The organism is Pseudooceanicola marinus (assembly GCF_002786295.1).
Taxonomy (GTDB): Bacteria; Pseudomonadota; Alphaproteobacteria; order Rhodobacterales; family Rhodobacteraceae; genus Pseudooceanicola; species Pseudooceanicola marinus.
This window is the reverse complement of record NZ_PGTC01000024.1, coordinates 57,262-168,264: the sequence shown is the minus strand read 5'-3', so window position 1 is coordinate 168,264 and position 111,003 is coordinate 57,262. Positions and strand designations below refer to the sequence as shown.

Here is a 111,003-nt window from a genome sequence, read left to right as displayed (position 1 = left end):
TGGGATGCGGGGGCAAACCAACTGAAGCGCGCGGGCCGGATTCCGACATAGCCGAGGATCTGACCACGCAATTGCCGCTGCAGGGCGCGCCCGTAGACGATCCGCTGAAACCACCCCGGCGTATCCGACGTCACCAGCAGCCGCGCGCTGCGGCCCGTCAGCATCGGCTTGGGCTGGCCCAGCAACGTGGTGCTGCGGGTGTCGAAGGCCCGCCCCGGCAGCAGGGTCCGGTCGAAGAGCCCCTTGAGCTTCGCCGGAAGACCGCCCCACCAGAGCGGCGTCGCGATCACCACATGCCCCGCCCATTCGAGATCCTCTGCAAAGGCGGCGAGGTCGGGCTCCAGCGGCTTCCAGTCCTTGTAGGTCGATTGCCCGAAATCCGGATCGAAAGACATCTCGGACAGGCGGTGCAGGCGCACCTCGTGCCCGGCGTCGCGGGCGGCCTCCGCATAGGCCCGGGCAAAGCCGGAAGATAGGGATCTGTGCGCCGGGTGCCCGTCGAGGACGAGGATGTTGCGAGGTGTCATGCGCCGTTTCTCCGAAAGTTGACCGTGGTCACTTTCGCTAGATTCAAATATGACCGCGGTCAATTCCATAATTTGACCGCGGTCACATTTTCTGGTCAAAAGGCGCATGGACAAGCCGATTCAGACCCGTGCCCTACAGACCCGCGCCCGACTGCTCGAAATCGGGCGCGCCCATTTCATGCGGGACGGGGTCTCGGGCCTGCGGGTCGAACAGATCGTCGCCGAGGCCGGGGTCGCCAAGGGCACCTTCTTTTCGCATTTCGGGGACAAGGAGGGCCTGCTGACCCTTCTGATCGGCGAACGAATGACGGCGGCGCTGGACCGCATCGCGGCCGCGGCGCCCCCCGACGCCCCGGACGAGTTTGCCACCGCCCTTGCCCCGCTGATGGCCGAGATGGCCCCGGATGCGCAGACCTTCGACATCGTCCTGCGCCATTCCGGCGCCACCGGCACGGATGAGGAAGGGCCGATTGCGCGGAATTTCCTGGCCCAGGTCGAGGTGCTGACCGGCTGGATCGCACGGCTTCAGCCCGACGCGGTGCGGGCGGACGCAGATCCCGCGCTGCTGGCCGAGGGGGTACAGGCCTTCATGGCCCATGCCATGGCCCTGACCTTCTGCGCGCTGCACAGCGCGACCGGGATCGACGCGCGGCTCAGACCCTTCCTGCGGACCTGGCTGGCGCCCCTGCCCGTCAGGTGAAGGGGATCACGAAGCCGACGCAGATCATCAGGCAGCCGGCGACGATATTGGTCCGCTTCATCCCCCGGTCGGAGGCGATGAGGCGCCGCACGCGGTCGACGAAACCGGCGAAGATCAGGTTGCCGGTGAAGGGCACGGCCATGGAGACCAGCAGGATCGCGGCAATGTCGGGCACCGTCACCGTACCGATGTCGACGAAGCTGGGCAAGATGCCGAGGTAGAACAGGATCGCCTTGGGGTTTCCCGCGATGGCCGCCAGCCCGGCGAGGAAGCCTGCCAGATGGCCCGGGCGGGTCAGCCGGCTGTCCGCCGTGATCCGCGCGTCTGCCCGACGCAGGATGCCGATGCCGATCCAGACGAACATCGCCGCCCCCAGAAGGCGCACGACCCACAGCAGGTTGCCGGCCTGCCCCTCGATCCAGCCGAGACCCAGAATCGCCACCAGCGGCCAGATCATGTCGCCCAGAGCCACGCCCACGGCCAGCGGCCAGACCGAGGCCGCGCCGCCCGACAGGGTACGCGCCACGATGGCCAGCCAGACCGGCCCCGGCGTCATGAACAGCACGAAGAGCGCCCCGGCATAAAGCGCCAGGTCATAGGCCGACATCGTCATGACGCCACCGGCAGGGTGAAGCGCCCGGAGTCCGGGTCCAGGGTGATGAAGGGGTTATGCGCCACTTCCCAGACATGGCCGTCCGGGTCGGCGTAATAGCCCGAATAGCCGCCCCAGAAGACCTCTTCGGGCGGCTTCAGCGCCGTGGCCCCCGCCGCCAGTGCCTGGGCGAAGGCCGCATCGACCGCCGCCCGGTCGGAGAAATTCTGCGCCAGGGTCATCGCCCCGGTGCCAAGCGGCACCTCGGGCCGCCCCTGGTCCTCGGCCAGGGCGGCGCGGCCAAAGAGGCCCAGAGCCTGCCCGTCCAGCTGGAAGAAGACGATGCCCGGCGTCACCTGCGCCGGCGCCCATCCCAGGGCCTCGTAGAACGTGCGGGCACGATCAAGGTCATCGACCCCCAGCGTGATCAGCGAAACCCGTTGCGGCGTCATGGCGCGCTCCTCTCCTCGGCGTGGCTGCTGCCCGCCTCCTCCGTCACTTCCAGATACTGCGCCCGATCCCCCAGACCTTCAAACAGCTCCGGGCCGGTGCCGGTCATCCAGGCCTGGGCGCCCAGGGCGCAGATCTCGTCATAAAGCGCCGCGCGGCGGTCGGCGTCCAGATGTGCCGCCACCTCGTCCAGCAAAAGGATCGGCGGGGCGCCGAAATCACGGGCGAGCCCACGGGCATTGGCCAGGATCAGGCTGACCAGCAGCGCCTTCTGTTCGCCGGTGGAGGCATCGCGCGCCGGGATCCCCTTCACCGCCCAGAAGGCCTCCATGTCCACCCGGTGCGGCCCCAGCAGGGTGCGCCCGGCGGCCATGTCGCGGCGCCGGCTCTCCTGATAGCCGGTCAGCAGGTCCGCCGCGCTCTGTGCCATCTCGCCCTCGGGATGGCTCAGCGCCAGCTCGGGGGCGGGAAAGGCGGTCTCGGCCTCCTCGGTGGCCTCGGCCACCAGGTGCAGCGCGCGCAGCCGGTTCGAGGTGATCTCCTCCCCCGCCTCGGCCATCTGCCGTTCCAGCGCGGCGTACCAATGGGCGTCGCGCACCATGTCCTTCAAGAGGCGGTTCCGTTCGCGCATGGCCTTGTCATAGGCCAGGCTGGCATCGGCATGGGTGGGAAAGAAGCTGAGGACCATCCGGTCGAGGAAGCGCCTGCGCCCCTCGGCCGCCTCGATCCACAGCCGGTCCATCGAAGGCACCAGCCACAGCACCCGGGCGATCCGCCCCAGGGCCAGCTGGGCGGCGGCCTTGTCGTCGATGCGCAGGCTGCGGCCCTGGCCGGGCTCCACCTGCATCTCGATCTCATGCACCTGGTGCAGGCTGCGCAGCACGCCCGACAGCTTCCAGCCGATCGCCTCGGGGCGGCGCACCATCTCCTCGGCGGCAGCCCGGCGCAGCCCCCGCCCGGGGGAGAACATCGAGACCGCTTCCAGCACATTGGTCTTGCCGGCCCCGTTCGGCCCCCAAAGGGCCACGGGCCGCCCGTCGGCCGCGATCGCCCCCCGCCGCCAGGAGCGGAAGTGCGACAGGTCCAGCCGGGTCAGACAGAGCCGTCCCATGGGCCAAACCCCTTTCATCCGAAAGCTGAAAATACTCTCGCCGAAGGCAATCGCGCCGTGGCGCGATCCCCTGTCGCGTTACACACGCATCGGCATGACGACATAGACGGCGGAGGTGTCGTTGCCCTCACGCATCAGCGTCGGATCGCCGGAGGAGTTGAACATGAAAACGGCATTCTCGCGGTCCACCTGGCTGGCGATCTCCAGCAGGTACTTGGCGTTGAACCCGATCTCCAGCCGCTCATCGGCATAGGCCACGGCCAGCTCTTCCTCGGCGGCGCCGCTGTCGGGCGCATTGACCGACAGGATCAGCCGGTCCTCATCCAGCGACAGCTTTACCGCGCGCGAGCGTTCGGAGCTGACGGTGGCCACCCGGTCGACGGCCTTGGCGAATTCTGAGGCGTCCACCTCCAGGCGGCGGGTGTTGCCCATGGGAATCACCCGCGAATAGTCGGGGAAGGTGCCGTCGATGACCTTCGACGTCAGGGTGATCTGCGGCGTGGCGAAACGCACCTTGGTCTCGGACACCGAAACGGCGATTTCCATGTCGTCATCGTCCAGAAGCTTGCGCAGCTCGCCCACGGTCTTGCGGGGCACGATCACGCCGGGCATCTCCTCGGCGCCCTCGGGCAGGGCGGCATCGATGCGGGCCAGGCGGTGGCCGTCGGTGGCGACGCAGCGCAGCACCCGGCCTTCCTCGCTGTCGGTCACATGCATGTAGACGCCGTTCAGATAATAGCGGGTCTCCTCGGTGGAGATGGCGAATTTCGACTTGTCGAACAGCCGCCGCAGCGTCGGCGCGGGGGCCGAGAAATTCGAGGTGTATTCCGACGAGGCCATCACCGGGAAGTCCTCTTTCGGCAGCGTCGCCAGGTTGAAGCTGGACCGGCCCGCCTCGACCGACAGCCGTCCGGCGGTGCCGTCATCGGCCAGGGTCACCATGGCGCCGTCGGGCAGCTTGCGCACGATCTCGTGCAGGGTCACGGCCGACACGGTGGTCGACCCGCCGCGTTCGACCATGGCCGGGGCCTTGTCGACCACCTCGATGTCCAGATCGGTGGCGCGGAACATGACGTCGTTGCCGTCGGCCTCGATCAGCACGTTGGCCAGGATCGGAATGGTGTTGCGCCGTTCGACGACGGATTGCGCCTGGGCGACGGCCTTCAGAAGCGCGGCACGTTCGATGCTGAATTTCATGGCCTCTTTCCCTGTCCTGGCCCGGGCAGGCCCCGGGACCGATAAGCTACCCGTTTCTGCAAGCAGCACAACGGTTTTTCCCGTTTTCGGGCCTCGGAAGGAAGAGGTCAAGCAGCGAGCGCGCGGAAACTCCGCCCTGCGCCATCACGGCAACCCGCAGGGCCTGTCATGCGCCCGGCCCGGCTGGGGATAACCCTGGCCTGCGGCCCGGCTCCGGCGGCGGACCGGCCAGGCGAATCATCCTCCGCATGCCCGGTCACGGCGGGAACGGGGGCGAGTCGCCTCGCCCCCCTGGTCGCGCCTGTCAGGAGAAACGCAGGACCGGCTTGATCGCCTCGCCGCGCGCGGAGGCGGCGAAGGCCTCGTTGATCTCCTCGAAGGGGAAGAAGGTGATCAGCTTGTCGAAGGGGAATCGCCCCTGCTGCCACAGCGCGATCATCGTGGGGATGAAGACGTCGGGGTTGGCCTCGCCTTCGACCACGCCCATCATGCGGCGGCCGCCGGACATGAAGTGGGTCTCGTTCAGCACCAGCTCCGCCTCGGGGGACGACGCGCCGACGATGGCGCAGGTGCCCCTGGGCGCCAGCAGTTCGACGGCCTGGCGGATCACCTTGGCATTGCCGGTGGTGTCGAAGGCGTAGTTCACGCCGTAGCCCGTCAGCTTCATGATCTCTTCGCTGACATCATCGGTCTTGGCGTTGAAGGTGTGGGTCGCGCCCAGTTCCTTCGCCAGCTCCAGCCGGCTGTCGACCATGTCCACGACGATGATGGTCGTCGCACCCTGCACCACGGCGCCCATGACGCCCGCAAGGCCCACGCCACCTGCGCCGAAGATCACGATGGACTTGCCCGGCTTGACCGCCAGGGCGTTCATCACCGTGCCCGCGCCGGTCTGGATGCCGCAGCCCAGCGGGCCCAGCTTCTCCAGTTCGACATCCTTCGTGACCTTCACGCAGTTCGCCTCGTGGCAGACCGAATGGGTCGCGTAGGAGCTTTGGCCGAAGAACATCGAGCCGATGCGTTCACCATCCTTCGAGATGCCGCGCGTACCGTCGGGGCGCTGCGCCACGAAGTTCATCGGGAAGAAGTTATGGCAATAGGTGATGTCGTGTTCCATGCAGGCCGGGCAGTGGCCGCAGCTGTCGACGGTCATCACCACATGATCGCCGGGGGCGACCTTGGTCACGGCGCTGCCCACCTTCTCGACCACGCCGGCGCCTTCATGGCCCAGCACGACAGGCAGTTCGGTGCCCATCAGTCCCTCGATCACGGCGGCATCGGTGTGGCAGACGCCGGTGGCCACCAGGCGCACCAGGATCTCGTCATCGCGGATCTCGTCCAGCTCCACCTCTTCGATGCTGAGGGGGGCGTTGAAGTCGCGGGCGACGGCGGCTGAAATCTTCATTGGAAATTCTCCTTCTGGCAGAGGCCATGGCTATTGGGACCACAGGGAGATTTCCAAGTCTATACAAGAGATTGCGAAGACCGCTGTGCGGCAATGCCTGGCCGGCATCGCTGAAACGCGAAAGGGCCGCGCGATGCGCGACCCTCTCATGGGACAATCTGGCGGCCCGTGGCTGGCCCGGGCGGCGGCGCTTACGCCTCCAGCGCGCGGCGCAGCAGCTCCAGGTCGTCGGCGATCTGCGCGTCCTGGTTCATCAGTTCCTCGATGCGCTTCACCCCGTGCATGACGGTGGTGTGGTCGCGCCCGCCGAAGCGGCGGCCGATCTCGGGCAGCGAGCGCGAGGTCAGTTTCTTGCACAGGTACATGGCGATCTGGCGCGGACGGGCGAAGCTGCGCACGCGCTTGGGGCCGATCATGTCCGACAGACGGATGTTGTAATGCTCGGCCACGCGGCGCTGGATCTCCTCGATGGTGATCTTGCGTTCCGATGCGCGCAGCACGTCGCTGAGGCAGTCCTGGGTCAGTTCCAGCGTGATCTCGCGACCGACGAGGGAGGCGAAGGCGAAGAGGCGCGTCAGCGCGCCTTCCAGCACCCGCACGTTGGTCGAGATGCGGTGCGCCAGGAATTCCAGCACGCCGTCGGCCACCTCCAGCTCGGGGTGTTTCAGGCGGAAGGCGGCGACCTTCGACTGCAGGATGCCCAGGCGCAGTTCATAGTCGGTCGGGTGCAGATCGACGACCAGGCCCGACGACAGGCGCGAGGAAATGCGGACCGGCAGGTTCTTGATCTCGTTGGGCGCGCAATCGCCCGAGATGATGATCTGCTTGTTGTGGTCCACCAGCGCGTTGAACGTGTGGAAGAACTCTTCCTGGGTCGAATCCTTGCCGGCGATGAACTGAACGTCATCGACCATCAGCACATCGACGGTCCGGAACAGCGACTTGAAGTCCATCATGCGCTTGTCGCGCAGGGCCTGGACGAAGCGGTACATGAACTGTTCGGCGGACAGGTAGACCACGTTCAGGTGCGGCTGGGAGGCCTTCAGCTCATGGGCGATGGCGTGCATCAGGTGGGTCTTGCCCAGACCCACGCCGCCATAGAGGAACAGCGGATTGAACTCGACCTCGCCACCGGAGGCGACCCGGCGGGCAGCGGCATGGGCCAGCTCGTTCGGCTTGCCGACGACAAAGCTGTCGAAGGTGTAGTGCGGGTCGAGCGGCGCGGGCTGCAGCATCCGGTCCTGCATCGACAGGGCGTCGGGGCTGGTGCTGCGGGGGGGGGCGCTGCTGACGCCGGGGGTCAGCGTGTCGGCCCCGGCCTGGGCCTGCGACTCGGTCCCGGACGCGGCGGTCGCCTTCTCCGCCACGGCGGAGGCGGGGGCCTCTTCGCGGGGCGCGCGCGGCGTGACGGTGAAATCGATGCGGCGCACGGCGGGGTCGATGGCGGTCAGTGCGCGCAGGATCTCGTCCTCGAAGTGACGCTGCACATAGGTGCCGACATAGCCCGAGGGCGCAGCCATGGTCGCAACACCCTCGCGCAGCGACAGCAGCTCGAGCGGTGCGATCCAGTTGGTGTAGTTATGTTCGTTAACGGATGCCCGCAGAGATTTCTTTAGCTCGCCCCAGCTCGTCGTCGCCATCTTGTCCTATTACCCCACTTTACCTCGATCCTCGCATCTCCGGTCGGTCCGAAGCGCGGCGGCCACCTGGTGCCTTGGGGGAAAGGCTGCCTGCCCGTTTCGTTGCCTAGACGAAACGGTTGCCGATCGTGCCGGCTGGCAATGCTGGACGCATCCCGGGCCGCAAGAGAGGCTCTTGCAGCGTCAGGCGTGCCTGGCGTTATGACCTGGACATGACCGACAATCGGGACGTCACGGGGCAGCGTTTGTCCCGGACCATTGTCAGCCAGCAGACCCTAGTTCGGGACCGCAATGTCCCCCCCAAGGCGATGTGACTCGCAAGGCTGAAGCTAGCAACTTCCGCGCGACAGCCGCAACAGCACAACGCGCTTGACTCTGGCCCTTGTGGAAAGGAATCGCGACCCTGTTGCCGCAATGCCGCCGCAAGCACAGATTGAACGTGCGCCCCCAATGTCACTTGCTCCGCCCAACAAAAAGGCGCGGCCGAAGCCGCGCCCTTTGTCGTCAATTGCTTACCCGAAACAGGGGGCGTCCGGGGCTCAGCCCAGGGCCTTCACGCGGGCGGCGAGGCGCGAAACCTTGCGCGACGCGGTGTTCTTGTGGAACACGCCCTTGGTGACGCCGCGCATCAGTTCAGGCTGGGCGGCGCGCAGGGCGGCAGCTGCCTTTTCCTTGTCGCCGGAGGCGATCGCCTCTTCGACCTTGCGCAGGTAGGTGCGGATGCGCGAACGGCGCGCCTTGTTCACCTCGGTGCGGGTTTCGATCTGGCGGGCGCGTTTCTTCGACTGGGGCGTATTGGCCATGGGGCTGGTCTCTTTCTCTGTGTCCGGGGCCGCTGCGCCGTCGCCGGGGTCCGGAGGGATCCGCGACGGCACCCGGGGCGCCGACACAAAAAACCTGCCAGACGACTACAATCCCGTGGCAGGCTGCGAGGGCGTTTTCCCTCACGTTCTCCGGCACAATGCGGCCTCACGACACTGCAGACGCGACCGCGAAGAGGCGCGATCTTTTCTGAAGCCCGGGCAATAAGGCGAAGCGCGGGCGGAGTCAACAGCCCTGGGGCCTGTCGCGTGCACAGCGGGCCGGGCCGAGGCGGATCCCGCCCAGGCAGGCCGCCCGGGGGCGAATTAACCATTCATTAACACTTGTGCGGGTTGCTGTCGGGGTCGGATCCCCAGGTGGGCTCGGGGTCCGCGGAAAACGGGACATGAGCGAAACGTTCGATGTGATCGTCATCGGCGCGGGCATCGTCGGGATGTCCGTGGCCAGCGCCCTTGCCGGGCGCGCGCAGGTCGCCGTGCTGGAGCGGGAGCTTCGGCCGGGCCGTCAGGGGACGGCGCGTGCCGTCTCCCTGTTGCGCCAGTTGCACCGCGCGCCCGAGCTGCGTCAGCTGGCGGCCGACTCGGACCCCTTCTTCCTGGCTGAACATGAGGAGCTTGCGGGCCGGACGCTGACACGCCCCCGCGGCCTGCTGATCCTCGCGCGCGCCGATCAGGAACGCTTGCTGGACCGGATCGAGGTACGCCTGGCCGGATCCCATCCGTTGCACCGTCTGGAGGGGCGCGCCCTGGCGGAGCGGCTGCCGGTGCTGCGTCCGGGCTACGCCTGTGCCGCGCTCAGCGATGATCACACGCAGGACCTGGACGTGCCTTTGATGATGGCCCTGCACCAGACGCGGCTGGAAGCGCGGGGCGGGCGCCTGTTCTGCGCCGCGCCGGTCTCCGCCCTGGGGTGGCGGGACGGCACCTGGCGCGTGGACAGCGGTGTCGGCGCGATGCGCGCCCCGGTGCTGGTCAACGCCGCGGGGGCCTGGGCCGAACGGGTCGCGCGGATGGCCGGGGCCCGGCCCATCGGCCTGCGCCGCTGCCGCCGCACCGTGCTGGAGCTGGAGGCGGCGGGCGGACGCGACCTGTCGGAGCTGCCGATGGTGGTGGATGCGGATCTGCACTTCTACCTGAAGCCCGAGGGGGATCTCCTGCTGGCCTCTCCGGTCGATGAAACCGTCGTGCCCGGCTGCGCGGCGGAGCCCGATGAGCTGGACGTGACCCTGTGCCTCGACCGGATCGCGGCCTGTTTCGACATCGAACTGGCCCGGGTGCGCCGGGTCTGGGCCGGCCTGCGCTGTTACGTGGCTGACGGGCTGCCCGTCTGTGGCTGGGCGGAGGACCGGCCGGGTTTTTTCTGGATGGCCGGGCAGGGCGCGACGGGGATCCAGACCTCACCTGCGCTGGCAGAGCTGGGCGCATCGCAGATCCTGGGGGAGACGGACGACAGCGGCCTGGCAGACCGCCTGTCGCCGCGCCGCCTAGGGCCCGGGTGATCGGACGCCCGGGGCAAAGCAAAACCCCCGGCCACGGACCGGGGGATGCTTTTTTGTCACGGGCCGGGCCGCGCAGGCCCTCAGCGGTCGCGGAATTGCGGCTCGCGCTTTTCCAGGAAGGCGGTCATGCCTTCCTTCTGGTCCTCGGTGGCGAACATCGAGTGGAACAGACGCTTCTCGAACAGCAGGCCTTCGGTCAGGGTGGTCTCTTCGGCGCGGTTCACCGCTTCCTTGACCGCCATGACCGAGATCATGCTTTTCTCGGCGATCTTGGCCGCCGCCGCCATGGCGGTTTCCAGGACCTTCTTGCAGGGCACCACGCGGCTGACCAGCCCGGCGCGCTCCGCCTCTTCGGCATCCATGAAGCGGCCCGTCAGGTTCATGTCCATGGCCTTGGCCTTGCCCACGGCGCGGGTCAGGCGCTGGCTGCCGCCGATGCCGGCCATGACGCCGAGGTTGATCTCCGGCTGGCCGAACTTGGCGTTGTCGCCGGCGATGATAAAATCGCACATCATGGCCAGTTCACAGCCGCCGCCCAGGGCATAGCCCGACACGGCCGCGATGATCGGCTTGCGCACGCGGGTGATGGTGCCGGTCGCCTCGGAGAACAGGTCCTCGGAGTAGACATCGACGAAGCTCTTGTCGGCCATCATCTTGATGTCGGCGCCGGCGGCAAAGAACTTCTCGGTGCCGGTCACGACGATGCAGCGGACCTTCGGGTCCTTCTGCGCCGCCTTCAGCGCGGTGGCCAGCTCGCCCAGGAGCACGTCGTTGAGCGCGTTCATCGCGTCCGGGCGGTTCAGCTTCACCAGCGCGATGTGGTCTTCGATCTCGACGATGATCGTCTCGTAAGCCATGGGGTGAGTGTCCCTGTTGCTGAGATGTAGGGTCGATTCCCTATCAGGTTGGCCCCGTGGATCAAGCTATCTTTGGCATTGCGGGCAGTAGAAGCTGGAGCGCCCCGATTGCACCAGCCGTCGAATCGTGGCGGTGCAGCCCGGGGTACGACAAGGCAACCCCTCGCGCCCGTAGACATCGAAGCTGTGCTGGAAATAGCCCAGCTCGCCATCCGCTTGCCGAAAATCGCGCAGGGAGGAGCCGCCGGCGGCGATGGCCTCGGTCAGCACCTCGCGGATGATCGGCACCAGGTCCGCCAGTTTCGCCGTGGCGATCCTGTTACAGCGTCGCGCCGGGCTGATGCCCGCCCGGTAAAGGGTTTCACAGACATAGATATTGCCCAGCCCCGCCACGACCTTCTGATCCAGCAGCGCGGTTTTCACCGGGCTGCGCCGCGGTTTCAGCCGAGCCGCCAGATAGGCCCCGTCGAAGTGGTTGCCCAGTGGTTCCGGCCCCAGCCCGGCCAGCAGCGGATGCGCCTCGGCGCCCATCGTTGGCATCAGGTCCATAGCCCCGAAACGGCGCGGGTCGTTGAAGGTGATGCGCGCCCCGTTCGACATGTCCAGCACGACATGATCGTGTTTCTGCGCTGCCGGATGATCGTGCACGAAACGGCCCAGCGGATCGCCCGATACGGTCATCCGCCCCGACATGCCGAGATGGATCAGCAGGCTTTCGCCGCTGGCCAGGTCCGCCAGGATGTATTTCGACCGCCGCCGCAGCTGCAGCACCTTCTGCCCGGTCAGCCGTTCGGCCATCCTCTCGGGGAAGGGCCAGCGCAGGTCGGGGCGATTGACGGCGGCCGCCACGATCACCGCGCCTTCCATGGCGGGGGCCAGTCCGGACCGCACCGTCTCTACCTCTGGCAACTCGGGCATGGCGCCCTCCCATTTTTTGGCCGTCCAAATATCTGCGGGGGTGAATTGAGCCCCGGGGCTCAAGAGGGGGCAAGGCCCCCTGACCCCGTCCTCACATGCGCGCGGGTCGCATTGCAGCGGCCCCCCTTCGCCCTATAAGGAGAGACAGACAGATAAGGCAGGATGCGACGATGGAAAAGACCACCCATTTCGGCTTCACCGAGATCCCGGAATCCGAGAAGGCGGGCCGCGTGCAGGGCATCTTCGGCTCGGTCGCCTCGAAATACGACGTGATGAATGACGCGATGTCCCTGGGCATCCACCGCATCTGGAAAGATGCGATGATGGACTGGCTGGCGCCGCGTCCGGGTCAGCGCCTGCTGGATGTCGCGGGGGGCACTGGCGACATCTCGTTCAAATTCCTGTCTCGCGCGGGGTCAGGTCACGCCACGGTGCTGGACCTGACCGAACCGATGCTGGTCGAGGGCCGCAAGCGGGCCGAGGCCGCGTCGATGGCCGAGAGCCTGGACTGGGTGGTGGGCGACGCCATGGCGCTGCCCTTCGACGACAACACCTTCGACGTCTACACGATCAGCTTCGGCATCCGAAACGTCACCCGCCCACAGGACGCCCTGAACGAGGCCTACCGGGTGCTGAAACCCGGCGGCCGCCTGATGGTGCTGGAGTTTTCCCAGATCCCGACGCCCGCGCTGCAATGGGCCTATGACCGCTATTCCTTCAACCTGATCCCGCCCATGGGCCAGGTGATCGCGGGCGACCGCGACAGCTATCAGTACCTCGTGGAATCGATCCGCCGCTTCCCCGACCAGGAAACCTTCCTCGGGATGGTGCGTACGGCGGGCTTCGACAATGCGAAGTATCGCAACCTGTCGATGGGCATCGCCTGCCTGCATTCCGGCTGGAAACTGTAAACGATGCGCGGCCCCCACAACATCTGGCGCCTGGTTCGCACCGGCGCCACCTTCGAACGCTCGGGCGCGATGAAGCTGCTGCTGGATGCCTATGATGCGCCGCCGCTGCTGCGCCTGGCCGCCCGGGTCATCGGCTGGCCGTTCCAGTTCCTCGGTCTGAAGGGTGATCCCAGCCAGCCGCCGCTGCCCGGCGCCCTGACGGCGCTCGGCCCGGCCTACATCAAGTTCGGCCAGATCCTGTCGACCCGCCCCGACGTGGTGGGCCCCGACCTGGCGCAGCAGCTGCGCGTCCTGCAGGACAAGCTGCCGCCCTTCAGCCGCGACGAGGCGATACAGGCGGTCGAGACCGAGCTGGGCCATCCCGCCTCAGCGCTCTTCTCGGAGTTCAGCGAACCGATTGCTGCCGCCTCCATCGCCCAGGTCCACAAGGCGCGTCTGGCTGAGACCGGCCAGGAAGTCGCCGTGAAGATCCTGCGCCCGGGGATCGAGAAGGCTTTCCGCAAGGACGTGGACGCCTTCTATTTCGCCGCCTGGATGATCGAGACCCTGGCGCCGTTTTCGCGCCGCCTGCGGCCCTCGGATGTGATCGAGCATTTCGACGGCGTCGTCCGGGCAGAGCTGGACCTGCGCCTGGAGGCCGCCGCCGCCAGCGAATACGCGGCCAATACCGAGGGCGACGCGGGTTTCAAGCTGCCGGCGGTGGACTGGTTCCACTCGGGGCGCCGGGTGATGACCATGTCCTGGGTCGAAGGGATCCCCCTGGGTGACACCGACGCCATGGATGCCATCGGCATCAATCGCGCCGAGCTGGGCGAACGGGTGCTGTCCCTCTTCCTGAACCACGCGCTGCGCGACGGCTACTTCCACGGCGACATGCACCACGGCAACCTGAAGGTGGCCGCCGACGGCACGCTGCTGGCCTATGATTTCGGCATCATGGGGCATATCGACGAATACACCCGCCGGGTCTATGCCGAGATCCTTTATGGTTTCATCAAGCGCGATTACCACCGCGTCGCCCGCGTCCATTTCGAGGCCGGCTATGTGCCTGCCGACCGCGACGTGGATGAGTTTGCCCGCGCTCTGCGCGCCGTAGGCGAACCGATCTTCGGCATGGATGCCACGCGCATCTCGATGGGGCGTCTGCTGAGCTATCTCTTTGAAGTCACGGAACGTTTCGGGATGGAAACGCGGACCGAGCTGATCTTGCTGCAACGCACCATGGTGGTGGTCGAAGGGGTGGCGCGCTCGCTCAACCCGTCGATCAACATCTGGGATACGGCCAAGCCCATCGTGCAGGAATACATCGAGAAAAGCATCGGCCCGCGCGCCATGCTGACCGATCTGGGCCGCACGGTGAAGGTGCTGGGCCGCTACGGGCCCCGCCTGCCGGACCTGGTGGACGAGGTTCTGACGCGTCAGTTGCAGGGGCCGCCGAAGCCGCAGCGCCCCTCGCTCTGGTCGCGCCTGGGCTGGGGCGCCGGGGGCCTGGCTCTGGGGGCCGTGCTGGTGCTCGTGGGGTCTGGGTTAAGCTGAGCCCGCGCAACGAGATATGCGGGGTCCGTTCCAGGTCGGGGCGGACCCCGTTTCTTTTCCGGGGCGGTGGCTACAGCGATAGCGCGTCGAAGGCGGCCAGCTCCGCCTCGGCGGCCCGGGCATCGGGCGCCGATCCTTCTGCGGCCCGGGCCAGGCAATGGGCCGCGATCCGCAGGTGCATCAGCGGAGCCAGCTCCGCCAGCCGGTCGGTGACGGCCCGGTCGGCGTAGGCGGCCAGGAAGGCCGCATGCTCGGCCTTCGACAGGGTACGGCCCAGGTAGAGCACCCCCATGGCCGGCGACAGGAACAGCGCCAGGTCGTGGCAGGGATCGCCCCGGGCCGGGCATTGCCAGTCGATCAGACGCGCGCCCGCCGGGGTCATGATGATATTGCCGGGCACCGGATCGCCGTGCAGCCAGGCCTGTCGTGCGGCGGGCAGCGGGCTGGGGTCCGCCACCCCGGCCAATGCCGCCCGCAGCCGGGACTGCTCGGGGCTGTCACTGGCGGGGGTGGCGGGCAGGTCACGGATAATCGCGGCTCGCAGAGCCGGGGGTGTCGTCTCCAGACTGCGCAGCCCTGCCGGTTGCCTGTCCTCCGGCAGGGCGTGCAGCTGCCGCAACAACCGGGCCACCGCCTCGGGTCCGTCGCGCCAGGTTGGGCCGGGCAGGTGCCGGTAGAGCAGGCAGGGCCCCAGTGGGCCGTGCCAGTGATCCAGCAGCCTGGGGGCCAGGGCCGGTCCGGAGCCCGCAAGCGCGGCAAGACAGGCGGCTTCGGCCGCAGCATCATTTGGAAACAGCGGGCTGGTCCGATCAGGCCGATAGAGCTTCAGCACCCTGTCGCCTGCATTTGCGCTGTCCGATGTGGCGTCGGTTGGCTGTTTGGCCGCCGTTCCGGTCGGGCGACGACGCGGCGGGCCCTTCGGTTGCTCGGTGCGGAGGTCCTCTTCCCGGTCCTGGCCCTTGCCGGGCAGACGCCAGCACAGGTTGCTGCGCCCCCCGGCCAGGGGCTGCCAGCGGTCGGGGGGCGGAGCCGGGTGGCGGGCGGTGAGATCGGCGTGAAGCTCTTCGAGCAGGTCGGGCGGGCGGGCCATGAAGATCCCTTGCAGAGGTCCGGACAGTCCTAGGCCGCCCGGCCCGGGCGGGGCAAGGGGGCGGCCGGGCTGTGCCCACAAAGGGCAGGACCTGCCACGCTAGGCCGATCAAGGCGGTGCGTCGTAGCGTACCCGCGCGGTGTCGTCTCCGTTGCGGGTCACCTGCGGGGCTGCAAGGGCGGCAGAGGGGGCGGCCTAGTCTTCGGGCTGGCGCAGTCCGGTGACCAGATCGCTCGGCACCAGCTCGCCCGACGCGGTGACCAGCACGGTCTGTCCGTCCATGATACGCGCCTCGGTGACCAGCGCGTAGCTTTCCAACAGATCCGTCGCCAGCAGATCGTCTCCGGCGTAATTCTCCAGCTCGAATGTGTAGTTGCCATGGGGCAGGACCTGGCCCGCGGCATTGCGTCCGTCCCAGCTGACCGTGTCGGCGGTAACGGGAACCGTGGCGCGGTATACCTCACTGCCGCTGGCATTGCGCACCACGAGAACGGTGCGGTCGGCTGCGGCCAGAGGGTTGATCGACACGTCCACCGGCGTGCCGGACCAGGCCGCCGGCGCGGCAGAGCGCGCCTCCAGCCCGACCCAGGAGGCGAGGTCGGACATCGAAGAGGCGATCATCCGTGAGGAGAGATCCTGCAGCAGGTTGTTGGTCAGCACTTGCTGTTCGACACCGGAGAAGGTGGCTAGCTGCACCGCGAAATCCTCCGATTTCACGGGATCCATCGGGTCCTGGTTCTGCAGCTGGGTCGAAAGCATCTGCAGGAAGGTCTCGAAATCGGAGGAAATGGCGGTGGCGGTTTCCGGTGTGGTGGCGGCGCGGGCGCTGTTGGCTGCGGCGGCGGTGGCGCTGGTGATACTGTCCATGTTGGGTCCTTCGGATGGTCCGGGGAGGGGCGGCGGGCTCAGAGGCGGATGTCGATCCGGTCGCTTGATCCCGGTGAGGCGGCGGGCGCGGCGGTGCTGGTCTCCGGCGCGGGCTGGGTCAGGGGGGCTCCGCCGGTGCCGGCAGGCGTCTCCTGACCATTGCCATGGCCGCCCTGGCCGGGATGACCGCCGGCCTGACGACCGTTGATGGCAATTTCGATGCGATCGTAGCCGAGGCTGCGATAGCTCTCCTCCAGGAGCGAGATGTGGCGGCGCATGAGGTCCGAGGTTTCCGCCCGTTCGGCGGTGACATGCAGGGTGACGCCTCCATCCTCGGTCGAGAGGCGCAGGGTGACGCGACCCAGCTCCTCGGGATCCAGCCGCACCTCTGTCGGGGCCTGGGCGGCCCGACCGGCAGCCTGGGCAATCTGCTGGGCGATCTGTTGCGCCAGGGGGCGGGCCATGTCCGGGCGGGTGGCGCTGGTGGAAAGGCGCAGTGCTTCTCCGGCGGTTTGAGGCAGTTCCCCCGAGGGCAGCGGACCGTCGCTCTCCCCGGGCAGGCTGTCGACGTCGAGCGTCTGTTCACTTGGCGGAACTTGCCCGGTTGCCGGGGGCATGGCCGCCAGAGGCATGGGGCGCACGGTGGAGACCACCTGCTGCGCGGCGGGTGCCACGGGCGCATGCGCCGCCGCGGGTAAGCGGCGCCCGTCACGGAGCAGCTCTGTCTCCGGGGGGCGTCGGTCGCGAGGCAGCGGATCGGCCGCGGGGGCGCCGGGGCGCGTCCCGGGGCTGACACGCTGGAAGATCGGCTGTGCCTCTTGCGTGGCGCCGGGCGCTGCCGCTGGACGGTCTGCATTGGGGACCGACCGGTGCCCGGTGTCGGCTTGCACCCGACGCTGACTACGGAACAGCGCGCTGGAGAATGGCCCGCCGGCTGCCATGGGGCCCGACTGCGCAGGGGGCAATGTGGCCTCGGCAGGAGGGGCTGGCCGCGTGACTTGCGGCTGTGTCTCGGCGGCGGGCGGTGTTGGTGGTGCGTCTGCGCGGGCGCGCGGCGGTTGAGCCGGCGGCACGGGCGTCGTCCTTTCGGGCGAGGAGGGCATGGTGTCGGTGCCTGTCATCGGGACGGACCCGACAGGCGGCGTTGGAGCGGGCAACGGCGTCCGGGCCTGCGCGATCAGGGGGCGCTCCCCCCTGGGCATAGGCGCGCTCGTCTCGGGCTTTGGTGTGGGCTGGGCGGTGGCCAACAGGGTCATATCCGGTGCGGGTTGGCCCGGTTGCGCCGGCGTTGCCGGGGCGGAGGGCGTTGTGGGCGCCGGCGCGGCAGACAGCCTGGCTGATGCCCTGCACGAGAGACCCTGCATCAGGCGATCCGGCGCCCCCTCGGACGCGCCGAAGAAACGGGGCGCCGCCGGGGGGGCGGCTGGCCTCCGCGCGTCCAGGTTGGGTTCGGAGCGTTGCGCAAAGGCTTCCGGGGCGCGTTGGCTGCTGTCCGATCGCGCCCCGCGGAAGGACATATGGCTATCCGGCGGGACGTCGTCCGCGGCGGCCCGCACAGCGGGCGCTGGCTGCGGGTGAGCCATCTCTGTCGCGGATCGGGGCGACGGGCGACGCAACCTATCTGGCGGTTCGGGCCTTGCGGGGTTCGGCGGGGTGAATGTGCGCCCCAGAGGCGGGGACAGGGTCGGGGAACCCGCGTCCCCTCCCGTCCCGCTCGGTTTGCCTATGGTCGGCCCGGTCGACACGGTCGCCCGCGCGGCCACCGCGGGACGCGGACTCGCGGAGGGGGGGGCGTCGCTCATCTGGGACTCCCCTCGTGGCGGTTTCGCGGGCCGGGACGTCGCGGAGGCGTCCTGGGTCTGGTCTGTCGCTGCGGAAGGTGCGGGGAGGCGTCCCGCCGGTGATGCCTGGCCTGGTTCAGACGAGCCGGTGCGGGTGATGGCTGCCGGTGGCCATCGGGAGGGGCCCTGTGCCGGGCCGGTCGTGCCGGGGCTGGAGGGCCGCCCGACCGCGGTTGCGGGATCGGGGCGGCTGTGGGGGGCCGTAGGAGCGCCGTCCACCCCCGTGGCGGTGACCTTGCTGCTACGCGGCACCAGCCCGCCGGGACCGGTGGCGCCATCGCGCTGCGATGCGGACGCGGATGTGGGGGAAGCGCCTGCGCCGTCTTCTTTGGCTGTGGTCCGCTCGGCGCGTGTGGACGAGGGCGTGACGGACCGGCCCGGCGCGGGCGCGGTCCTGGCGGTCCGGACCTCGGGCAACGGGGCGCGTGGCGTGTCCGCCATGCCCATGCCATTTGCCGGACTGAGGGTGAACGAGTTGCGGCGATCTTCCGGGGCCGTGGGGGCATCGGCTTCGGCGGGGCCGTCGGTGGGTGGCGACGACTCCGGCGCGGCATCCGGTTTCGCCGCGCTGTCAGGGTGGATCCCGTCCTCGGCCTTGGTCCTGTCCCTCTCCGCAGGGGAATTCGGGTCTGCCCCTCCATCCGACCCGGTACCGCTTCGCGCATCAGGCTGCTGCTCCTTGTCGCGAGGGGCGCCGGCCTCGGCAAAGACCGCGTCGAACCCCCCTTCGTCATCGGGGCGCGCATCACGCGCGGTGCTGGCACCGTCAACGGCCGCGCCGCGAGTGGAGGGCGCTGGCAGGAGCGCGGGGGGCAGAGAGGAAATGGTCATGGCAACCTCCGGATTTCTTCCGTGTCCCCATCCTGTCTCAACTCCGGTTACCGCATCTTTACCGGTGCAGGACCATTTTCGGGGAAACTCGATCAAATTGGAGGATGTCGTGATGCCCGACCCCCTGTCCGTTCTGCCCTTTGTGGGCAGACCGTCCCCCCTGCCGTCTCCCGCCTCGCGTTTCACGCCGTCCTCCGAATCGTTGCCCGGACCCCCGGGTGCGGCGCCGCGCGACGGCCCGCTGTGGCGGGCCGCCCGCGATCTGGAAACGGGCTTCCTGACCGAGATGCTGAAATCTGCCGGTCTGGGCCGCACGCCCGAACAGTTCGGCGGCGGCGCGGGGGAGGATCAGTTCGCCTCGTTCCTACGCGAGGAACAGGCCCGCGCGATGGTCGAGGCCGGTGGTATCGGCCTGGCAAAAACCCTCTACGATTCCCTGACGAAGGAGACGACCCGATGACCCATGATCCGCATCAAGCGCTGATCGACGAACTGGACGCGCTGCTGGACCAGGAGCGCGCGGTGCTGACCGCGGGCCGGTTGGAGGCGCTGCCCGGCCTGCTAGAGGCGAAGGAGACGCTGATCGACCAGTTGAACGCGCTCAATGACATGACGCCGGAGCGGTTGCAGCCGTTGCGCGGCAAGGCGCAGCGCAATCAGGCCCTTCTGGACGGGGCACTGCGGGGGATCCGAACCGTGGCGAACCGGTTTTCTACCCTGCGAAAAATCCGCAACACGCTGGAGACCTACGACCGGACCGGGCGCAAGTCCGCTCTGCTGCAACAGCATGACAACAAACTGGAAAAGCGCGCTTGAGCCTGTTTCGGCCAAGGGATGGCGCGCCCCGGCGGGCCGTCCGCCACGGGAGGTCCGGGAAAGTCCCCTCGTTTTGTCTCAAATGCCCGAAACGGTCCGAGCCGCAGTTAGGGAAGCGTTAGGGAATGACGCGCATTCTGCCCCTCGCATCCTTCGGGATGGCGCAGGCAGGGAAACCGCGAGCGGGATCCCTTGATCGGCAGGCGGCTGATTGTGGCACCTCCGTGATCGGGATCAACCTCGCGAAGTTCCGCGTGCCTGCACCCGTCAGAATGACATTCGATCCGTCCCGTGGGGGGCGGGATGTGTAACGGGCGTAAAGCGCCCAACGACCAAAGGAACACCGCATGTCCAGCATTCTGACGAACACCAGCGCCATGGTCGCGCTGCAGACCCTGAGCAATGTGAACAAGAACCTGACCCAGGTGCAGGGGAACATCTCCACCGGCAAGAAGGTGGCCAACGCCAAGGACAACTCGGCCGTCTGGGCCATCTCCAAGGTGATGGAATCCGATGTGGCGGGCTTCAAGGGGATCTCCGAATCTCTGGGCCTGGGGGAATCCACCGTCGCCGTTGCCCGCTCCGCTTCGGAAACCGTGAACGACCTTCTGACCCAGATGAAGGAAAAGATCGTCGCGGCCCAGGAGGAGAACGTTGACCGCGACAAGATCCAGGCCGACATCGACGCCCTGGCCGACTCGATCGGCGCCACCGTTTCGGCGGCGCAGTTCAACGGCCTGAACCTGCTGTCGAACAAGGAGGCCGAGGCCGGCTCCGGCACCGTCAACGTGCTGGGGTCGCTTGATCGCTCCTCCTCGGGCGTGACCGTCGGCCAGATCGCAGTGACCAAGGAGGACCTCGGCACCGAGGCCTCCTCCGTCAGTGGCACCGCCATTGCCGCGGCCAGCAACAACCTAACCGGTGCGGCCGATTCGACTGCCACGGCGCTGACGGCCGCCGGTACGCCTCCGACCACCACCGTGACCATCGACGATGTCTCGGCCGGGGCCGGCTTCTCGATCGCGCTCAGCGCCGGTGCGGGCAACTTCGCCACCGGTGTGAACACCTCGGACGCCAACGACATCAAGTATGTCGCGCGGGATGGGGACACGATCACCGACGTGGGCGAAGGCTTGGTGAAGGCGTTCAACAAGTACGCTGCCGAAGCCATGGGCGATGACCGTTCGACGGTCGCCGCGACCTTCAACGCCACCACCGGCGTGATCACCTTCACCGGTTCCAGCGTCACCGGCGATAACATCTCTGTCGCGGTCACCGAATACGCCGCGGCGGACACGACTATCGGTGGCGGCCTGGAAGAAGTGGCCAATATCGACGTGACCACCGACACGGGTGTCGAGAATGCCCTGGCCGACATCGAGGGCATGATCCAAACCTCGATCGACGCCGCGGCCTCCTTCGGTTCCGTGCAGGGCCGGATCGAGACCCAGTCGGACTTCATCTCGACCCTGGTCGACAACCTGAAGTCGGGCATCGGCACCCTGGTGGACGCCAACATGGAAGAAGCGTCGGCGCGCCTGCAGGCCCTTCAGGTGCAGCAACAGCTGGCGGTGCAGGCGATGTCGATCGCCAACCAGGCGCCGCAGACTCTGCTGTCGCTCTTCCAGTAAGCGGAGGCCTGAGATGACCGGGGGCGCACAGGCGCCCCCGGTTCCCTCCGTGACATCCGTATCCTGACTGGAAGGTTCCGCCGTGACCGCACATTCCCAAGCCTTGCGCGCCTACGGGCAGGCCTCGACGCCAACGCGAACCCCGCGCGGCGTCGAGTACGAGGTCTTCGCGCGCATCACCCGCCGGCTCGTCGCCGCCGCCCGTCGCGACCGCCGCAGCGGTTTTCCCGAAATTGCCCGTGCCGTGCAGGACAATCGTCAGCTCTGGACGATTCTGGCCGCCGATGTGGCCGGGGAGGGCAACACCCTCCCGAAGGAGCTGCGCGCCCGCATATTCTACCTGGCAGAATTCACCTTTGCTCACAGCCGCAAGGTGCTGAACGACAAGGGCGATCTGAAACCACTGATCGAGGTCAACACCGCCATCATGCGCGGGCTGCGCGCCGGGGGACCGGGCGCATGAGCGGGCTGGTCCTGAAACTCTCCCCGAAGGAGCGGGTGCTGATCAACGGTGCGGTGATCGAGAATGGCGACCGTCGGTCGCGCCTGAATATCGTTACTCCCAACGTGAATATTCTGCGCCTCCGCGATGCGATCCACCCGGAGGAGGCCACGACACCCGTACGCCGCGTCTGCTATGCCGCGCAGCTGGTGCTGACCGGCGACGCCAGCGCCGAAGACACCCGCCTGCCGCTGCTGCGCCGGATTGAGGAGCTGAGTCAGATCCTGACCGACCCCGACAGTCGCAGCTTGTTGGGCAATGCCACTGATGCGGTGCTGGAGGGTCAGTATTACCAATGCCTGAAGGCCCTGCGCAGTCTTCTGCCCCGGGAGGAACGGTTGCTGAACGCGAGGCCAAACTGATGTTCACCCCTGTTGTCCCCTTCGCCGGCTATGCCGGTTTCGCCTTCCTGGAACGGACCTACGAAAGTCAGCGTCAGACCTTCGACAAGTCGCCGCTGATGACCCGGGATACGGAGTATTTCGAGGCGAATATCGGCAAGATTTCCACCGCGGAGGAGCTGGTCAAGGATCGCCGACTGTTGCGCGTGGCGCTGGGGGCCTTCGGGCTGCAGGACGACATCGACAATCGTTTCTTCATCCGCAAGCTGCTGGAGGAGGGGACGCTGGACGAGAAATCACTGGCAAACAAGCTCTCCGACGACCGCTACAAGGAGCTCTCCGATGCCTTCCTGTTTGATCGTGGCACGCCACAGACAAAAATCTCGACCTTCGGGGCCGAAATCGCAGAGAAGTTCCGCCGCCAGGAGTTCGAGGTCGCCGTGGGCGAACAGGATGAAAGCATGCGCCTGGCGCTGAATGCGGATCGTGTCCTGGAGGAGCTGTCGGACAGCACCGCCTCGGTGGATACACAGTGGTTCCGCATCATGGGCAACCAGCCCCTTCGCAAGGTTTTCGAAACCGCCTTCGGCCTGCCCGGCAGTTTCGGCCAGATCGACCTGGACCAGCAGGCGGAGGTGTTCCGCGACCGGGCCGAGAAGTTGATCGGGACCGATGACCCCCGGGCTTTCGCCGAACAGGAGAACCGCGACAAACTGGTGCGCACTTACCTGCTCCGGGCTCAGGTGGCCGACATTCAGACGACGACCCCCGGTATGATCGCCCAGACCCTTCTCGCAGGCAGCCTTTCCTTCATGAAGAGCCTGCGCCAGGGCTGATGGACCTGGCCCGCGGGAGGGTGTGGTGACAGGCGACCCATTCCCGACGGTTCAGAACCCCTTCAGTCGGTGCGCGGCACCCGGTTCGGCGTCTCCGCATCGGTCCGCCCCTGAGGTCGCATTTTCTGCGCCGGCCCTCGTGACGGCCCGGCGGCTGACCGGCGCAGGATCAATTGCAACCGATTGAAGGACCCGGGGATCCCGTTCTCCTCTTCCTCCGCCAGGAAAGCATCGAGGTCTGGCCAAGCGCGGATTGCCTGGTCGAGAACCGCATCGCTTCCAGGCACATAGAGGCCGGCCTGGACCATCATCTCGGACCGGGCATAGGCCGATAGAAGGTGGCGCGCCTCGGCGATCAGGGCGTTTTCCTCCGCTGTCGCGGCCTCGGGCAGAGACCGGGAGACCGAGCGTAGCAGATCGATGGCCGGGTAGCGGCCACGTTCGGCGATCTGGCGATCCATGACGATATGACCGTCCAGAACACCCCGAAGAATATCGGCCACCGGCTCCTCCATGTCGGAGCCCGCGACCAGCACCGACAAGACAGCGGTGATCGTGCCGCTGTCGACCACGCCGGGGCCGGCCCGCTCGCACAGCTGCATGATCTGGTAGGCGGTCGAGGGGGGATAGCCGCGCAGGGCCGGCAGCTCCCCCCCCGCGACGGCAACCTCCCGGTGCGCCTCGGCGAAACGGGTGATGGAATCGGCCAGAAGCAGCACATGCTTGCCCTGATCGCGGAAGTGTTCCGCCACGGCCATGGCCGTCCAGGCGCAGCGCCGCCGCACCAGCGCCGAACGGTCGGAGGTGGCGGCGACGACCACGGCGCGCTTCATCCCCTCGGGCCCCAGGACCTTGTCGGTGAACTCACGTAGCTCGCGCCCGCGTTCCCCGACCAGCGCGATCACCGCCACGTCAGCCTGCATGCGCTTGGCCAGGTGGCCCATCAGGCGCGACTTGCCCACGCCGGAGCCGGCAAACAGGCCGACGCGCTGCCCTTCAACCACGGGCAGGAGAGTATTGAGGATTGTCGTTCCGGTCTCCAGCCGATCCCCCAGGGCGCGCCGATCGGCGGGCGGCGGCGGATCCCCCTGCAAGCCGCGCGCCTGGCGCCCGGGGAGGATGGGGCGACCGTCCAGCGGCTGCCCATGGGGGTCGATCACCCGACCGATCCAGCTGTCGTCGGGGGCGATTCGCAGCGGTCCGCGCAGCACCACACGGTCGCCCAGCGAAACCCCCTCGGTGCGGTCGTCGGGCATGACCGTCAGCGCTTCGCGGTCCAGGCGCACGACCTCCCCGTGCAGCACGCCTCCGTCGCTGCGCAACACCTTCAGGATATCGCCCAGGCGCGCGTAGCGGCCCAGGCCGGTGACGCGCAGGACCTCGGGTTCCACCGCCTCGATCCGACCGACATGGCGAACGGCGGAGAGGTTGCCGATCTCTGCCCGGACCCCGTGCAGCACCTTCTGTGACATCGTGCGATCCCTTCATCTGCTGCGAACCATTTCTAAAGGAATCGGGGTTAAGCCTTGATTGAAGCCAATCGAGGGAGAAGCCCCGATGTTCGAAACTCTGGAAGTGTTCCGCATGGCGGATGCCATGACGCGCCATGCCGGCGTGCGACAGAACGTGGTGGCCGGAAATACGGCCAATGCCGATACCCCCGACTACAAGGCGCGGGATGTTGTGCCCTTTGTCGATCTTGTCGAGGGCGGCGTCCCGGCCACGCCGATGCGGGCCTCCCGTGCCCGCCACCTGCACGGCGCGGAGGGGCTGGCCACCGCCATCACCCGCCCCCAGCGGAATGGCTATGCCGAACCCAACGGCAACAACGTCTCCCTTGAAAACGAAATGCTGAAGTCGGTCGAAGTGAAGTCGCAGCACGACCGCGCCCTGGCGATCTATCGCTCCGGTCTCAGCCTGATGCGCATGTCCATCGGGCGGAGGTAAGGATGAGCGAGCTGCTGAATTCCATGTCGGTCTCGGCCAGCGGCCTGCGTGCCCAGGCGCAGCGTCTGCGCCACACGTCCGAGAATATCGCCAACGCAGATACGCCGGGCTACCGGCGCAAGACCGTCCCCTTCGAGGCCGCGGCCCGCGGTGAGGGGATCTCCGAGGTGCGCACCGGACGGGTGCAACTGGATCGGACAGAGGTGATGCGGATCTACGATCCTGCGCATCCCCTGGCCGATGAAACCGGCCACTATGATGGATCGAACGTCGATCTGGTGGTCGAAATCGCCGACGCGCGTGAAGCACAGCGCAGCTACGAGGCGAACCTGAAGGTGTTCGACCAGGCGCGGCAAATGTCCGCGGGGCTGCTCGAACTGTTACGTCGATAGAAGATCGATAAAGGAGGTTCAGAATGGACATTCGTGCCCTGAACGCCGCGCAAAGATATGCGGCCGCACGCCCCGCGACGCTGCCCGCGCCGGGGGAGGAGCAGGGGCCCGGAAAGGGTCTCGGCGCCACGCTCGGCGAAGTCACAAGCGACTTCGCCGAGACCTTTCGCGAAGGTGAGGAGGTGGCCCGCGCCGCGATGGCCGGCAAGGCTGACGCCACCTCTCTGGTCCAGGCCCTGGCGCAGACGGAACTGGCGGTGGAAGCTGCGGTGACCGTGCGCGACAAGGTGGTCGAGGCCTACCAGGAAATCCTGCGGATGCCCGTGTGACGCGGGGCTGAGGATGGCATGGACCAGACGGTCTTCTTCGACGCCCTGCGCCAGGGGCTCTGGGTTGCGGTGATCACCTCGACTCCGATCCTGGCGGTGGCCCTGGTCACCGGCCTGGTGATCGGCCTCTTCCAGGCGCTGACCTCGGTGCAGGAAATGACGCTGACCTTCGTGCCGAAACTGGGGGCCATCGTCGTCGTCTTCTGGCTGTCGATGGGGTTCATGTCGCAGACCCTCGTCGCCTTCTTCCAGATCCACCTGATCCCGCTGATCGCCGGAGGCTGACCATGGAAAACGCCACCTACACCACGCTGACCCGCCTTTCGGGCCTGTCGCGCGAGATGGACATCATCGCCAACAACATCGCCAATGCCGCCACCACCGGGTTCCGCAGCGAGGAGATGATCTTCTCCGAATATGTGCAGGGGATTGAGGCCGGGCCGTCGATCTCCATGGCGCAGGGCAATATCCGCTGGGTCGAATACACCCAGGGCACGCTGACGCCCACGGGAGGTCGGCTGGATTTCGCGATCGAGGGGGACGGGTTCTTCCTGGTGCAGACGCCGCAGGGCGAACGGCTGACCCGGGCGGGCAGTTTCGCCACCTCCAACGCGGGCGACCTGGTCACCCATGATGGCTACCCGGTGCTGGATGCCGGCGGCGCGCCGCTGTTCATTCCCCCCGCTGCCGAGATCGGCCTGGGCCGGGACGGGACGATCACCGCCGACGGTCAGCCGGTGGGCCAGCTGGGGGTCGTCAGCCCTGTGGCCGCCGACCGGATGCAGCGTGAAAGCGGCACGATGTTCCGCGCCGACGAGGGTTTCGACGCGGTCGAGGCGCCGCGCGTGCTTCAGGGCTTCCTGGAGGCGTCGAACGTCAACCCGGTCTCGGAGGTGGCGCGTATGATCACCGTCCAGCGCGCCTATGAACTGGGGCAGAGCTTTCTCGAACGAGAAGATGACCGAATTCGCAACCTGTTGAAAACCCTCGCCCGCTAGGCTGTCGCCATGACACGGAAAGGATGACGCAATGAGAGCGTTGAAAATCGCCGCCACCGGTATGGCCGCGCAGCAGATGCGGGTGGAAACCATCTCGCAGAACCTCGCGAACATGTCGACCACGGGCTACAACGCCCGCCGGGCCGAGTTCGCCGACCTGCATTACCAGCAGTTCGCCCGCGCCGGCACGGTCAATGCCTCGGACGGGACGGTCCTGCCCACCGGGATCCAGCTGGGCCTCGGGGTGCGCCCGACCTCGGTCAGCATGCTGCTGGCGCAGGGGCCTTCGGGCGCCACGGGTGGGGATCTGGATATCGCGATCGAGGGGCGCGGCTATTTCGAGGTGACCCTGCCCTCGGGCCAGGCCGCCTATACCCGCGATGGCGGGCTGAAGCAGACGGGCGAAGGGCTGATCGTCACCTCGGACGGCTACCCCGTCGCGCCGGAGATCACGATCCCCGAAGATGCGCGCTCCATCTCGATCAATGCCGATGGGGAGGTCTATGCCTTCTTCAACGACGCGACCCAGCCGCAGCTTCTGGGCCAGTTCTCGCTGGCCGGTTTCACCAATCCCAAGGGCCTGGAGGCGATCGGCTCGAACCTCTTCGTCGAAACCGAGGCCTCGGGGGCTGCGGTTATCACCACGCCTGGCCTCGACGGGCTGGGCGCCCTGCGCCAGCGCTATCTGGAGGAAAGCACCGTCGATCCGGTGCGCGAGATCACCGAGCTGATCGAGGCGCAGCGCGGTTATGAGCTGAACTCCAAGGTGATTTCGGCCGCGGATCAGATGCTGGGTGCGACGGCGGCCGTGCGCTGATGACCGGGTCGCCGCGGATATTGGCCGGGCTGTGTCTGGCGCTTTGCCTGACCGGAACGGCGGTTCGGGCCGAGACGCTCGTGGCGGCGCGCAACCTGCGACCACAGACGGTACTGACGCCCCTCGATATCGCCCTGCGCGACATCCAGGTGCCTGGCGCGCTGACCTCCGCCGATGGCGTGGTGGGCATGGAAACCCGCGTCACCATCTACGCGGGACGCCCCATCCTGCCGGGCAACCTCGGTCCGCCGGCCCTGGTGGAACGCAATGGCATCGTCAGCCTGACCTATGACCGGGACGGGCTGCTCATCACTGCCGAAGGCCGCGCCCTTGGCCGCGGGGGCGCCGGAGAGACGATCCGCGTGATGAACCTCTCGTCCCGGCAGACGATCAGCGGCCGGATCCAGCCTGATGGAAGTGTGAAAGTGCAATGACCCGTTCCCTGCTGCCCCTCGCCCTTGCCGCACTGGCCCTGTCGGGCTGCATCGACCGGTCTCATCTGGGCAAACCGCCGAATTTCTCTCCGGATATACATACGCCTGAGTATCGCGCGATGATGGATCCGGCCCGGAAGGGGGCCGATCTGGTGTATTCTCCATACGGCAATGAACTGCCGGAGGCCTCTCTCTGGCGGCGCGACCGTGGGTCCCTGCTGGGTGACCGGCGCGCGATGAGCGAGGGCGACATCCTGACTGTCGTGATCGAGATCGACGAAAGTGCTGCGATCTCGAACTCCACCGACCGTTCGCGCTCCGGGGCCAACAACCTTGGCGTGCCGCAACTTCTGGGCATTCCCCAAAGGCTGAGCGGGCTGCTGCCCGACGGGGCCTCCTACGACAACGCGGTCTCGGTCGACAGCACGTCGTCGCATTCCGGCGATGGCTCCGTCAGCCGCAACGAGCAGCTGACCCTGCGGGTCGCCGCGACGGTGGTCGACGTGCTGCCCAACGGGGTGCTGGCAATCTCCGGCAACCAGGAGGTGAGGGTCAACTTCGAACTGCGCGAACTGCTCGTGTCGGGCTATGTCCGGCCCGAGGATATCTCGCGCCAGAACGAGATCACCTATGACAAGATCGCCTCCGCCCGTGTCAGCTACGGCGGGCGCGGCCAGATCACCGACATGCAGCAACCGCGCATCGGCCAGCAAGTGCTGGATCGCGTGCTGCCGTTCTGAGGCGGACCGATGAAAAAACTCCTCCCAATCCTGCTGATTGTCCTGGGGATCGGTGGCGGCGCCGGCGCCGGTCTGATGCTGCGTCCCGCGCCCGAGGCGCCGGCCGAAGATGGCGCGGAGGGCATGGAGGCGCCTGCCGAAGAGATGGCGGAGCCCACGGCCGCGCCGCCGGAGGAGGAGTTGACCGATCGGGAGTACGTCAAGATGAACAACCAGTTCATCATCCCGGTCATCACGGATGAGAAGATCGGTGCCCTGGTCGTGATGTCGATCAGCCTGGAGGTGGAGCTGGGGGGCCAGGAACTCGTCTACGCGCGGGAGCCGAAGCTGCGCGACGCCTTCCTGCAGGTCATGTTCGACCATGCCAACGTGGGGGGATTCGACGGGGCCTTTACCAATTCCAACAACCTGGACGTGCTGCGCGCGGCGTTGTTCGGCGTGGCGCGAAAGGTTCTGGGGCCGACCGTGTCGGATGTATTGATCACCGACATCGCCCGTCAGGATGCCTAGCCAAGACGCTCTGGCCCACGAACGCCGGCCTGTCCGGTCCGCGCTCTCCTCATAGCCAGACCTTGCTGCGGCCCTCATCGAAACAGGCCTGTCCAAGTCCTTTGGCATTGAATACTCGGCGTCGTCGGCCGGTCAGGGGTGCCGCGAGGGTCCCGGCTTGATCGAACACCTGACATAGGCTTGGCGTCGGTTCGGGAGCAGCAAACCCGCGATTTTCAGAGCTTGAGATCAGGCGCCCGAAGTTGGCATCATCACCCCGCCCCGGAATGACCGAGGCGCGGCAGGGGCCCGATCGGGCCTCCTCCGAAATGGGGCGTCCCCTGTCGCGATCCTCTTCTGGTTAGTTGAGGCGATCCTGCCGGGCGCGGCCCTTCAATAGAACAGCCAGATCCTGAAGCCCCGCCAGCTCGCGGGCCAAGGCCGCGCGGCGATCCACGCTGAGGCTGGCACCATGGAGCCGGGCGGCGATATCGCGGCGCCCCAATGCGCGGGTCAGCTGGCCCATGCGCTCGCTCTTGTCGGCCAGGACGAGGGCAAGTTCGGCCTGCAGGTTGCTGCGACGGGTGGAGATCCAGTCGCGCCAGGCGCGGTCCTGACCGTCGGCAAAGGTCAGATCGCTTCCCGACAGCTCGTCGACCTGGTCGAGGAACCGGTCCGCCGCGCGTTTCTCCAGCGCCTCAAGCGACAGGCGCAACTGGCGTTCGCGTGCAGCGATCCGGCGCAGCTGCATAAGCTCGGTCTCGAAGGCCATGGAGGTTGCTTCGGCGATGGGTTCCAGCGCCTTTGTCTTTCGGGAGAGGGGCATTAAATCGTTCCTTTCGCTTTGCGCCGCATCTGGTCCGCGAAACGGATCGCGGCCGCGACGGCGCGGTAGTCGGCCGGGGCGATCTGCGCTCCGACCTCGGTTTCTGCATGAAGGCGGCGGGCCGTGGGCGGATCGCTGTGAATCGGCACGCCCGCCTCGGTGGCGATGCGGCGGATGGCCAGGGCGACCTCGTCCACACCCTTGGCGACACAGACGGGCGCGCTGCCCGGGCTGCGGTCCCAGGCCAGAGCGACCGCGTAGTGGCTGGGGTTCACGATGACGACATCGGCGCGCGGCACATCGGCCATCATCTGCGCCCTTGCGATCTGTTCACCGCGGGCGCGGCGCTGTTGCTTCATGTAGGGGTCGCCCTCGGAGTCCTTCACCTCGTCACGGATTTCCTTGTCGGTCATGCGGTTGCGGCGCATGTGCTCGGCCCGTTGCCAGAGCACGTCGATGCCGCCGATGATCAGCGCGATGACAAAGACGAGGGAGAGGAACTCGACACAGAGCCGGGCCAGGGTTGCCACGGCGATTCCCGGTTCCAGCAGAAGGGTTTGCGCCATCTCGGGCAGCTTGGCCGAGACGAAGAGGAACAGCACGAGCGAGTAGATGAGCAGTTTCGCGAAGCTCTTGAAGAACTCGAACAGGCCAGTGCGGCCGAACTTGTTGCCGGCGTTCTTGATGATCGAGATGCGTGAGAGTTTCGGGCGCAGTTTTTCGCCCGAGACGACGAAGGCGCGCTGCGCGATGATCGTGGCCAGGGCAGCCACGGCGGGGGCGACGAAAAAGGGCAGGATGGCCAGGGTGACCGCGCCCATCAGGCCGCCGGTGATCGTGGCGCCGGGGCCGTCGAAGAAGAGCGGGGCCAGGGCCTCTGGGCGGTCGACGAGGGTCTGCATCGTGGCCCCCAGCCCCGGCAGGGCCGCGGGGCCCACGGCCATCGCGGCGAGGCAAAGCCCGCCGTAGGCCGCGGCCGTCGACAGGTCGTTCGAGCGGGGCACCTCACCCTTCTCGCGGGCCTTGTCCAGCTTGCGCTGTGTCGGCTCATGCGGTTTCTCGCCGCTTTGCTGTTCGCTTTCCGCCATCTCCGCCCCCCGCTCAGAACGGGGCCAGGAGGAAGCCGAACAGCCCCTCGGCCCAGGTTGTCAGCAGCGTCTGCGCCAGCAATAGCAGAAGGGCGATGCCGCCGAAGGTGATGACCGGGGCGCCGACGAAGGCCACCATCAGCTGTGGCATCGCGCGGTTGATGACGCCGAGGGTCAGGTTGTAGATGACCGAGATGATGATGAAGGGGGCGGCCAGGGAAAACGCCAGGCGGAAGACCCGGGCGACCAGCGCCGTGCCCCATTGCGCGAGGTCCGCCGCTGCCGGCCAGCTGCCGGCCGGCATCGCCTCGTAGGAGATCAGCAGGTAGAGCACCGCGTGCACGTGCAGCCCGAGGATCATCGCCAGGGCCAGGCCGCCGACCACCAGGATGTTGCCGATGGCGGGCATTGGTTCGATCACCATCGGGCCCAGGATCTGGCTGAGCGAGGTAGCCTGGGCGATCATCGATCCCGTGGTTTGCAGCGCCAGCAGGAACAGTCGCAGGCCCACGCCGAGGGCGAGACCGGCGACGGTTTCGGTGCCGAGGAAATGGGCCAGCGCGCCGAGGCTAGGCGGTGTCGGCGGCAGGGCGGGCCGGGCCGAGAGGACGATCGCGGTGAGGGCGAGGGCGATCGCCAGCTTGATCCGCATGGGCACCGACTGTTCCCCGAAGCCCGGCAGGAAGGAGGTGACCGCAGCGACCCGCAGGAAGACGATCAGCGCCGCCCAGCCCTGGGTACGGATCATGGCCAGGGCCTCTGCTGCGGCCTCATTCATCGGCGGGCACCACAGAAATGAGGGCTGGGCGGGCGTCTATGCCGATCTCCTCGAAGGACAACACCGGGTTGGTGATGCCACGCGCCGTCAGGGCCATGCGCAAGAACCGGCGCCGCTGCGTGGAGGTGATCAGCGCCGGGTGGATGCCCTGCTCGGAGGCCTCCGACAGGGCTGTGGAGATCGCCGTGACCAGGCGGTTGAAGATGTCGGGCGGCAGCGCCACGTCGACGACACCGCGGTCCCGTTCCATCTGGTAAGTGGCAAAGATGTCTTCCCATTCCGGCGCCAGTTGAATCAACGGCACGGTGCCGTCCTCGCGCCTGAGGTCGGCAATCAGCTGGAACCCCAGGCGGTGGCGGACGTGTTCGCAGATGGCTTCGGGCTGCTGGGTGACCTGGCGCAGTTCCCCGACCGCCTCCAGGATCAGGGGGAGGTTGCGGATCGACACCTGTTCGCCGACCAGGAGACGCAGCACCTGATGCAGCAGATCCAGCGGCACCTTGTCGGGGATCAGCTCATCCAGCAGCTTGCGGTTGGCCTCGGCTCGCCGCGCATCGGTGAGGTTCGTCATCTCCTCCAGCAGGCGGCGCAGGGACCTCATCGTCAGCAGGCGGGCGAAGTTGCGCTTGATGGTTTCCAGCAGGTGGGTCGCGAGGACCTCGGTCGGGGTGACCAGCGTCAGACCGGAAAGGGCGGCGTCATCCTGGGCTGACTGGTCGATCCAGCGGGCGGGGGCGCCGTAGACCGGCTCCTTCACCTCCTCACCGGCCGGGCCGCCGCGTCCGTCGGTCAGGGCCAGCACGCGAGAGGGGCGCAGGATGGCGCGGGCCTGTTCGACCCCCTGGATGCGAATGACGTAGCTGCCCGAAGGCAAGGCGGGATCGTCCGTGAGCCGGATCTCGGGCAGGATCAGCCCGTAGCTCTCCGCCACGTGAAGGCGCATGTTCTCGATCCGCGCATCCAGGCCGGTGCCGGGATCCAGCACCATGTTCACCAGATCGGGGGCAAACTCGACGTGGATGTCGTCGAGGTCCAGCGTGTCGCCGAGCGATTTCTGGCGCGCCTTGGGGGCCGCGTCCTCCGGATCCTTCGCGGCTTCTTCCGCGCGGGTCCGTGCCTGGCGCACGGCCGCCGCCGCGCCGGCCAGCACCAGCCCGCCCAGGACGAAGGGCACGAAGGGCAGCCCAGGCACAAAGCCGAAGAGCAGCATCAGGACCGCGACGGTTGCCAGCGCCGCGGGGTGACGACCCAGTTGGCCCATCAGGGCCATGTCGGTGGCGCCGATGGCCCCGCCGCGGGCCAGCAGAAGCGCGGAGGCGATGGAGATGATGACCGCCGGGATCTGCGTCACCAGCCCGTCGCCCACCGTGAGAATTGCATAGGTTTCAAAAGCATCGCCCAGGGGCATGCCGTGGACAATCACCCCCATCAGCAGCCCGACCACAAGGTTCAGCAGCGTGATCAGGAGACCGGCAACCGCATCGCCCTTGACGAACTTGGACGCCCCATCAAGCGAGCCGAAGAAGGTCGTTTCCAACTGTTCCCGTTCACGCCGTTCCTTGGCCTGGATGTGGTCGATGGCGCCCGCCGACATGTCGCTGTCGATCGCCAGCTGTTTGCCCGGCATGCCGTCCAGTGCGAAGCGCGCGCCGACCTCGGCCATGCGGGCGGCGCCCTTCGTGATCACCATGAAATTAACGATCAGCAGGACGCCGAAAACCACCAGGCCAAGAAAGACCGACCCCGACATGACGAAATCGGCGAAACCCTGGATCACATCGCCGGCGGCATTCGTTCCCGTATGTCCTTCGCCGATGATCAGTTTGGTAGAGGAGACGTTCAGCGACAGCCGCAGCATGAGGGAGGCCAGCAACACCGTCGGGAAGGCGGAGAAATCCAGAGGTTTCTCGACAAAGAGCGTGACGGTGAAGATCAGGATGGCCAGGGCGAAACTGGCCGCCAGCCCGACATCCAGGATGAAAGCGGGAACCGGCAGGATCATCATCACGATGATCGCCATCAGCGCGAGAGCCAGCAGGATCGTTGGCTGGAACAGCGGGCGGGACTGGGATGCGGCAGCGGTCATTCGGACCTGTTTCCTGCGGGGGCGGCCCCCGGCCATTCTGGCAAAGTGTGTTCCGACGTTTATTCCGCGAAATGGTTGAGGCTTCGCAAAGATCTGCATGGCGCTGCGGGAAGCGGCATCATGTCAGGCAAAGGACGCATGAACCTGCCGTGCGGTGTCGTCATCAAAGCCGAGGGGACGCCGGGACGAAGACAACCGGGTTTGGCCGTGCCGCACCGGAGGCCAGACTGGTCTCCGCCTGCCGGTGATTTTCATTCCGGTCGCCGCCTCGCGGGGAAACGCTGCGGCTTGCGGGTGAAGTGGTTCAGGGGTCGACCTGATCAGGCACGTTCAGCGTCGACAGCAGGTCGCGCAGGGCCGAACGTGTCTCGTCGCTCTGATCCAGAACCTCCCGGCTGGCGGCCAGGGTCGGCGGACCAAGTTCGGGCAGATCCACCGGTGTTTGCTGAACCACCTCGGCAAGGCGCGCCTTCTCTGCCTGGGCGTCTGCCAGCGCCTGCCAGTCGCGCGCCAGCCAGGCCGCCTCGATCGCTGCCTCCGCCTCGCCCGCAGCGGAATAGAGGGCTCGGGCGGTCGCAAAATCCTCGCGCGCGAGGCGGGCGGCCGCGCGGAGCTTGTCCGCCGCAGCGCTCGACAGGCCTTCCAACTCGGCCTCGGCCTTGCGCGGCAGGTTCATGTCCAGCGCGACCTGCGCAAGCAGCAGGCGGCGCGCATCTTCCGCGTCTGATCTCGCCGGCGGGGCGTCGACCAGAAGCTCGTCTGCGGTCTCCGGCAGGCCCAGGTCCAGCAGCCGTGCCGCCAGGGCGTTGGTGGCGTCAGGACTTGCTGTTTCGGCCATTTCAGGCCCTTGGGCGAAATAGAGGCGCGTGAAGATGGCGTCGCTGGCGGTCGAGGCCAGGCCTTCGGCCAGGGCATCGGTCAATTCAGCCCGGGTGTCCTCATCGAAACGGTCACGCTCGCTTTCGTACAGGGTGAAGGCGGCTGGAAAGTTCTCCAGCGCGGCCTGGGCCAGCACCTCGGCGCGGGCCAGGTCGGTCGCCAGCGGGCCATCGCGGTACTGGCTGCGGTAGCTTTCCAGAAGGCCGATGATCTCGGTGTCGACGCGGCCGTCATGGGCCAGGGTTTCATTGGTGTAGTGCAACAGCGCTTCGGGAGAGATGTCGCTGTTGCTGGCGATCAGTGGCGCGAAGTCGGCGCGATTGGGCGGGCCGTCGCCACTGGCCAGCTTGGCAGCGGCCAGGGCCTGCCGCGCCGAGGTGTCCAGCAGGTCGCGTTCCACGATCCGCAGGACGTCCCGGGCGAAATCCTCTTCTTTCGCCGCCATGAAACGATTGGCCAGCAAAGGCGCGGTGACCGCCTTGAGCGCCCCGGGCATTGCCATCAGGCTGCGTTTGATCGCGGCGGCATCAAAGTCGCTGCCAGGGGGGATCGTGTCCGGCGCCAGCGCGGCCCAGAGCGCGGCATCGGTGTTGCAGGTCAGGCGCCCGTCGAAGGGGCTGGGCTCAGGGTCGTGGCCATATTCGAGAATTCGCGCGACCGAGGCCATTTCCGCCGCTTCCAGTGGCGGTTGCTGCACCGTATCCAGCACCTGCCGCGCCTCGGCTCCGAATCCGTGGGAGAGATAGAGCTGCGCCAGCGCGTGATATGCGGCGACATCGTCACGGTCGAACTCTCCTGTCAGGGCGGCGCGCAGCCGGGCAAGTTCGCGCAGGAAATCCAGGTCCTCGATGGCGACCAGCGGTGGCATGTGCAGGGCACAGGGATTCCCGGACAGGATGATGCGGTCATCGCCGCCGGCATTCTCCGGCGCGAAGGTGCTGGGGGTGGCTGCCAGCCCCGGGTCGGGGCTGATGCCATCGGCCAGGATGCCGGTGACCTGGCGCTGTGCCTCGCTCAGCGCGGCAGCCTGGCGCGCGTCGGGGGCCAGCAGCCCCTCGGTTGCGGCACTGCCGATGGCGGCCAGCAGGCTCTCTTCCAGCTCCCGTGTCAGGCGTGCGGTCTCCGGGTTTGGGACGGGAAGCGCGGTCAGGGTCTCGACTGTCTCCGCGACATCCTCGCGCCCGGGCGGGCCTTGCGGCAGATCGACCGGCGACAGGCGGAGGGGAGCTCCGTCTGCGGCTGGTTCGGTCTGTGGTGGAGGTGCGCCGGGCACCCGGGCCGAGGCGTTCCGTGGTGGCGCGGCGGCCGCTATGGAGACCGGCCCGGGGCGCAATGGATCGACGGGGGGCAGGCCGAAAGTGAAGGGCGCCGGGGTGGCGTCCGGTGGTGGGCTTCGCTCGGGCAGGCCGGCGATCAGGGGCTTGGGCTCTGGCGCCTCCGGTCGGTCGGGAGCCGGGCCGGGCAGCGGAGGGTCCTCTGTGAGGGGGGGGCGTCGAGAATGTCGAGGATCATCAGGTTTCCGGAGGTGACGGAGGTTTCGACCGGGCAATCGCAGGCCAGGTCGAGGCGCAGCGCCGGCCCCTGTTGCAGGGTCACGGCCGTCAGGCGATCACGCCCGATCCTGTCAAAGACCCGCGAGGTGTCCACCGGACCCATCGGGCCGGAGAAACGCAGAATCGCGCGTCCGGGCTGTGCCTCCACCGACGGAGCTGTGCCTTCAGGCAGTGGCAGGGTCAGCCGAGTGAAATTGGCATGATCGCCGGATCTTAGAATGGCCTGGGCGTGGGCGCCGCCTGACAGGGCCAGGAGAACGAGAGCGGCCAGCCCCAGAAGGACCGGCGCGCGCCGTTTCCGGCGAGATGGAGGAGGGGAGACTTGTCGCCTCATGCGGCCCCGCTGCTTTTCACGTCCTTCAGTGCCTCTTCCAACTCGGAGAAGCTGGGTCGGCAATGGGATGGCGTGTTCTGGCGCCCAACCTCGATGCAGATGTTGGTGGCGTGATTGTGCAGGTTGGCCACCAGGACCTCACGGATCAGCTGGTAGAAATGCGCATCGTCGTCGATCACGGTTTTCAGCCGTCCGGCGAAGGGGCCGACAAAGCCGTAGGCTAGGAACACCCCCAGGAAGGTGCCGACCAGGGCGCCGCCGATCATCCCACCCAGCACCTCGGGCGGCTGATCAATGGCGGCCATCGTCTTGATCACCCCCAGCACCGCGGCAACGATGCCAAGCGCCGGAAGCGCGTCGGCCATCGCCTGCAGGGCGTGGCTGGAATGCTGGGCGTGGTGGGCGTTCGCCTCCATCCGCTTTTCCAGCACTTCTTCCACCTGGTGAGGGTCATCGTAGTTCATCGAAGCGGAGCGCATCGTGTCGCAGATCAGCGCGATCGCTTCCTTGTCGCTGAGGATGCGTGGGTATTTGGAGAAGATCGACGAATTCTCGGGATCCTCGATATGCTCCTCGATTGCCACCGGGTTCTGCCTGGCCAGGCGGATCAGTTCGAAGAGCAGGCACAGCAGGTCGCGGTAATCGTCATGCTTCCACTTTGGGCCCTTGAAGACCTTGCCGACATCTTTCAGCGTGTGTTTCACCGCCGCCATGTCGTTGGAGATCAGGAAGGCGCCGACCGCCGCACCGCCGATCATCATCATCTCGAAGGGAAGCGACTTGATGATGATGCCCATCTTGCCGCCGGCCAGGATATAGCCGCCGAAAACCATGGCGAAGATGACACCGATGCCGACAAAACCGATCATTTCTGCTGCCCCGATTCCACTAGTCGGCCCTCACGCTAGGGGTCATTCCTTTGGAACCGATGAATTTCGGCCCGCCAGGATCACGCTGATCGCATAGGCCCTTTCAGACGACAGCCCCGCCATGACCGCGGCTGCGGCTGCGGGCTGCATCCGGGCCAGGAAGCCAGCGGAAAACTCCGGGTCCATGGTTTCGAACAGGGCGGCGGCCTGTTTCGGCTTCATGCTTTCGTAGACGGCGGTCAGTTGACCAAGGTCGTTCTCCGCGGCGCTGTCTGCCAGCGCCAGGGTCGCGCGCAGGGCGGATTCGGCTTCTTCGAGCTGGGCCAGCTTCTTCTCGATTTCCTCATCCGCGATGGCCAGCGCAGTCATTCGGTCGCGCAATTGCGTCTCGCGTTGCGTCAACCGCGCTTCGCGCGCCTCGAAGGCCTCCAGCATGGCCTCAATCTCGGGCGGCTGATCGCAGCCTGCGGCGGCGACGGTGTCGCCGATCGTGGGCAAGTCCGGACCGTCCAGCGCCATGACTTGGTCCGAGTGGAGGGCCACACGTATCACCGCCGAGGTCAGCAGGAGCCCGGCGATCAGCGCGAGTGTTCCGCGCCGGGGGCGCGCCCGGCGGCGCTTGCGTCCGCCCGCTGGTGCTGTGGCGCCTAGGGCGCCTTTGGCGCGCTTGCGCCCGTCCGGGACGCCCGGTTTCGCTGCTTTGGCCATGGCGACCTCAATGCGTCTCGTTGTGGCGGGCGAAGACCGCAGGGGCCTCGTCCTGCGCCTGTTTCTGCGCGGCAACCTCCAGGTCATGCATCGAGGCCACCAGCAGCTCGAGCCGTTTGGCGACCCCCTCGGCACGATCCGTCAGTTGTTGCAGTGAGGCGCTCGACTCGCCGGCGGCGCCCTGGGCCGATTGCAGGGTCTTCGACAGGTCGTCGACCTGCGCCGACAGCACGGCCACAGCTCCGCCGACGCCGTTTTCCAGGTCGTTGAAACGGGACAGGCGACGGGCCAGGATATAGCAGTAGAACCCGGCCCCCAGAGCGCCGGCGACCAGCAGGATATCGGCGATCAGTTCCATGGCTTCAGCTCCATTCCGGTCTCCTCAGTTCAGTACAAATTCCACGATCAGCAGGTCGCTGACTGCGTCCGGTCCGGTGATCACCTGGATTCGGCGCAGCATCTGAGCGCGGATCCGCACCAGGGTCGCCGGGTCCTCCAGATCTTCCATCCGCAGGGCGCGCAGGTAGCCGTTCAGCACGTCGACGATGCGCGGCAGGACCTTGCGCACATTGTCTTCCTGGTTGCTGGGCACCTCGATATTGGCGGTGAACCGCAGGTGCCGGCCTTCCGAGGCGCGGCCCAGCGAAATCGTCATCGGATCGAGCGCGATGAAGGCAACGTCAGGTGCGACGAAGGGCTTCGTCGCCTCGGCCCCGGCGCCCGCCATCTCGGCCTCGTCGCTGCCCAGGATCATGCCGCTGTAGATCGCGAAAAAGGCCCCGCCACCGCCGCCGAGCGCCAGCACCAGCGCCAGGATCAGCGGCAGCTTCGACGCCTTCTTCGGCGCCTCTTCCTCGATCTCTGTTGTGGCCTCGGCCATGGGCTCCGGACCCCTCCGTCGGAAAACTCGTCAGGGAGGTTTTAGCGCTCAGGCACTAACCGATTATTAAGCCCGTTCGGCCCATTAAGGGGCAGACACCGGCAGAAGGCCGGATGGACGGGAGAGATGGTTTGCAACAGCTTCTGACGCTTTGGAGCAACCTGGATATGCGGCGCCGGGTGACGGCGATCCTGGCGGCGATGGCCATGTTCGCCGCCGTGCTGGGGCTGGCGAATCTGGCCTCGAAACCCTCGTTGTCGCTGCTGTATTCGGGCCTGGAAAGCGGCCAGGCGGGGGAAATCGTGCGCGCGCTGGACCAGCGTGGCGTGGTCTATGACGTGCAGGGCGGGTCGATCTATGTCGAGGGCGCGCGCCGGGATGAGCTGCGCATGACGTTGGCCTCCGAAGGGCTGCCGCGCAATTCCTCGCAGGGGTATGAGCTGCTCGACAACCTGTCGGGATTCGGCACCACCAGCCAGATGTTCGATGCCGCCTACTGGCGGGCGAAGGAGGGGGAGCTGGCGCGCACCATCGCCGCCTCGCCGCAGATCGCGGCGGCGCGCGTCCATATCGCCCACCAGGGCGCCACCCCCTTCCAGCGGGACCTGAAGCCGACCGCGTCGGTGGCGCTGACCGCCTCGGGCGAGGTCTCCGCCGCCCAGGCGCGCGCGCTGCGCTATCTGGTGGCTTCTGCCGTGGCCGGGCTGGATCCCGATGACGTGGCGGTGATCGACGATTCGGCTGAGCTTATTGGCCTGGCGGATGAAGCCACCGGCTCGACCACCGCGCAGGACCGCGCGGAGGAGCTGAAGCAGAAGGTGCAACGCCTGCTGGAGGCGCGCGTGGGCCTGGGCAATGCCGTGGTCGAGGTCGCGGTGGAAACGGACAACGAAAGCGAGTCGATCCGCGAGCGACGCTTCGATCCGCAGGAGCGTGTGGCGATCTCCACCGAAACGGAGGAGGCGAGCAATACCTCGCAGAACTCCGGCAGCGGCGATGTAACCGTGGCCTCCAACCTGCCGGATGGCGACGGCGAGGGCGGCGGCACCTCTTCCTCGCAGCAGAGTGAGACGCGGGAGCGGGTGAACTACGAGGTGTCGGAGTTGAATCGCGAGGTGCTGCGCGCCGCCGGGGCGATCCGGCGGCTGACGGTGGCGGTGCTGGTCAATGGCACCGAAATTGAGGGCGCCGACGGCACCGCTGTTTTCGAGGACCGGCCCGAGGCCGAGCTGGAGGCGCTGCGCGATCTGGTGGCGTCGGCCGTGGGGTTTGACGAGGCGCGGGGCGACGTCATCACCATAAAGTCGATGCAGTTCGAACCTGTGGCCGAGCTGGGCACCCTGGCCGCGCCCGGGTTGTTCGACCAGATCCATATCGACGTGATGTCGCTGATCCAGATGGCCGTCCTGGCGGTCGTGGCGCTGATCCTCGGTCTCTTTGTTGTCCGCCCGCTTCTGGCGCGGGGCGCCGAAGTACCGCTGCTGACGGCCGGCGACGGGGAGGCCCCGCTGGACGGGGAAATCGACGACGACTACGAGCTGCCGGAGCTTCCGGGCCTTGGCGGCTTCGGGGGCGATGACGATGGCGGCGGCTTCCCGATGATGGCCGATTTCGATGGCGGCGGTGGTGCTGAGGATGATCCGGTGGCCAAGCTGCAGGCGTTGATCGAGGACCGCCGCGACGAGACGATGGAGATCCTGCGCTCCTGGCTGGAAGAGGATGAGGAGCGGGCATGAAACCCATCGCCCGCATCCTGGAGGATTTCGGCCGGCCCGACGCCACTGCGCCGCCGGGCCTGTCAGAGGAGGAGTTGGAGACGATCCGCCTCGAAGCCTTCGAGAACGGCTACAAGGCCGGCTGGGATGATGCGGCCAAGGCTGGGCGGGAGGAACAGGCGCATATCGGCGCCGATCTGGCGCGCAATCTGCAGGACCTCTCCTTCACCTATCACGAGGCGCATTCGCACATGCTCGCCTCGGTGAAGCCGTTGCTGCAGGAGATCGTCGGGAAGATCCTGCCGGAGGCGGCACGGGACACCCTGGGCCTGCGGGTTGCCGAGCAACTTGAGGCGCTGGCCCGCGAGCGGTCCGCCACGGCGGTGGAGATTTCGGTGGCCCCCGAAAACCGGGCGGTGGTCGACGGGCTGGCAGAGCAGGACTTCGGCTTCCCGGTGCGGGTGCAAAGTGATGACACCCTCTCCGAGGGGCAGGTCTTTCTGCGGTTCGGAGAGGAGGAGACGGAGATCGACCTGGGCGCGGTGACGGATGGCATCCGCGACGCCCTGGCCGGGTTCTTCGCGGAGCAGGAAAGGATGGAACACCATGGATGACAGCGCCGAGACCCCGAGCCGGGGGAACCCCTTCACCGTGGTCCCGATCGAGATCACGATCTCGGTTGGCAAGGCCCGTCCGCTGATCCGCGATCTGCTGAAGCTGACGCGCGATTCCGTGCTGCCGCTTGACCGTCGGGTCGAGGATCCGGTGGAGCTCTACGTTGGCGACCGGCTGATCGCCCGGGGAGAGCTGGAGGAGATGGAGGGTGACAATGCCGGTCAGCTGGCCGTGCGCCTGACCGAGGTTTCGGACCTGTCGGGGGAGCTCTAGGTCATGGCAGAGGGGCGCAGACGGCGCCACTTTCCACGCCGCGCCACGACCGGGGAGCTGATCGGCGGCGCTGCCAGGTGCGGGTCGATCACGGTGGGGCCTTGGTACGGCCTGCATGCCGCCCTCGGACGGAGGCCGTCATGCCGCCCGCCTGTAACGCAGCGGAGGAGGGCAGCGCACGCGGGGCGGCCCATGTCGCCCTGGCGTCAGGTATTGTCCGTCGTGACGAGACGCGACATGCGCTCACCGCCGGTCGACACGGGAGGCAGCGACGTCGCCTCGGCCAAACCGGCTTTTGCGCGGGTGGAGAGGCCATTGGCCTGCTGCACAGAGCTCCGGACGCCGCCGCCAGGCGCGGCGTCGCCGGCATGGGATCTGAGGCCGGCGCGGGGAACCGTTTGCGCTTCGCAGACAGATCCGAAGGCCTGCGCTCCGGTCGAAGCTCTCTACGCGGCCCCTCGCCGGGGCAGGCTGGGCGGTTTCGCCGACTCGAAAGCCTCGCCCTGCCACCGGCCCGCACTCGTGATGCCGCGCCGGCCCGCAGTCGGTGCTGACCCCGCGACCGGTGCAAAACAGACCCTTGCCCGAGTGTCCTGCCCGGCGCGTCGCCCGATCTTGTCCCCAGGCTTCGCCTGCCTGCCTCTGCTGCTGGCCCTGCTGGTCATGGGTGGCCCGGCCGGAGCCCAGGATCTGACGCTGGACCTGGGTGAGGGCAGCTCGCTTTCGGCGCGCGGGATCCAGATGATCCTGCTGATCACGGTGCTCAGCCTGGCGCCAGGCATCCTGATCACCATCACCTGCTTCCCCTTCCTCGTCACCGTCCTGTCGATCCTGCGCCAGGCGCTCGGGCTGCAACAGGCGCCGCCCAACATGCTGATCGTCTCGCTGGCGCTGTTCCTGACCTGGTTCATCATGGAGCCGGTGATGACCGAAAGCTGGTCGGCGGGCATCTCCCCTCTGATCGAGGAACGGCTGACAGTCGAAGAGGCCCTGCCGCGCGCCGTCGATCCCTTCCGCGGCTTCATGGCCAACCGCATGGATGTGGACACCTTCGAGGCCATGGCCGCCCTGCGCCCCGATGCCGACCAGATCGAGACCGGGCCGGAGGCGCCGCTGTCGGTCCTGATCCCGTCGTTCATGCTGTCCGAGATCGCCCGCGCCTTCCAGATCGGTTTCCTGCTGTTCCTGCCCTTCCTGATCATCGACCTGGTGGTGGCGGCGGTGCTGATGTCGATGGGGATGATGATGGTGCCCCCGGCGATCGTGTCGCTGCCCTTCAAACTGTCCTTCTTCGTCATCGCCGATGGCTGGACACTGCTGGCCTCCAGCCTGGTGCGCAGCTATGGCTGAGCGTCGGCATGGTGGAGCGTAACCCCGCGTCCGGTCCCCTATGCGCCGGACCGCGCGGGGGCTGATCCGGGACGGGTGGGAAAGGCGGCGCACATTCACTGCCGCTGGGTGGCAAACGGAAGACGGATCTCACACCGGCGACCCCCAGTGCCCTGCTTGGGCGAAGCGGCCGTCAGGGCCGGGGAGCGCCCCCGCGCGCGAAGACCGAACGGCGCGGTGCCTCGGCCAGGGCGGCGATCACCCGGGTCACGTTGACGTCGACACCGTCTAGGCTCTGCAACTCCAGGTCATAGGTCAGCCCGGTGTGGATAGTGCGGAAATCCTGCGCCGCGCTGCCGACCGGGCGGTCGCCCCGGGCGGCTTCGCGGGCTTCCAGCACCTCCAGCGGGCAATGCAGCGCGACGAAAAGCACGTCGTGCCCGGCCAGGATCCGTGTCAGATCGGCCAGCCAACCGGGTGTGTCCAGGATGTGCTCCAGGATCAGATCGTTGCCCGCCGCCGCATAGGCGCCCAAGCTGGCGTGGAACCCATCGAAGAAGGGCGCCCGCGCCGCCGTCCAGTCAAACTCGCCGGTGGCGAAACGGGCCAGCGGCAGCACCCCCGCATCACGCAGCTTGTCGATCGAGACATGCCACCAGGGGTCGGGAAGGGCCTGTTGCAGGGCCCGGGCCAGGGTGGATTTCCCCGCGCTGGACGCGCCATGCAGGAAGATCACCCGGGCCATGGTCCTAGTCGTCCAACTCGGTCAGGTGCTTCTCGCCACGCGCCTTGGCCAGGGCGATCTGCTTTTGCCGTTCGCGGAACCGGGCCTTGTCGGCCTCGGTCGTCTCGTCGATGCACAGGTGGCAGGACACGCCTTCCTCGTACTCGGGCCGGGCGCGGTCCTCGGGCAGGATCGGGCGGCGGCAGGCATGGCACAGGATATGCGGCCCTTCGGTCAGCCCGTGCCCCACGGAGACGCGCCGGTCGAAGACGAAACACTCGCCCTGCCAGGCACTGTCCTCCGCCGGCACCTCTTCGAGGTATTTCAGGATGCCGCCCTTCAGGTGGTACACATCCTCTATTCCCTGACCCATCAGGAAGTTTGTCGACTTCTCGCAGCGGATGCCGCCGGTGCAGAACATGGCGATGCGCTTGTTGTGGAACCGGTCCTTGTTTTCTTCCCACCAGGCGGGGAACTCGCGGAAGCTGACGGTCTGCGGATCCACCGCTCCTTCAAAGGTGCCGATGGCCACCTCGTAGTCGTTGCGGGTGTCGATGACGGCGACGTCGGGGCTGCGGATCAGCTGGTTCCACTCCGCCGGTTCGACATAGTGTCCGACGGCGGCCAGCGGATCGACATCCGGCTGGCCCATGGTGACGATCTCTTTCTTCAGCCGCACCTTCATGCGGGCAAAGGGGCGCTCGCTGGCGGTGGAGAGTTTCCATTCCAGGTCGGCACAGCCGGGCAGGGCGCGGATATGGGCCAGAACGGCGTCGATGCCGGCCGCGGAGCCGGCGATGGTGCCATTGACCCCTTCCCGCGCCAGCAGCAGCGAGCCGCAGATCTTCTCGCGCTCGCAAAGCGCCAGCAGGGGGCCGCGGATCGCAGCCGGATCATCGAAACGGGTGAAGTGATAGAGGGCGCAGACGGTGAACATGAGGCGCGGATTAGCGCCCCGCCGCCTGTCGGGCAAGGCCCCTGGCGCCCCTGCGGCAATAGCGCCCGTTTCACGGGCAGGGGCGGCAGCGCCCTGCCGGGTGCTGACCTATGGGCTGCGTGACCTGATTGACCCCCGCCGGGTCAGGGGCGAAGCTGCGCGCGAGATCGCGGGGCTGCCCGCGCCGCAGAAGGAGATATCCCATGACCGAGGCCCTCATCGTGATCGACGTGCAGAAGGACTTCTGCCCGGGCGGTGCCCTGGCCGTGGCTGAGGGCGATCAGATCGTCCCCGGCATCAACGCGCTGATGGTCGAAAGCCCGGTGGTGGTGCTGACCCAGGACTGGCACCCGGCGGGCCATTCCTCCTTTGCCTCCACCCACCCAGGGGCCGAGGTGATGTCGATGACCGAGATGCCCTATGGCCCGCAGGTCCTCTGGCCCGATCACTGCATCCAGGGCTCCGACGGGGCGAAATTTCATCCGGATCTGACCGTGGATCGGGCCGACCTGATCATCCGCAAGGGGTTCAACCCGGCGATCGACAGCTATTCCGCCTTCTTCGAAAATGACCACGTCACGCCCACGGGGCTGGAAGGCTACCTGCGCAGCCGCGGCATCACCGATCTGGTGATGGTCGGCCTCGCCACCGATTTCTGCGTCAACTACAGCGCGGTGGATGCGGCGAAACTGGGGTTCAAGGTGACGGTGCGGCGGGAGCTGTGCCGCGGGATCGACATGGACGGCTCGCTTGCCGCGGCCGAAACGGCCATGGCAGAGGCGGGCGTCATCCTCGCCTGATCCCGCGGCTCCGCGCCGCCCTTCCCCGTGAAACGGGGGTCCCATAAGGGCGGCAAGCGGGTCTCGGTGGCGGTCAGGGGCCCAGCCGGGCCGTGATCCGCGCCATGGCATGGGCGATTTCCACGCCCAGGCCGTTGTCCAGAATGTGCCAGATCGTCAGCGCCAGCATCCAGGCGACCAGGCCGGCCCCCAGGGCGCAGACCTTCTGCAGCGGGCTCAGCCGGGCCAGTTGCGCGCCGGTCCGGAGGGACAGCTGGCGAAGGCCGTTGCGTCGACGGCGGCGCAGGCGCGCCCGGGTCCGCATGGCCAGCTCACTCGGCGGGACCAGGTCCGGCGACATGTCCGGCGTGGGCGGCACGGGGTCGGAGGTCCTGCCGGCGAGGATCCCGACCGGCTGCGGCAACGGGCTGGCATTCAGGTAGCCATCGGTGAAATCGCTGATCGAGAAGCCGCCCCAGTTGCTGGTCCGCAGCCGCCCGCGCGAGGCGCGCAGGTTGGCGGCGAACCGGGCGATGGCGGCGTTGCGGGCCTCTTCGTCGATGGCGCGGAAGCGTCCCGGTGGCAGGTCGCTGACCCAGCTGGTCAGGCCGAAACCGGATTCCAGGAACAGCTCCTGCACTTCGCGATCCGCCGCTCGAAGGGCGTCGGCGACGCGCCGGTCGCGGAAAAGGGCGATCTGTTGTCCCGACAGATCGCCCTTGCGGCCCTCGGTACGGGCCTTCCTCTGCGCGGCCAGCGGCAGAACCGAATGCATGTCGAAATCATAGTTCATCGGGGGCATCCCCTCGGCGCCAGGTCGGAACAGGTCTGAAGCTGTGTCTTGGACCACCACTGGAAATAACGTGCTATTAACTGTGATCCCCTTGTCCGGTAGAATTGCGGCAACCCCGGGACACGACCGGGGCCGGTGCGGGGCCGTTTGGCGGCGGGTTGCGGGCCGGGTTTGGGCGGAAATCGGGCGGGAGTGCGGCGGGGGACGGACCCGCTGTCGGAGGTCAAGCCCCGGAACGGCCCGGACGCGCCGGGCGATCCGCCGTCCCGCCACCCTTGCATTCCAACCCCCTCCCCTGCTTTATCGTCCCGATATCCAGGGAGGGCCCCATGGTCGACATCGCAACCCGCGTCCACAATCACAAATGGAAGATCGACCCGATCGTCCGGTCCCTGATCGACACGGATTTCTACAAGCTGTTGATGTGCCAGTCGGTCTTCCGCAACAAGCCCGACACGACCGTCACCTTCTCTCTTATCAACCGCTCGGCCGACGTGCCCCTGGCCAAGATGATCGACGAGGGCGAACTGCGCGAACAGCTCGACCACGTGCGCTCCCTCTCGCTGACCCGCGGGGAGAGCACCTGGCTGCGCGGCAACACCTTCTACGGCAAGCGCCAGATGTTCCGCTCCGATTTCATGGAGTGGTTCGAGGGCATGCGCCTGCCGCCCTACACGCTGGAACGGCGCGGCGACCAGTACGAGCTGACCTTCGAGGGCAAGTGGCACGAGGTCATGCTGTGGGAGATCCCGGCGCTCGCCATCCTCATGGAGCTGCGCGGCCGCGCCGTGCTGCACCAGATGGGCAAGTTCGAGCTGGAGGTCCTCTATGCCCGCGCCATGGCGAAGCTCTGGGAGAAGATCGAGCGGCTGCGCGACCTGCCGGATCTGAAGATCGCCGATTTCGGCACCCGCCGGCGGCACAGCTATCTCTGGCAGGACTGGTGCGTGCAGGCGATGACCGAGGGGCTGGGCGAGGCCTTCATCGGCACCTCCAACTGCCTGATCGCCATGAAGCGCGACCTGGAGGCCGTGGGCACCAACGCCCATGAGCTGCCCATGGTCTATTCGGCCCTCGCCCCCGACGATGCGGCGCTGGCGCGTGCCCCCTATGACGTGCTGGCTGACTGGCACGAGGAGCATTCCGGTAACCTGCGCATCATCCTGCCCGACACCTACGGCACGGCGGGTTTCCTGAAGAACGCCCCCGACTGGCTGGCCGGCTGGACCGGCATCCGCATCGACAGCGGCGACCCGGCGACGGGGGCCGAGACGGCCATCGACTGGTGGAAAAGCCGCGGCGAGGACCCGACCGAGAAGCTGGTCATCTTCTCCGACGGGCTGGACGTGGAGAAGATCGAGGAACTCTCGCACCAGTTCCACGGCCGCGTGAAGGCCAGCTTCGGCTGGGGCACCCTGCTGACCAATGATTTCCGCGGCCTGGCGCCGAACGATGCCCTGGCGCCGTTTTCGCTGGTCTGCAAGGCGATTGCGGCGGACGGCCACCCGACGGTGAAGCTGTCGGACAACCCCGAGAAGGCCATGGGGCCGGAGAGCGAGATCGCCCGGTACAAGCGGGTGTTCGGGGTTGGGGAGCAGCAGCGGTTCGAGGTTGTGGTTTAGGATATACGGAGCAGCTTATTAGCTTATCGTGGCAGTCTCAGACTGTGCTCGTGTCTGGCTGTCTAGCGTATTCTATTGCTCATGGCGGTAGAAGAACTTCTCATCGCATTCCTTAGAGTAGGTGTCAATTCTTCGTTCCGGGGTGTCCACCGAATGGTGGATTTCACTCACCCTAGGCGCAAGCTTTCCCTCGTGAGGGGAAACTCACCTCTCCCACCCCCTCCCTTCCTTCACCTCGCTCCGCGCCTTCTTCGCCTCCACGCGCTTGCGCTTTTGGTTCTTCGACACCTTCGTCGGGATCCGGCGTTTCGGCACCACCGTCGCTTTGCGCACCAGCTCCGCCAGCCGTTCCCGCGCCAAGTCGCGGTTGCGGGCCTGGCTGCGCTCCTCCGAGACCTGGATCACCACCGCGCCGTCCTTGGTCCAACGCCGCCCGGCCAGCCGCCGCAGCCGACGTTTGACCGGCTCGGGCAGATTGGGCGACCGCTCCGCCTCGAAACGCAGCTCGACTGCGGTGGAGACCTTGTTCACGTTCTGGCCGCCGGGACCCGAGGCGCGGATGAATTGCTCCACCAGCTCCCAGTCCTCAATCGCGATCTGATCCGTGATCCGCAGCATTGCCAAACCTCTTCGCGCCCCGATGGCGCCCCGCTTTCATATGGCACGATCCGGCCGAAGCTCAAACCGGCGCCCCTCTCATCCGACAGCCCGAAATACTCTGGGGGGAATTGGGCCGGTACGGTCCAAGGGGGGCAAGGCCCCCAACCCCCGCGCCTGACCGCAACGGAAAAGGGCCGCTCCTTCGGCAGGAACGGCCCTCTCGAGATCAGGAGGTGGTTCGGTTAGGCGAACCAACCCGGAGTTTCAACGCCCGAGGGCTGCCTCAGACGTTCACCCTCCAGACTGTTCCGAACCCTTTCTCCAATACCTCAATAGACACTAGAGCACCTCCTTTCTGCTTGTTTCCGATACAGAAAGGGTGGCACGGAACTCGTTAACAACAAAACACTTTATGCAGGGCTTGCGGATTTTTTGCCCGTCAGCGCCCGGAAAGGCAGCAGGGCGACCAGCACCAGCGCCAGTTTCACCCCCCAGTCGGCCACGGCCAGAGAGACCCACAGCGGCACGGCGGGGCCGATGGTCATGAAGGGCACGCTTTCCCAGGCCCAGGAGATCTCCGCATCGGCGTTCGCACCGAAGATCGTGATGACCTGCGCGAAGCCGACGGTGAAGAAGATGGTGGTGTCCAGGGCAGATCCGATGATCGAGCTGACCAGAGGCGCGCGCCACCAGTTGCCCTGGCGCAGGCGGTCGAAGACGGCCACGTCGACCAGTTGCGCCACCAGGAAGGCCAGGGCCGAGCCCACGGCCACGCGCAGCGCCACGGCGGCGTAGGTGTAGCCGTCGCCCTGCAGCATGATCTGCGTGCCGATCAGGGAACAGAGGATTCCGGCGATGAAACCGGCCAGGATCACCCGCCGCGCGGCGGCCGGGCCGTAGAGGCGGTTCATCACGTCGGTGACGAGAAAGGCGAAGGGATAGGTGAAGGCACCCCAGGTCAGGAGGCCGTCGAGGATCAGGAACTGAACCAGGATATTGGAGGCCACGACGATCGCGGCCATGGCAAGAATGCCAGGGATATGGGTACGTTGCATGTCGTTTCCGTTTTTTAGACAAGGTCGCGGCGACTTGTTGCCCCGGGCGCGGGGCCACGGGATTGGCGGGCTTTATCCGCTGTCCGGCGATCCGGCAAGCGAAATTTCCAGTATTTGCTGGTTCAGCAGGCCTGTGAAGTTGTTGTCGGAGATCATCGTCAACCGCAGCGTCCCGTTATCGTCCGCCCAGGCCGACAGGCCTTCGTAGTTGCTGCGCCGGTCCCGGGGCAGGAGGGCGACCAGTTGCGGTGCGCGGTCCGGCTGCGCCAAGTCGATCCGCCGGATGCGCCCCGAAAAGCCCAGTCCGAAGGCGCGTTCCAGGACGTAGAGCTGTCCATCCGGTCCGAGGTCCGCACCGACCGGCAGGAAACCTGAGTCGCGCGGCCAGTCCGCGACACGGGCCCAGCCGTCTTCATCCAGCCGCCAGATGGGGTGGAGGGGGCCGCCGCCGGCAGGTCGTTCGGGGATCAGGATCAGCCGCCCCTGCGCATCCACCGCCGCCGTCTCATAGGCCGTGTTGGCGCCTAGGATGGGAGAATCCGGTGGGTTTTCCAGCGCCTCGGGGGCGGGAAGGCGGGTGCCGTCGGGATGCCCGATCGCGCCCTCGTAGATCCATGGCGGTGTGTAGTGTTCGAAGGACACGATCAGGCGGCCATCTGGCAGCAGGGTCAGCCCTTCCGGGTCCTGTCCCTTCTGGCGCACCCGGTGGCCTTCGGGATGAACCAGCCAGTGGCGGGAGGTTACTCGGACCCCGGTCAGCTGCCCCCGGGCATTGCGTTGCAGGTCTCCCTGCACCAGAAGCCCGCCGTCGGAGAGGGCAACGAAGCGCCGCCCGTCCTCCAGCACCTCCAGCGCCGAGAAGCCCCCGAAGCCGGGCGCATCATCCTCGATCGGAATGCGGGCGGTGGCCTGGCTGGCCGGGGGCACTGACAGGTCGGGGGCCTCCTGGTTGCACGCCGGAAGGGCCAGCACCGGAAGGAGGGCCAGGAGAGCGGCGCCTAGCCGTCCTGAAGAACGGAGACGCATTGGCGCGGCAGGTCAGCCAGGGTCAGCTCGGGGCGCGGTTTAGGCGGCGGGGCGTCGGGATCGGGCGCCGGCGGATTGAGGATGTTCGACACCCATTCGCGCGCCTCGGCGCAGCCGTCACCGGGCGGCGGCGGCGCCTGGTCGACACAGCCGGCCATGCCGTCCGGGCAGCTCAGCCGGACGTGGAAGTGGTAGTAATGGCCCCACCAGGGCCGCACCTTGCGCAGCCAGTCGCGGTTGCCGGTAGCGTTCTCGCACATCCAGACCTTGGCGCCGGGGAAGAGGAAGATACGGGCCACGCGGTCATCGCTGGCCGCCGCCTTCAGCAGGGCCATGTGCTCGGGCGTCCAGTTGTCGTTCACATAGGCGCCGCCCGCGCGGCGGGTGCCGATGGACGACAGGCTTTCGCGTTCCGCCCGGCTCAGGCCGAGGTTATCTGCGGGGCGCAGCCAGACATCGGCATCCAGGCCGATCTGGTGGCTGGCGTGGCCCGAGGACATCGGGCCGCCACGCGGCTGGGACATGTCGCCCACGTAGATGCCGTTCCAGCCGGGGATCCGCGCGGCCTTGCGGCTGAGGTCCTGCAGGTAGTCCACCAACTCCGGCTGGCCCCAGTTGCGGTTCCGGCTCAGCCGCATCGCCTGCCAGGTCGGGCCGGTTTCCGGCATGGCGACGGCCCCTGCCTGACAGCCCTTGGCGTAGCTGCCGTAGGAGGCCGGGGCCTGCTGTGACGGTGTGGTGCGGGCCGCGAAGTAGAGCTTCGCGGGATTGCCCGCCATCCCGGCGGGGATCGGCAACGCGGCAGAGGCCGCCGGGGCGCCGGATCGGGTCGCGGTATCCTCGCGGATACAACCCGCCGTGGCGGAAATCAGAAGCAGACTCAGCAGGATATGGGGAAGGCGCATCAGGGGGTGGGGTCTCCGTCCGGTTTGACCCAGCGTAGCAGCGCGGCACCGATCAGGAAAAGGAAAACCAGGGGCAGGATGCCGATCTGCTGTGATCCGCTGACGGTGGTGGCCAGGCCGATGGCCGTCGGCGCGATGAAGGCGGTGGCCTTGCCCGCCAGAGCGTAGAGGCCGAAGCCCTCGGCCATGCGGTCGGGGCGGGCCTGGCGCACCATCATCGTGCGGCTGGCGGCCTGGATCACGCCGCCGGCCGCGCCGATCACCGCACCCAGGACGAAGAAGGCAATGTCGGGCAGGGCGCTGTCCGCTCCGACCGGCAGGCCCAGGACGGAGCTGCGCGAGATCGACACGGCCACCAGCGTCACGGCAATCAGCGCCAGGATGCAGGTGGTGATGACCGGCTTCGGCCCGAAGCGTTCATCGGCGCGGCCCCCGATCACGGCGAAGATCGCGCCGGAGATGATGGCGATGATGCCGAAGATCCCGATCTGCGTCACCGACCAGCCCAGCACGCCGGAGGCATAGATCCCGCCGAAGAAGTAGATCCCGTTCAGCGCGTCCCGGTAGCACAGCGAGGAGGCGAGGTAGGCAAAGAGCGAGGGTGTCGCCGGCAGGTCCCTCAGGGTCTGGCGCAGGTTGCGCAGGGCGGCGCAGATCGCGCCGCGGGGCGCCTTGGGCGGTTTCGGATCCCGCACGTAGAGGAAGAAGGGCACCATGAAGACCGCGTACCAGATCGCCGTCAGCGGCCCGACGGCGCGCGTGCCCTCGCGCGTTTGCGCATCCAGACCCAGGATCGGGTCCAGGCCGATCAGGGTCTTGCCGCTGTCGGCATCCTCGGCCAGCAGGGTCAGCATGAGGACCAGCGCCACCAGCCCGCCGAGATAGCCGAAGGCCCAGCCGTTGCCGGAAATGCGCCCGATCTCCTCCTTGCTGCCCAGGTCCGGCAGCATCGAGTTGGTGAAGATCGTGGCGAATTCCATCCCGATCATGCCGATGGCGAAGAAGAACAGCGTCGTCAGCAGGTTGAAATCACCCGGCGCGGCGTACCACAGCATCCAGGCGCCCAGCACGTAGAGGACCGAGAAGCCCCAGATCCAGCGCAGCCGGTGCCCCGACACGTCGGAAATCGCGCCCAGCACTGGCGCCAGCAGGGCGATGATGATCCCCGCCGCCCCGATGCCGAACCCCCAGGCCGACTGCGCGGCGGTGCCGTCGCCCATCAGTTCCTTCACGTAGGGGCCGAAGATGAAGGTGATCAGCAGGGTGTTGTAGGGCTGGCTGGCCCAGTCGAAGAAGAACCACCCCCAGATGCGCTTGCGCAATATCGCCGTCATGGCCCGCCCCGTTCTTGTGAATGCGGCGATATGATCCCTCCCGCAGGGGCAGGGCAAGGCAATCCTTCATGACAAATTGCCCACGGGTGCAGAAAGGTGGCCGCCCGTGTTCCCCTTGCGTCAGATGGCCCCTGAGTCGCCTGCCGGTCCGGCGCGCGCCGCCTACATCTGCGGCGGCCAGGGGCGGTCGTTCTCGGCGGCGAAAAGGGTTTCGGCCCAGGCGGGCAGCTCCGGCAGGGCGATCTCGGGGCCAAGGGCGCGAGCGACCTCCTCGGTCGGAACCAGCTTGCGGTTGCGGATCACGCCCGTGCGCAGGGTGGCGTGGTTGGCACATTCGCCGCCGGACCACATGCTCTGCTCGATGTAGATGAACCGTTTGTCGATGCCCATCAAGCGGGTGCGCATCTCCACCCGGGTGAAGGCGGTCAGGCGCTTGCGGTAGCGGATGGCGGTCCCGGCCACCGTCAGCCCCCATTTCTCGCGCTTCATCACCTCGAACAACCCGCTGCGCGCGGCATAGGGAATGCGGCCCAGGTCGAAGATGGTCAGGGTGCGACCGTTGTTCAGCTCCATCCAGGGGTCGATGTCCCAGGGCCAGACGATGTGATGCGACACGTGGGTCTCCCCCGGGCGCAGCTTCGGGGCGTTGCGGAACTTCAGGTATTCCTTCGCAAGACGGATGTAGGGGTACATGGGAACTCCTTCTTCGCGCCCCTGCTGCGGTGCCGAAACGGCGGCGTCAACCGGAACCCTGCGTCTATGCTTGTTCTTTGGGTCCGGTCTGCTTACCTGTGTGCGGTCCTTAATCCCGGAGAATGCCCATGCAGTCCCTGCTGATGATCCTCGACCTCGTGCTCAGCGTCGTCTGGTTCTTCATCATCGCCCATGTCATCATGTCCTGGCTGATTTCCTTCCAGGTGCTGAACGTGCGCCAGCAATTCGTGGGCCAGATCTGGTATGGTCTGAACCGCATCCTGGAACCGCTTTACGCGCCGATCCGCCGCATCCTGCCGCCCATGGGCGGCCTGGACCTGGCGCCGCTGGTCGCGCTGCTGGCGATCATGGCGATCCGCATCGTGGTCTCCAACAACATCGGGTACATGTACTGACCCTGACCGCTGCATCTGCCCCTCACCGCAGGGGCTGATGCGCCTGGGGTCCCGGGGCGTCGCCTTGTCCCCCCATGGCGAATATGGGATGGTATCCCTCGCTTTCACCAACGGGGACAGGACATGCCAGAGGCAGAGGCGCTGCTGCGCGAGGTATTCGGGTTCGACGCCTTCCGCCCCGGCCAGGGAGAGATCGTCGAGGCCGTGGCCTCGGGCCAGAATACCCTCGCCATCATGCCCACGGGCGGCGGCAAATCCCTCTGCTACCAGCTGCCGGCGCTGCTTCGCCACGGGGTGACCGTGGTCATTTCGCCGTTGATCGCGCTGATGCGCGACCAGGTCCGCGCCCTGCGCGAGGCAGGGGTGGAGGCCGGCGCGCTGACCTCCGGCAATACCGAGGAAGAGACGGATGCCGTCTGGGCCGCGCTGGACGCCGGCAGGCTGAAACTCCTCTACCTCGCGCCCGAACGGCTGGCCTCCTCCGGCGCGCGCGACATGCTGCACCGCATCAACGTCTCGCTGATCGCCGTGGACGAGGCCCATTGCGTCAGCCAGTGGGGCCATGATTTCCGTCCCGATTACCTGCGCATCGGCGAGCTGCGCGAGGCGCTGGACGTGCCCCTGGCCGCCTTCACCGCCACCGCGGACGAGGAAACCCGGGCCGAGATCGTCCGCCGCCTGTTCGATGGCCAGCAACCCCAGACCTTCCTGCGCGGCTTCGACCGGCCCAACATCCACCTGGCCTTCGCCGCCAAGAACTCCCCCCGCCGCCAGATCCTGGATTTCGCCACAGCCCGCCGGGGCCAGTCCGGCATCGTCTACTGCGGCACCCGCGCCCGTACCGAAAGCATCGCCGGCGCCCTGCGCGAGGCGGGGCTGGCGGCCATCCATTACCACGGCGGGATGGAGCCTGACGCCCGCCGCGCCGCCGAGCTGCAGTTCCAGCAGGACGACGGGTTGATCGTCGTGGCCACCGTCGCCTTCGGCATGGGCGTGGACAAGCCCGACATTCGCTGGGTGGCCCATTCCGACCTGCCGAAGTCGATCGAGGCCTATTACCAGGAGATCGGCCGCGCCGGTCGCGACGGGGCGCCGGCCGAAACACTGACCCTCTTTGGTCCCGACGACATCCGTCTGCGCCGCAGTCAGATCGACGAGGGCCTGGCCCCCCCGGAACGCCGCGCCGCGGACCACGCCCGCCTGAACGCCCTTCTGGGCCTGGCGGAGGCGCTGGAATGCCGCCGTACCACCCTGCTGAAATACTTCGGCGAGACCTGTGAAAGCTGCGGCAACTGCGATCTCTGTGACCGTCCGCCGGAAACCTTCGACGGCACCGAGGCGGTGCGCAAGGCGCTGTCGGCGATCCTGCGGACCGAGGAATGGTTCGGCGCGGGGCACCTGATCGACATCCTGACGGGCACTGTCACCGACAAGGTGCGCGAACGCGGCCACGACAGCCTGCCCACCTTCGGCGTGGGGCAGGAGTTCAAGAAGGGCGAATGGCAGGCGATCTTCCGGCAGATGCAGGGCCATGACCTGATCCGCCCCAATGGCGACCGCCACGGCGCGCTCTTCATGACCGAGGCCGCGCGACCCATCCTGCGGGGCGAGGACACGATCCGCCTGCGCCGCGACAGCATCACAGCGGCCAAGGCCAACCGCCGCCCGGCGGCGAAGACGCTGGTCTCGGAAGAGGACGAACCGCTGCTGTCGGCGCTGAAGGCCAAGCGCCGCGCCCTGGCGGAGGAGGCCCGGGTGCCGGCCTACGTCATCTTCAACGACCGCACCCTGATCGAGATGGCCGAGGCGAAGCCCGCCACCATGGACGACATGGCCGGCATCAGCGGCGTCGGCGCCAAGAAGCTCTCGGCCTATGGCGTCACCTTCCTGGAAGTCATCACAGGCACCGTCGAACAGCTGCATCCCAAGCGTGCGCGGTTGGCGGGGCGTGAGGCGGGAAGCCTCTACGACCGGTTGATGCAGCTGCAGACGGACCTGTCGCGCGGGGTGGACGGCACGGAAAAACCGCTCTCCTGCTCGGCCTCGCTCATCGCCCGCGTGGCCGAGACGCGCCCGCGCGACGAGGCGCAGCTGGCGCGCATCCTGGGCGAGCGCCGGGCCGAACGTTTCGGCGCCGCCTTCCTCGATGCCTTGCGCGAAGAGGCCTGAGGCGCAAAGGGTCGCAGGGGCTGGACCTCGCCGCGTGATCGCTTATCTGGGACGGAACGGACAAAGGGGAAGACCATGCTGATCGTCGTGTCACCGGCCAAGAAACTCGACTGGACCGCCCGCGAGGCGGAGCTGACCACGCCGCCCTTTCCCGGGGACAGTGCCGAGCTGATCGAGGTGATGCGCGGCAAGCCGGTCGAGGAGATCGCCAAGCTGATGTCGCTGTCGGACAAGCTGGCGAAGCTGAACTACGACCGCTACCTCGACTATGCGACCGATCCCGCGCCTGAGGCCCTGCGCCCGGCGCTTTTCGCCTTCGCGGGGGATACCTATCAGGGGCTCGACGCCGCCTCTCTCGATGCCGAGGAGCTGGCCTTCGCCCAGGACCGCCTGCGGATTCTGTCTGGCCTCTATGGCGTGCTGCGCCCCTTCGACGGGATGCAGCCCTACCGGCTGGAAATGGGCACCCGGCTGAAGACCGACCGGGGCACCAACCTTTACCAGTTCTGGGGCGACAAGATCGCCAAGGCGCTGAAAGCGCAGGCCGACAGCCTGGGCACCGACGTTCTGGTGAACTGTGCCAGCCAAGAATATTTCGGCGCGGTGGATCTCGATGCCCTGGGCCTGACAGTCATCACTCCGACCTTCCTCGACGTGAAGAACGGGGTGGAGAAGGTGATCTCCTTCAATGCCAAGCGCGCCCGCGGTGCCATGGCGCGTTTTGTCATCACCCGCCGCCTGACCGACCCCGCCGGCCTCGCGGATTTCGATCTGGGCGGCTACGCCTACCAGGCCGACCGTTCGACCCCGACCGAACCCGTCTTCCTGCGCAACGCCGAAGCCATGGCAGCCTGACCCGCCCGCACGAGTGCCGAGCGGCCAAATATGGGTCGCCCCGGCCCCGGCCTGCGCCCTTCAATCGCCCTTGCTCCGCCCCGGTCCTACCCCGCTTCCGAGCGATCCTCCGTCTCGGGCTGGGGCCATGCCTCTTCGGTCTCGGGCAGCGGTGCGGCGCAGGGCTCGGTGGTATGGGGCTCGGTGGTATGGGGCTCAGCGGCTTCCCCTTCTGCCGTCATCGGGGCGGTGGCCTGTCTCGCCTCCGGTGGCGGCAGGTAGGGCGGGCGCAGCTCTGCGGGGGTCAGCTCCGCCAGCTTGTCCAGCACGGCGGCCTTGCGCAGGGGTTTCGACAGGTAGTGGTCCATGCCATCCGCGAGGAACCGATCCTCGTCGCCATCCAGCGCATGCGCCGTCATCGCCACGATCGGCACGTGGCGCCTGGCGCCCGCCTCGGCCTCGGCCTCGGCGGCACGAATGCGGCGCGTGGCCTCCAGCCCGTCCATGGTCGGCATCGACACGTCCATGAAGATCAGGTCGGGGGCGAAGGTGTGGAACATCTCCACCGCTTCGGCGCCGTTCTCGGCAAAGCGCAGCTCGATGTCGGTCTGGGCCAGCAATTTGCCGAAGACCAGCCGGTTGGTCTTGTTGTCTTCCGCCGCCAGGACGCGCGCCGCCCGGCGCGAGGCGGCGCCCGAGACGGCGGGGTCGGGCGGCGCGCCCTCGGTCCCGGAGGTTGGCTGCGGCGCGGGAGAGGCCTCTGCCGGGCCTCCCAGCCTGCGCAGTTCGGCAAAGAAGGCGTCGCGCAGGCAGGGGCTTTGCAGGACCGCGTGCAGATGCCGCCGGGCCGGGTCCAGTTCGGCGAAATGCACCGCCGGGGTGAAGAGGATGATCGGCACCTCGGATCCGGTGGCGCGGATCGCCTCGGCCAGTTCCATCCCGTCCATGCCCGCCATGTTGTGATCGGTGACCACCAGGTCGGCGCCCTCCAGACGCTCCAGCGCCTCGGCGCCGCTGGTGCAGCCCACGACCTCCGCGCCCAGCACCGACAGCTGTTTCTCCAGGATCTCGCGTTGCAGCTCGTTGTCGTCCACCAGCACGACGCGGCCCAGGTCGGGCACCGGGGCGGGGCTCGTCTGTGCCGCCGCGCCGTCGGTCAGCGGCAGGGCGATGCGGAACCCGAAGGCAGATCCCTCGCCCAGGGCGCTGTCCACCCAGATCCGCCCCTGCATCAGCTTCACCAGCTTTTCCGAGATCGCCAAGCCCAGCCCGGTGCCCTCAAACTGGCGGGCGGTGTCGCTGTCGATCTGGTTGAACTCCCCGAAGATCAGCCCGGCCTTCTCCGGCGCGATGCCGATGCCCGTGTCCTCGACCGTCACGGTCACGTCGACGCGCCCGTCGGAGGCGGGCAGGCCGACGACCCGGATCAGCACGTGACCATGGGCGGTGAATTTCACCGCGTTGCCGATCAGGTTGGTCAGCACCTGGCGGATGCGGCCGGGATCGCCCACGAAGGCGGTCGGGGTGAACAGGTCGTAGTCGATGACCAGCGACAGCCCTTTCTCGCGCGCCGTGGGCCGGGCCAGCAGCACGACCTCGTGGATGCAGCGTTCCAGGTCGAAGGGCACGGGGTGCAACTCCAGCCGCTCGGCCTCGATCTTGGAATAGTCCAGCACGTCATTGATGATGACCAGCAGCGCCTCACCCGAGTTGCGGATGGTGTCGACGTAAAGGCGCTGTTCCTCGGTCAACTCGGTATCCGCCAAAAGGTCGGCCATGCCCACGACGCCGTTCATGGGCGTGCGGATCTCATGGCTCATGTTCGCCAGGAAGGTGGATTTCGCGCGATTGGCGGCCTCGGCCCGCTGGCGGGCCTCGCGCAGGCGACGTTCATACCGCACGGTTGAAGTGATGTTCAGCGCCAGGCTCACCACGTCGCCCTCGTGGCCGCGCTGATCCAGCAGCTTCACGTACTGGCCGTTCCACAGGCGGATCACCGTCGCCTCGGGCACGGGGGCCTGCCAGCGCATCATCATCTGGTGGCGCCAGTCCGCCGGGGCCGTGTCGCCGATGTCGATCACCCCCTCGTCCGTGGCCAGTTGCAGCATGCGCATGTAGCTGAGGCCCGGGGTCACCTCCTCCAGCCCGTCGAAGACCATGCACCAGGCGCGGTTCGCGGCGATCATCCGGCCCTCGGCGTCCCAGAAGGCGAAACCGTCGGGAATCGTCTCGATGGACAGCCACAGCCGCCGTTCGGCCACCGCGATGCGCTGATGCGCCACGTCGAGGTCCGACTTCACCTTCTCGTGGGCGCCCAGCACGGCCTCAACCTCGGCGCGCTTCTCATGGATCTGGTCCGACAGCAGCTTTGCGTGCCGCCCCAGTTTCCTGTTGGCGGCATGAAGCTCCGCCTGCTTCAGCTCCAGCAGGCGCTCCGCCGCAAGGCGCGCGCGGCGCTCCTCCGCCAGTTTGCTCGCCAGGCTCATCGCCGGTTCTCCGTTTGGGCCCCTCGGGGGCGGGATCACCCTGCGGCCGGAGTATAAAAAAACCGTTTAGCTTTGTCGGCATCGGCACAGAATCCTTGCCCGTGCCGGGCGGGAGGGGCAGGTTCCCGGACATATTGGCAGGAGATTTCCCATGAAACGCATTCTCGCAGCCCTCGCTCTGGGCCTTACGGCCCTCGGTCCCGTCCAGGCGCAGGAGGCGCCGCTGCCCGAGAAGCGGATGCTGGTCTTTCCCAACACGGATTTCGCCGGGCGCGACCTGGGGCAGCTGTTCGACACTACATTGCAGGCCTGTCGCACCGCCTGCCTGAACGACGCAGACTGCACGGCCGTCACCTTCAACAGCCGCAACAACTCCTGCTTCCCCAAGGCCACGGTCACCGGGCAGAACGCCTATGACGGGGCCTATTCCGCCCGCGTGATCCCGGTGACAAGTCGCGCGCAGGACCTCGGCCGGATGCGTGCCGCGGACCTGCCGGACGTGGCCACACCGGCCCGGTTGGAGGCCGCGCGGGATCTGGCGCTGCGAATCTCCTGGTTCCATTCGGCCGGCGACAGCGATGCGGGCACGCTGCGTGACACGGCCAACAGCGCCGTGCGCGCGGGCGACCTGCTGCGTGCCCTGCGCTATGCCGGGGCGGCGACGGCGACCAGCGACGCCAGTGCCGACTGGGCGCTTTATTCCGACATGCTGCGGCAGGTGACGCTCGACGATACCGGGCAGACCGGGACCTACCATCGCCGCGCCGTGCCGGCGGCGCTGAACGCCTACCTGCGGGCCGGATCCGACGGCGAGGCGGCCCAGGCGCTCTATCTCCTGGCGCAGGCCTTCGAGGCGGTCGAGGAGGGCCCCGCCATGGTGCCTGCCCTGCGCCTGGCCAGCCGCCTGTCCAACCGCCGCGACATCGCAGAGCTGCAGGAGCGCGCCGTCTCCCTCTATGGCTTCCGGGTGGAGGATTACGAGGTGCAGGCCGATGCCGCCCTGCCGCGGGTCTGCATGGCCTTCACCGATCCGCTTGCCAAGACCGGCGTCGATTACGGCGACTACGTGCAACTGCCCGACAGCACCATGGCGGTGGAGGCAGAGGGCAATCGCCTGTGCATCGAGGGCGGCGCCCATGGGCAGAGCTACAGCTACACCCTGCGTGCCGGGCTGTCGTCGCGCAGTGGCGAGGCGCTGGCCGCCGACGCCACCTTCCGCGTCGCCATCCCCGACCGGGCGCCGACGCTGCGCTTCCCCGGTCGGGGCTACGTTCTGGCGAAGGGCGCGGGCGCTGCCCTGCCGATCGACACGGTGAACCTCGACCGGGTGGACCTGCGGCTGTTCAAGGTCACCGACCGGGGGCTGATCCGCACGATTCAACGCCAGCTGTTCAACCGCCAGATCGGCGAGTGGGAGGTGGAGGAATTCGCCGAGGACATGGCGACCGAGATCTGGACGGGCGAAGGCGAGGTCCGCAAGGAGCGCAACACCGACGTGACCACCCGCCTGCCGCTGGACGCGGCGCTGGAGGGGCAGGCGCCCGGCGTCTACGCCCTGCGCGCCCGCGCCCCGGGCCGGGACGAATATGAAACCCCCGCCGCGACCCAGTGGTTCGTGCTGACCGACCTGGGACTGACCACCTGGACCGGCGCCGACGGGCTGCACGCGGTCGTGCGGGGCCTTGGCGATGCCGGGGCGAAGGAGGGTGTGACCCTCACGCTGCTGTCCAACGCCAACGCCGTGCTGGGCGAGGCCGAAACTGACGATCAGGGCGTGGCCAGCTTCGCCCCCGGCCTGCTGCGCGGCACGGGTGGCGCGGCCCCCGCGCTGCTGCTGGCGCGGGCGGGCGAGGACGACATGGCCTTCCTGTCGCTGAAGGACCCGGCCTTTGACCTGACCGACCGGGGCGTGGCGGGGCGCGAACCGGCCGGCGCCATCGACATGTTCCTGACCACCGACCGCGGCGCCTACCGCGCTGGCGAGACGATCCACGCCACGGCACTGGCCCGCGACGGCACCGCCCGCGCGCTGGACGGGCTGCCGGTGACGGCGATCCTGACCCGTCCCGACGGGGTGGAATACGCCCGCCAGGCGCGAGCCGACGGGCAGGCCGGCGGTTATGTCTTCTCCTTCCCCGTGGGGGCGACGGTGCCGCGTGGCTCCTGGCGGCTGGCGCTGAAATCCGACCTCGACGCGCCCGCGCTGGCCCAGACCACCGTGCTGGTGGAGGATTTCCTGCCCGAACGCATCGACGCCACCCTGTCGCTGGCGGGCGAGGGCCCGATGCCCCTTGCCGCCACCCGCGACCTGTCGGTCGAGGCGCGCTACCTTTTCGGGGCGCCTGCGGGCGATCTGACCGTCTCGGGCAGCACCATGCTGGCCACCATCGACACGCTCGAGGCCTTCCCCGGCTACCGCTTCGGGCGCCATGACGCGGAAACCACGCGCGAACGTTTCTATTTCGACAGCACCACCACGGATGCCCAGGGTCGCGCGACCCTGCCGCTGGCCTTCGACGGCTTCGCCCCGGAAACGCCCATGCCGGCGGAGGCCACGGTCTATGCCGACATCTTCGAAGGCTCCGGCCGGCCGATCGAACGGCGGCTGACGCAGCTTGTCCTGCCCGCCGAGCCCTTCATCGGCATCCGGCCCGCGTTCGACGATGTGGTTCCCGAAGGCACCGAGGCCGCCTTCCGCCTGATCGCGCTGGACGATCAGCTGGATCCGGCGGAGATGGAGGTGACCTGGACCCTCAACCGCGTCACCACGCGCTACCAGTGGTACAACCTTTACGGCAATTGGGAGTGGGAGAGCTTCACCACCCGGGACGAGGTCACCTCGGGCACCGCGACCCTGGGCACCGACCCGGTGGAGGTCGCCGCTCCTGTGGATTGGGGCCGATATGAGCTGGTGGTGGAAAGCACCACGGATGATCGCACCGCCGCCTCGGTCGACTTCTACGCCGGCTGGTACGTGCCCGCTGACACGACGACCACGCCCGACACGCTGGAGCTGTCGCTGGACGCCGAGAGCTACACGCCCGGTGACGAGGCGCGTCTGCGTCTGGTGCCGCGCTATGCGGGCACGGCGCTGGTCTCGGTGATGTCGAACCGGCTGATCGACATGCAGGTGGTCGAGGTCACGGAGGGGGAGAACCTGATTCCCCTGCCGGTGACCGAGGACTGGGGCGCGGGGGCCTATGTCACCGCCACGGTGCTGCGGCCGATGGATCTGGACCAGGGGCATAACCCGGCCCGGGCCCTGGGCCTCGACTACGCCTCGGTCGCGCCGGGCGACAAGGCGCTGGATGTCACCTTCACCTCCGCGCCGGAGGCCGATCCGCGCGGGGGCTACACCGCGCAGATGCAGGTCGACGGCGTGGCACAGGGCGATCAGGCCTATGTGACGCTGGCGGCGGTTGATCTGGGTATTCTCAACCTCACCGGCTTCGACAGCCCTGACCCGCAGGGCCACTACTTCGGCCAGCGGCGCCTGGGGGTGGAGATCCGCGACCTCTACGGCCGCCTGATCGACCCGACCCAGGGAGAGATGGGGCGCATCCGCTCGGGCGGTGATGCCGCCGCCAGCTCCCGCTTTGCCTCGCCGCCGCCGACCGAGGATCTGGTGACCTGGTTCTCCGGCCCGCTGCCCGTCCGCGCGGATGGCACGGTCGAGGCGCGCTTCGACATCCCCGCCTTCAACGGCACCCTGCGGCTGATGGCCGTGGCCTGGTCCGAGACGGGCGTGGGCGCGGCGGAACAGGACGTGTTGGTGCGCGACCCGGTGGTGGTCACCACCTCGACGCCGAACTTCCTGGCGCCCGGTGACCGGTCGTCGCTGCTGCTGGAACTGGTCCATGCCACCGGCCCGGCGGGGGAAATGGCCCTGTCGGTCTCCGCCCCCGGCATGACGCTGGGCGATCTGCCGGCCACCGTCACGCTGGAGGAGGGCGAGAAGCAGAGCTTCCGGGTCCCCCTGTCGGCGGAAACCGTGGGCGACTACGCGATCACCGTATCGTTGGCGACGCTGGCAGGGGATGTGATGACCAAGACGCTGACCCTGCCGGTGCGGCGCAACACGCCCGAAGTGTCGCGCACGCAGCGGTTCGACCTGGCCGCCGGCGCGACCTTCACCCTGGATGAGAACGCCTTCGCGGGCTTCGATGCGGACACGGCCCATGCGGTTCTGTCCGCCGGGCCTCTGGCGCGACTCGACGTGCCGGGCGTGCTGTCCCTGCTGGATCAATATCCCTACGGCTGCACGGAACAGGTGACGTCGAAGGCCCTGCCGCTGCTGTCGTTGGCCCCCGTGGCCGACCTGCTGGGGCTGGCCACGCAGACTCGCGTGGACGAACGCGTGGCGGGCGCCATCGAGAAGGTCCTGGCGCGCCAGACCGCCAGCGGATCCTTCCGCCTCTGGGCGGGCTCCGATGGCACCTCCTGGCTGGATGCCTACGTGACCGACTTCCTGTCGCGCGCGCGCCTCGCGGGCCACGAGGTGCCCGACGCCGCCTTTACCCGGGCGCTCGACAACCTGCGCAACCTGGTCAACTTCGCCCCCGATTTCGAGGCTGATACGAATGGCGGCGGCGAGGCGCTGGCCTATCAGCTGATGGTGCTGGCGCGCGAGGGCGAGGCCGCCATGGGCGATCTGCGCTACTACGCCGACGTGAAAGGCGGCGAGTTCGCCACGCCCCTGGCCGCGGCGCAACTGGGGGCCGCCCTGGCGATGTACGGCGATCAGCCGCGCGCCGATGCCATGTTCGCCCGGGCACAGAAGAAGATCGCCCCGCGCGGCACGGCGGAAGAGATCCGCATCCGCAACGACTTCGGCACCCGAATGCGTGACATTTCGGGCCTGCTGACCCTGGCCGCCGAAGCGGGATCCGAGGTGGTGGACCGCCAGGCCCTGCTGGACCGCCTGGCAGAGGTCGAGGGGCCGCTGTCCACCCAGGAAAGCGCCTGGACCCTGATGGCGGCCTCGGCCCTTCTGGAGGACCCGGCGGCGCCGGCGCTGTCGGTGGATGGCGCGCGGCTGACCGGGCCGCTGGTGCGGACCCTGCCGGGCACGGCGCCCGAGCCCGTGGCGATCCGCAACGAGGGCAGCAGCCCGACGGATCTGACGCTGACCACCCTCGGCGTGCCAGAGGGGCCGCTGGCCGCCGGTGGCTACGGCTACGGGATCGACCGCGCCTACTATACCCCCGAGGGGGAGCGCGTGTCGCCCGAGACGGTGGCCAGCGGCACCCGCCTGGTGGTGGTCCTGACCGTGACGCCCTTCGAGGAGACCGGCGCCCGGCTGATGGTCAACGACCCCCTGCCGGCGGGCTTCGAGATCGACAACCCGCGCCTTCTGCGCTCGGGCGATATCGACGCGCTGGACTGGCTTGAGGTGGCGCCGACCCAGATGACCGAATTCCGGTCCGACCGCTTCCTCGCGGCGCTGGACTGGCGCGGGGATGAGGCGCTCTCGCTGGCCTACATGGTGCGGGCGGTCAGCCCGGGCGACTATCTGGCGCCCGCCGCCTCGGTCGAGGACATGTACCGCCCCAGCTACCGCGCCAACACCGGCGAGACGCGGATCACGGTCAGGCCATGAGGCCGGGCGGCGGGCCTGGGACCTGCGCGGGGCGGGCGGACACCCGTCCCGCTGGGCGCGCGCCGCGTGCCCGGTCCCGCCGCCGTGCTCTGCCCTTTCTGGCCCTCGCCGCGCTCCTCTGGGCCGGTGGCCTGGCCCGTGACCGGGTCGATGACTGGATCGACGCCACGCAGCTGCCGCCGCTCGCGCCCCAGCTTTCGGTCGAAATGCACGGGGCCGACGGGGCGCTGCTGCGGGCCTATATGGTCGACGATGGCCGCTGGCGCATGGGGCTGACACCGGATCAGGTCGACCCGCTCTATCTGGCGATGCTGAAAGCCTACGAGGATCGCCGGTTCGATGACCATGCGGGCGTCGATCCCCATGCCGTCCTGCGCGCCGCCTGGCAGGCCCTGCGGGAGGGGGAGGTGGTGTCGGGAGGTTCGACCCTGACGATGCAGGTGGCGCGGCTGCTGGAAAACTCCGGCACGGGTCTCTGGGCGGGGAAGCTGCGCCAGGCGCGGCTGGCGCTGGCATTGGAACGGCGGCTGACGAAAGATCAGGTGCTGGCCCTCTACCTTGCGCTGGCGCCCATGGGCGGGAACCTCGAAGGGGTGCGGGCGGCCGCCCTGGCCTATTTCGGCAAGGAACCCACCCGGCTGACCCCGGCGCAGGCGGCGTTGCTGGTGGCCCTGCCGCAGGCGCCCGAGGCACGCCGGCCAGACCGGGATCCGCTGGCGGCCGAAGACGCCCGCAACCGGGTGTTGGCTCGGATGGTCGCCGAAGGCGTGATCGATTTTGAGACGGCCCGTGCGGCCCGCCGTGACAGCGTCCCCCGCACCCGCCGGCCCTTCCCGCAACTCGCCCCGCATCTGACCGACCGGGCCCGGGCGGAGCTGCCCGAGCTGGCGCGCCACGACCTGACCCTCGACGTGCCCCTGCAGGCGGCGCTGGAGCAGCTGGCGGCCACGGCGCTGCAGGGGATGCAACCGGACCTGTCGGTGGCGATTCTGGTGGCGGATCACCGTGACGGGCGGATCCTGGCCTCCGTCGGCTCGCGCGGCTTCGCGGCGCAGGGCCATGGCTTCGTCGACATGACACGGGCCCTGCGCTCGCCCGGATCGACGCTGAAGCCGCTGATCTACGCCATGGCCTTCGACGCGGGCCTGGCGCATCCCGAGACGCTGATCGACGATGTGCCGACGGATTTCGCCGGCTACCGGCCGGTCAACTTCGACGGCGCCTTCCGTGGCCCGATCCCTGTGCGCGAGGCGCTGCAACTGTCGCTGAACCTGCCGGTGGTGGCGTTGACCGAGGCGCTTGGCCCGGCCCGAGTCCTGTCCACCCTCCGCCGCGCCGGGGTGGCGGCGGAGTTGCCCGGTGGCGCGCCGGGACTGGCGATCTCTCTGGGCGGCCTCGGGGTGACGCTGGATGACCTGGTGACCCTCTACGCAGGCCTGGCCGAGGGCGGCACGGCGCGCCCGCTGTATTGGCGCCAGGGGGCGGCGGAAGGCGCGGGCGCGCGCCTGGTGTCCGCCCCGGCGGCCTGGCAGGTGGGCCACATCCTGGCGGACCTGGTGCCCCCCGAAGGTGGCCCGCGCGGGCGCATCTCCTGGAAGACCGGCACCTCCTACGGTCACCGCGATGCCTGGGCGCTTGGCTGGGACGGGGCGCATGTGGTTGGCGTCTGGATCGGGCGGCCCGACGGCACCCCGGTGCCCGGCGCCTTCGGGGGGGATCTGGCCGCGCCCCTGCTGTTCCAGGCGTTCCAGCGCCTTGCGCCGGAGCCGGTGGAGCTGCCCGCGCCGCCGCGCGGCACGTTGCTGGTCACCAATGACGCCCTGCCGGTGCCCCTGCGCCACTTCCGTCGCCGGGGCGGCACCGGGCCTGACCCCCAAGCCCCCCGCCTGGCCTTCCCGCCCGACGGCGCCCGGCTGGCCCTGTCCGGCGACGGCCTGCCGGTGCGGGTGGAGCGCGGCACGCCACCCTTCACCTGGCTGATCAACGGCGCCCCCGTTCTGACCGGACAGCGCCGGGGCGAGGCCCTGCTGCCGTCCCTTGGTCAGGGGTTCACCGATGTCACTGTCATCGACGCCATGGGCCGGTCCGCCCGCACCACGATTCGCCTGAACTGATATCCTGATCTCTGCCCTGATCCTTGCTGGCTGATGCCGCCGGCGCGGATATTGGGGCGGGAACACGGGACAGGGGCGCGGGGATCCCTTCCCATTTGTTGGCCGACAAATATCCCGGGGGCGCGCATCGCGCGACGGGGGCAGAGCCCCCCAGGTGCCGGTCTGCGCCCTCGTGGCGGGGACCGGCGCCGCCCCGGCCAGCCAAAGGAAAACCCCCGGTCGTTTCCGACCGGGGGCTGAGTTTCATCCGGGGGGCGGGATCAGGCCTGGGCCTTCTCCTTGGCGGCTTTCTTCACCGGCTTCCACAGACGCTTGTTGGTCAGGTACAGAAGCGAGCTCAGCAGCACCAGGAAGATCACGCCGACAAAGCCCGCGTGCTTGCGCGCCATCAGCTTCGGCTCCGCGGTCCACATCAGGAAGGCCGCGACATCCTCGGCCTCGTGATGCAGCGAGTTGGCGTGGCCGTCATCGAACTCCACGTCCTCGCCGTAAAGCGGCGGTGCCATGGCGATCCAGCCGCCGTCGAAGGCGGTGTTCTCATAGTAGGTCACGCCGGCCTGCACACGTTCCTCACCGGTGTAACCGGTCAGGATGTTGTAGATGTGCTCAGGCCCGCCAATGCCCTTGAAGAACTGGTTGATGCCGGTGCCCGCGGGGCCGTGGAACGCGGCACGGGCCTTGGCCATCAGGCTGAGGTCCGGGGCGTTCTGGCTTTCGTTGGCCGGGAAGAAGTCATTCTCGGTCAACTGACGGGCGGCACCTTCGTCGTAGTCATAGAGGTGCATGTTGGAGGCCTCGTCGGCCACCATGAACTCGGCCGCATAGGCGCGGACCTCGTCCTCGGGCATGTTCGGACCGCCTTCATCCGCCAGGGTGCGGATCGGCACGAACTTCAGCCCGTGGCAGGAGGAGCAGACCTGGGTGTAGATCTTCAGCCCGCGCTGCAGCTGGTTCTCGTCGTACTTGCCGAAGGGCCCTTCGAAGGAGAAGGCGATGTCCTCGTGATGGCCGCCGCCTTCGGCCGCCAGGGCGGCCGTGCCCATGCTGCCCACGCCGAGCGTCAGGGCTGCCAGGGCAGAGATAGAGAGTTTCTTGAACATGGTCTCTGTCCTTTCGCTTACTCGGCCGGTTCTGTCGGCTTGCCGTAATGGGCGTCGAAATCTTCCTCGATCGTGGCCGGCATGTTCTTGGGCGCCGGTTCGATCACGCCCAGCAGGGGCAGGATGACGAAGAAGTAGGCGAACCAGTAGGTGGCCCCGATCAGCGAGATGGTGGAATAGGGCGGTTCGGCGGGCATGGCGCCGGCCCACATCAGCACGATGAAGTCGATGCACAGCAGCGCGAACCACCACTTGAACATCGGACGGTAGCGGCCCGAGCGCACCTTGGAGGTGTCCAGCCAGGGCACCAGGGCCATGGCGACGATGGCGCCGAACATGGCCAGCACGCCGAAGAACTTCGCATCGACGATGCCGCCGGTGATCCAGTTGGCGAACATCACCACCCAGACATCCGCGGTGAAGGCGCGCAGGATGGCGTAGAAGGGCAGGAAGTACCATTCCGGCACGATGTGCGCGGGTGTCGCCAGCGGGTTCGCCTCGATGTAGTTGTCGGGGTGACCCAGGTAGTTGGGCATGAAGCCGACGATGGCGAAGAAGACGGCCAGCACGACGGCGAGGGCGAAGAAGTCCTTGATGACGAAGTAGGGCCAGAAGGGCAGGGTGTCCTTCTCGGCTTCCGCCTTGGACGACTTGCGCACGTCGACGCCGGTCGGGTTGTTGTTGCCGGTGTTGTGGAACGCCCAGATGTGCACGATGACCAGGCCCGCGATGACGAAGGGCAGCAGGTAGTGCAGCGAGAAGAAGCGGTTCAGCGTGGCGTTGGCCACCGCCGGTCCACCCAGCAGCCAGGCCTGCAGGCTTTCCCCGATGAAGGGGATCGCGCCGAACAGGCCGGTGATCACAGTCGCCCCCCAGAAGGACATCTGACCCCAGGGCAGGACGTAGCCCATGAAGCCGGTGGCCATCATCAGCAGGTAGATGATCATGCCGATGATCCAGGTGATCTCGCGCGGGGCCTTGTAGGAGCCGTAGTAGAGACCACGGAAGATGTGCAGGTAGACGGCGAAGAAGAACAGCGAGGCGCCGTTCATGTGCAGGTAGCGCAGGAAGTGGCCACCGTTCACGTCACGCATGATGTGCTCGACGGAGGCGAAGGCCATGTCGACATGCGGGGTGTAGTGCATCACCAGGACGATGCCGGTGACGATCTGCAGCGCCAGGCAGAAGGCCAGGACGATGCCCCAGATCCACATCCAGTTCAGGTTCTTGGGCGTGGGGATCATGATCGTGTCGTAGATCAGGCCCACGATCGGCAGACGAGAGTGGATCCACTTCTCGCCACCGGTCTTCGGTTCGTAATGATCGTGCGGAATGCCGGACATTTTGGTCTCCTCCCTCAGCCCAGGATGATCTCGGTCGGACCATCGAAGGTCGCGACGGGGACAGGCAGGTTTTCCGGGGCCGGGCCACGACGGATGCGGCCGGCGGTGTCGTAGTGCGAGCCGTGGCAAGGACAGAACCAGCCGCCGAAGTCACCGGCCTCGCCCAGGGGCACGCAGCCCAGGTGGGTGCAGACGCCCATCATCACCAGCCATTCCTCGGCGGCCTTGCCTTCGGCACCCTCGGGGGCCAGGGCACGGTTGCCGTCGGTGGCGGGGGCATCGGCGCCGATGTTCTCGTTGCGCGCCAGCGGGTCGGGCAGGGTGGCCGGATCGACCTCGTTGGCGGCGTCGATCTCCTCCTGGGTCCGACGACGGATGAAGACCGGCTTGCCGCGCCATTTCACGGTCAGCTGGGTGCCTTCCTCGACGCCGGCGATGTCGACGCGGATCGAGCTCAGCGCCTGGACGTCTGCGGAGGGGTTCATCTGGTTGACGAGCGGCCAGACGGCCGCACCGGCCGCAACAGCACCGGCGCCGGCCGTGGCGTAATAGAGGAAGTCCCTCCGGGTGCCTTCGTGATCTTCTGCGTGGGACACGAACTTAGCTCCATTCCTAGGCCCGCCTGGGCAGTCGCGATATGTGTCTGGGTCGCGCTTTACACACAACCGTTACCGTGCGGTTGTTTAGCTTCCGAAATTGCACAGGTCCAGCATTCGTTCATGCATGCGCAGAGAGGGTGCGCATGTGTCGCGCTTGAGACGCGGCAGCGGGACGGCTATACGGTCAATGATCCTTTCACCTTGCCGGCCCGTCCGGCCCGGAGACCGCCCATGATTCCCATGACCGCCCCGCGCCGCGCCCTCCTGCGCGCCTCTGTCATCGCCCTGGCTGCCGGCACCTTCGCCGCCCCCGCTGCGGCCGAAGTCGAGCTGAGCTTCTACGGCGGCTGGCAGACCTCGCCCCATTCCCGGGTGAAGGGCGACTACGGCTCCGGCGTCAACGCCGGTGCCAGCTTCGATGAGCTGATCGGCTGGGACGGCAAGAGCTTTGATATGCCGCCCTACTACGGCATCCGCGCGACCTGGTGGCGTAACGAGGCCTGGGGCTTCGGCATCGAGTTCTCCCACGACAAGGCCTATGCGCCGGACGACGAGATGGCCGAGGCGGGCTTCGAGCGGCTGGAGTTCACCGATGGGCACAACATCATCACCGCCAACGTCTCGCGGCGCTGGATCGAGGGCTGGGGGGCGGCGACGCCCTATGTCTCCGCCGGTCTGGGCATCGCCATGCCCCACGTGGACGTGCAGCCGGTCGGCGGCGAACATACCTACGGCTACCAGGTGACCGGCCCCGCCGCCCGACTGACCGCCGGGGTGAACTACCCGCTGACCGACCGCTGGTCGGTCTTCACCGAGTACCAGTTCACCTGGTCCGACAACTCCGCCGACCTGGACGGGGGCGGCTCGCTGGACACCACGCTCTATACCAACGCGCTGAACGTGGGCGTCGGGTTCAAGTTCTGAGCCCCGCCCGCAGGCTGCGACCTGACACGGCCCGCCTCCCGAGGCGGGCCTTTTGCATGGTGGCGAGGGCGTAGCGCCCGGATACTCCCCGCAAGGAGAAGGCAGCGGGACGGCGCCCCGCCCGGGCGCCCGACTTTCGCCTGCCTGCGCGTGAGTCCCCAGCCCAAGAGCGCGGCGGCGGCCTCAACCGCTCGACCCCAACCTCTTCACGTCGTCGGAAATACTCCGGGGGGAATTGAGCCGAAGGCGCAAGGGGGGCAGAGCCCCCGCCCCCGTCGCCGTCCGCTCAGCCCGGCAGGGTTGCGGTGAAAGACGGGCGCGCGGTGATCGCCTCGTACCAGGCGGCGATCTTCGGATGCCCGTCGCGCCAGCTGCGGGCGTCATGGCGAAAGTCGAGGTAGCCCAGCCCCGAGGCCAGGGCGATCTGCGCGGCGTCCAGCGGCGCGGCCAAGGCCTCGTTCCAGTCCGCCTCGATGGCGTCGAGGGTGCGGGCGATCTTGGCCCATTGTGCCTCCAGCCATTTGTCGAAGACCATGTCCTCGGGTCGCAGCCGGACCTCGTAGGCCATGTTGACCGCGCTATCGAGGATGCCTTCGGCCAGGGCCTCCAGCGTCAGCACCTCCCACAGCCGGTCGGCGGGATAGAAACCTGCGCCCGACAGGTCGTCCAGGTAGCGGCAGATCACCCGGCTGTCGCAGATCAGCGGCCCGTCTTCGCGCACCAGTGCCGGGATGCGGCCCAGCGGGTTCACCGCGGCCAGCTCGGGGTTGGTGTCGAAGGCGGTGGTTGCCACCACCTTCTCGGTCACCCGGTCCGCCAGCCCGGCCTCGGCGATCAGCACGCGCACCTTGCGCACGTAGGGAGAGGTGGGCGAGGAAAAGAGGGTCAGTGTCATCGGGCAAGCTCCGCCTGGATCTGTGTTCGGCGCGAGCCTAGGGCCGCGCCGCGCCGACTGTCCAGCGTCCCGCGGGGGCGATCAGGCCGGCGGCTCGCGCATCCAGGCGGCCAGCTGTGCAAGGTCTGGCCCCGCAGGGGCCGCCGTCAGCCCCTCGGCGGCGGCAAGGCGCGCCGTCTCGGGCTTGTTCTGGGCCAGCTTCCAGGTGCCCTCGACCGCTTCGATGGGCATGCGGAAGGGCTGGATCATCCGCATCATCCGCGCCAGCGTCTCTTCGGGCATCTTGTCGGCGGTCCAGGCGGGCTTCGGCGCCAGCCGCGCCTCGAATTCCTCCGACAGCAGATCCAGCACCGCGCGCATCTCGCTCTGCGGCAGCGGCTCCAGCGGGCCCAGCAGGTGAACCGAGACGTAGTTCCAGGTCGGCACCTGGTCCTCCAGCCCGTACCAGTCGGGCGAGATATAGCCCTGCGGCCCCGCGACGATCAGTCGGGCGGGGCCGGGCGCGGCGCGGGCCACGGGGTTGGAGCGCACGAGGTGCAGCCAGACCGCCCCGTCGCGGATCGCGAAGGGCACCTGGGCGGCCAGGGGCGCGCCCTCGGAGGAAAGCGTCAGAAGGCCGGCGCCGATCTCGGCGGCCAGGGCCAGGTTCTGGGCATCACTGGCCTTGCGAAAGGTGGGGTTCGGATGCATCGGCGCTGATCTCCTGCGGTCGGGTGCAGGATGCGGTGACGATGCGGGAGGTGCAAGCGGTGCGACGGGGCGATCAGCCCAGAAGCTGATGCCGCTGCTGGCCGCGGATCACCGTGTCGACGATCTGCCCCTCGGTCTGGTCGGTCTCGAAGCTCACTTCGGTGAACTGTTCGGTCCGGCCCATGCGGGGGCTTTCCATCAGCACACGATGCGCCCGGCCCTGCTGGGCGGCGAGGTGGCGGGCCACCTGGGCGTCCCCGGCGGCGCGCAGGCGGGCCGCACGATCCTTGATGATCTTGCCGTTGATCTGGCTGGGGATCTTCGCCGCCGGCGTCCCCTCGCGTTTGGAGTAGGGGAAGACATGCAGCCAGGTCAGGTCGCACTCCTCCACCAGCTTCAGGGAGTTGGCGAACATCTCCTCGGTCTCGGTGGGGAAGCCCGCGATGATGTCGGCGCCATAGGTCATGTCGGGGCGCAGCTTGCGCGCCTCCTCGCAGAATCGGATGGCGTCGTCGCGCAGGTGGCGGCGCTTCATCCGTTTCAGGATCATGTCGTCGCCCGCCTGCAGCGACAGGTGCAGGTGCGGCATCAGGCGCGGCTCGGTCGCGATCGCCTCCATCAGCGCCTCGTCGGCCTCGATCGAATCGATCGAGGAGATCCGCAGGCGCGGCACGTCTGTCAGCCGCAGGATGCGCATCACCAGGTCGCCCAGGCGCGGTTCGGCCGGCAGGTCGGCGCCCCAGGAGGTCAGGTCGACCCCGGTCAGCACCACCTCGTTATAGCCCTGCTGCACCAGCCGCTTGATCTGATCCACGACCACCCCGGCGGGGACAGAGCGCGAATTGCCCCGGCCATAGGGGATAATGCAGAAGGTACAGCGGTGATCGCAGCCGTTCTGCACCTGCACGTAGGCGCGACTGCGGGTGCCGAAACCGTCGATCAGATGGCCGGCCGTTTCGGTCACCGACATGATGTCGTCGACCTGCACGCGCTCGGTCTGGCCGATGAAATCGGGGCCCATGGCGGCCCATGTTTCGGGCTGCATCTTCTCGGAGTTGCCGATCACCAGATCGACCTCCTCCATGGCGGAGAAGGTGGCAGGCTCCGTCTGCGCGGCGCAGCCGGTGACGATCAGCTTCGCGCCCGGATTCTCGCGCCGCAGGCGGCGGATGTCCTGGCGTGCTTTGCGCACGGCCTCGGCGGTGACGGCGCAGGTGTTGACCACCACGGCGTTTTCCACGCCATGTTCGGCCGCCAGCGCCTTCATCGCCTCGGTTTCATAGGCGTTCAGGCGACAGCCCAGTGTCGCGAATTTCGGCGGTGCGGCGGTCATTTACGCCTCCACTTCGGCCAGGAAGGCCGGGCTGAGCGTGGCGGAGAAGACCAGCGAAGTCGGTCCGCCCATCCAGACGCCGTCCTCGCGCCAGTCGAGGCTCAGCCAGCCGCCGTCCAGCTCCATCCGGACGCGGCGGTCGGTGGCATCGCGCAGGACACAGGCCACCAGCGTGGCGCAGGCGCCCGAGCCGCAGGCCAGCGTCACCCCGGTGCCGCGTTCCCAGACCCGCATGCGGATCTCGTCGCGGGCGCGCGCTTCGGCGAATTCCACGTTGCAGCGTTCGGGGAAGAGCGGGTCATGTTCGATCTTCGGGCCGGTTTCCGTCACCGGCACCGCCTCGGCGTCCTCCACCAGGAAGACGCAGTGCGGATTGCCCATGCCCACGGCCACCGGATCGCCCGCCAGCGGCAGGGCGGTGACCTCCATCTCGCGCGCCAGGGGCACCTCGTCCCAGCTCAGCTGCGGCGGGCCCATGTTGACCCAGGTCACGCCGTCGACCGTGGCGGCCTGGAGCAGGCCGCGCGCGGTGCGGATCGACAGGGTGTCGGCGCCGGTTTCCCCCATCACATGGGCGGCGACGCAGCGGGTGGCATTGCCGCAGGCTCCGGCGCGGGTGCCGTCGCTGTTCCAGAAGTCCAGGCAGATGTCCGACCCGTCGCCATCGCGAATCTCGGCCAGCTGGTCGAAGCCCACGCCCCGGTGCCGGTCGCCAAGTGCCCGCGCGAGGGCGGGCGTGGTGCGCGCCGGCTGCCCGCGCGAATCGAGCACGACGAAGTCGTTGCCCAGCCCGTGCATCTTCATGAAGGGCAGGCCGTCGGCGGCGGGGGTATGAGGACGGGGTTGGGTCATTGCGGCGATATAGACCCTGAACCCCTTGTTGAAAAGGCGCCGCGGCGCGGCGGGCCCTGCGGATGAAACATTTCTGTTATGTTTTTTCGGATTCCCGCTTGACCATCCCTGCCCCCCCTTTTAGAGACGCGCCCACAGTGGGCCGTTAGCTCAGTTGGTAGAGCAACTGACTTTTAATCAGTGGGTCGAAGGTTCGAATCCTTCACGGCTCACCACTACCACCAGAAAATGCCTCGTGCTTTCAGTAGATTACTGAAAATGCGGGGCATTTCTCGTTTTGGGATCTGATTCTGCCGAAGCTGCGCCGCAACGCAAAACGCCGCAGCGCGGGGCTGCGGCGTCTCAGGGGCGCGGTCAGGATCCGGCCGCTCACTCAGCAGGGACGGTGTCCTGGGCCTGCTCGTCGGGAAGCACGTCGTCGTTGAAGGCCTGCATCTGGTCCTCGGCCCAGAATCGGATGTCCTGTTTCACCACCATGGCGCGGTTGGCGCGCATGCGGCCGCGCCGGTCGTCTGCGGGCATGTCCAGGGCGTACTGGATCGCGCTGTCCATCGACTTGTGCGAGAAGGGGTTGGTGGGCACGATCGCCCCCAGCTCCACCGCCGCGCCGGCGAACTCCGACAGGACCAGCACTCCGTCCTCGTCCGTGCGCGCGGCGCAGAATTCCTTGCACACCAGGTTCATCCCGTCCGCCAGCGGCGTGATCCAGGCCACGTCGGCGGCGCGGTAGTAGGCCACCAGGTCGGTGAAGGCCACGGGGCGCGAGATCAGCGCCACGGGCTGCCATTCGAAGCTGCCGTAGCGCCCGTTGATCTGCCCGGCCAGCTGTTCCAGGTCGTGCTGGATCTCTTCATAGGCGGTCATGTTGGCATTGGCGGCGACCGAGACATGCATCAGCCGCACCTTGCCGCGCAGGTCGGGACGGCTTTCCAGCAGCCGTTCAAAGCTCTGCAGCTGTTCGATACCGCCCTTGGTGTAGTCGGTGCGCCCGACCGACAGGATCAGACGGCCCTCGCCCAGCTCCTCGCGAATCTTCTCGACGCGCAGGGCGGTTTCGGGCCGGGCCACGACGCTTTCGATGTATTCGACATCGACCCCCACGGGGCTGGCCTGAAGGCGAAGGCGGCGGCCTTCGTATTCCAGTTCGGTCACCACCGACTGCTCCGACAGGGCCGTGGTCTCGGCCTTCATCTCGGGCTTCACCTTCTCGCGCTTGATCGTGTCGACCTCCAGCAGCGAGCGGGCGGCGGAGACGAAGTTGTTGACGTAGCGCGGGATGTGGAAGCCCACCACGTCGCAGCACAGCAGGCTTTCCAGGATCTCCTTGCGCCAGGGCAGCACGTTGAAGATGTCGGCATTGGGGAAGGGCGTGTGGTGGAAGAAGCTGATCTTCACGTCGGGGCGCAGGGTGCGCAGGTAGCCCGGCACCAGCCACAGGTTGTAGTCATGCACCCAGACCACGGCGCCTTCGGCGGCCTCCGCGGCGGCGGCCTCGGCAAAGGCCCAGTTCACCTCGCGGAAGGTCGGCCAGTCGACCGGGTCGTAGTTGTAGCGTTCCTTGAACCCGTGAAGGATCGGCCAGAAGGCTTCTTTGGACGACACGTGGTAGAAGCTGGTCACCTGTTCCGGCGTCAGCGGCAGGCGCGACACGGTGTACTTGCCGTAGTGATCGTCGATCTCAATCACCCGCTCGAAGTCGGGGTTGGCGGGGTCCTCGGCATGTTTCCAGGCCACCCAGGCGCCTTTCTCGAAGCGCCCGAAGAAGCTCTTGAGGGTGGGGACGATGCCGTTCGGACTCTTGTTCTCGTGGTATTCGATTTTCCCGTCCACCTCGACTTCCTCATAGGGCTGGCGGTGGTAGACGATGACGAGATTGGAAGACATGTCAGGCATTCTCCGGGATGTCGTGAAGGTCGAAGGCCGCGATGGCCTCCAGGATGCCCGCAGCCCCGTGGGCGTGGGCGTGATGCACGCTGTCCAGCCCGTTCAGACGGTCGGTCAGCGCGGTTTCGGAATTGCCGACGGCCACGGCGGGCAGGCCGGAGGCCAGCATCGACAAGTCGTTCAGGGTGTCCCCGGCGCAGAGGACGCGGTGTTCCGGGATCTCCAGGTGGTCGATCAGGCGGCGGATCGAGGGGCCCTTGGACACGCCGCGCGGCAGCACGTCGAAATAGCGGTTGTCGGAGATCAGCCAGTCCAGGCCCAGCTCCTCGATCAGGTCCTGCGCGCGCGGATCGAAATCGGCCGGGCTCAGGTCATAGCTGACCCGGTAACGGAAGCGCGTGGGTTGCAGGGTCAGGCCGGGGTGGCCGTCCAGCAGGGCGCGCACGCCCTCGCCTGCATCGTTCCAGCGCGCGGCGATGTCTTCCTCCAGCGGTTCGATCGGCACGACCGACCCGTCGGGGGCGACCTCGGCGATGGTGGTGCCCACGTCGCCGACCACGTATTCCGGCCAGGGCAGGCCCTGTTCACGGCACATCTGCATGATGAACTCGGGGTCGCGGCCGGTGACGAAGATCAGGCCGACGGTGTCGCGGTTGGCCTCGATCCACTGGTAGAGCGTGGCGCGGTCTTCGTCGGTTCCGCCGAGGAAGGTGCCGTCGAGGTCTGTGGCCAGCGTGAAGCGGCGTTGGGAGATGTCGGGACGGGGGGCGGCGTGAACGGTCACTGGTCAGAAGCTCCGAATTGCAGCGGAAGGTCGGGGGACGGGTGTTCGAGGGACATTTGCATCGTCTGCGGTTCGGCCTCGATGGGGCGGGCCCAGAGCGCGGTGAAGGCCTCCTGCAGGTCGGCGCCCTCGTGCAGGATGGCCTGCACGGTCTCGCAGATCGGCATGGGGACGTTGATGCGCTTGGCCAGGTCGGTGACCGACACGGCGTTCACCTCGCCCTCGACGACGACGGGGCGGCCCTCGAAGCACGACGGGCGCGGGATGCCCTGGCCCAGCTGGTAGCCCAGCGACATGTTGCGCGAGGTGGTCGAGGAACAGGTCAGGGTCAGGTCGCCCGCGCCCGACAGGCCGGTGACCGTCTCGCGCCGGCCACCCAGGGCCTGGGCCAGCTGTTTCATCTCGTCGATGCCCCGGGTGATGAGGGCCGCGCGGGTGTTCTCGGCAAAGCCCGCGCCGGACATCATCCCGCAGGCGATGGCGATCACGTTCTTCACCGCACCGCCCACCTCGACGCCCACCAGGTCGTCCGAGACATAGGCGCGGAAGCCCCCGCCTGACAGCGACAGCGCCAGCCGCGCGGCCGGACTGGTTTCGGGGTTCAGACGGTCGGAATAGGAGAAGGGGAAGGCGACGGTGGCGGCGGTGGGATGATCCAGCGCCGTCTCGCGGGCGAAGGTCGGCCCGTTGACCGCGCCGACCACATGGCCGGGCAGTTCCTCTGCCACCACTTCCGACAGAAGGTAGCCAGTGCGCCGTTCCACCCCCTTGCAGGCCAGGGCGATCGGGATGCCCTCGGGCAGCACGGGGGCGATGGCCTGGCACATGGGCCTCAACGTCGCGGAGGGGGTGACCATCAGCACCGCCTCGGCGCCATCGAGCGCCTGGCCCAGATCCGCCGTGGCGGTGATGCCCCGGGGCAGGGTCACATCGGGCAGGTAATCGGCGTTCTCGCCGGTGTCGTTGATCCGCTGCGCCTGGTCGGGGCGACGCGACCACAGGCGCACGTCGTGACCGTTCCGGGCCAGCACGGTGGCCAGGGCGGTGCCCCAGCTCCCGGCGCCGAGCACGGCGATCCGGTCATAGGGGCCAGCGGGATTGGATACAGCATCCTTGATGGCGAACTCCTTTCAGGTGTCCGTTCCGGGTTTCGTCATTTTGATCTGGCGCGCTCCATCCGGCCTCAAAGGGCGGTGCGGCAGGGAGCAGGAGCAAGCGGAGTGGCTCGCTGCGCGCGGGGTGGGTCATCGTCATGACGCCGGGGGATCCGCCGCACGGATCCTTGATCTACAACTTAGGCGTCGATGCTGCATTGGCAAGGAACTGCCGATCAATCGAGGCGAAAGCCTATGGAATAAAGGGAAAATTGCTCTGCAATGCAGCAATTCTTCCGGGCCGGGAGGATCCGCGCTGGCCGGGGCCTAGCGCGGCAGGCCGCCCTGACGGACCTGCGACGGGGTCTGCCCGCACCAGCGGCGGAAGGCCGTGGAGAAGGCCGAGGGGTTGTCATACCCCGCGTCCCAGGCGGCTGTGCCGACGCTGGCGCCATGGCGCAGCGCGTCATGGGCGCGGCGCAGGCGCAGCTCGCGCAGCCGGGCCAGCATGCTCTGCCCGTAGGCGCGGTGAAACAGCCGCCGGGCGGAGCTGAGGCTCATGCCGCCGGCACGGGCGATCGCCTCCATCGCCGCCACGGGGCCGGGGGCACAGCCCAGGTGTTCCATCCGGTTCAGCCGGTCGCGGTCCGCCGGTGCGACGAGCTTTTCGGCCTGCCAGAGCTGTTCGAATGCGCGCCCGACCAGCGCCGCGGAATGTGCCTCGCGCAGCAGCGACAGCGGCCTGCCCAAGCTGGCGGCGGGCTGCATCAGCGCCTCGGCGTCGGCGATGTCCTCGGGGCCCGCGCTCCACCGGGCATCGCGACGGGCGTTGCCCTGCAGGATCTCTGCCCGGGAAATGCCGCGCCGCTCCAGCCAGTCCCAGCTCATCCGCAGGGTCAGCTTGCGCAGCACCTCGCCGCGCCGCGACTGGCGGTGAAACTCCTGCGGCGTGTCCAGCGCGCTGAAGATGATCGGCACCGGCGCGCCCGGGCGCCGCTCCAGCCCCATCGGGAGGCCGCCCAGCACGGCCTCGACCCGGCCGGCCAGCACAAGGTGCAGCACCACACCGGGTGCGCGGGTGACCCGCACCTCGAAATCCTCCTCGGCGCAGGCGTCATGGGCGTTGATCGTCAGCCCAGAGGCGCTTTCGACACCGTCGCGCGTGCCCCGCAGGACCACGCGCCCCTCGGGCAGGCTGGCGCGCAGGCGCCGGCCGGTCATTGCGACGCTCTGCGCGATCTCGGACAGGCGGATCTGATCCGGGCGGATCTGGTCTGGGCGGATCTGCGAGGACATGGGCGCGCGGCCTCTCTGGCGGTTTCGCGAAGACATCTGGCTCTGGCGCGAAGATCCCCATCTGGCTGAAGCCCTGTTCCCCTCCGTATTAACGAGTAAAACACTCGGATATCAAGGAGCCCCTCATGACGCGCCCCCTCCTGCCGCGCCGCGCGCTGCATCTGGCCCTGCTGGCCAGCACCACACTGACCACCCCGGCCCTGGTCACGCCCGCCCTGGCCCAGGACGTGATCGAGCTGGAGCCGATCAATGTCGAGGGATCCAGCTATGAGACCGAGGGGACGAACTCCTACACCTCCAACCTGATCTCGGTGGGCGAGAAGGCCGCGATGACGCCCCGCGAGGTGCCGCAGTCGACCTCCGTCGTGACCCGCAAGCAGATCGAGGATGGCGGCTATGGCGCGCTGGAGGAGGCGCTGGCCGACACGCCCGGCATCATGATCCTCAGCAACGACTCGGGCCGCTCGTCCATCTACTCGCGCGGGTATGAATTCGACTACCTCTACTTCGACGGCCTGCCCGCGCCGGTCAGCTCGATCTATGGCACCCAGCCGGACCTGTCGATCGTCGACCACGTGGAGGTGCTGAAGGGGCCGGCGGGCCTGTTCATCGGCACCGGCGAACCGGCCGGGTCGATCAACATGCGGCTGAAGCAGGCCACCTCGGTCGATCCCAAGGGCTACGCCAGTGCCTCGGTCGATTCCAACGGCCACACCCGGACCGAGCTGGACTACAGCAGCGCCCTGAACGAGGAGGGCACGATCCGCGGCCGCGCGGTGCTGGCCTATGCCGATGGCGACGGCTTCGTCGACCGGCAGGAAAACGGGGTGCTGTCGGCCTATGGCACGGTCGCCTGGGACATCACGCCCGACACCACGCTGACCTTCTCGCTGGCCCACATGGAACGGGACATTGCGCCCTTCAACGGCCTGCCGACCTATGCAGACGGGGCCCTGATGTGGCTGGACGAAAGCACGTCGACCGGCGCCGACTGGAACTATTTCGAGAATGCCACCACCGACGCCGTGCTGGCGCTCGAACACCACTTCGCCAACGGCGTCCGCGCCAAGGCCTCGCTGCGCGCCTCGCACCAGGAGGCGAATTTCCTCTACGCTTACGGCGGCTCGTCGGCGGACGCCGACAACGTCATCACCACGATGTCCTGGCTGGGTCAGGACTGGGAGCAGGACAGCCTGGCCCTCGACGCCCATGTCGAGATGCCCTTCCTGATGGGCAACATGGACAGCAACCTGATCCTGGGCGCCGACTGGCAAAAGCTGGACAGTTCCACCTACGGGCTGCGCGGGTCGGAAGATGGCAGCTGGGATCTGGACACCGACGACACCGCCAGCCTGCCGCGCCCGGCAGAGGACTACACCACGCTGGAAGAGCGCGACATCACCTCGACCGGGCTCTATGCCCAGCTTCGCGTGAAGCCCTCCGACCAGCTGACCCTGATCGGCGGCGCCCGCGTCAGCTGGTACGATGGTGACATCACCTCCGGCACCATCGGCACCGCCCGCGACCTGGACAGCACCGACATCGACGCCAAGGTCACCCCCTTCGCCGGGCTGACCTACGAGCTGTCGCCGGCCGCCACCCTCTATGCCAGCTATTCCGAGATCTTCATCCCGCAGTTCGAGCTGGACGTGAACGGTGACACGCTGGACCCGCTGGAAGGCCGCCAGTACGAGTTGGGCGTGAAGGGCGAACTGGCCTACGGGCTGAACTACTCCGCCGCGCTCTTCGATCTGCGCCAGGTGAACCGCTCGGTCGCCGTGCGCGGCACCGACTACGCCGAACCCGAGGGCGACGTGCGCTCGCGCGGGTTCGAGACCGAGGTTTCGGGCGAGGTGATCCCGAACCTGCACCTGTCGGCGGGCTACACCTACACGGAAACCGAGTACCTGGAGGGGCCGGATGCCGGCGCCGTCTTCTCGACCTACACGCCCGAGCACATGCTGAAGCTGACCGCGCTTTACGATGTGACCGAAGGGATGATGCAGGGCTGGAGCTTTGGCGGGCGGCTGACCTCGATGTCCGAGTTCTCCTCGCGCGGGATCACGGCGCCTGCCTACAATGTGGTCGACCTGATGGCGGCGAAGGATCTGGGCCGGGACACCGTGCTGCGCCTGGGCGTCGATAACGCCTTCGACGAAGACTACTACTCGCGCGTCGGCAGCAACGTCGTCTTCAACTTCCGTGGTGCGCCGCGCACCTTCAACATGTCGCTGACCAAGTCGTTCTGACGCGGCCGCACGACCCGGAGCCAGCCTGATGCCAGCCCCTTCGACACCCGCCACCGATCCCGGGGCCAGGGCGGACCAACCGGCGCCCATGGGCCTTGGAACGCCCTGGTCCAGACCGGGCGTGACCTCTTTCGACCTGCCCTCGGACGGGGGCGGGTTCCGCGTCCTGGTGGCCCGGCCCGAGGCCCCGGCGCCGCCCGGGGGCTACGGGATCCTCTACGCCATGGATGCGGGCTGGACCTTCGGCACGCTCTGCGACCTGGAGCGGCTTTGCGACAAGAGCCGTAGCGGCGCCCGGGATCTGCCGGCGGTGATCGTGGGCCTCGGCTGGCCAACGGACAGCCTGATCGACTTTGACCGTCGCGGGGCGGACCTGGTGGGGCAGGCGGCAAGAGGGGCCAGCCGGGCGGCCACCCTGGCGCTGCTGGCCGGGCAGGTGATCCCCCGGGTCGAGGCGGCGCTGCCGGTCGATCCCGCGCACCGGATGATCCTTGGCCACTCCTTCGGTGGCGCCTTCGCTCTGCAGGCCCGCGCCCTGTGTCCCGGTCTCTTCTCCCACGTGGCCACCGGCAGCCCCTCGATCTGGACCGATCCGGAGGGGATCCACGCGGGCGCCCGTCGTGCTGGGGGCAAGCTTCTGATCACCGTCGGGGCGTTGGAAGATCCCGGGGCCGCAGAGGCCGCCGGAGAGCCCGTCGACCGCATCGCGCGCCTGCGGACGCGGGACATGACGGGCCATGCCCGCCGGTTCGCGCAGCAGGCGGGCGCCACGTTCCGGACCTTCGACGGGGTCGGGCATGGCGCCGTGATCCCGGGCTTTCTGGGCGCCGCCCACGCTTTCCTGCGCTGTTAAAGGGGCCTGCGCCGCTGGAGGGGCAGCGCCTCCGAGGTCTTCAGCCAGGCAATCAGCAGATCCAGCGCCGGTTTCGGTTCCGCATTGCGGGGCCAGACCAGGGCATAGCTGCGGTCCATCTCCAGGTAGTCGGGAAAGGCCGGGACCAGCCGCCCGCGTGCCCGTTCGGCCTCGGCCAGGAAATCCGGCAGCAGGGCCAGGCCGAACCCCGCCGCGGCGGCCTCGGCCATGGGACTGAACTGGTCGAAGAGCATCCCGCGCAGCTGCCCGGCCTCGACCCCGTGCTGGGTGAACCATTCCTCCCAGGCGCCGGGGCGGCTGTCGAGGTGCAGAAGCGGCCGACCCCGGATCGCCTCCGCCGTCAGCGGCCCGCCCGCCAGCAGGCCGGGGGCGGCCATGGGAATCACCCGGTCGCGGGTCAGCGGCAGATAATGCACCCCGGGCCAGTCCTCCGGTCCGTAGTGGACGGCGGCATCGAACTTCTCCCGGGCGAAGTCGAAGCGGGCGCTGCGGGTGCTCTGGTTGACCAGGATCTCGGGGTGGGCGCGCAGGAAGGCATGCAGGCGCGGCCCCATCCAGTAGAGGCCGAAACTGGGCGGCAAGGCCAGGCTGAGACTGTCGCGCGGGCCGCTGGCGCGCAGGCGCAGGCTGGCCTGGGCGAGGTCCTGCAGGCAGTCGCGGACAGAGCGGGCATAGCTGGCCCCGGCAGCGGTCAGCGTCAGCCCCTTGCCTTCGCGCACCAGCAGGGTGACGCCCAATTGCCCCTCCAGCAACTTCAGCTGGCGCGACACGGCGGAGTGGGTCAGCGACAGCTCCTGGCCCGCGGCAGTGGCCGATCCCAGCCGGTCCACCGCCTCCAGCGCCAGTAGCGAGGGGATCGAGGGCAGGAATCGGCGCGGGGCGATCATGTGAGGTTTTCTCCAGGGTTTGGGAATTTCTATCGCTTCTGGCAGGCTGTGTCAGCGGCTAGCCTGTCGCAAAGGGCCCGTTACCTGCGTCGGCCGGTTCCCCGCCGGATCCAGCAGTAGCGCCACGCCCGAGACCCTGCCCATGACCCTGAAGGAGCCCCGCCATGCCCTCTCACGCTGAAACCCTCGCCGCCGCCGGGCTGAGTGAAACCGACCTGATCGGCGGCAGCCTGACCGTGCGCTCGCCCCTCGACGGGGCGGAGGTCGCGCAGCTGGCCGAGACATCCCTGGCGGACATGCCCGCCGTGATCGCCCGGGCACAGGGGGCCTTCGCCGCCTGGCGCCAGGTGCCCGCGCCGCGCCGGGGCGAGCTGGTGCGCCTGCTGGGTGAAGAGCTGCGCGCCGCAAAGGCGGAGCTGGGCGCCGTGGTCACGCTGGAGGCCGGCAAGATCACCTCCGAAGGCCTGGGCGAGGTGCAGGAGATGATCGACATCTGCGATTTCGCCGTCGGCCTGTCGCGCCAGCTGTATGGGCTGACCATCGCCTCTGAACGCCCCGGCCACCGGATGACCGAAACCTGGCATCCGATGGGCCCCTGCGGGGTCATCACCGCCTTCAACTTCCCCGTCGCCCCCTGGGCCTGGAACGCCGCCCTGGCGCTGGTCTGCGGCGATCCGGTGATCTGGAAGCCGTCGGAAAAGACGCCCCTGTGCGCGCTGGCCACCAAGGTGATCTTCGACCGCGCCGTGGCGCGGTTCGGGGATGAAGCGCCGGAGGGGCTTTTGCAGGTCGTCGTGGGCGGCGTCGATGTGGGCGAGGCGCTGGTGACCTCCCGCGACGTGCCGATCCTGTCGGCCACCGGATCGACCCGCATGGGGGCCGCCGTGGGGCCGAAGGTCGCCGCGCGCTTCGGCCGCTCCATCCTGGAGCTGGGCGGCAACAACGCGATGATCGTGGCGCCCTCGGCCGACCTGGACATGGCGGTGCGCGCCATCGTCTTCTCCGCCGTGGGCACGGCCGGGCAACGCTGCACCTCCCTGCGGCGGCTGATCGTGCACAACTCGATCCGCGAGGATCTGGTGGCGAAGCTGCGCCAGGCCTACGGCTCGCTGACCATCGGTGATCCGCGCGAGGACGGCACGCTGGTCGGCCCGCTGATCGACCAGGGCGCGCTGGACGGGATGCAGGCGGCGCTGTCGGCGGCCAAGGCCCAGGGCGGCACCATCCACGGCGGCACCCCCGTCGACGCGGTCGCGGGGGGCGCCTATGCCGCGCCCGCGCTGGTCGAGATGCCCGCCCAGACCGACATCGTGCGCACCGAAACCTTCGCCCCGATCCTCTACGTCATGGGCTACGAGACGCTGGAGGAGGCGATCGCGATGCAGAACGACGTGCCGCAGGGCCTGTCCTCCTGTATCTTCACTCTGAATGTGCGCGAGGCGGAAACCTTCCTCTCGGCGGTGGGATCGGACTGCGGCATCGCCAACGTCAACATCGGCCCCTCGGGGGCCGAGATCGGCGGTGCCTTCGGCGGCGAGAAGGATACCGGCGGCGGGCGCGAAAGCGGGTCGGACGCCTGGAAGGGCTACATGCGGCGGCAGACCTCGACGGTGAACTACTCGGCCGAGCTGCCCCTGGCGCAGGGGGTGAAATTTGACATCTGACGGCACCCTCTGGCGGGCCAGCAGCGCCGAGCGGCTGACCACCACGCCCCTGGCGGCGGACGCCCGGGCCGAGGTGGTGGTCATCGGCGCGGGCTTCACCGGCCTGGCCTGCGCGCTGGAGGTGGCGAAACAGGGCGCCTCGGTCGTGGTGCTGGAGGCGAACACCGTCGCCCACGGCGGGTCGGGGCGGAACGTGGGGCTGGTCAACGCTGGCCTCTGGCTGCCCCCGGACGAGGTGCTGGCCCAGATGGGCGAGGATGATGGCACACGGCTGGTCGAGGCCCTGGGGCAGGGGCCGCAGATGGTCTTCGATCGGGTGGCAGAGCACGGCATCGCCTGCGAGGCCACGCGCCACGGCACCCTGCACCTGGCCCATTCCGCGAAGGGGTTCGAGGACCTGCAGGACCGGTTCCGCCAGGGCAACCGCCATGGCGCGCCGCTTCAACTTCTGGACGCAGCGGAAACCGCCCGGCGCACCGGCAGCGATGCCTTCCACGGGGCGCTGCTGGACCCTCGGGCGGGCACGGTGCAGCCGCTGGCCTATTGCACCGGGCTGGCCCGCGCGGCGCAGGAGCTGGGCGCGCAGATCCACGAAGGCTCCGCCGTCACCGCGATTGCCCATACGGAGGGTCTCTGGACGGTCAGTGCCAATGGTCACAGCGTGCGGGCGCCGAAGCTGCTTCTGGCCACCAATGCCTACCACGAGGGGATCGCCGGCGCCTTTGCGCCCCAGTTCGTCGTGGTGAACTACAGCCAGTTCGCCACCGCGCCCCTGCCGCCGGAGGCGCAGGCCAAGGTGCTGCCGGGCGGCGAGGGATGCTGGGACACGGCGCTGGTCATGTCCTCGGTCCGCGTGGATGCGGCGGGGCGGTTGATCGTCGGCGGCATGGGCAATGCCGATGGACTGGGCGGGGCGATTCATGCCGGCTGGGCGCGGCGCAAGCTGCGCGCGCTTTACCCGGATCTGGGCGACATTCCCTTTGAACACCACTGGCGGGGCAAGATCGCCATGACTCGCGACCACATCCCCAAGGTGGTCAACTTCGGCCCCTCCGCCTATGCCGTCTTCGGCTATTCCGGGCGTGGCATCTCGCCCGGCACGGTCTTTGGCGCCGCCGCGGCCCAGGCCCTTCTGAACGACGCGCCGGAGGCCTTTCCGTTGCCGGTGCTCAAGGGCTACAAGGAACATCTGCGCGGCCTGCACGAGGCCTACTACGAATTCGGCGCCACCCTGACCCACGCCATGATGCGCGGCCGGGCCGGGGCCTGACGATGCGCGACCCGAGGAGGACCCCATGACCCATCTGCCCGCGGACGAGATCCGCACGCTCTTTTCCCAGGCCATGTCCGAGATGTACCGCCAGGAGGTGCCGCAATACGGCAACCTGATCGAGCTGGTGCGCGACGTGAATGAGGAGGTCATGTCGGCCGACCCGGCGCTGAAGGCCCGGCTGGAGGCGGCGGATGAGCTGTCGCGCCTGGATGTCGAACGCCACGGGGCGATTCGGCTGGGCACGGCGGAGGAGCTGTTCAACATCCGCCGCATGTTCGCCACCATGGGCATGGCGCCCGTGGGCTACTACGACCTGTCGGTGGCCGGGCTGCCGGTGCATTCCACGGCCTTCCGCCCCACGACGACCGAGGCCCTGTCGCGCAATCCCTTCCGTGTCTTCACCTCGCTCATCCGACTGGAATTGCTGGAAGATCGTGCCCTGGCGGCGGAGGCGGAGGAGATCCTGTCGCGCCGCGCCATCGTCACGCCCCGCTGCCTGGAGCTGATCGCCGAGGGCGAGGCCCAGGGCGGGCTGACCCGGGCGCAGGCGGAGGAATTCGTGGCCGAGGCGCTGGAAACCTTCCGCTGGCATTCCGATGCGACGGTGACGGCTGGCACCTATGCCCGCCTGGCCGCCGAACACCGGCTGATCGCCGACGTGGTCTGTTTCCGCGGGCCGCATATCAACCATCTGACGCCGCGCACCCTGGACATCGACGCGGTGCAGGCGCGCATGCCCGAGCGGGGCATCGCCCCCAAGGCGGTGATCGAAGGCCCGCCGCGCCGCGCCGTCGACATCCTGCTGCGCCAGACCTCCTTCAAGGCGCTGGAGGAGCCGATCCTGTTCCCCGGCGAGGGCGGATCGAACGGCGAGGAAGGCACCCACACCGCCCGCTTTGGTGAGATAGAGCAGCGCGGCGTGGCCCTGACACCCAGGGGGCGCGACCTCTATGACCGCTGCCTGGCCGAGGCGCGCAGCCGCGCCGCGGTTGGGGCGACGGGCGAGGGGGCCGAAGACTACATGGACGCGCTGGCCGCGGCCTTCACCGGGTTTCCGGACGATGCCGACAGGCTGCGCCGCGAGGGGCTGGCCTTCTTCCGCTACCGTGTGGCAGGGCCACTGCCCGAGGGCGTGGAGCCTGTCGCGGAGGCGGTCGAGGACCTGCTGGCCGCCGGCGCGCTGGTCGCCGATCCGCAGACCTACGAGGATTTCCTGCCGGTCTCGGCGGCTGGGATCTTCCAGTCGAACCTCGGCACCGATGCGCAGTCCAACTTCGACGAGACCGCCAACCAGGACGTCTTCGAGACGGCGCTCGGCTGTGCCGTCACCTCGGAAACGGCGCTCTATCGCGATGTCGAAGAAACCAGCCTGACCGAGGCCCTGGCCGCACTGGCCGGCGGCGCGGGCTGATCAGCCCTCCTGTGGGCTGAGGTCGTGCAGGTGCTGTTCGGGCGGCAGCATCGGGCGGGGCCGGGCCACCATCTCCTCGGCCTCCCTGGCGTCCAGCCCGGCCAGGCACAGCAGCCGCGCGGCGGCCGTGGGGATCGTCACCGGGGCGACCTCGTGCCGCGAGATCGCCAAAGCGAAGCCGACGATGGCATGGGTACTGAGTTTCCAGGCAAGCGCCGGGTCGCCCGGCGTCAACCGGCCCGAGGCCTCGGCCTTGGCCAGCAGGTCGATGGTGAAGGGGCCGATCCGGCGATACATCACGTCCGAGACGATGCCCGCGCGGTTCAGCAACTGCCGCCACCGCTGATCCTCGGTGGCCGTTTCCAGCACCGTCATCAGGGCGATCGCGTAAATCTGGGCCGGGTCGTCCAGGCCCGCCGTGGCGCTTTCGACCCGCAGGGCTAGGCCCTGCATGATCTCCTCCAGCACGGCGACGGCCAGATCATCCTTCGATTTGAAGTAGTTGTAGACCGTGCCCGCGCCCACGTCGGCGCGATCGGCGATCTCCAGCATGGTGGCGGCGTCGATGCCCTTGTCGCTCATTACGGCACTGGCAGCGCGAATCAGGGCCTGACGGTTGCGCCGCTGCCGCCGCGCCACGCGCCCTTCCTTCGCCTTGTTTGCTGCCGTTTCGGTCATCTCGTCGCCTTTCCTAAAGATGAACGTTATTCAAGTCCGAAGACGCTCGCAAGTGAGGCACTACGAAAGTCAGGCGCCTTCCTGCCCGTCGTGGGGCTTGCCTAATCACTGTGCATATGCGTAGGCTTGCGGATAAATCACGGTGCGACAGCCCGTTTTGCGCTGGAAACTCGGCCAAGCGGGATATGAATTCACATCGAGGGTGACTAAAGAATGAAATTGAACGACGTTCATGGGTGAGAAGAAACGTCTGCGCTGCATCAGTTCGCGAGGTTTCGCGGGATCCGATCTTCGGGGAGACCCGGATTGGCCGATACAGCGTCCCTTGCCGGTGGCAAGGTTTCGCCCAACCCTAACGCGGGCCCTGCATGCCTGCGAAGAAAAAACGAAACGGGGAGCCTGAATTGGCAGCTACATCTGACAGCGAGGCATTCGTCGCATTCGAACGTGTGCAAAAGAGCTACGACGGCGAGACGCTGGTCGTGAAGGATCTGAACCTGACCATGCCGAAGGGGGAGTTCCTGACGATGCTGGGGCCGTCCGGGTCCGGCAAGACCACCTGCCTGATGATGCTGGCCGGGTTCGAGACAGCCACCTACGGCGAGATCAAGCTGGATGGGACGTCGATCAACAACATCCCGCCGCACAAGCGCGGCATCGGCATGGTGTTCCAGAACTACGCCCTGTTCCCCCACATGACCGTGGCGGAAAACCTGTCCTTCCCGCTGGAAGTGCGCAAGATGGGCAAGTCGGAGCGCGAGGGCAAGATCAAGCGGGCGCTGGACATGGTGCAGATGGGCGATTTCGCCGGTCGCCGGCCCACCCAGCTGTCGGGTGGCCAGCAACAGCGGATCGCCCTGGCCCGCGCCCTGGTCTTCGAACCGGAACTGGTGCTGATGGACGAACCGCTGGGCGCTCTGGACAAGCAGCTGCGCGAACACATGCAGTTCGAGATCACCCGCCTGGCGCATGAACTGGGCATCACCACGGTCTACGTGACCCACGACCAGACCGAGGCGCTGACCATGTCGGATCGCGTGGCCGTCTTCAACGACGGTCGCATCCAGCAGCTGGCGGCCCCAGACACGCTCTACGAAGAGCCGGAAAACAGTTTCGTCGCGCAGTTCATCGGCGAGAACAACACGCTGGAAGGCGTGGTGAAGGAAATCAGCGGCAACACCTGCACGGTACAGCTCGACAACGGCGAGCTGATCTCGGCCCGCCCGGTCAACGTGACCGAGGTCGGCCAGCGCACCCAGGTGTCGATCCGTCCCGAACGCGTCGAGACCAACAAGGAGCGCCTGCAGGAGGGCGCGCACCTGCTGAAGGCCGAGGTGTTGGAGTTCGTCTACATGGGCGACATCTTCCGCACCCGCCTGCGCGTGGCCGGCAATGACGACTTCGTCATGAAGACCCGGAACGCCCCCGACCAGGAGCGCCTGAAGAAAGGCCAGATGGTCGAGATCGGCTGGCTGCCGGATGATTGCCGCGCGCTGGACGCCTGATCGCACGTTGCACCCGCGGTCGCGTTCCGGCGCGGCTGCGGCCTGTTGAGATACCGCGCGTTTCACCCGTAGCCGCGGATCCATGAATGAAACATAACGGGTTGAAAATGGGAGTTATGACATGAAACTCACTCAATCCCTCCTGGCCGGTACGGCACTGGCGCTGGTCGCCGGCACCGCCTCCGCGCAGGACATGACCTTCGTCTCCTGGGGCGGCGCCTACCAGATGTCCCAGCAGAAGGCCTACGTTGAGCCCTATGTCGAAGCCAATCCCGGCGTCTCCATCACCTGGGACGAAAGCTCGGCCGAAGCGGTGGCGCGTCTGCGTGCCATGAACGAAGCCGGCAACATCACCTGGGACCTGGTCGATGTCGTGGCTGCTGACGCCATCCGCCTTTGCGACGAAGGCCTGGCGATGGAATACGATCCCGAGGACATGCTGGCCCCGGCCGACGACGGCACCTCGGCCGAGGATGACTTCGGCGACATGATCGTCTCCGACTGCTTCATTCCGCAGATCGCCTATTCCACCACCTTCGGCTACCGCACCGACATGGTGCCCGAGGGCGTCGACGCCCCCTCCGACATCTGCTCGATCTTCGACCTGGAAACCTATCCCGGCCGTCGTTCGCTGGAACGCCGCCCGATCAACAACATGGAATGGGCGCTGTACTGTGACGGCGTGGCCAAGGACGAGATCTACGATGTCCTGGCAACCCCCGAAGGTCAGGACCAGGCTCTGGCCAAGCTCGACACCATCAAGGACGACGTGATCTGGTGGACCGCCGGCGCCGACACGCCGCAGCTGCTGGCTGACGGTGAGATCTTCATGGGCTCCACCTACAACGGTCGCCTGTTCTCGGTCATCGTCGAGCAGGATCAGCCCGTTGCGATGATGTGGGACATGCAGGTCTTCGACCTGGACGGCTGGATCATCCCGACCGGCCTGAGCGACGAGAAGCTCGAAGCCGTCAAGGACTTCGTCTACTTCGCCACCGACACCCAGCGTCTGGCGGATCAGGCTGCCTACATCTCCTACGGTCCGGCGCGTCAGTCCTCGGCTCCGCTGGTTGGTGAGCACGCCGAACTGGGCATCGACATGGCGCCGCACATGCCGACCAACCCGGAAAACGCCGAGAACACCCTGCTCTACAACTACGAGTTCTGGGCTGACTACCGTGACGACATCGACGCGAAATTCCAGGCCTGGCTGGCCCAGTAATTCGCGCCTGATGGCATGACGAACAGGACGGGCCGCGCCGAACGGACGGCGGCCCGTCCACTCCCCGAAAAGGCTCCGCAAGTGAGCCGGGCTATCAAACCGACAGGGACGACATGAGCGATACGACCCAGAACGGCCCCATGCTGGCCGCCGACGGCACGCCTCTGAAGCGCAGTCTCAACCGTGCTCTTCGCCGCCAGAAATTGCGGGCGCTGATGCTGATCGCACCGCTGCTGATCTTCGTCCTGGTGACGTTCATCGCGCCGATCGCGGACATGCTGTTCCGCTCCGTCGAGAACCAGATCGTTTCCGACACGCTGCCCACGGCGACCGAGGTGCTGGAAGATTGGGACCACACCACCGGCGCCCCGCCGGGCGAGGAGGTCTACCAGGCGCTCTACTACGATCTCTACCTGGCTGCCGAGGCCCGCGCGCATACCCGCCTGGGCACGCGCCTGAACTACGAATACACCGGCGTGTCCTCGCTCTTCCGCTCTACGGGGCGCGGGCTGGAGGACCTCGGTGAAGAATACCAGGACATCCTGGAAGACGCCGACGACCGCTGGGGCGAGGGTGCCTTCTGGTACGAGCTGATGACCGGCACCGGCGACACGGATGCGCGCCTGGTGCGGGAACACCGCGCGCGGCTGCAGGCGCTGGAAAACGCGCGTCTGACCGGCGACGTGGGCTTTGCCCCCTCCGTCGAGATCAAGGAACTGCTGCCGCAGACCACCTTCGCCTATACCGATTTTGCCGTCTTTACCGCGCTGATGGACGAGGACGTGGTGGCCGAGGAGGATCCCTGGGAAGGCGTCTACGCCGGCCTGGCGCAGGATCTGGAGACGGCGGATCTGTCCGGCTACGACGGACCCGGCGCCGAGGCGCTGGTCGCCGCGCAGCAGACGCTGGCGGAGCAGGCCGAGCCGATCAACTACACCGCCTTCTTCGAAAGCGAGGACAAGGACTGGGTGAGCCCGGATATCTGGGCCACCATCCAGACCTACTCCTCCACCTACACCGGCGGCTATTTCCTCAATGCCGTGGACATGCAGCTGACCCCCGACGGGATCGAGATGCGCCCCGACGGCCAGCGCCTCTACATGGTGCTGTTCCAGCGGACGCTGTTCATGTCGCTGACCATCACCCTGTCCTGCATCCTGCTGGGCTACCCGGTGGCCTGGCTGTTGGCCAACCTGCCGGCGTCCAAGGCCAACCTGCTGATGATCCTGGTGCTGCTGCCCTTCTGGACCTCGCTGCTGGTGCGAACCTCGGCCTGGAAGGTGATGTTGCAACAACAGGGCGTCATCAACGACGTGCTGGTCTGGCTGGGGCTGGTGGATGACGCCGCCCGCCTGGTGATGATCAACAACCAGTTCGGCACGATCGTGGCGATGACCCACATCCTGCTGCCCTTCATGATCCTGCCGCTCTACTCGGTGATGCAGGGCATTCCGCCCAGCTACCTGCGCGCGGCGAAATCCCTGGGCGCGACCAACTGGACGGCCTTCTGGCGGGTGTACTTCCCGCAGTCGGTGCCCGGCATCGGGGCGGGGTCGATCCTCGTCTTCATCCTGGCGATCGGCTACTACATCACGCCGGAAATCGTCGGTGGCCGGACGGGGACCTTCATCTCGAACCGGATCGCCTACCACATTTCCACCTCGCTCAACTGGGGCCTTGCGGCCGCACTCGGGGCGATCCTGCTGGCGGTGGTGCTGTTGCTCTACTGGGCCTACGACCGGATCGTCGGCATCGACAACGTGAAACTGGGCTGAGGAGGGCGAGACAATGGCACTGACAATCGCAAAACCCACATCCGCCATCTTCGCCGCCGGAGTGGCCGCCGTTTTCGGCGCCTTCTTCGGGATCTTCGCCGGCACCGCCCAGGGCTCGGGCCTGCTGGGCTTCGTGGCCGGCGGCGCGGTGATCTTCGCCCTGTCCTGGGTGCTGGCCAGCTTCATGCGGGAGCAGCAGAAGGCGGCCCGCTGGGGCCTGGCGGTGATCTTCATCGTGGCGGGCTTCCTCTTCGCGGGGCTGCCGGGGGTCGTGACCGGCGCGATCTTCGGGGTGTTCTTCGGCTGGCTGATCTTCTTCGTCGCCTCGGGCCGTTACCGGACCGGGATCCCGCCCTATGCCACCCCGCGCCAGGTGCTGTGGCACTATGCCTTCCGCATCATCGCCGGGCTGATCCTGGTCTTCCTGATCACGCCGATCCTGGTCGTGATGCCGCTGTCCTTCAACGCCGAGGACTTCTTCACCTTCACCCCCGAGATGCTGGCCTTCGACCCGGAGGGCTACTCGCTGAAGCACTACCGCGACTTCTTCACCAACTCCGACTGGCAGGGGGCGCTGTGGAACTCGGTGCGGATCGCGCCGGTGTCGACGATCCTGGCCGTGGGCTTCGGCACGCTGGCCGCGATCGGCCTCAGCCAGCCGCACGTTCCCTTCCGCCAGGCGATCATGGCGATTCTGATCTCGCCGATGATCGTTCCGCTGATCATCTCGGCGGCGGGGATGTACTTCTTCTATTCGCGCATCGGGCTGCAGGGGACCTATCTGGGCGTGGTGCTGGCCCACGCGGCTCTGGGTATTCCCTTCGTCATCATCACGGTGACGGCGACGCTCGTTGGCTTCGACCGGTCGCTGACCCGGGCGGCGGCCAACATGGGCGCGGATCCGGTGACCACCTTCTTTCGGGTTCAGATGCCGCTGATCCTGCCCGGCGTGATCTCCGGCGGGCTGTTTGCCTTCATCACCTCCTTCGACGAGGTGGTCGTGGTGCTGTTCGTCGGTTCGGCGGGGCAGAAGACGCTGCCCTGGCAGATGTTCATCGGTCTGCGCGAACAGATCTCGCCCACCATCCTGGCGGTGGCGACGATCCTGGTGGGCATCTCGATCTGCCTGCTGGCGACGGTGGAACTGCTGCGCCGCCGGTCGGAACGGCTGCGGGGCATGTCGCCCAGCTGATCCGGGCTGTCAGTCTTGGAAAAAGGGAAGGGGGCCGCTGGCCCCCTTCTTGCGTTGCGGGGCAACGCAATTCATCCCCGGAGTATTTTTAGCTGTCGGATAACAGCAGGGTCAGGCGAAGGGGGCGATGGTGACGCCCTCGGCTTCCAGCCGGGCGCGCAGCTCGGTCGCCAGGGCGACGGCGGAGGGTTCATCGCTATGCACGCAGATGCTTTCGGCGGCCTGCGGAATCTCGGCGCCGGAGACGGTCTGCATCCGGCCGGTGTCCAGCAGGTGCAGGATACGCTCGGCCGCGGCGCTGGCATCGTGGATCATCGCCCCGGGCTGGCCGCGGGGGACCAGCAGCCCGTTGTCCTGATAGCCGCGGTCGGCGAAGATTTCCGAGATCGTGGGGATCCCGGCGGCGCGGGAGGCGGCCTCCAGCTCGGTGCCGGAAATGGCCAGCATGGCCAGGCCGGAGGCCTTCACCGCCACTGCGATGGCATCGGCTACGGCGCGATCGGCGGAGGCAAGGTTGTTCAGCGCGCCATGGGGTTTGACGAAGGTGACCGGGCAATCGGCCAGGGACGCCACGCCCTGCAGCGCGCCGATCTGCGCCGCGACCAGGCGGGTGATCTCCTCGCCGGTCATGGGGATGATGCGACGGCCAAACCCTTCGCGGTCTGCGTAGCCCGGGTGGGCGCCGGCGGTGACGCCCGCCTCGCGGCACAGCCGCAGCGTGCGGTACATGGTTTCGGGATCCGAGGCATGGCCACCGCAGGCCACGTTGGCCGAGCTGACCACGCCCATCATCGCGGCGTCATCGCCCATCTTCCAGGGGCCGTAGGCCTCGCCCAGGTCGGAGTTGATGTCGATTGTCCGGGTCATGCGGGGCCTCCTGTGGTCAGAGCACCCGGATAACATCCTTGCCCACGGAAAGCACGTAGCCGCGCCGCGCGATGTTCTTGATCAACAGTTCGCTGACGATCTGGTTGCCCAGGGTATCGCGCAGCCGCTTGATCCGGGTGGCGCCGGCGGCCTCCTCGCAATCGGCCTCGGCCCGGCCGGAGATCATCGCCTCGATCTGCGCCCCCGACAGCACGTCGTCGTCCATCCGCGCCTCGGCCAGCACCGACAGCGTCTCGATCGCCGCATCGGTCAGCTTGAACCCGAGGTTGTTGAGGTAGACCATCTTCTCATCGCGGGAGATCATGAGGCTGTTCACCTCGATCCCGGCGCGTTCGATCGCCGCCATGCGCCGGTTCAGCGTCACCAGCATGACCAGTGACCCGAGGGCCGCCAGCAGCAGCGCGGCGGAGAAGATCAGCAGCACGAAGATGACCATCCGGTAGGAGGTCAGCGTTTCCGAAAAGGCCGTGCCCGACAGCGCCAGGATGTTCAGTAGCTGCACCTCCGACTGGGAGGTCAGGTCGTTTTCCACGAAGATCCGTTCGACCCGGTGGTTGAAGGCATTGGCATCGGGCAGGTTCAGGAACAGGAATACCGCCGCCAGGGCCAGGATCGCCACCACGGCGCCCAGTCCCAGGGCGACGGTGCGCGTGCCCGATTTCCGGATGTCAGAAGCGAAGATAATAGGGTCCTGCATTGGCCTTCCTGTCTGCCAGCCCGCTGTCGTCGAAGACGGAGACGACATTGAGCAGCTCCCAGCCCGCCTGTGCAAGCCTTTGACGCGCTTCCTGGGTCGCGGTGGACGTGTCGCAGGCGGAAACCTGCAGCACGCCGTAGTGCAGTTCGTAGGGCTGGTCGCGCTTCGCCTTGTAGTCGGCATAGCAGGCCGCCTGTGCCGACACGGGCAGGGCCGTGGTCAGGGCGACGGTGGCGAGCGCCAGCATGAGAGAGGCTGTTTTCCGGGTCATGGCGCCACTGTCGGCCATTCATTGCCGCTATTCAATGACCGAGCGGCCATGCGCCGCCGTTATCGGATAACCAGCTGATCCCGCGCAACTTTCATGGGCCTGTTATCCGATATCGGGGGGCTGTCATCGGGGGCTATCGGATAGCCCGGCGGTGATATTGCCCGGCAGGAGGGGGCGGGGCCAGGTTCATCTCATCGCTTCCGGGCCAAGGCCGCGACGGGCCCCCGGGAGATCAACGTAACCCATCACGCCAGGTGGCCCCGCCGCCCAGACAGATCCAAAGACACACCCAACCGGCCGCAAGGCCCCCGCCGAAAGGACAGACCCATGACCCGTTTCTTCCGTATGACCCGCAAGGCCGTGCTTTCCACCATCGCCGCCGCAGTGGCCGCGACCTCGATCACCGCGACGCCCGCCAGCGCCGGCAATGACGACCTGGCCAAGGCGCTGCTTGGCATCGGTGCCATTGCCATCATCGGCACGGCCATCGCCAACGAAAGCCGCGCCAATGATCGCAAGCATGAGGATCGGGACTGGAATCGGGGCGGCTGGAACAATGGCGGCCATAACGGTGGCTGGAACAACGGCGGCCACAACAACGGAGGCTGGAACCACAACCCCCGGCCCCGTCCGGCACGCAAGACCATCGCATCGCGCTGCGAGGTGCGCACCTGGGTGAACGGCTACCGCGCCATCGGATACCGTGCCGCCTGCGCGCAGAAGACCGCCTCGCGTCCGCAACAGCTGCCTCAGGCCTGCCGCCAGCGCACCGACATCCCGAAAGGTGTCCAGGGCCCGAAGGTCATCTACCGCAAGGTTTGCATGCAGAAGCGTGGCTGGGTCACGACCTGACCCCGACCCGACGATAAACCAGAGCAGCACCTTGCCCCGTCCGGTTCGCCCGGGCGGGGCCTTTTGCATCCCGGTCGCGCCCGCGCCGCTTGGCCCTTGCCAGGCGGGGGCGGGCCTGCTCAAACGCGGGGATGAAGACACTACCGGATTTTTCGCTCGAAGAAGCCCTGTTCGCCCGTGGCGCGCGCCTGGTGGCCGGCGTGGACGAGGTCGGGCGTGGCCCGCTGGCCGGCCCCGTGACCGCCGCTGCCGTTATCCTTGACCCGGCTGCCATCCCCGAGGGGATCAACGATTCGAAGAAGCTGTCGGCGAAGCGGCGCGAGGCCCTGCTGGCCGCACTGCACGACAGCGCCCATGTCTGCGTGGCCCATGCCAGCGTGGAGGAGATCGACGAGATCAACATCCTGCAGGCCAGCCACCTGGCCATGTGCCGCGCCATCGACGGGCTGCCGGTCCGGCCCGATCACGTGCTGGTCGACGGCAACCGCCTGCCCAGGGCGCTGACGCTGCCCGCGACGGCGGTGGTGAAGGGGGACGCCAAGTCACTGTCCATCGCCGCGGCCTCGATCCTGGCAAAGATCGCCCGCGACGCGATCATGGTGGATTTGGCGCAACAGTATCCCGGCTACGGCTGGGAATCGAATGCGGGCTACCCGACGAAGGTTCATCAGGCGGGACTACAAAATCTCGGTGTGACCCCACATCATAGACGTTCCTTCACACCTGTGCGCAATATATTGTGTCGAGGCGAAAACTAAACCCCTGATTCGAATAAATAAATTGACCTCGAATCCGCTTTGACTCATCATTTGTCCACAACATAGAGCGCGAAAATCGCGCCGTGCATTGAGGCAGTACATGATGAACACCAAAGCAAAAGGGGCTCCCGAGCTCCCTCTCAATACCATTTTGTCCGGCGACTGCGTGGAAGTGATGAACGCACTTCCCGAGAATTCGGTCGATCTGATCTTCGCCGATCCCCCCTACAACCTGCAGCTGCGCGGCGATCTGCACCGTCCCGACAACTCGAAGGTCGATGCGGTCGACGACGACTGGGACCAGTTCGACAGCTTCGAGGTCTATGACCGCTTCACCCGCGACTGGCTGAAGGCGGCGCGCCGCATCCTGAAGCCGAACGGGGCGATCTGGGTGATTGGCAGCTACCACAACATCTTCCGCGTGGGCGCCGCCCTGCAGAACGAGGGCTACTGGATCCTGAACGACGTGGTCTGGCGCAAGGCCAACCCGATGCCGAACTTCCGCGGCAAGCGGTTCACCAACGCCCATGAAACGATGATCTGGGCGTCGAAGTCGGAAAAGGCCAAGTACACCTTCAACTACGAGGCGCTGAAGGAGCTAAACGAGGGCGTGCAGATGCGCTCTGACTGGGTCCTGCCGATCTGCAACGGCGGTGAGCGCCTGAAGGATGCCAACGGCGAAAAGGCCCATCCGACGCAGAAGCCGCAGTCGCTGCTGCATCGCGTGCTGATCGGCTCGACCAACCCCGGCGACGTCGTGCTGGATCCGTTCTTCGGCACCGGCACCACCGGCGCCGTGGCGAAGATGCTGGGCCGCGATTTCATCGGGATCGAGCGCGAAGAGGCCTACATCAAGGTCGCCGAGGAACGTCTGGGCCGGGTGCGCAAGCTGGACAAGGAGGCGCTGGAAGTGACCCGCGCCAAGCGTGCGGAGCCGCGCGTGCCCTTCGGCCAGCTGGTCGAACGCGGCATGCTGCGCCCGGGCGAGGAACTGCATTCCCTGAATGGCCGCTACAAGGCCAAGGTCCGCGCTGACGGCACGCTGGCCCAGGCGGACATCAAGGGATCCATCCACCAGGTCGGCGCCAAGCTGGAAGGTGCGCCGTCGTGCAACGGCTGGACCTACTGGTGCATCAAGCGGGACGGCAAGAGCATCCCGATCGACGCGATGCGCCAGCAGATCCGCCAGGAAATGCGCTGAGGCCCGGGGCCTGCAACCGATAGCCGCCGGCGCCGCATCCTGGGGGACGCGGCGCCACCACCTTGCCCTGCCGCTTGCGGCGGGGCTTTTTGCATCTCATGACCGCCGGATGATCCCATAGGCCAGCGCCGGCGAGAGCCGGAGCAGCAGCCGCAGCAGCCGGACCTTGCCCACGTCGATCTCGTCCTCGCCGCTGCGGATGCCGGCAAGGATCTGCCGCGCCGCCTCCTCGGGCGGCATCTTCCCCTCGGGCGCCCCCTGTGAAAGGCTGGTGTCGACCAGCGGCAACAGGGCTTCATGCACCTGCACCGGCAGCGCCGCCAGGCGCACCTGGTCGCGCAGCGCGCGGCTGAAGGCGCGCAGTCCGGATTTCGAGGCCGAGTAGACCGCCGCATCTCGCTTCGGAGCCAGCGCGAGGCCCGAGGTGATATTGCAGACAAATCCCTCCTGTGCCGCGATCACCGGGAGCAGCTGCGCCGAAAGCTGCATCGGCGTCACGAGGTTGATGGCGATCTCGCGCGCCACTTCGGCGGGCTGCGGGTCCTCGGTCAGCAGTGCATGCACCATGATGGCGGCATTGTTGATCAACCCGGCGCAGCGCGGATGCTCGGCGCGCACCCAGCTTGCGATGCGCGTGGCGGCATCGGGGGCGGCGAGATCCAGCGCCAGCCCTTCGACGCCCTCGGGCAGGGCGTCGAGAGACCGCGCCACCGAGATCACCTGGCAGCCCGTCGATTGCAGTTGCAGCGCCAGCGCCCGGCCGACGCCCCGCGTGGCACCTGTGACAAGCACGGTCCGGGCCATCACGCGCCCTCCCGCATCATGTGGTGGCCGTTCTCGAGCGTCGGGATCACCGCCTCGAGCCTGAACCAGGGGGTGCTGAAGACCGGACCGTCCCGCAGCACCTCCATGGCGCGGTGGAAGGCCGTCGGGGACATCCCTTCGACCATGGCAATATCCGAGCATTGCGCCGAAAAGGCCTCGGCATCGAAGAAGCGCATCTGCGACAGGCCGGCCTGCGCCAGCGCCTCGGCGGCGCGGGTATCGCGCTCGGCGCGGGGAATCTGCAGGAAGGCGGGCAGGGCGGTGAGAAGCAGGAAGTAGGTTTGGGTCATGGGGCACCTTGCAGGAAAAGCGGACACATGCAGAATCCGAGCAAAGGCTCATGTTTCATACTCGCATACCGAGGTGCCCCGCAGATGACTAGAGACCCCCCTGTCAAGCTTAGGAAATCTCCGCGACAGGCGCGGGCGCGGGCGACCTGCGAGGCGGTGCAGGAGGCGGCGGCTCGTATTTTGCAGCGCGGCGGGGTGGCGGCGGTCAGCACCAATGCGGTGGCAGAGCTGGCGGGGGTCTCCATCGGCTCGCTCTACCAGTACTATCCCGGCAAGGAGGCCATCTTGGCTGAACTGGTTCGTGCCATGCGCGCCGAGATGCTGGAAGACCTGCGCCGCGCCGCGCGCGCCTGCGAGGGCCAGCACATCACCCGTGCGATCCACTTGCTGCTGGCGGCCTCGCTGGAGCACCACCGCGCCGACCCGGCCCGCGCCGCTGCCATCGAGGAGGCAGAGCGTCACCTGCCGCTGGATGCCGAGACTCAGGCCCTGAAGGCCGAAATCGCAGCGATGGTCATCGCCGTGCTGCGTGCCCATGACGTGCCCGAGCCCGAGCTGGCCGCGCGCGACCTGGCCGCGATGACAAATGCCATGGCCGATGCGGCCTGCCTGGCAGGAGAGCGGGACGTGGACGCGATCCTGCCCCGGCTGGAACGCGCGGCGCGCGGCTACCTCGGGGTGTGATCACTCGCCCAGCTTGGCGTGCACCTCGTCCAGGTCGATCTCCCCCACGGGCATCTTGTTGGCCGGGTTGGCGACATCGTATTTGAACAGGTCGAAGTCGCGCTTGTAGATCTCGTAGACCAGATGCATCGACAGGTCGTCGAAGTAATCCTCGACCGGATGCGCCCGCTTCGGCCCGTGGCCCTCGCTTTCGTTGAAACGCGGGATCTGGCCCAGGTCCACCGCATGGGGCGTCTCGATGGCGTCCAGCACCTGCTGCATCCCGTCGTTGAACTGTTCCGTCCAGAATATCTTGTCGTAGCGCCCGCCGTTGACGATGAAGGTCGACACATGCCCCGCCATGGCGGACCAGTGGATGTCGGGTTCCATCGGGCGGCGCCAGCGGATGGTGTCGCGGGCAAACAGCAGGAAGCGGCGGAAGCTGGCGATCTGGTCGAAGTCGTCCTGGCCGTCCTCGCCGCCGACCTCGATCCCGTATTTCTGGATCAGCAGCGGCACCAGATTGCCGCGATAGCGGCGCCCGTTGCGCTGGATGCCGCAGATCTTGTCGAAGAAGGACGACAGGATGCGGGTGTAGGGATTGCGCACGCAGGTGAAGGCATAGGATTTGTGCCCCTGCACGTTCGCCTCGATCAGGGGCTGGCTATGGTCCTGCGACCACTTGTGCAGCCCGTCGGTCGAATCGTGGATGTCACCGTCGAAGAACCGGCCATGGTCCGAGTAGAACATGATCTGTCCGATGGTGGAGCAGGCGCATTTCGGCACCACGCGATAGACCACGCTCTCGCTTTCCGTCATCCAGGTGCCTGGAAACCCCATTATGCCTGTCCCTTTGCATTGCGCTCGTCTGCCCTGGCGCCTGTTTTTGGCGCCTGTCCCCAAACCCGGCGCGTGTCTGGCTTAAAAAAGCAAAGAAACCCTGTTTTATCAATCCGCCTTGACGCGTATCACTGGGCAAACCTCCGGATGCTGAAGGGCTGCGCTGACGCATATGGCGACGATCGCGTTCATATTGCTGTGTCACAAGGACCCTCAGGGGATCATTGACCAGGCGAACCGGCTCACTGCCGTGGGCGATTACATGGCGATCCATTTCGACGCCCGCGCCAACCCCGCCGATTATGACCAGATCCGCGCCGCGCTGAAGGACAACCCCCGCGTCACCTTCGCCCGCAAGCGGTGCAAATGCGGCTGGGGGGAGTGGTCCCTGGTGGAGGCCACGCTGAACGCGGTTGAGGCCGCGATCGACGCCTTCCCCCGCGCCACCCATTTCTACATGCTCTCGGGCGACTGCATGGCGATCAAGACCGCCGAATACGCCCATGATTTCCTCGACCGCGAGGAGGTGGATTATTGCGAGAGCTTCGACTTCCACACCTCGGGCTGGATCAAGACCGGCATCAAGGAAGAGCGGCTGATCTACCGCCACTACCTGAATGAGCGGAAGCACAAGTTCTGGTTCTACAAGTCGCTGGAATGGCAGAAGAAGCTGGGCCTGACGCGCGAGATTCCGGAGGATCTGCAAATCATGATCGGCTCGCAGTGGTGGTGCCTGCGTCGGCGCACGATCGAGGCGATCCTGGACTTCACCAAGACGCGCCGCGACGTGATGCGATTCTTCCGCACCACCTGGATCCCGGATGAGACCTTCTTCCAGACCCTGGTGCGTCATCTGGTGCCGGCGAAGGAGATCCGCTCGCGCACCCTGACCTTCCTGATGTTCACCGACTACGGCATGCCGGTGACCTTCTACAACGACCACTACGACCTGCTTCTGGCGCAGGATTTCCTCTTTGCACGGAAACTCTCGCCGGAGGCGCATGAGGTCAAACGCCGCCTCGGGCAACTCTATGCGGCCCGCGGGGTCGACTTCCAGATCTCCAACGAGGGGCGGTCGCTTTACAAGTTCCTGACCGGGCGGGGCCGCATCGGGCGTCGTTTCGCCACACGGTTCTGGGAAACCGAAAGCTCGCTGGGGCGCGAACGCGAGCTGATGATCGTGATCTGCAAGAAATGGCACGTGGCCAAGCGGCTGGTGGAACGGATCGTCGAGGAGACCGGCATTCATGCCATCGAGTATCTCTTCCACGAGGCGACGACGCCCCTGCCGGACTTGGGTGGAATCCAGTCGACGCTGGAGAAACGCACCCGCCACCGGCGCGCGCTGATGCGGATGCTGTTCGATTACCACCAGACGGATCGGATGATCGTCTGCATGGATCCGTCGGGCCTCGACCTGATGCAGGATTTCTGCGGCGACCGGTCCCGCACCCGGCTGCTGGAAATCGAATGCGATTTCACCGACGATTATCTCGTGGGCCATGCCAAGCGCGTCGGCCTGGCGGGCGAACAGACCGCGCGGGACACGCTGGAACGGCTGCTGCCGACGATCCGCCACGACATCGCCTATGAAAGCGACCGCATACGGGACAGTGATTTCGAACATCTTGGCCGTATCCGCGAAGGCCAGACCCCGGCCCAGAACGCCGTGGCCCTGGCCGATTTCCTCTCCGTAGATGCGGCGACGGCGGAGAAGATCCTCTCTCTGCCCCATCTCTTCACCGACTGACCGACAGACCGAAAAGGGTGTGCCCATGGCCTATGCCTATGATGACCAGAACATCTTCGCCAAGATCCTGCGCGGCGAGATCCCCAACAAGACCGTGGTCGAGACCGACCATACCCTCGCCTTCGAGGACATCCGCCCCCAGGCGCCGGTGCATGTGCTGGTGATCCCCAAGGGCGCCTACGTGACCTATGACGATTTCGCCGCCCGCGCGTCGGAGGCCGAGATCGTCGATTTCCACCGAGTCCTGGCCAAGGTCGTGGCCGAGGCCGGCATCGACGCCGCCAGCGGCGCGGGCTGCCGTTTCATCTCCAACGCGGGCGAGCATGGCGTGCAGGAGGTGCCGCATTTCCACATGCACGTCCTGGGTGGCCGCCCGCTGGGCCGGATGCTGGACGCGGCGATCTGATCGCCGCCGACGGCGCGTGATGGCTGCGGCGCGGCGCGCCTTGCGCGCGCCCGCCCTTTCACGCTATTTCCCCTTCAGGCAAACGCAGTCGCGAGGAACCCCATGTCGTTCGAAGCCCCGGAAACCAAGATCGTGGAAACCGCCAAGATCGCCTGCGACGGCGGCGAAGGCGCCCTGGGCCATCCGCGCGTCTGGCTGCACATTCCCGAAGAGACCGGCTTCATCGAATGTGGCTACTGCGACGCGAAATACATCCTGAAAGGCGGCCCCGCCGACACCGGCTCCGCCGCCTGATCCACCTCGACAGACCGGCCATGCCGCCCGGCGCCCGACAGGGCGTCCCGGATGATGGCCCCTGCGCGCTGGCCCGGGCCAGCCTGCCGCGCCGCTGTCTTCTCTTTGCCGAGAGTATCCCGGGGGGGAGTTGCCGCAGGCTCAAGCGGGGCAAAGCCCCCGCTCGGCGCGCGCCTGTCCTCCGCTCTTCCCCCCGCCCCCGCTTCATGGCACATCTGACCCCCAGACGAGCACAGGGGTTTCATCATGAGTTTCGGCAAGGGCTGCCACCTTCACCTGATCGACGGATCGGCCTTCATCTTCCGCGCCTACCACGCGCTGCCGCCGCTCACCCGGAAATCCGACGGGGCGCCGATCGGGGCGGTCTCGGGCTTCTGCAACATGCTGCACCGCTACGTGGAGGGGAACACCGGCCCCGACGCGCCGACCCATGTCGCCGTGATCTTCGACAAGGGCAGCCACACCTTCCGCAACGACCTCTACGACCTCTACAAGGCCAACCGAGAGGCGATGCCTGAGGATCTGCGCCCGCAGATGCCGCTGACCCGCGAGGCGACGAAGGCCTTCAACATCGCCTGCGAGGAGATCGAGGGCTATGAGGCCGACGACATCATCGCCACCCTGTCGTGCCAGGCGCGCGAGGCGGGGGGGCGTGTCACCATCATCTCCTCGGACAAGGACCTGATGCAGCTGGTCGGCGACGGGGTCGAGATGCTGGACGCGATGAAGAACATCCGCATTGGCGTCGAGGGCGTCGAGGCGAAGTTCGGTGTCGGCCCCGACCGCGTGGTCGACGTGCAGGCCCTGGCGGGCGATTCGGTGGACAACGTGCCCGGCGCCCCCGGCATCGGCATCAAGACCGCCGCCCTGCTGATCAATGAATTCGGGGATCTGGAAACGCTGCTGGACCGCGCCGAGGAGATCAAGCAGCCCAAGCGCCGCCAGACCCTGATCGAGAAGCGCGAGCAGATCGAACTGTCGAAGAAGCTGGTCACGCTGGACTGCAACACGCCTCTCGACTTCACCCTGGATGACCTGGAGGTGAAGGACCCCGACCCCGATGTCCTGCTGCCCTTCCTCGCCAAGATGGAATTCCGCAGCCTGACCAAGAGGATCGCCGACCGCCTGGGCGCAGAGGCGCCGGAAATCGACGACACGCCCCAGCCGGGTGCCGAAGCCCCCGAGGAAGCCGCCCCCGACGCGCCGCCCATCGACCCGGACAAGTATGAGACCGTCACCGATGCCGAGGCGCTGGCGGGCTGGATCGACCGCATCCGCGAACGCGGCTACGTGGCCGTGGACACGGAGACCACGGGCCTCGACGAGATGGTGGTGGACCTGGTGGGCATCTGCCTGTGTGTCGATGCCGGCACCGCCTGCTACATCCCCCTGGCCCACAAGGCCGAGGGCGAGTCGGGCGGGCTGTTCGGCAACGACGATCTAGCGCCGGGGCAGATGCCCCTGGCCGAGGCGCTCGATCTGCTGAAGCCGGTGCTGGAGGATGACAGCATCCTCAAGATCGGTCAGAACATGAAATACGACGCCAAGATCCTGCGCCGCTACGGGATCCGCGTCGCGCCCTTCGACGACACGATGCTGATCTCCTACGCGCTGCACGCGGGTCTGCATGGTCACGGCATGGATGCCCTGTCGGACCGCTACCTCGGCCACACGCCCATCCCGATCAAGGAGATCATCGGCACAGGCAAAAGCCAGATCACCTTCGACCGGGTGCCGATCGACAAGGCCACGCGCTATGCCGCCGAGGACGCCGACATCACCCTGCGCCTGTGGCAGACCCTGAAGCCGCGCCTGCACCGCGAACAGGTGACGACCGTCTACGAGACGCTGGAACGCCCCCTGTCGCCGGTTCTGGCGACGATGGAGATGCACGGCATCCAGGTGGACCGCGACACGCTCTCGCGCATGTCCAACGCCTTCTCGCAGAAGATGGCGCAGCTGGAATCCGAGATCCACGAGCTGGCGGGCGAGAGTTTCAACGTCGGCTCCCCCAAACAGCTGGGCGAGATCCTCTTCGACAAGATGGGCCTGGAGGGCGGCAAGAAGGGCAAGACCGGCGCCTATGCCACCGGGGCCGACATCCTCGAAGACCTGGCGACCGAACACGACCTGCCCGCCCGGGTGCTGGACTGGCGCCAGCTGTCGAAGCTGAAATCGACCTATACCGACGCCCTGCAGGAACACATCAATCCCGAGACGGGCCGCGTGCACACCTCCTACGTGCAGACCGGGGCCAACACCGGGCGCCTGGCCTCGACCGATCCGAACCTGCAGAACATCCCCGTGCGGTCGGAAGAGGGCCGTCGCATCCGCGAAGCCTTCGTCGCGCCCGAGGGCAAGGTGCTGGTTTCGCTCGACTACTCCCAGATCGAACTGCGCATCCTGGCCCATGTGGCGGGGATCGAGGCGCTGAAACAGGCCTTCCACGAGGGTCAGGACATTCACGCCGCCACCGCGTCGGAGGTCTTCGGCGTGCCTCTTGACGAGATGACGCCGGAGATCCGCCGCCAGGCGAAAGCGATCAACTTCGGCGTGATCTACGGCATCTCGGGCTTCGGCCTGGCGCGTAACCTGCGCATTCCGCGTGGCGAGGCGCAGGGCTTCATCGACCGCTATTTCGAGAAATTCCCGGGGATTCGCGAATACATGGATCAGACGACCGCCTTCGCGAAGGAAAACCTCTTCGTGCAGACCCTGTTCGGGCGCAAGATTCATACCCCCGAGATCGCGGCCAAGGGACCGCGCGCGGGCTTTGCGAAACGCGCGGCGATCAACGCGCCGATCCAGGGCACGGCTGCCGACATCATCCGCCGCGCCATGATCCGCATGCCCGAGGCGCTGGCGAAGATGCCCGACAGCGCGGCGGTGAAGATGCTGCTGCAGGTCCACGACGAACTGATCTTCGAGGTGACCACCGAAGCCGCGGACGACTTGGTGGGCGTGGCGCGCGGCGTCATGGAAAAGGCCGCCGATCCGGCGGTGAAACTGGACGTGCCGCTGGTCGTCGACGCGGGGCAGGGCGCCAACTGGGCCGAGGCGCACTAGGCGCCTCGTCCCCGTCAGGGTGCGGACGTTTCGGCGCTAGGCGCCGAAGCCCGGGGCGATGCGCAGCTCGCCCGCGTGGATCCCGCGGCGCGAGCGGATCTCCGGGTTGCCCCATTTCTTCGCCATCGGGTGCCCGGCCTCCAGTGCGCCGTATTTCACCAGCAGCTGGGTAATCGCCGCCTCGCTGGCGCGGGTGCCGCCATCCAGCACCTTAAGCACGATGCCCAGGCCCTTTTCCGGCAGAATCGCCACGAAGACCGCCTCGGCGCCGGTCTTCACCGCCGCGCGCCCCTCCATCGCCCGCATCAGCTCGGTGCAGGCGCGGGTTTCGCCCGCGACCATCTCCGGATGGGCCATCATCGCCTGCACCAGCCGCGCCTGGGCGCTGTCGCGCAGGCCCCGGCCCTCGCGCGCCACGGCGAAGGCGGCCATGGCGCGGGCCAGCCCCTGCAGCGAGGTGGCGAAGTTGGGGGCGGAACAGCCGTCCACGCCCCAGCCCCGGACGGCCTCGCCCGTGACCTCTTCGAAGGCGGCGCGCACGGCGACCTGCACCGGGTGATCGACCTCGGTGTACTCGGCCCCGGCGTTCAGGTGCCGGTTCAGGGTCAGGAAGCCGCTGTGCTTGCCCGAGCAGTTGTTGTGGATCTGGCAGGGTGTCTCACCCGCCCGGATCAGCGCGTCGCGGGCGGGGATGTCCGACGGTTCCTGCGGGCCGCAGCGCAGGTCCGCCTCGCCCAGGCCGAGGTCCGACAGCCAATGGGTCACCGCGTCGGAGTGGATCGCGGCGCCGTTATGTGAGGCGCAGGACAGGGCCAGCTGCGCCGGCGTCAGCCCGGCGGCGTCGGCCGCGCCGCTTTCCACCAGCGGCAGGGCCTGGATCATCTTGCAGGACGAGCGCGGGTAGATCACCGCCTGCGGATTGCCCCAGGCCTCGACGATCTGGCCGCTGCCGTCGACGACCACCGCGTGGCCCGCGTGCAGGGATTCGCAGATCCCGCCGCGCCACAGTTCCGCCACCGGCACCGCCCCTGTGTCCTGGGGGCCGATGCCCGCTGTTGTCTCGTCCGTCATTCCCGGTTCCTTTCGCCGTTCACGCATGTGCGAATTCCCGCCAATCGGCCTTTCGCATGTGGCAGCTTTTCGTCTATTGTTGCAATGTCGAGACGCAATGGACCCCACCGAAGACGCCGCACAGGCGCTTGGGGTCAGGACAGAGGCAAGGACAGCTTGGAGGCTGGACAGATGACATTCCGGGTATTCGCCGCCGCGGCCTTCGTGGCCTGCGCCGCAACCGGCGCGTTCGCGCAACAGGACACGAGCGAGAACCAGGTCAGCGCACAGACCGACTGGTCCGTATTCGAGGACACCGACCCGCGGGAATGCTGGGCCGTGTCGGTTCCCAAGGAAACCGTGAACACCCGCGACGGCGAGGTCGTGTCGGTGCGCCGCAGCGAGATCCAGCTGATGGCCTTCTACCGCCCCGGCGCCTCGGTTTCCGGGCAACTGGCCTTCACCGGCGGCTATCCCTTCGCCGAAGGCTCCACCGTGAACCTCAACGTGGATGGCACGGAATACGAGCTTTACACCGAGGGCGAATGGGCCTGGCCGGCTACGTCCAGCGACGACAGCCGCATCATGGCCTCGCTGAAGGCCGGGTCCGAGGCGGTGCTGACCGCACGGTCGAGCCGCGGTACCGTCACCCGCGACACCTTCTCGCTCATGGGCTTCACCGCCGCCGTGGAAGACAGCGAACGCCGCTGTCAGTGAGCGCCGTCTCGGAAACGCTCCGGGGGAGCGTTTCAGGCGCGAACGGGCGGAGCCCCAGCCGTCCAGTAAGCCGTCCGGGGGACGGTTTCAGGACCGAACGGGCGGAGCCCAGCCGTCTGGGAAACGGTGAAGCCGATCAGAACGGCGCGTGAGCGTCGTTTCGGCTGATCCGGGAGCGTTTGAGTTGCGAACGGGTGATGCCCAGCCGACAGGGCGCGCCCCCTTTCCCGTCACCTTCCGCATGCCGCGTGGGCCCCCGGGTCCGCGCGCCCTTGCGTGACGGGTTTTCATGACCACATGAATCCGCTATAGACCCGTCTTCCCTGCCTTCACCCTGTCGCCACGGATCCGTCATGAGCCAGCAACCTGCCGCGCCGATCACCCAGGACGTCCTGACCATCCCCCGGAAACTTCCGGAGGGATTGAAGAACCTCGTGGGCCTGACCCGCCCGCAACTGCGCGAGGCACTGATCGAGATCGGCACGCCGGAGAAGCAGGCCAAGATGCGGGTCAACCAGCTGTGGCAGTGGATCTATCACTGGGGCGTGCGCGACTTTGCCCAGATGACCAACCTGGCCAAGGAGTTCCGCGCGAAGCTGGCGGAGAATTTCACCATCACCCTGCCTGAGATGGTGTCGAAGAACGTCTCCGCCGATGGCACCCGCAAGTACCTGGTGAAGATCGCCGGCGGCCATGAGGTCGAGGTTGTCTACATCCCCGAGACCGATCGCGGCACGCTGTGCATCAGCTCCCAGGTGGGCTGCACCCTGACCTGTTCCTTCTGCCACACCGGCACCCAGAAACTGGTGCGCAACCTGACACCGGGCGAGATCGTGGGCCAGATCATGCTGGTGCGCGACGACCTGGGCGAATGGCCCGAACCCGGCACCGGGACCGGTGAGAACGGGCCGCGCCTGCTGTCGAACATCGTCCTGATGGGCATGGGCGAGCCGCTCTACAACTTCGACAACGTCCGCGACGCGATGAAGATCGCCATGGATGGCGAGGGCATCGCCCTGTCGCGCCGTCGGATCACCCTGTCGACCTCTGGCGTGGTGCCCGAGATCGCCAAATGCGCCGAGGAGATCGGTTGCCTGATGGCCGTCAGCTTCCACGCCACCACCGATGAGGTGCGCAACAAGCTGGTGCCGATCAACAAGCGCTGGAACATCGAGACCCTTCTGGACGCGCTGCGTGAATACCCCCGGCTGTCGAATTCCGAGCGGATCACCTTTGAATACGTGATGCTGAAGGACGTGAACGACAGCGACGAGGATGCGCGACGGCTGGTGCGGCTGATCCGGGGCATCCCCGCGAAGATCAACCTGATCCCCTTCAACGAATGGCCGGGCTCGCCCTATGAGCGCTCCGACTGGTCGCGGATCGAGGCCTTCGCAGACATCGTGCACAAGGCAGGCTACGCCTCGCCCATCCGGACCCCGCGGGGCGAGGACATCATGGCGGCCTGTGGTCAGCTGAAGTCCGCCACCGAGCGCGCCCGCAAGTCCCGTGCCCAGATCGCCGCCGAAACCGGCAGCTGATCGCAGGGGGGAGGGGGCTTTGCCCCCCTCGGCTGCGCCGACTCCCCCAGAGTATTTTCAGCTGACGGATAGGACGAAGCGCGCGCACTCTCTCTATCCGATAGCTCTGGGCTCCGCCCGTTCGCGGCTGAAACGCTCCGCTGGAGCGTTTCCAAGCCACCGCTCACACTCCCGCCGGAGGCTTCGGCCCCGCGGGGCCGAAATCTGTCGTTAAACCGAGGTGCAGACGTATTTCATTTCGAGGAATTCCTCGATGCCATGGTGGCTGCCTTCGCGGCCCAGCCCC

Annotated in this window: 104 protein-coding genes and 1 tRNA gene (2 of these 105 cut by a window edge); 51 read left to right on the top strand and 54 right to left on the bottom strand. The window is 67.5% G+C overall.

What is annotated here, in order from left to right:
• Positions 1 to 596 carry the 5' portion of an NAD(P)H-dependent oxidoreductase gene (locus CVM50_RS18555; protein WP_332835663.1) on the bottom strand. Its footprint begins 67 nt before the window's first position, so only the first 596 of its 663 coding nucleotides appear in the window; it begins with the start codon at positions 594 to 596; its stop codon lies off the left edge, out of view.
• Between the two features lie 37 nt (positions 597 to 633).
• Between CVM50_RS18555 and CVM50_RS18550 the strand changes: the two genes are divergently transcribed.
• Complete coding sequence (locus CVM50_RS18550) at positions 634 to 1,227, top strand: TetR/AcrR family transcriptional regulator (protein WP_085888854.1); 594 nt, start codon at positions 634 to 636, stop codon at positions 1,225 to 1,227.
• On the opposite strand, the gene CVM50_RS18545 is transcribed toward CVM50_RS18550, so the two are convergent.
• The 7 genes from CVM50_RS18545 to rpsT all read right to left on the bottom strand — a co-directional run bounded on the left by CVM50_RS18545 (position 1,220) and on the right by rpsT (position 8,425).
• The gene (locus tag CVM50_RS18545; protein WP_085888853.1) at positions 1,220 to 1,840 is read right to left on the bottom strand and encodes a LysE family translocator; all 621 of its coding nucleotides are present in this window, start codon (positions 1,838 to 1,840) and stop codon (positions 1,220 to 1,222) included. The two genes, CVM50_RS18550 and CVM50_RS18545, sit on opposite strands and share 8 nt — an antisense overlap.
• Entirely contained in the window at positions 1,837 to 2,271 is a 435-nt protein-coding gene (locus tag CVM50_RS18540) for a VOC family protein (protein WP_085888852.1), read from the bottom strand. The genes CVM50_RS18545 and CVM50_RS18540 overlap by 4 nt, the downstream gene beginning before the upstream one ends.
• Positions 2,268 to 3,380 carry a DNA replication/repair protein RecF gene (gene recF / locus CVM50_RS18535; RefSeq protein ID WP_085888851.1) on the bottom strand — a complete coding sequence of 371 codons (1,113 nt, stop codon included), beginning with the start codon at positions 3,378 to 3,380 and terminating at the stop codon, positions 2,268 to 2,270. Before recF ends, CVM50_RS18540 begins: the two co-directional genes overlap by 4 nt.
• Before the next feature lie 78 nt (positions 3,381 to 3,458).
• Positions 3,459 to 4,577 carry a DNA polymerase III subunit beta gene (dnaN, locus tag CVM50_RS18530; protein ID WP_085888850.1) on the bottom strand — a complete coding sequence of 373 codons (1,119 nt, stop codon included), beginning with the start codon at positions 4,575 to 4,577 and terminating at the stop codon, positions 3,459 to 3,461.
• A gap of 304 nt (positions 4,578 to 4,881) precedes the next feature.
• Positions 4,882 to 5,982 carry an NAD(P)-dependent alcohol dehydrogenase gene (locus CVM50_RS18525; protein WP_085888849.1) on the bottom strand — a complete coding sequence of 367 codons (1,101 nt, stop codon included), beginning with the start codon at positions 5,980 to 5,982 and terminating at the stop codon, positions 4,882 to 4,884.
• Positions 5,983 to 6,173: 191 nt separating this feature from the next.
• Positions 6,174 to 7,622 carry a chromosomal replication initiator protein DnaA gene (gene dnaA, locus CVM50_RS18520; protein WP_085888848.1) on the bottom strand — a complete coding sequence of 483 codons (1,449 nt, stop codon included), beginning with the start codon at positions 7,620 to 7,622 and terminating at the stop codon, positions 6,174 to 6,176.
• Between the two features lie 539 nt (positions 7,623 to 8,161).
• Positions 8,162 to 8,425 (bottom strand): 30S ribosomal protein S20, encoded by a 264-nt coding sequence (gene rpsT / locus CVM50_RS18515; protein ID WP_085888847.1) that lies wholly within the window; start codon positions 8,423 to 8,425, stop codon positions 8,162 to 8,164.
• A gap of 404 nt (positions 8,426 to 8,829) precedes the next feature.
• Between rpsT and CVM50_RS18510 the strand changes: the two genes are divergently transcribed.
• Complete coding sequence (locus CVM50_RS18510) at positions 8,830 to 9,942, top strand: NAD(P)/FAD-dependent oxidoreductase (RefSeq protein ID WP_085888846.1); 1,113 nt, start codon at positions 8,830 to 8,832, stop codon at positions 9,940 to 9,942.
• A gap of 80 nt (positions 9,943 to 10,022) precedes the next feature.
• On the opposite strand, the gene CVM50_RS18505 is transcribed toward CVM50_RS18510, so the two are convergent.
• Together CVM50_RS18505 and mutM are read right to left on the bottom strand one after the other, a co-directional pair.
• Positions 10,023 to 10,799, bottom strand: a complete 777-nt coding sequence (locus CVM50_RS18505; RefSeq protein ID WP_085888845.1) for an enoyl-CoA hydratase — start codon at positions 10,797 to 10,799, stop codon at positions 10,023 to 10,025.
• A gap of 66 nt (positions 10,800 to 10,865) precedes the next feature.
• Positions 10,866 to 11,717, bottom strand: coding sequence for a bifunctional DNA-formamidopyrimidine glycosylase/DNA-(apurinic or apyrimidinic site) lyase (gene mutM, locus CVM50_RS18500; RefSeq protein ID WP_085888844.1), 852 nt, complete (start codon positions 11,715 to 11,717; stop codon positions 10,866 to 10,868).
• A 170-nt stretch (positions 11,718 to 11,887) separates the two neighbouring features.
• Here mutM and ubiE point away from each other — a divergent pair, with 170 nt between their 5' ends.
• Positions 11,888 to 12,628, top strand: a complete 741-nt coding sequence (ubiE, locus tag CVM50_RS18495; RefSeq protein WP_085888843.1) for a bifunctional demethylmenaquinone methyltransferase/2-methoxy-6-polyprenyl-1,4-benzoquinol methylase UbiE — start codon at positions 11,888 to 11,890, stop codon at positions 12,626 to 12,628.
• A 3-nt stretch (positions 12,629 to 12,631) separates the two neighbouring features.
• The gene (gene ubiB, locus CVM50_RS18490) at positions 12,632 to 14,164 is read left to right on the top strand and encodes a 2-polyprenylphenol 6-hydroxylase (protein ID WP_085888842.1); all 1,533 of its coding nucleotides are present in this window, start codon (positions 12,632 to 12,634) and stop codon (positions 14,162 to 14,164) included.
• Between the two features lie 70 nt (positions 14,165 to 14,234).
• Here ubiB and CVM50_RS18485 read toward each other — a convergent pair whose 3' ends face one another.
• The 3 genes from CVM50_RS18485 to fliK all read right to left on the bottom strand — a co-directional run bounded on the left by CVM50_RS18485 (position 14,235) and on the right by fliK (position 16,795).
• Positions 14,235 to 15,254, bottom strand: a complete 1,020-nt coding sequence (locus CVM50_RS18485; protein WP_085888841.1) for a phosphotransferase family protein — start codon at positions 15,252 to 15,254, stop codon at positions 14,235 to 14,237.
• Positions 15,255 to 15,449: 195 nt separating this feature from the next.
• Positions 15,450 to 16,121 (bottom strand): flagellar hook capping FlgD N-terminal domain-containing protein, encoded by a 672-nt coding sequence (locus tag CVM50_RS18480; RefSeq protein ID WP_085888840.1) that lies wholly within the window; start codon positions 16,119 to 16,121, stop codon positions 15,450 to 15,452.
• Between the two features lie 38 nt (positions 16,122 to 16,159).
• Positions 16,160 to 16,795: a flagellar hook-length control protein FliK gene (gene fliK / locus CVM50_RS21520; protein WP_157792230.1), complete on the bottom strand. Its 636-nt coding sequence runs from the start codon at positions 16,793 to 16,795 to the stop codon at positions 16,160 to 16,162.
• A 2,110-nt stretch (positions 16,796 to 18,905) separates the two neighbouring features.
• On the opposite strand from fliK, the gene CVM50_RS18470 reads away from it, so the two are divergent.
• The 6 genes from CVM50_RS18470 to CVM50_RS18445 all read left to right on the top strand — a co-directional run bounded on the left by CVM50_RS18470 (position 18,906) and on the right by CVM50_RS18445 (position 22,919).
• Positions 18,906 to 19,253 carry a rod-binding protein gene (locus tag CVM50_RS18470; RefSeq protein WP_085888838.1) on the top strand — a complete coding sequence of 116 codons (348 nt, stop codon included), beginning with the start codon at positions 18,906 to 18,908 and terminating at the stop codon, positions 19,251 to 19,253.
• Entirely contained in the window at positions 19,250 to 19,609 is a 360-nt protein-coding gene (locus tag CVM50_RS18465) for a hypothetical protein (protein ID WP_085888837.1), read from the top strand. Before CVM50_RS18470 ends, CVM50_RS18465 begins: the two co-directional genes overlap by 4 nt.
• A 347-nt stretch (positions 19,610 to 19,956) precedes the next feature.
• Positions 19,957 to 21,240, top strand: coding sequence for a flagellin N-terminal helical domain-containing protein (locus tag CVM50_RS18460; RefSeq protein WP_085888836.1), 1,284 nt, complete (start codon positions 19,957 to 19,959; stop codon positions 21,238 to 21,240).
• An 82-nt stretch (positions 21,241 to 21,322) separates the two neighbouring features.
• Positions 21,323 to 21,703 (top strand): flagellar biosynthesis regulator FlaF, encoded by a 381-nt coding sequence (gene flaF, locus CVM50_RS18455; protein ID WP_085888835.1) that lies wholly within the window; start codon positions 21,323 to 21,325, stop codon positions 21,701 to 21,703.
• Positions 21,700 to 22,104 (top strand): flagellar biosynthesis repressor FlbT, encoded by a 405-nt coding sequence (flbT, locus tag CVM50_RS18450; RefSeq protein ID WP_085888834.1) that lies wholly within the window; start codon positions 21,700 to 21,702, stop codon positions 22,102 to 22,104. Before flaF ends, flbT begins: the two co-directional genes overlap by 4 nt.
• Positions 22,104 to 22,919, top strand: a complete 816-nt coding sequence (locus tag CVM50_RS18445) for a DUF1217 domain-containing protein (RefSeq protein ID WP_085888833.1) — start codon at positions 22,104 to 22,106, stop codon at positions 22,917 to 22,919. Before flbT ends, CVM50_RS18445 begins: the two co-directional genes overlap by 1 nt.
• Before the next feature lie 62 nt (positions 22,920 to 22,981).
• Here CVM50_RS18445 and CVM50_RS18440 read toward each other — a convergent pair whose 3' ends face one another.
• Positions 22,982 to 24,391 (bottom strand): FliI/YscN family ATPase, encoded by a 1,410-nt coding sequence (locus CVM50_RS18440; RefSeq protein ID WP_085888832.1) that lies wholly within the window; start codon positions 24,389 to 24,391, stop codon positions 22,982 to 22,984.
• 85 nt (positions 24,392 to 24,476) lie between these two features.
• Between CVM50_RS18440 and CVM50_RS18435 the strand changes: the two genes are divergently transcribed.
• Genes CVM50_RS18435 through CVM50_RS18395 form a run of 9 tightly spaced genes read left to right on the top strand, consistent with a single transcriptional unit; the run spans position 24,477 to position 29,086 of the window.
• Positions 24,477 to 24,866, top strand: coding sequence for a FlgB family protein (locus CVM50_RS18435; protein WP_085888831.1), 390 nt, complete (start codon positions 24,477 to 24,479; stop codon positions 24,864 to 24,866).
• A 2-nt stretch (positions 24,867 to 24,868) separates the two neighbouring features.
• Entirely contained in the window at positions 24,869 to 25,258 is a 390-nt protein-coding gene (gene flgC / locus CVM50_RS18430; protein WP_085888830.1) for a flagellar basal body rod protein FlgC, read from the top strand.
• A gap of 23 nt (positions 25,259 to 25,281) precedes the next feature.
• Positions 25,282 to 25,587, top strand: coding sequence for a flagellar hook-basal body complex protein FliE (fliE, locus tag CVM50_RS18425; protein ID WP_085888829.1), 306 nt, complete (start codon positions 25,282 to 25,284; stop codon positions 25,585 to 25,587).
• Between the two features lie 18 nt (positions 25,588 to 25,605).
• Positions 25,606 to 25,872, top strand: a complete 267-nt coding sequence (locus tag CVM50_RS18420) for a flagellar biosynthetic protein FliQ (protein WP_085888828.1) — start codon at positions 25,606 to 25,608, stop codon at positions 25,870 to 25,872.
• Between the two features lie 2 nt (positions 25,873 to 25,874).
• On the top strand, positions 25,875 to 26,585 hold the full coding sequence (locus CVM50_RS18415; protein WP_085888827.1) for a flagellar hook-basal body complex protein: 711 nt from the start codon (positions 25,875 to 25,877) through the stop codon (positions 26,583 to 26,585).
• Between the two features lie 31 nt (positions 26,586 to 26,616).
• The gene (gene flgG / locus CVM50_RS18410; RefSeq protein ID WP_085888826.1) at positions 26,617 to 27,402 is read left to right on the top strand and encodes a flagellar basal-body rod protein FlgG; all 786 of its coding nucleotides are present in this window, start codon (positions 26,617 to 26,619) and stop codon (positions 27,400 to 27,402) included.
• A complete protein-coding gene (gene flgA, locus CVM50_RS18405) occupies positions 27,402 to 27,836 on the top strand; it encodes a flagellar basal body P-ring formation chaperone FlgA (protein WP_100148545.1) in 435 nt (144 codons plus the stop codon). Before flgG ends, flgA begins: the two co-directional genes overlap by 1 nt.
• Positions 27,833 to 28,576, top strand: coding sequence for a flagellar basal body L-ring protein FlgH (gene flgH / locus CVM50_RS18400; protein WP_085888825.1), 744 nt, complete (start codon positions 27,833 to 27,835; stop codon positions 28,574 to 28,576). The genes flgA and flgH overlap by 4 nt, the downstream gene beginning before the upstream one ends.
• A 9-nt stretch (positions 28,577 to 28,585) precedes the next feature.
• Entirely contained in the window at positions 28,586 to 29,086 is a 501-nt protein-coding gene (locus tag CVM50_RS18395) for a flagellar basal body-associated FliL family protein (protein ID WP_085888824.1), read from the top strand.
• A 340-nt stretch (positions 29,087 to 29,426) separates the two neighbouring features.
• Here CVM50_RS18395 and CVM50_RS18390 read toward each other — a convergent pair whose 3' ends face one another.
• The 9 genes from CVM50_RS18390 to CVM50_RS18345 all read right to left on the bottom strand — a co-directional run bounded on the left by CVM50_RS18390 (position 29,427) and on the right by CVM50_RS18345 (position 39,066).
• Complete coding sequence (locus CVM50_RS18390) at positions 29,427 to 29,891, bottom strand: hypothetical protein (protein WP_085888823.1); 465 nt, start codon at positions 29,889 to 29,891, stop codon at positions 29,427 to 29,429.
• Complete coding sequence (locus CVM50_RS18385) at positions 29,891 to 30,979, bottom strand: EscU/YscU/HrcU family type III secretion system export apparatus switch protein (protein WP_085888822.1); 1,089 nt, start codon at positions 30,977 to 30,979, stop codon at positions 29,891 to 29,893. The genes CVM50_RS18390 and CVM50_RS18385 overlap by 1 nt, the downstream gene beginning before the upstream one ends.
• Before the next feature lie 13 nt (positions 30,980 to 30,992).
• Positions 30,993 to 31,757 carry a flagellar biosynthetic protein FliR gene (locus CVM50_RS18380; protein ID WP_085888821.1) on the bottom strand — a complete coding sequence of 255 codons (765 nt, stop codon included), beginning with the start codon at positions 31,755 to 31,757 and terminating at the stop codon, positions 30,993 to 30,995.
• Entirely contained in the window at positions 31,750 to 33,843 is a 2,094-nt protein-coding gene (gene flhA / locus CVM50_RS18375) for a flagellar biosynthesis protein FlhA (RefSeq protein ID WP_085888820.1), read from the bottom strand. The genes CVM50_RS18380 and flhA overlap by 8 nt, the downstream gene beginning before the upstream one ends.
• A gap of 304 nt (positions 33,844 to 34,147) precedes the next feature.
• Positions 34,148 to 35,995 carry a hypothetical protein gene (locus CVM50_RS18370; protein WP_085888819.1) on the bottom strand — a complete coding sequence of 616 codons (1,848 nt, stop codon included), beginning with the start codon at positions 35,993 to 35,995 and terminating at the stop codon, positions 34,148 to 34,150.
• 610 nt (positions 35,996 to 36,605) lie between these two features.
• Positions 36,606 to 37,478 (bottom strand): flagellar motor stator protein MotA, encoded by an 873-nt coding sequence (motA, locus tag CVM50_RS18360; protein WP_085888817.1) that lies wholly within the window; start codon positions 37,476 to 37,478, stop codon positions 36,606 to 36,608.
• Between the two features lie 42 nt (positions 37,479 to 37,520).
• Complete coding sequence (locus CVM50_RS18355; RefSeq protein ID WP_232618297.1) at positions 37,521 to 38,186, bottom strand: MotE family protein; 666 nt, start codon at positions 38,184 to 38,186, stop codon at positions 37,521 to 37,523.
• 7 nt (positions 38,187 to 38,193) lie between these two features.
• On the bottom strand, positions 38,194 to 38,544 hold the full coding sequence (locus CVM50_RS18350) for a hypothetical protein (RefSeq protein ID WP_085888816.1): 351 nt from the start codon (positions 38,542 to 38,544) through the stop codon (positions 38,194 to 38,196).
• Positions 38,545 to 38,568: 24 nt separating this feature from the next.
• Complete coding sequence (locus CVM50_RS18345; protein ID WP_085888815.1) at positions 38,569 to 39,066, bottom strand: flagellar basal body-associated FliL family protein; 498 nt, start codon at positions 39,064 to 39,066, stop codon at positions 38,569 to 38,571.
• 131 nt (positions 39,067 to 39,197) lie between these two features.
• Between CVM50_RS18345 and fliF the strand changes: the two genes are divergently transcribed.
• The 4 genes from fliF to fliP all read left to right on the top strand — a co-directional run bounded on the left by fliF (position 39,198) and on the right by fliP (position 43,019).
• The gene (gene fliF, locus CVM50_RS18340; protein ID WP_085888814.1) at positions 39,198 to 40,802 is read left to right on the top strand and encodes a flagellar basal-body MS-ring/collar protein FliF; all 1,605 of its coding nucleotides are present in this window, start codon (positions 39,198 to 39,200) and stop codon (positions 40,800 to 40,802) included.
• Positions 40,799 to 41,395 (top strand): FliH/SctL family protein, encoded by a 597-nt coding sequence (locus tag CVM50_RS18335; RefSeq protein ID WP_085888813.1) that lies wholly within the window; start codon positions 40,799 to 40,801, stop codon positions 41,393 to 41,395. The genes fliF and CVM50_RS18335 overlap by 4 nt, the downstream gene beginning before the upstream one ends.
• On the top strand, positions 41,388 to 41,669 hold the full coding sequence (locus CVM50_RS18330; RefSeq protein ID WP_085888812.1) for a FliM/FliN family flagellar motor switch protein: 282 nt from the start codon (positions 41,388 to 41,390) through the stop codon (positions 41,667 to 41,669). The genes CVM50_RS18335 and CVM50_RS18330 overlap by 8 nt, the downstream gene beginning before the upstream one ends.
• A gap of 663 nt (positions 41,670 to 42,332) precedes the next feature.
• On the top strand, positions 42,333 to 43,019 hold the full coding sequence (gene fliP, locus CVM50_RS18325) for a flagellar type III secretion system pore protein FliP (RefSeq protein ID WP_085888964.1): 687 nt from the start codon (positions 42,333 to 42,335) through the stop codon (positions 43,017 to 43,019).
• A gap of 172 nt (positions 43,020 to 43,191) precedes the next feature.
• On the opposite strand, the gene CVM50_RS18320 is transcribed toward fliP, so the two are convergent.
• Together CVM50_RS18320 and trhO are read right to left on the bottom strand one after the other, a co-directional pair.
• Positions 43,192 to 43,743, bottom strand: coding sequence for a chloramphenicol phosphotransferase CPT family protein (locus CVM50_RS18320; RefSeq protein WP_085888811.1), 552 nt, complete (start codon positions 43,741 to 43,743; stop codon positions 43,192 to 43,194).
• A gap of 4 nt (positions 43,744 to 43,747) precedes the next feature.
• Positions 43,748 to 44,659: an oxygen-dependent tRNA uridine(34) hydroxylase TrhO gene (gene trhO / locus CVM50_RS18315; RefSeq protein WP_085888810.1), complete on the bottom strand. Its 912-nt coding sequence runs from the start codon at positions 44,657 to 44,659 to the stop codon at positions 43,748 to 43,750.
• A 203-nt stretch (positions 44,660 to 44,862) separates the two neighbouring features.
• Here trhO and pncA point away from each other — a divergent pair, with 203 nt between their 5' ends.
• A complete protein-coding gene (gene pncA / locus CVM50_RS18310; RefSeq protein ID WP_085888809.1) occupies positions 44,863 to 45,459 on the top strand; it encodes a bifunctional nicotinamidase/pyrazinamidase in 597 nt (198 codons plus the stop codon).
• A gap of 73 nt (positions 45,460 to 45,532) precedes the next feature.
• On the opposite strand, the gene CVM50_RS18305 is transcribed toward pncA, so the two are convergent.
• Positions 45,533 to 46,231 carry a hypothetical protein gene (locus CVM50_RS18305; protein WP_085888808.1) on the bottom strand — a complete coding sequence of 233 codons (699 nt, stop codon included), beginning with the start codon at positions 46,229 to 46,231 and terminating at the stop codon, positions 45,533 to 45,535.
• Between the two features lie 329 nt (positions 46,232 to 46,560).
• Between CVM50_RS18305 and pncB the strand changes: the two genes are divergently transcribed.
• Complete coding sequence (gene pncB, locus CVM50_RS18300; RefSeq protein ID WP_085888807.1) at positions 46,561 to 47,853, top strand: nicotinate phosphoribosyltransferase; 1,293 nt, start codon at positions 46,561 to 46,563, stop codon at positions 47,851 to 47,853.
• A 204-nt stretch (positions 47,854 to 48,057) separates the two neighbouring features.
• Here pncB and arfB read toward each other — a convergent pair whose 3' ends face one another.
• The 6 genes from arfB to CVM50_RS18270 form a co-directional block, all read right to left on the bottom strand.
• Positions 48,058 to 48,471 carry an alternative ribosome rescue aminoacyl-tRNA hydrolase ArfB gene (gene arfB / locus CVM50_RS18295; RefSeq protein WP_085888806.1) on the bottom strand — a complete coding sequence of 138 codons (414 nt, stop codon included), beginning with the start codon at positions 48,469 to 48,471 and terminating at the stop codon, positions 48,058 to 48,060.
• Positions 48,472 to 48,863: 392 nt separating this feature from the next.
• Positions 48,864 to 49,508: a queuosine precursor transporter gene (locus CVM50_RS18290; RefSeq protein WP_085888805.1), complete on the bottom strand. Its 645-nt coding sequence runs from the start codon at positions 49,506 to 49,508 to the stop codon at positions 48,864 to 48,866.
• 72 nt (positions 49,509 to 49,580) lie between these two features.
• Entirely contained in the window at positions 49,581 to 50,480 is a 900-nt protein-coding gene (locus tag CVM50_RS18285) for an esterase-like activity of phytase family protein (protein ID WP_232618296.1), read from the bottom strand.
• A 26-nt stretch (positions 50,481 to 50,506) separates the two neighbouring features.
• On the bottom strand, positions 50,507 to 51,313 hold the full coding sequence (gene mepA / locus CVM50_RS18280) for a penicillin-insensitive murein endopeptidase (protein ID WP_408634075.1): 807 nt from the start codon (positions 51,311 to 51,313) through the stop codon (positions 50,507 to 50,509).
• A gap of 125 nt (positions 51,314 to 51,438) precedes the next feature.
• Positions 51,439 to 52,773, bottom strand: a complete 1,335-nt coding sequence (locus tag CVM50_RS18275; protein WP_085888802.1) for an MFS transporter — start codon at positions 52,771 to 52,773, stop codon at positions 51,439 to 51,441.
• 162 nt (positions 52,774 to 52,935) lie between these two features.
• Positions 52,936 to 53,466: an acyl-CoA thioesterase gene (locus tag CVM50_RS18270; protein ID WP_085888801.1), complete on the bottom strand. Its 531-nt coding sequence runs from the start codon at positions 53,464 to 53,466 to the stop codon at positions 52,936 to 52,938.
• A gap of 128 nt (positions 53,467 to 53,594) precedes the next feature.
• Between CVM50_RS18270 and CVM50_RS18265 the strand changes: the two genes are divergently transcribed.
• The 3 genes from CVM50_RS18265 to yaaA all read left to right on the top strand — a co-directional run bounded on the left by CVM50_RS18265 (position 53,595) and on the right by yaaA (position 56,906).
• Positions 53,595 to 53,882: a YggT family protein gene (locus CVM50_RS18265; protein WP_085888800.1), complete on the top strand. Its 288-nt coding sequence runs from the start codon at positions 53,595 to 53,597 to the stop codon at positions 53,880 to 53,882.
• A 123-nt stretch (positions 53,883 to 54,005) separates the two neighbouring features.
• The gene (recQ, locus tag CVM50_RS18260; protein ID WP_085888799.1) at positions 54,006 to 56,051 is read left to right on the top strand and encodes a DNA helicase RecQ; all 2,046 of its coding nucleotides are present in this window, start codon (positions 54,006 to 54,008) and stop codon (positions 56,049 to 56,051) included.
• 75 nt (positions 56,052 to 56,126) lie between these two features.
• On the top strand, positions 56,127 to 56,906 hold the full coding sequence (gene yaaA / locus CVM50_RS18255) for a peroxide stress protein YaaA (RefSeq protein WP_085888798.1): 780 nt from the start codon (positions 56,127 to 56,129) through the stop codon (positions 56,904 to 56,906).
• A gap of 86 nt (positions 56,907 to 56,992) precedes the next feature.
• On the opposite strand, the gene CVM50_RS18250 is transcribed toward yaaA, so the two are convergent.
• Complete coding sequence (locus CVM50_RS18250) at positions 56,993 to 59,371, bottom strand: response regulator (RefSeq protein WP_085888797.1); 2,379 nt, start codon at positions 59,369 to 59,371, stop codon at positions 56,993 to 56,995.
• Between the two features lie 151 nt (positions 59,372 to 59,522).
• Here CVM50_RS18250 and CVM50_RS18245 point away from each other — a divergent pair, with 151 nt between their 5' ends.
• Together CVM50_RS18245 and pbpC are read left to right on the top strand one after the other, a co-directional pair.
• A complete protein-coding gene (locus CVM50_RS18245; protein ID WP_085888796.1) occupies positions 59,523 to 64,970 on the top strand; it encodes an alpha-2-macroglobulin family protein in 5,448 nt (1,815 codons plus the stop codon).
• Complete coding sequence (pbpC, locus tag CVM50_RS18240) at positions 64,967 to 67,084, top strand: penicillin-binding protein 1C (RefSeq protein ID WP_085888795.1); 2,118 nt, start codon at positions 64,967 to 64,969, stop codon at positions 67,082 to 67,084. Before CVM50_RS18245 ends, pbpC begins: the two co-directional genes overlap by 4 nt.
• Before the next feature lie 260 nt (positions 67,085 to 67,344).
• Here pbpC and CVM50_RS18235 read toward each other — a convergent pair whose 3' ends face one another.
• Genes CVM50_RS18235 through petA form a run of 3 tightly spaced genes read right to left on the bottom strand, consistent with a single transcriptional unit; the run spans position 67,345 to position 70,123 of the window.
• On the bottom strand, positions 67,345 to 68,184 hold the full coding sequence (locus tag CVM50_RS18235; protein ID WP_085888794.1) for a cytochrome c1: 840 nt from the start codon (positions 68,182 to 68,184) through the stop codon (positions 67,345 to 67,347).
• A 17-nt stretch (positions 68,185 to 68,201) separates the two neighbouring features.
• Positions 68,202 to 69,527: a cytochrome b gene (petB, locus tag CVM50_RS18230; protein ID WP_085888793.1), complete on the bottom strand. Its 1,326-nt coding sequence runs from the start codon at positions 69,525 to 69,527 to the stop codon at positions 68,202 to 68,204.
• Positions 69,528 to 69,541: 14 nt separating this feature from the next.
• Positions 69,542 to 70,123 (bottom strand): ubiquinol-cytochrome c reductase iron-sulfur subunit, encoded by a 582-nt coding sequence (gene petA, locus CVM50_RS18225; RefSeq protein WP_085888792.1) that lies wholly within the window; start codon positions 70,121 to 70,123, stop codon positions 69,542 to 69,544.
• A 234-nt stretch (positions 70,124 to 70,357) separates the two neighbouring features.
• On the opposite strand from petA, the gene CVM50_RS18220 reads away from it, so the two are divergent.
• Positions 70,358 to 71,050 (top strand): outer membrane protein, encoded by a 693-nt coding sequence (locus CVM50_RS18220; protein WP_085888791.1) that lies wholly within the window; start codon positions 70,358 to 70,360, stop codon positions 71,048 to 71,050.
• A gap of 286 nt (positions 71,051 to 71,336) precedes the next feature.
• Here the strand turns inward: CVM50_RS18220 and CVM50_RS18215 are convergent, their stop codons facing one another.
• The 4 genes from CVM50_RS18215 to dapF all read right to left on the bottom strand — a co-directional run bounded on the left by CVM50_RS18215 (position 71,337) and on the right by dapF (position 74,820).
• Positions 71,337 to 71,945, bottom strand: coding sequence for a glutathione S-transferase (locus CVM50_RS18215; RefSeq protein ID WP_198431934.1), 609 nt, complete (start codon positions 71,943 to 71,945; stop codon positions 71,337 to 71,339).
• Between the two features lie 81 nt (positions 71,946 to 72,026).
• A complete protein-coding gene (locus CVM50_RS18210; protein ID WP_085888790.1) occupies positions 72,027 to 72,635 on the bottom strand; it encodes an FMN-binding negative transcriptional regulator in 609 nt (202 codons plus the stop codon).
• A 73-nt stretch (positions 72,636 to 72,708) separates the two neighbouring features.
• The gene (mtaB, locus tag CVM50_RS18205) at positions 72,709 to 73,968 is read right to left on the bottom strand and encodes a tRNA (N(6)-L-threonylcarbamoyladenosine(37)-C(2))-methylthiotransferase MtaB (protein WP_085888789.1); all 1,260 of its coding nucleotides are present in this window, start codon (positions 73,966 to 73,968) and stop codon (positions 72,709 to 72,711) included.
• Positions 73,969 to 74,820, bottom strand: coding sequence for a diaminopimelate epimerase (gene dapF, locus CVM50_RS18200; RefSeq protein WP_085888788.1), 852 nt, complete (start codon positions 74,818 to 74,820; stop codon positions 73,969 to 73,971).
• A 139-nt stretch (positions 74,821 to 74,959) separates the two neighbouring features.
• Here dapF and CVM50_RS18195 point away from each other — a divergent pair.
• Positions 74,960 to 75,035 (top strand) — tRNA-Lys (locus CVM50_RS18195).
• Positions 75,036 to 75,189: 154 nt separating this feature from the next.
• Here the strand turns inward: CVM50_RS18195 and ggpS are convergent.
• The 4 genes from ggpS to CVM50_RS18175 all read right to left on the bottom strand — a co-directional run bounded on the left by ggpS (position 75,190) and on the right by CVM50_RS18175 (position 79,878).
• Positions 75,190 to 76,704, bottom strand: a complete 1,515-nt coding sequence (ggpS, locus tag CVM50_RS18190; RefSeq protein WP_085888787.1) for a glucosylglycerol-phosphate synthase — start codon at positions 76,702 to 76,704, stop codon at positions 75,190 to 75,192.
• 1 nt (position 76,705) lies between these two features.
• Positions 76,706 to 77,488, bottom strand: coding sequence for an HAD family hydrolase (locus tag CVM50_RS18185; protein ID WP_085888786.1), 783 nt, complete (start codon positions 77,486 to 77,488; stop codon positions 76,706 to 76,708).
• Entirely contained in the window at positions 77,485 to 78,558 is a 1,074-nt protein-coding gene (locus CVM50_RS18180; protein ID WP_085888785.1) for an NAD(P)H-dependent glycerol-3-phosphate dehydrogenase, read from the bottom strand. Before CVM50_RS18180 ends, CVM50_RS18185 begins: the two co-directional genes overlap by 4 nt.
• Positions 78,559 to 78,909: 351 nt before the next feature.
• Positions 78,910 to 79,878 carry a helix-turn-helix transcriptional regulator gene (locus tag CVM50_RS18175; RefSeq protein ID WP_157792228.1) on the bottom strand — a complete coding sequence of 323 codons (969 nt, stop codon included), beginning with the start codon at positions 79,876 to 79,878 and terminating at the stop codon, positions 78,910 to 78,912.
• A 125-nt stretch (positions 79,879 to 80,003) separates the two neighbouring features.
• Between CVM50_RS18175 and CVM50_RS18170 the strand changes: the two genes are divergently transcribed.
• Both CVM50_RS18170 and CVM50_RS18165 read left to right on the top strand, forming a co-directional pair.
• Entirely contained in the window at positions 80,004 to 82,127 is a 2,124-nt protein-coding gene (locus CVM50_RS18170; protein WP_085888783.1) for a TonB-dependent siderophore receptor, read from the top strand.
• 121 nt (positions 82,128 to 82,248) lie between these two features.
• Positions 82,249 to 82,980 carry an alpha/beta hydrolase gene (locus CVM50_RS18165; protein WP_157792227.1) on the top strand — a complete coding sequence of 244 codons (732 nt, stop codon included), beginning with the start codon at positions 82,249 to 82,251 and terminating at the stop codon, positions 82,978 to 82,980.
• On the opposite strand, the gene CVM50_RS18160 is transcribed toward CVM50_RS18165, so the two are convergent.
• Positions 82,977 to 83,888, bottom strand: coding sequence for a LysR substrate-binding domain-containing protein (locus CVM50_RS18160; RefSeq protein ID WP_085888781.1), 912 nt, complete (start codon positions 83,886 to 83,888; stop codon positions 82,977 to 82,979). The genes CVM50_RS18165 and CVM50_RS18160 overlap by 4 nt on opposite strands.
• A 164-nt stretch (positions 83,889 to 84,052) precedes the next feature.
• Between CVM50_RS18160 and amaB the strand changes: the two genes are divergently transcribed.
• Genes amaB through hglS form a run of 3 tightly spaced genes read left to right on the top strand, consistent with a single transcriptional unit; the run spans position 84,053 to position 88,236 of the window.
• On the top strand, positions 84,053 to 85,552 hold the full coding sequence (gene amaB / locus CVM50_RS18155; protein WP_085888780.1) for an L-piperidine-6-carboxylate dehydrogenase: 1,500 nt from the start codon (positions 84,053 to 84,055) through the stop codon (positions 85,550 to 85,552).
• A complete protein-coding gene (locus CVM50_RS18150; RefSeq protein WP_085888779.1) occupies positions 85,542 to 86,822 on the top strand; it encodes an NAD(P)/FAD-dependent oxidoreductase in 1,281 nt (426 codons plus the stop codon). Before amaB ends, CVM50_RS18150 begins: the two co-directional genes overlap by 11 nt.
• A gap of 25 nt (positions 86,823 to 86,847) precedes the next feature.
• Positions 86,848 to 88,236, top strand: coding sequence for a 2-oxoadipate dioxygenase/decarboxylase HglS (hglS, locus tag CVM50_RS18145; protein ID WP_085888778.1), 1,389 nt, complete (start codon positions 86,848 to 86,850; stop codon positions 88,234 to 88,236).
• On the opposite strand, the gene CVM50_RS18140 is transcribed toward hglS, so the two are convergent.
• Complete coding sequence (locus CVM50_RS18140) at positions 88,237 to 88,914, bottom strand: TetR/AcrR family transcriptional regulator (RefSeq protein ID WP_085888777.1); 678 nt, start codon at positions 88,912 to 88,914, stop codon at positions 88,237 to 88,239.
• A 404-nt stretch (positions 88,915 to 89,318) separates the two neighbouring features.
• On the opposite strand from CVM50_RS18140, the gene CVM50_RS18135 reads away from it, so the two are divergent.
• The 4 genes from CVM50_RS18135 (at position 89,319) to CVM50_RS18120 (ending at position 94,608) form a co-directional block, all read left to right on the top strand.
• Positions 89,319 to 90,419 carry an ABC transporter ATP-binding protein gene (locus tag CVM50_RS18135; RefSeq protein ID WP_085888776.1) on the top strand — a complete coding sequence of 367 codons (1,101 nt, stop codon included), beginning with the start codon at positions 89,319 to 89,321 and terminating at the stop codon, positions 90,417 to 90,419.
• A 121-nt stretch (positions 90,420 to 90,540) separates the two neighbouring features.
• Positions 90,541 to 91,641: an extracellular solute-binding protein gene (locus CVM50_RS18130; RefSeq protein WP_085888775.1), complete on the top strand. Its 1,101-nt coding sequence runs from the start codon at positions 90,541 to 90,543 to the stop codon at positions 91,639 to 91,641.
• A 113-nt stretch (positions 91,642 to 91,754) separates the two neighbouring features.
• A complete protein-coding gene (locus CVM50_RS18125) occupies positions 91,755 to 93,416 on the top strand; it encodes an ABC transporter permease (protein WP_085888774.1) in 1,662 nt (553 codons plus the stop codon).
• Between the two features lie 13 nt (positions 93,417 to 93,429).
• Positions 93,430 to 94,608 (top strand): ABC transporter permease subunit, encoded by a 1,179-nt coding sequence (locus CVM50_RS18120; RefSeq protein WP_085888773.1) that lies wholly within the window; start codon positions 93,430 to 93,432, stop codon positions 94,606 to 94,608.
• Between the two features lie 111 nt (positions 94,609 to 94,719).
• Here CVM50_RS18120 and CVM50_RS18115 read toward each other — a convergent pair whose 3' ends face one another.
• Genes CVM50_RS18115 through CVM50_RS18105 form a run of 3 tightly spaced genes read right to left on the bottom strand, consistent with a single transcriptional unit; the run spans position 94,720 to position 96,464 of the window.
• Positions 94,720 to 95,475, bottom strand: a complete 756-nt coding sequence (locus CVM50_RS18115; RefSeq protein ID WP_085888772.1) for a LamB/YcsF family protein — start codon at positions 95,473 to 95,475, stop codon at positions 94,720 to 94,722.
• Between the two features lie 16 nt (positions 95,476 to 95,491).
• Positions 95,492 to 96,193: a helix-turn-helix domain-containing protein gene (locus tag CVM50_RS18110; protein WP_085888771.1), complete on the bottom strand. Its 702-nt coding sequence runs from the start codon at positions 96,191 to 96,193 to the stop codon at positions 95,492 to 95,494.
• On the bottom strand, positions 96,165 to 96,464 hold the full coding sequence (locus CVM50_RS18105; protein WP_085888962.1) for a hypothetical protein: 300 nt from the start codon (positions 96,462 to 96,464) through the stop codon (positions 96,165 to 96,167). Before CVM50_RS18105 ends, CVM50_RS18110 begins: the two co-directional genes overlap by 29 nt.
• 327 nt (positions 96,465 to 96,791) lie before the next feature.
• Here CVM50_RS18105 and CVM50_RS18100 point away from each other — a divergent pair, with 327 nt between their 5' ends.
• From CVM50_RS18100 to CVM50_RS18090, 3 genes are all read left to right on the top strand, one after another.
• Positions 96,792 to 97,316, top strand: coding sequence for a hypothetical protein (locus CVM50_RS18100; protein WP_085888770.1), 525 nt, complete (start codon positions 96,792 to 96,794; stop codon positions 97,314 to 97,316).
• Between the two features lie 131 nt (positions 97,317 to 97,447).
• Positions 97,448 to 98,074: a ribonuclease HII gene (locus tag CVM50_RS18095; protein WP_085888769.1), complete on the top strand. Its 627-nt coding sequence runs from the start codon at positions 97,448 to 97,450 to the stop codon at positions 98,072 to 98,074.
• Between the two features lie 100 nt (positions 98,075 to 98,174).
• Entirely contained in the window at positions 98,175 to 99,275 is a 1,101-nt protein-coding gene (locus CVM50_RS18090; protein WP_408634074.1) for a site-specific DNA-methyltransferase, read from the top strand.
• A gap of 96 nt (positions 99,276 to 99,371) precedes the next feature.
• Here the strand turns inward: CVM50_RS18090 and CVM50_RS18085 are convergent, their stop codons facing one another.
• Together CVM50_RS18085 and CVM50_RS21785 are read right to left on the bottom strand one after the other, a co-directional pair.
• Positions 99,372 to 100,079 carry an SDR family NAD(P)-dependent oxidoreductase gene (locus CVM50_RS18085; protein WP_085888768.1) on the bottom strand — a complete coding sequence of 236 codons (708 nt, stop codon included), beginning with the start codon at positions 100,077 to 100,079 and terminating at the stop codon, positions 99,372 to 99,374.
• A complete protein-coding gene (locus CVM50_RS21785) occupies positions 100,079 to 100,390 on the bottom strand; it encodes a hypothetical protein (protein WP_198431933.1) in 312 nt (103 codons plus the stop codon). Before CVM50_RS21785 ends, CVM50_RS18085 begins: the two co-directional genes overlap by 1 nt.
• Before the next feature lie 84 nt (positions 100,391 to 100,474).
• Between CVM50_RS21785 and CVM50_RS18075 the strand changes: the two genes are divergently transcribed.
• Positions 100,475 to 101,074, top strand: a complete 600-nt coding sequence (locus tag CVM50_RS18075) for a TetR/AcrR family transcriptional regulator (protein ID WP_157792226.1) — start codon at positions 100,475 to 100,477, stop codon at positions 101,072 to 101,074.
• On the opposite strand, the gene CVM50_RS18070 is transcribed toward CVM50_RS18075, so the two are convergent.
• Positions 101,075 to 101,893, bottom strand: coding sequence for a sulfotransferase family protein (locus CVM50_RS18070; protein WP_085888766.1), 819 nt, complete (start codon positions 101,891 to 101,893; stop codon positions 101,075 to 101,077).
• 172 nt (positions 101,894 to 102,065) lie between these two features.
• Here CVM50_RS18070 and CVM50_RS18065 point away from each other — a divergent pair, with 172 nt between their 5' ends.
• The 4 genes from CVM50_RS18065 to polA all read left to right on the top strand — a co-directional run bounded on the left by CVM50_RS18065 (position 102,066) and on the right by polA (position 107,409).
• A complete protein-coding gene (locus tag CVM50_RS18065) occupies positions 102,066 to 103,643 on the top strand; it encodes a DUF5928 domain-containing protein (RefSeq protein ID WP_085888765.1) in 1,578 nt (525 codons plus the stop codon).
• A gap of 25 nt (positions 103,644 to 103,668) precedes the next feature.
• Positions 103,669 to 104,049, top strand: a complete 381-nt coding sequence (locus CVM50_RS18060; protein ID WP_085888764.1) for an HIT domain-containing protein — start codon at positions 103,669 to 103,671, stop codon at positions 104,047 to 104,049.
• Positions 104,050 to 104,151: 102 nt separating this feature from the next.
• Entirely contained in the window at positions 104,152 to 104,343 is a 192-nt protein-coding gene (locus tag CVM50_RS18055) for a zinc-finger domain-containing protein (RefSeq protein ID WP_085888763.1), read from the top strand.
• Between the two features lie 246 nt (positions 104,344 to 104,589).
• The gene (polA, locus tag CVM50_RS18050; protein WP_085888762.1) at positions 104,590 to 107,409 is read left to right on the top strand and encodes a DNA polymerase I; all 2,820 of its coding nucleotides are present in this window, start codon (positions 104,590 to 104,592) and stop codon (positions 107,407 to 107,409) included.
• Positions 107,410 to 107,445: 36 nt separating this feature from the next.
• On the opposite strand, the gene CVM50_RS18045 is transcribed toward polA, so the two are convergent.
• Complete coding sequence (locus CVM50_RS18045; protein WP_085888761.1) at positions 107,446 to 108,480, bottom strand: asparaginase; 1,035 nt, start codon at positions 108,478 to 108,480, stop codon at positions 107,446 to 107,448.
• A gap of 171 nt (positions 108,481 to 108,651) precedes the next feature.
• Here CVM50_RS18045 and CVM50_RS18040 point away from each other — a divergent pair, with 171 nt between their 5' ends.
• Entirely contained in the window at positions 108,652 to 109,176 is a 525-nt protein-coding gene (locus CVM50_RS18040; RefSeq protein ID WP_198431932.1) for an invasion associated locus B family protein, read from the top strand.
• Positions 109,177 to 109,529: 353 nt separating this feature from the next.
• Positions 109,530 to 110,717: a 23S rRNA (adenine(2503)-C(2))-methyltransferase RlmN gene (gene rlmN / locus CVM50_RS18035; RefSeq protein WP_085888760.1), complete on the top strand. Its 1,188-nt coding sequence runs from the start codon at positions 109,530 to 109,532 to the stop codon at positions 110,715 to 110,717.
• Positions 110,718 to 110,927: 210 nt separating this feature from the next.
• Here the strand turns inward: rlmN and CVM50_RS18030 are convergent, their stop codons facing one another.
• Positions 110,928 to 111,003: the final stretch of an NAD-dependent succinate-semialdehyde dehydrogenase gene (locus tag CVM50_RS18030; protein ID WP_085888759.1), read on the bottom strand. The gene runs 1,400 nt beyond the window's last position; only the last 76 of its 1,476 coding nucleotides appear in the window; its start codon lies off the right edge, out of view — the gene reads right to left on this strand; the stop codon is at positions 110,928 to 110,930.

What these genes read in the sequence shown, in the direction of transcription:
- CVM50_RS18550 (WP_085888854.1), top strand. Translation starts at nt 634, where the DNA reads ATGGACAAGCCGATTCAGACCCGTGCCCTACAGACCCGCGCCCGACTG.
- CVM50_RS18545 (WP_085888853.1), bottom strand. Translation starts at nt 1,840, where the DNA reads ATGACGATGTCGGCCTATGACCTGGCGCTTTATGCCGGGGCGCTCTTC.
- CVM50_RS18540 (WP_085888852.1), bottom strand. Translation starts at nt 2,271, where the DNA reads ATGACGCCGCAACGGGTTTCGCTGATCACGCTGGGGGTCGATGACCTT.
- recF (WP_085888851.1), bottom strand. Translation starts at nt 3,380, where the DNA reads ATGGGACGGCTCTGTCTGACCCGGCTGGACCTGTCGCACTTCCGCTCC.
- dnaN (WP_085888850.1), bottom strand. Translation starts at nt 4,577, where the DNA reads ATGAAATTCAGCATCGAACGTGCCGCGCTTCTGAAGGCCGTCGCCCAG.
- CVM50_RS18525 (WP_085888849.1), bottom strand. Translation starts at nt 5,982, where the DNA reads ATGAAGATTTCAGCCGCCGTCGCCCGCGACTTCAACGCCCCCCTCAGC.
- dnaA (WP_085888848.1), bottom strand. Translation starts at nt 7,622, where the DNA reads ATGGCGACGACGAGCTGGGGCGAGCTAAAGAAATCTCTGCGGGCATCC.
- rpsT (WP_085888847.1), bottom strand. Translation starts at nt 8,425, where the DNA reads ATGGCCAATACGCCCCAGTCGAAGAAACGCGCCCGCCAGATCGAAACC.
- CVM50_RS18510 (WP_085888846.1), top strand. Translation starts at nt 8,830, where the DNA reads ATGAGCGAAACGTTCGATGTGATCGTCATCGGCGCGGGCATCGTCGGG.
- CVM50_RS18505 (WP_085888845.1), bottom strand. Translation starts at nt 10,799, where the DNA reads ATGGCTTACGAGACGATCATCGTCGAGATCGAAGACCACATCGCGCTG.
- mutM (WP_085888844.1), bottom strand. Translation starts at nt 11,717, where the DNA reads ATGCCCGAGTTGCCAGAGGTAGAGACGGTGCGGTCCGGACTGGCCCCC.
- ubiE (WP_085888843.1), top strand. Translation starts at nt 11,888, where the DNA reads ATGGAAAAGACCACCCATTTCGGCTTCACCGAGATCCCGGAATCCGAG.
- ubiB (WP_085888842.1), top strand. Translation starts at nt 12,632, where the DNA reads ATGCGCGGCCCCCACAACATCTGGCGCCTGGTTCGCACCGGCGCCACC.
- CVM50_RS18485 (WP_085888841.1), bottom strand. Translation starts at nt 15,254, where the DNA reads ATGGCCCGCCCGCCCGACCTGCTCGAAGAGCTTCACGCCGATCTCACC.
- CVM50_RS18480 (WP_085888840.1), bottom strand. Translation starts at nt 16,121, where the DNA reads ATGGACAGTATCACCAGCGCCACCGCCGCCGCAGCCAACAGCGCCCGC.
- CVM50_RS18470 (WP_085888838.1), top strand. Translation starts at nt 18,906, where the DNA reads ATGCCCGACCCCCTGTCCGTTCTGCCCTTTGTGGGCAGACCGTCCCCC.
- CVM50_RS18465 (WP_085888837.1), top strand. Translation starts at nt 19,250, where the DNA reads ATGACCCATGATCCGCATCAAGCGCTGATCGACGAACTGGACGCGCTG.
- CVM50_RS18460 (WP_085888836.1), top strand. Translation starts at nt 19,957, where the DNA reads ATGTCCAGCATTCTGACGAACACCAGCGCCATGGTCGCGCTGCAGACC.
- flbT (WP_085888834.1), top strand. Translation starts at nt 21,700, where the DNA reads ATGAGCGGGCTGGTCCTGAAACTCTCCCCGAAGGAGCGGGTGCTGATC.
- CVM50_RS18445 (WP_085888833.1), top strand. Translation starts at nt 22,104, where the DNA reads ATGTTCACCCCTGTTGTCCCCTTCGCCGGCTATGCCGGTTTCGCCTTC.
- CVM50_RS18440 (WP_085888832.1), bottom strand. Translation starts at nt 24,391, where the DNA reads ATGTCACAGAAGGTGCTGCACGGGGTCCGGGCAGAGATCGGCAACCTC.
- CVM50_RS18435 (WP_085888831.1), top strand. Translation starts at nt 24,477, where the DNA reads ATGTTCGAAACTCTGGAAGTGTTCCGCATGGCGGATGCCATGACGCGC.
- flgC (WP_085888830.1), top strand. Translation starts at nt 24,869, where the DNA reads ATGAGCGAGCTGCTGAATTCCATGTCGGTCTCGGCCAGCGGCCTGCGT.
- fliE (WP_085888829.1), top strand. Translation starts at nt 25,282, where the DNA reads ATGGACATTCGTGCCCTGAACGCCGCGCAAAGATATGCGGCCGCACGC.
- CVM50_RS18420 (WP_085888828.1), top strand. Translation starts at nt 25,606, where the DNA reads ATGGACCAGACGGTCTTCTTCGACGCCCTGCGCCAGGGGCTCTGGGTT.
- CVM50_RS18415 (WP_085888827.1), top strand. Translation starts at nt 25,875, where the DNA reads ATGGAAAACGCCACCTACACCACGCTGACCCGCCTTTCGGGCCTGTCG.
- flgG (WP_085888826.1), top strand. Translation starts at nt 26,617, where the DNA reads ATGAGAGCGTTGAAAATCGCCGCCACCGGTATGGCCGCGCAGCAGATG.
- flgA (WP_100148545.1), top strand. Translation starts at nt 27,402, where the DNA reads ATGACCGGGTCGCCGCGGATATTGGCCGGGCTGTGTCTGGCGCTTTGC.
- flgH (WP_085888825.1), top strand. Translation starts at nt 27,833, where the DNA reads ATGACCCGTTCCCTGCTGCCCCTCGCCCTTGCCGCACTGGCCCTGTCG.
- CVM50_RS18395 (WP_085888824.1), top strand. Translation starts at nt 28,586, where the DNA reads ATGAAAAAACTCCTCCCAATCCTGCTGATTGTCCTGGGGATCGGTGGC.
- CVM50_RS18390 (WP_085888823.1), bottom strand. Translation starts at nt 29,891, where the DNA reads ATGCCCCTCTCCCGAAAGACAAAGGCGCTGGAACCCATCGCCGAAGCA.
- CVM50_RS18385 (WP_085888822.1), bottom strand. Translation starts at nt 30,979, where the DNA reads ATGGCGGAAAGCGAACAGCAAAGCGGCGAGAAACCGCATGAGCCGACA.
- CVM50_RS18380 (WP_085888821.1), bottom strand. Translation starts at nt 31,757, where the DNA reads ATGAATGAGGCCGCAGCAGAGGCCCTGGCCATGATCCGTACCCAGGGC.
- flhA (WP_085888820.1), bottom strand. Translation starts at nt 33,843, where the DNA reads ATGACCGCTGCCGCATCCCAGTCCCGCCCGCTGTTCCAGCCAACGATC.
- motA (WP_085888817.1), bottom strand. Translation starts at nt 37,478, where the DNA reads ATGATCGGTTTTGTCGGCATCGGTGTCATCTTCGCCATGGTTTTCGGC.
- CVM50_RS18355 (WP_232618297.1), bottom strand. Translation starts at nt 38,186, where the DNA reads ATGGCCAAAGCAGCGAAACCGGGCGTCCCGGACGGGCGCAAGCGCGCC.
- CVM50_RS18350 (WP_085888816.1), bottom strand. Translation starts at nt 38,544, where the DNA reads ATGGAACTGATCGCCGATATCCTGCTGGTCGCCGGCGCTCTGGGGGCC.
- CVM50_RS18345 (WP_085888815.1), bottom strand. Translation starts at nt 39,066, where the DNA reads ATGGCCGAGGCCACAACAGAGATCGAGGAAGAGGCGCCGAAGAAGGCG.
- CVM50_RS18335 (WP_085888813.1), top strand. Translation starts at nt 40,799, where the DNA reads ATGAAACCCATCGCCCGCATCCTGGAGGATTTCGGCCGGCCCGACGCC.
- CVM50_RS18330 (WP_085888812.1), top strand. Translation starts at nt 41,388, where the DNA reads ATGGATGACAGCGCCGAGACCCCGAGCCGGGGGAACCCCTTCACCGTG.
- fliP (WP_085888964.1), top strand. Translation starts at nt 42,333, where the DNA reads ATGGGTGGCCCGGCCGGAGCCCAGGATCTGACGCTGGACCTGGGTGAG.
- CVM50_RS18320 (WP_085888811.1), bottom strand. Translation starts at nt 43,743, where the DNA reads ATGGCCCGGGTGATCTTCCTGCATGGCGCGTCCAGCGCGGGGAAATCC.
- trhO (WP_085888810.1), bottom strand. Translation starts at nt 44,659, where the DNA reads ATGTTCACCGTCTGCGCCCTCTATCACTTCACCCGTTTCGATGATCCG.
- pncA (WP_085888809.1), top strand. Translation starts at nt 44,863, where the DNA reads ATGACCGAGGCCCTCATCGTGATCGACGTGCAGAAGGACTTCTGCCCG.
- CVM50_RS18305 (WP_085888808.1), bottom strand. Translation starts at nt 46,231, where the DNA reads ATGAACTATGATTTCGACATGCATTCGGTTCTGCCGCTGGCCGCGCAG.
- pncB (WP_085888807.1), top strand. Translation starts at nt 46,561, where the DNA reads ATGGTCGACATCGCAACCCGCGTCCACAATCACAAATGGAAGATCGAC.
- arfB (WP_085888806.1), bottom strand. Translation starts at nt 48,471, where the DNA reads ATGCTGCGGATCACGGATCAGATCGCGATTGAGGACTGGGAGCTGGTG.
- CVM50_RS18290 (WP_085888805.1), bottom strand. Translation starts at nt 49,508, where the DNA reads ATGCAACGTACCCATATCCCTGGCATTCTTGCCATGGCCGCGATCGTC.
- mepA (WP_408634075.1), bottom strand. Translation starts at nt 51,313, where the DNA reads ATGGCGGGCAATCCCGCGAAGCTCTACTTCGCGGCCCGCACCACACCG.
- CVM50_RS18275 (WP_085888802.1), bottom strand. Translation starts at nt 52,773, where the DNA reads ATGACGGCGATATTGCGCAAGCGCATCTGGGGGTGGTTCTTCTTCGAC.
- CVM50_RS18270 (WP_085888801.1), bottom strand. Translation starts at nt 53,466, where the DNA reads ATGTACCCCTACATCCGTCTTGCGAAGGAATACCTGAAGTTCCGCAAC.
- CVM50_RS18265 (WP_085888800.1), top strand. Translation starts at nt 53,595, where the DNA reads ATGCAGTCCCTGCTGATGATCCTCGACCTCGTGCTCAGCGTCGTCTGG.
- recQ (WP_085888799.1), top strand. Translation starts at nt 54,006, where the DNA reads ATGCCAGAGGCAGAGGCGCTGCTGCGCGAGGTATTCGGGTTCGACGCC.
- yaaA (WP_085888798.1), top strand. Translation starts at nt 56,127, where the DNA reads ATGCTGATCGTCGTGTCACCGGCCAAGAAACTCGACTGGACCGCCCGC.
- CVM50_RS18250 (WP_085888797.1), bottom strand. Translation starts at nt 59,371, where the DNA reads ATGAGCCTGGCGAGCAAACTGGCGGAGGAGCGCCGCGCGCGCCTTGCG.
- CVM50_RS18245 (WP_085888796.1), top strand. Translation starts at nt 59,523, where the DNA reads ATGAAACGCATTCTCGCAGCCCTCGCTCTGGGCCTTACGGCCCTCGGT.
- pbpC (WP_085888795.1), top strand. Translation starts at nt 64,967, where the DNA reads ATGAGGCCGGGCGGCGGGCCTGGGACCTGCGCGGGGCGGGCGGACACC.
- CVM50_RS18235 (WP_085888794.1), bottom strand. Translation starts at nt 68,184, where the DNA reads ATGTTCAAGAAACTCTCTATCTCTGCCCTGGCAGCCCTGACGCTCGGC.
- petB (WP_085888793.1), bottom strand. Translation starts at nt 69,527, where the DNA reads ATGTCCGGCATTCCGCACGATCATTACGAACCGAAGACCGGTGGCGAG.
- CVM50_RS18220 (WP_085888791.1), top strand. Translation starts at nt 70,358, where the DNA reads ATGATTCCCATGACCGCCCCGCGCCGCGCCCTCCTGCGCGCCTCTGTC.
- CVM50_RS18215 (WP_198431934.1), bottom strand. Translation starts at nt 71,945, where the DNA reads ATGACACTGACCCTCTTTTCCTCGCCCACCTCTCCCTACGTGCGCAAG.
- CVM50_RS18210 (WP_085888790.1), bottom strand. Translation starts at nt 72,635, where the DNA reads ATGCATCCGAACCCCACCTTTCGCAAGGCCAGTGATGCCCAGAACCTG.
- mtaB (WP_085888789.1), bottom strand. Translation starts at nt 73,968, where the DNA reads ATGACCGCCGCACCGCCGAAATTCGCGACACTGGGCTGTCGCCTGAAC.
- dapF (WP_085888788.1), bottom strand. Translation starts at nt 74,820, where the DNA reads ATGACCCAACCCCGTCCTCATACCCCCGCCGCCGACGGCCTGCCCTTC.
- ggpS (WP_085888787.1), bottom strand. Translation starts at nt 76,704, where the DNA reads ATGTCTTCCAATCTCGTCATCGTCTACCACCGCCAGCCCTATGAGGAA.
- CVM50_RS18175 (WP_157792228.1), bottom strand. Translation starts at nt 79,878, where the DNA reads ATGTCCTCGCAGATCCGCCCAGACCAGATCCGCCCGGATCAGATCCGC.
- CVM50_RS18170 (WP_085888783.1), top strand. Translation starts at nt 80,004, where the DNA reads ATGACGCGCCCCCTCCTGCCGCGCCGCGCGCTGCATCTGGCCCTGCTG.
- CVM50_RS18160 (WP_085888781.1), bottom strand. Translation starts at nt 83,888, where the DNA reads ATGATCGCCCCGCGCCGATTCCTGCCCTCGATCCCCTCGCTACTGGCG.
- amaB (WP_085888780.1), top strand. Translation starts at nt 84,053, where the DNA reads ATGCCCTCTCACGCTGAAACCCTCGCCGCCGCCGGGCTGAGTGAAACC.
- hglS (WP_085888778.1), top strand. Translation starts at nt 86,848, where the DNA reads ATGACCCATCTGCCCGCGGACGAGATCCGCACGCTCTTTTCCCAGGCC.
- CVM50_RS18140 (WP_085888777.1), bottom strand. Translation starts at nt 88,914, where the DNA reads ATGACCGAAACGGCAGCAAACAAGGCGAAGGAAGGGCGCGTGGCGCGG.
- CVM50_RS18130 (WP_085888775.1), top strand. Translation starts at nt 90,541, where the DNA reads ATGAAACTCACTCAATCCCTCCTGGCCGGTACGGCACTGGCGCTGGTC.
- CVM50_RS18125 (WP_085888774.1), top strand. Translation starts at nt 91,755, where the DNA reads ATGAGCGATACGACCCAGAACGGCCCCATGCTGGCCGCCGACGGCACG.
- CVM50_RS18120 (WP_085888773.1), top strand. Translation starts at nt 93,430, where the DNA reads ATGGCACTGACAATCGCAAAACCCACATCCGCCATCTTCGCCGCCGGA.
- CVM50_RS18115 (WP_085888772.1), bottom strand. Translation starts at nt 95,475, where the DNA reads ATGACCCGGACAATCGACATCAACTCCGACCTGGGCGAGGCCTACGGC.
- CVM50_RS18110 (WP_085888771.1), bottom strand. Translation starts at nt 96,193, where the DNA reads ATGCAGGACCCTATTATCTTCGCTTCTGACATCCGGAAATCGGGCACG.
- CVM50_RS18105 (WP_085888962.1), bottom strand. Translation starts at nt 96,464, where the DNA reads ATGACCCGGAAAACAGCCTCTCTCATGCTGGCGCTCGCCACCGTCGCC.
- CVM50_RS18100 (WP_085888770.1), top strand. Translation starts at nt 96,792, where the DNA reads ATGACCCGTTTCTTCCGTATGACCCGCAAGGCCGTGCTTTCCACCATC.
- CVM50_RS18095 (WP_085888769.1), top strand. Translation starts at nt 97,448, where the DNA reads ATGAAGACACTACCGGATTTTTCGCTCGAAGAAGCCCTGTTCGCCCGT.
- CVM50_RS18090 (WP_408634074.1), top strand. Translation starts at nt 98,175, where the DNA reads ATGATGAACACCAAAGCAAAAGGGGCTCCCGAGCTCCCTCTCAATACC.
- CVM50_RS18085 (WP_085888768.1), bottom strand. Translation starts at nt 100,079, where the DNA reads ATGGCCCGGACCGTGCTTGTCACAGGTGCCACGCGGGGCGTCGGCCGG.
- CVM50_RS21785 (WP_198431933.1), bottom strand. Translation starts at nt 100,390, where the DNA reads ATGACCCAAACCTACTTCCTGCTTCTCACCGCCCTGCCCGCCTTCCTG.
- CVM50_RS18075 (WP_157792226.1), top strand. Translation starts at nt 100,475, where the DNA reads ATGACTAGAGACCCCCCTGTCAAGCTTAGGAAATCTCCGCGACAGGCG.
- CVM50_RS18070 (WP_085888766.1), bottom strand. Translation starts at nt 101,893, where the DNA reads ATGGGGTTTCCAGGCACCTGGATGACGGAAAGCGAGAGCGTGGTCTAT.
- CVM50_RS18065 (WP_085888765.1), top strand. Translation starts at nt 102,066, where the DNA reads ATGGCGACGATCGCGTTCATATTGCTGTGTCACAAGGACCCTCAGGGG.
- CVM50_RS18060 (WP_085888764.1), top strand. Translation starts at nt 103,669, where the DNA reads ATGGCCTATGCCTATGATGACCAGAACATCTTCGCCAAGATCCTGCGC.
- CVM50_RS18055 (WP_085888763.1), top strand. Translation starts at nt 104,152, where the DNA reads ATGTCGTTCGAAGCCCCGGAAACCAAGATCGTGGAAACCGCCAAGATC.
- polA (WP_085888762.1), top strand. Translation starts at nt 104,590, where the DNA reads ATGAGTTTCGGCAAGGGCTGCCACCTTCACCTGATCGACGGATCGGCC.
- CVM50_RS18045 (WP_085888761.1), bottom strand. Translation starts at nt 108,480, where the DNA reads ATGACGGACGAGACAACAGCGGGCATCGGCCCCCAGGACACAGGGGCG.
- CVM50_RS18040 (WP_198431932.1), top strand. Translation starts at nt 108,652, where the DNA reads ATGACATTCCGGGTATTCGCCGCCGCGGCCTTCGTGGCCTGCGCCGCA.
- rlmN (WP_085888760.1), top strand. Translation starts at nt 109,530, where the DNA reads ATGAGCCAGCAACCTGCCGCGCCGATCACCCAGGACGTCCTGACCATC.